Below are 115,343 nucleotides of genomic sequence, written 5' to 3'. Positions count from 1 at the left end.
AATTAAACATTTTTTTTTGTGAATTTAAGTTTTACCAGGCCTGGTAAAACTAAAGTTGAATACTTTTCTAAGTTGTTGAGAAGCCTTTACAGATACCTATATATCTTTATTTTTAGTGATTAGGCTTCCCGTTACTCTTTTTGCTTGTCCAAAAAGAGTAACCAGAAAAAAGACCCCCTGCTGACACAATCTATTTCACTAAGCTTGTCTGCTGAGATTCTCATAACTCGTTACGCTCAAACAATGGGAATTTTTAATCGCATCCTACGCTAGCGCCCAACGGAAGTGCCCTTGGGGTATGAAAATGACGATTGCTTACAAAAGGGAGGTTTTACTACGTTAATTCCGTATTTCTAATTAAACATTTTTTTTTGTGAATTTAAGTTTTACCAGGCCTGGTAAAACTAAAGTTGAATACTTTTCTAAGTTGTTGAGAAGCCTTTACAGATACCTATATATCTTTATTTTTAGTGATTAGGCTTCCCGTTACTCTTTTTGCTTGTCCAAAAAGAGTAACCAGAAAAAAGACCCCCTGCTGACACAATCTATTTCACTAAGCTTGTCTGCTGACATTCCCATAACTCGCTACGCTCGGACAATGGAAATGTTTAACCGCATCCTACGCTAAGTGAAATTACGATTGCTTACAAAAGGGAGGTTTTACTACGTTATTTGAAGTTTCTAATTTCTAATATCTTGAGCTGCGATTTTGATGTTTACCAGGCCTGGTAAAATGGATTAATGACAGTAGAGCCAACCACAAACGCCAAAGATTCCCCTTGGAATAAATTGTGCAAAGTTCTTAACGAAGTGAACGGTCGAGGTGCCCTTTTTGTGGTTACTATTTTTAGGCAAGTAAAAATAGTAACCAGAAAAAAGACCCCCTGCTGACACAATCTATTTCACTAAGCTTGTCTGCTGACATTCCCATAACTCGCTACGCTCGGACAATGGAAATGTTTAAACGCATCCTACGCTAAGTGAAATTACGATTGCTTACAGAAGGGAAATTTTACTACGTTATTTTTGTATTTTTAATCTTAAATATATTGGGCTGTAATTTCAGATTTACCAGGCCTGGTATGTCCTGTGGCCAACCCAACTTTGTGAGCATAGGATAAAATGAATTAAAAAATATAAAAGCTAACCACACACGCCAATATTCCCCTTGGAATAAATTGTGCAAAGTTCTTAACGAAAAGAACGATTAAAAAACGCTGCTGTTAGAGCGTAGCTTGCGGAGCGAGTTCAGCGTTTTCAGTGAATGAGTTTTAGAACTTGCCAATATATGGAGTGGGGTGCCCTTTTTGTGGTTACTATTTTTAGGCAAGTAAAAATAGTAACGGGAAGCCAATGACGAAGCATAAAGGCAAAGTAATAAAATGAAAGGGCTTCTCTACCGAATATTAGAAATAAAACGGTAGCGTCCCGTTTTCCACGTTTTCCAAAGTTTATATATATTTAAATTATATATATTGATAGGTAACACTTTATATCAAATACATAGGTTACAGATTCTCGATTTACCAGGCCTGGTAAAATTAAAGTTGCATACTTTTCTAAGTTGTTGAGAAGCCTTTACAGATACCTATATATCTTTAATTTTTGCTATTAGGCTTCCCCTTACTTTCTTTGCTTGTCCAAAGAAAGTAAGCAAAGAAAAGACCCCCTGCTGACACAATCTATTTCACTAAGCTTGTCTGCTGACATTCCCATAACTCGCTACGCTCGGACAATGGAAATGTTTAAACGCATCCTACGCCAAGTGAAATCACGATTGCTTACAAAAGGGAGGTTTTACTACGTTAATTCCGTATTTCTAATTAAACATTATTTCGTGTTGTAGATTATTACCCTATGCTTATAAAGTTGAGTTGCCATAAGACATACCAGGCCTGCTAAATTTGATTTCCAATCTGAAAAGCCAACCACAAACGCCAAAGATTCCCCTTGGAATAGATTGTGCAAAGTTCTTAACGAAGTGAACGGTTAAAAATCCCAACTGTTTGAGCGAAGCGAGTTTTGGGATTTGAGTGAACAAGTTTAGAACTTGCCAATATATGGAGCGGGGTGCCCTTGTTGGCTTACCTTATTGGGCAAGCAATAAGGTAAGGTGAAGCCTGAACCTTGAAACTAAGGCAAAGTAAAAAGTTTAAAAGGCTTCTCAATGGAATATCAGAAATAAAAGGGTAGCGTTCCAATGCCATTAAGTTAAGCTGTAAGTCGTTGTTTTATAGGCATGATTTATACTCAATTGGCAGTTCTAATTTCTCTTTACTTCTCAAAGTCCTATTGAATTTTCGACCTTTTCTAATGGCCGTTACTGATAATGCTATCTTATTAATTAGCCTTCGAAGTTCTTTATCTAATTTACGAGTTGGTCCGTGAGCCAAAAAAATAAACCTGACTAGTGAGTGTTTCATTTTAGAAACCGTCTGTGCAAAATTAACTCGATATTTGAGTTTGCGTTTTTTATCTTTTCGGTTCACTTTTTTCTGTGCTACCCAGCTGTGTATTTCTGTTAGATTAGCTGCTAAGATTTTGGCAAAAAAATCCTGTCTGATTGACAACGCAGTCTTGCCTGAAAAGTTGGTAATTTCTAGCCATTGTTTTAATCGCTTATAGTTTTCTTCAATGCCCCAACGTAAAAAATAAAGATGTTTAAAGCAACTCGTTGGATAATGTCTTTCATCCATTAAATTGGTGATTAATACCTCAACCTCTGAGTCTAGGTCTACCCGAATTAAACGCAGTGTAATAGGGGCAGCATCCAATTCATTTTGTTGACATTGATTGGCAGAGTATTTTGAGGGCTTAAGCGTGACCACTTGTTGTTTAGCACCGCTCTTTACAAAAGCTTGAGCGATCTTGAGTTGGTTTACCTTTACTCTTGCACAAAACTTTCTATTGCATTGTTGATGATAAGCATAAATAGGGAAGCCACCATAGCCTCGGTCATATAACACTAAATCTTTGTTGGTTGAGTAATGAAGGTGTTCAATTGCGCAAGTTCTCTCTGATGTATGAATCGATTCAATGGTTGAATCGATCACTACGCGGTTTAAAACATCATAAAATACAGAACAAAGTGCCATAGGGCAGCCCTCGGTTGAATTCTGTCCTTTATGTACGCCAAAATTATCGACTATATTTTTTGATTTGGGTAGTCGCATCATAGAGCCATCAATGGCTGCTAATCGAAACCCTTTCCAATGCTTTAAACGTTTAGATTCAGCATAAACATGATTGACCAAGTGGTTGTTTAACGTTTTGAAGGTCAATGAGCATAACTGACTTCTTGCCTGAGTTAAAGCAGACTGCGAAGGTAATCGGCGAGAAGAACTAGACTGAACATGTTCAAAGAACTGATTGAGTTCTGTTTGCCCTGTTTGTTTTCTAAAATTGAGTAGAAAAAGAACTAAACTGGAAAAATCTAAGCTGCGATTTCGAGTGAAAGCAGTTTTGGATAGACGGTGTTGTTTTATGAAAGAAGGTCTAGATAAAATATTATTAATAAGGGTATAAGTGTTTTTAAATGAAGTTTAAAGATGACATTTGTTAATTCCTTTTCTATAACCAAAATGTAAGCTTTATCTTAACATAATCAATGCGTTACAGCTTAACTTAATGGCATTGGGTAGCGTTCCGTTTTCCCGGTGCAATGCTTTGTTATGCATTGATTATTCCCCGTTCAACAAACACCATTTTAGCAGCGGATGCTGCATTTAAAGCTGCTGGGAATCCAGCGTAGACAGACATTTGAATGATGATTTCAACTATTTCCTCTGGAGTGCATCCAACATTCAACGCTGCATTAATATGGACTCTGAGCTGTGGTTCAGCATTACCCATCGCAGAAAGAGCCGCTACGGTTGCGATTTCACGAGATTTTAAATCCAAACCTTGTCGACTATAGATATCGCCAAACGGATATTCAATCGTGTAACGACCCAAATCGGGGGCTATATTCTTCAGTGATTCAATAACTCTTTCGCCAGCCTCCCCATCAATTTCCTTCAGCTTTTCCCAGCCTCTAACAAATCTTTCGTTATCTTCTGTGTTCATAGTTTTCTCCTTGGCTATAGTTGAATAAGATAGAGATGAACAGCCATCTAATACTAAGTACCCAAAAGAAATTGATGACAAAATAAGGGATGATTTAAGGAATTCTCGCCTGCTTTCATCAGGTTGATTTTGCATAAATTGCATCTGTTTACTCTCCGCTGTTTCACTCTATCAATTAGTCTAAACCTTAGAGTTAACTCTCAGTCAAGGGATATTTTTCCTTCTAGGGCGGATTGATAAAGTTCGATTTTCTCATAGAGTTTTTTGAGATGTTGATTTTGCAAGGCAATTTGGTCTTGCAGATTATCTGAATGCTCAGCAAGTAATTTTTTTCGCTGAAGTAAAGTCTTGTTACCTTTTTTTCTTAAGGATGCATACTCAAGTATTTTCTCAAGAGACATGCCAGTATCTTTTAATCGTTGTACAAATTCAATCCATGTCACATCTTTTTCAGAGAATGAACGATGGCCATTAGATTGCCGATGTATATCGTCTAATAAGCCAATTTTGTCGTAGTACCTCACGGTATGTGGGCTTAATCCGACTCGTTTTGAAAATTCAGCTACGTTCATATATGTGTAGGAAATGCATAACGATTAACCTAAGCCGCTGCGCGTTAGCGCAGTCGACTTTAGTGCCTTGTTAGATTTTCTTTTAATCCTGAAGTGTTGCACTAATAAAGACATTAGAGTGAGTATTTATGATCGTTTTTCCAGACTTGATAAGGGGGCCATCAATAGCATCAATTTGTAAATAAATTGTTGCCTCTTCAGTGCCATTTTCAAGCATTTTAATGGCATATCTTTTCCCAGTTTCGAACATAATAAACTTTCCTTTTTATATGAAATATTAATCTAACATTTAGTATAAGACACTATTGCCTTGTTATTAGGTACTGAAGTCATAAGCCTGTCAATTCAGCCGATTCTTCCAATACCTTATATTTTGGTTTGTTTTTTAAATGTAAGTTTTAAATCATACACGAAATAAATACGTAGTAATACGTTTTTATTTCTGCAATTAAATTACCTTAAAAAAGAGATTATTCAGGCTTACTTTTGCCACGATAACTCAAAAATGAAACTCCGCCTACAACCAACACCATGCCCATTGCATGCCAAATGGTAAAGGGTTCATTGAGTATCCAAATGGCTAATCCCATGGTCATGATTGGCCCTAGAGAACCTACAATACCTGTTTGTGCTGGGCCTATTTTGTTTATGGCCTCGCTTATCATAAAACTGGGTATAACGGTGCTAAATACGGCTAATAATCCTAACCAAACCCAGGCCATTGGCGTGATGGTTAATTGACTAAAGTCATTAAAAATTGCAAAGTGAATGAGCACAAAAATACTGGAAATACTCATGGCCAAACCGGTAAACCACACGCTGCCTATTTTTTGAATTTCTTGCTTACCAAATAACACATAAAACGAGAAAGATAAGGCGGCTAAAGCCACAAAAACCGTACCTAAAATGACATTATCTCCCTCAAGCGAGAGCTCTTTATAGAACACTAATAATAAACCCGTGTAAGTAATGGTTAAGGATACGATGATTTTACGGGTAAGCGGTGTTTTAAAAAATATAGCCCCTAATATAGCCACCATAATAGGGTAGGTAAACAGGGTTAATCGCTCTAGTTGGGCGCTAATGTATTCTAGGCCTTTAAGGTCAAACCAAGATGATAGATAGTAACCAATAAAACCTAAAAAGGTGATTTTGAGTAATTTAGACGAAAGGTTGTCTGGCACATTGCGCTGTTTGGTTAACCAAATTAAAACCGTTAAATAAAGCGGTAGGGCAATGGCCATGCGTAGCATTAACACGCTGTCGGTATCTAACCCTTGTGCGTAAGCGAGTTTAATGAAGATGGATTTTAGTGAAAATAAACCTGTACCGATAATGGCTAATAAAAGCCCAATATTAAAGGCGGATATTGGGGTTTTTAATGTCACTTTTTACAACCAACATACCAAGCATAACGCTGTTTAGGGGCGTTACTTTCACTGCTGTCAGGTTTTGCGTTTTCACTGGTTAACCAGCCTTCGCCATATACTAAGGTTTTAAGATTTGACCAGGCCTGGTTAAATTCGTTGGGTTGAATATAAAAGTCTGGATTTTGTGGGGCGTTTTCTTGTACGGGCGCTAAATAGGTTTGGTAATACAATAACCCTTTTGGTTTTAGAGCGTCTTCAATAGCTTTGAATTGTGAACGATCTAAATAACGGCTGACGACAATCACATCAAATTGTTGATAAGGCAAAATCATTTGTTCTAAATCAGTAATTAAGGGGGTGATAGCGAGTTGATTTAAGCTGGCGAAGTTATTAAGAACGGTAAGGGCATTGTCGGATATATCCCACGCGTGGGTTTTAAGACCACATTGGGCTAAAAATCGGGCGTTGCCACCTAAACCACAAGCCAAATCTAAGGCTTGACCATTAAAGGGTAGTAAGCGACTGTGTTGCTGTAACACAAAACAAGGGTTAGCAATGCTAGCCATGGTGGCTTGGGCGTATTTGGCGTCCCATTTTTGGGCGGTATATTGAGTTATGGTTTGGGGCATAATTAGGTTTATTTTCTCCAGAATGCAGCAGTAAATAGTACTAATAGGGTAAAGATTTCTAAACGACCCAGTAGCATAGCAAAGGTCAGTACCCATTTAACTGGGTCGCTCATTGCCTGATAGTTTGAGGCTACGTCACCTAAACCTGGGCCAAGGTTATTAAGCATGGCGGCAACGGCCGAAAAAGCGGTAACTTGGTCAACGCCTAATGCCATCACAATGAGTATTAAAATGGCAAAGGTAAAGATATACACCGAGAAAAAGCCCCAAATAGCGGTCATGACTTTTTCTGGAATACTTTTGCCATTAAGTTTAACAGGCGTAATGGCATTTGGGTGTAGCAGGCCTGATATTTCTCGCATACCTTGTTTAAATAATAAGATAACTCGAATAACTTTTAAACCCCCAGCCGTAGAACCTGCACTACCACCAATGATGCTCATAAAAATAAGCATAACAGGTAAAAATCCTGGCCACATAGAAAAGTCAGCACTGGCAAAGCCTGTGGTGGTTGCGAGTGAGATGGTTTGAAATAATCCGTATCGCAGGGATTCTTCCCAGGTTGGGTATATGCCATCTAAATACAGATAAGCTACAGAAATAATAGAGGCACCAATTAGTAGGCTTGCGTAGACTTTAAATTCTGGGTCTAATAAGTAAGGACGCGCGTTTAAATTACGAAATGCCGTAAAGTGTAGGGCAAAGTTAATACCTGATAACACCATGAAAACCATGGCAATAATTTCTACGTCTATATTGTTAAAGTAGCTAATACTGTCGTCGTGGGTTGAAAAACCACCAATAGCAACGGTTGAAAAACTATGCCCAAAGGCATCAAACCAACTCATGCCAGCTAGCCAATAACTGACGGCACAAACAACGGTTAAACCTAAATAGATAAACCATAGTGCTTTGGCCGTTTCTGAGATTCTAGGAGCAATTTTATTGTCTTTTAGTGGGCCAGGCATCTCTGCACGGTAAAGCTGCATGCCCCCAATACCTAACATTGGAAGAATGGCTACGGCTAATACGATAATACCCATACCGCCCATCCATTGCAGTTGTTGGCGATACCAAAGTACGGCGTGGGGTAGCTCATCAAGCCCAATAATAACGGTAGCACCTGTTGTGGTTAACCCAGAAAAAGATTCAAAAATAGAGTCGGTTAAACTTAAAGGTACATTTTGATCTATGTAAAAAGGGAGCGCCCCTGCAAAACCTAATACGGTCCAGAACATAACCACAATGATGAATCCATCACGTATTTTAAGTTCTCTAGAATGGTTTCTTACCGGATACCAAAATACCAGGCCTGTAAAAAGCAGCCCTAATAACACCTCTGAAAAAGCAAAAAAACCACCATCTTGGTAGTACAAAGAAATCATGATTGGCGGTAATAGACTAAAGCTGAATACCATCAACAGAAGACCAAATACCTTAAATATAATTTTTGAATGCATGGTGTGTTTCTTTAATCTAGGCTAAAAATATTAGCGTTAAAAGGTTTAGAAATAACATAATGAGCAATCGGGTTCATTTAATTTCCAAACCAACTGCGTTTGGCTTCAGGCGAGAAGAGTCGTGCGATTTCTGCGGCACTTTCTGGGTTACTTAAAAAGACAATAGCATGGTCTTCTGCTTCAATTTCTAAATCTCGGTGGGCAATAATGACTTTTTCGTTGCGAATAATGCAACCAATTGTAATGTCTTTTGGCCAGTCAATTTCACCAATACTTCTTCCTATAATCTCAGAGCTGTTTTCACTGCCGTGGGCAACTACTTCCATTGCTTCTGCGGCACCTTTACGTAAGGTGGCAACTTTTACGGTGTCACCTTTGCGAGTGTAATGCAGTAGATGGCTGGTGGTTATGCTGTCGGCAGAGATGGCAACATCAATGCTGTTACGCTGTATTAATTCAACATAAGATTGGTTGTTTACCAAGGCGATAACACGGCGTACACCTAATTTTTTGGCTAACATACCCGATATAATATTGGCTTCATCATTGTTGGTAACGGCAACAAATAGATCAATTTCATCTATGTTTTCTTCAAGCAGTAAGTCTTTGTCAGAGACGTCACCATGAATAATAATGGTATTGTCTAGTTGTTCGGCCACTTCTCTAGCCTGTTGCATATTGTGGTCAATCATTTTTACTTGGTGGGCTTTTTCTAAAGCTTGTGCCAAATTAAAACCAATGTGGCCGCCACCGGCGATCATAATGCGACGAGATGGACGTTCTTTGCAACGACGTAGTTCGTTAACCATGGTGGCAATGTGTGCGGTTTCGGCTAAAAAGAAAACCTCATCACCTTCATTAATAATGGTGTCGCCTGTGGGCATAACCACTTCGTCGCGACGATAAATTGCAACAATGCGGGTTTTAATGCCTGGTAAATTTTCTTTTAAATCACGAATGGCTTTGCCGACCAATAGGCCATCAGAATAAGCGCGCATGGCAACCAAACGTACCATACCTTCGTGAAAATCGATAACCTGAAGAGAGCCAGGGTAGGCGATAAGCTGTAAAATATAGTCGGTAACGAGTGTTTCTGGGCTGATAATGACATCAATAGGAATGGCATTGGTGTTTTGTTGGCGGTCAAATAGTTCGGGATGGTTTAAATAAGATTGACCACGTACACGGGCAATTTTTTTACCCGTTTTATACATGCTGTGAGCAAAATAGCACGCTAAAATATTGGTTTCATCATTTTGAGTAGCCGCAATAAGCATGTCAGCATCTTCTAGCCCAGCTTGCATTAAAACGTCAGGGTAGGAGCCATGGCCTACCACTGTTCTAATATCAAGACGGTCTTGTAAACGCTGAAGTTGCAGGCGGTCAAGGTCAACAACCGTAACGTCGTTGTTTTCTTGCGCTAAAAGTTCAGCAAGTGATGAGCCGACTTGGCCGGCACCTAAAATGACAATATTCATAATTGTATTTGCTCAAATGTCTAATTATTGTGGGTTTTTTGGATCAATACCTAAGGCTTTTAGTTTTCGGTACAAATTGGTTCTATCTACGCCAGAACGTTTGGCGGTTTCTGAAACATTACCGCTGGTTTCGCGTAAAAGTTGACTTAAATATCGTCCTTCAAAATTATCTTTTGCAGCTTTTAAAGAGAGCGAGGTATCTACCACTTCGCCTAAATGGTTAGAGGCTTGTGAACGCATTAATAATTCTTTAACTTCATCATCAGAAACTTCATCATTGCCTAAAATAAGCAGGCGTTGAATAAGGTTTTTAAGCTCTTTTAAATTACCTGGCCAATTATGCTGGCGCAAAATATTTTGAGCCGAGACGCTAAAGTGCCGATAATCTAAACCTTCAAATGTGACAAAGTGGTCAACATAGTACTCAATTAATTCAGGTATGTCTTCGGTATGTTGACGTAAAGCAGGTATATGAATTTGCATTACTTTTAAACGCTGATACAAATCTTCTCTAAATTGATTTTTATTTACATCCGATTCTAGGTCATGTTTGGTAAGTGCAATGACTCGAATGTCTAAACAGACTGCATCAGCAGATTCTTCAAATTTATAACATTGATTTAACACTATATTAGAAAGCTGTGCTTGGGCTTCTTTAGACAGTTGTTCAATATTACTAATGACCATACTGCCTTGATGTGCTTCTCTTAGTGCTTTTTTTAGCTTTTCTAAGTTTTCAGGTAGACAAAGATGATTAAAGTCTAAAGCGTGATATTGAGTATAAGGGTTTTTATCACGCGAGCTAGTTTTATGTAAGGCTTCGGCAAAATGATGTTTACCTGTACCGGATTCACCCGTGACTAAAATAGGCATTGTAAATTTAGTTAAACGCTCAATGGTTTCACGCAATTGCATTACCGATTTACTTTTACCAATAGGCATAAAGTGATCGGGTTGTTTTTGTTTAAGCTGGCGATTCTCTTGGTTAAGTTGATTGTATTCAATCGCACGTTCGGCCGTCACAATGAGTTTAGCCAAAGAGAGTGGTTTTTCTAAAAAGTCGTAAGCGCCCAATTTTGTGGCTTCTATGGCGGTTTCTATGGTTCCATGCCCCGACATCATAATGACTTTTGTATTGTCTAATATGTGTTCTTCTTGCATCTGTTTTAGCAAAGAAATACCGTCAATGTCAGGCATCCATACATCTAAAAAAAGCACATCAGGTAGAAAACTTCTCCATGCTTGTTGTGCCTGTATGCCATTGGCAGCGGTTTCAACTTGATACCCCTCTTCTAAAAAGATCTCTTCCATTAAACTGCGGATATCTTTTTCATCGTCAACAATCAGTAATTTACCTGGTTTCATGAACGCTCACTTAAATACCTCGGTTAGAAATAATTTGTAGATTAATTATAAAGCAGGTTCCGTTTTCGGGTGAAGAAGTTAACGATATTTGCCCGTTATGTTCTTCTACTATTTTACGAACCACGGCTAAACCTAATCCTGTGCCTTTTGGTTTGTCTGTGGCATAGGGTTCAAATATCCAGTTTTGAGCTTCTTCAGGAATCCCTGGGCCATTGTCGCACACGGATAAGGTTAAGTTCTCTTGGTCACATGATGTAGTTACGGTAATTTTAGTATCGGTTCTATCTTCGCAGGCTTCAATAGCATTTTTGATTAAGTTATGTAGCAATTGACGTAAGCGGGAATTATCGGCCATGACTTGTGGACAGGTTTCGTCAAGTTGGGCGTAAACTTTCCAGTTGGCATCAGGATCACGGTACATTTCAGTAATATTTGAAATTAATTTGTTGATTTGGGTTGGATGCAGTTCTATTTCTGGTGTATTGGCATAATCGCTAAAGGCTTGTACCAGTTTTTGCATAGTAGAAACTTGGTCAATAATGGTTTGAGTCATGCGATTAAGTAGGTCTTGGTCTGTGCTGTCGAGTTTATTGTGGAGCTTAAATTTTAAACGTTCTGCCGAGAGTTGAATAGGTGTTAACGGGTTCTTAATTTCATGCGCTAAACGGCGAGCAACATCGCTCCAAGCCGCATGTAATTGTGCTTGAACCAGTTCAGTAATATCATCAATAACAATAACATAACCGCCTATTTTTTTATCAATACTGGGGAGTGTTGAACCTTGTATGAGTAAAATCTTTTGACTTTTTTTGCATGTAAAATCAACTTGCATAGAAAAAGGTTTAGAGCTTTGAGAAAACTGAGGTGCAATTTGATTGACTAAATTGTTTAAGTGGGCACTGTCTTCACGGTCGGTAACATCAATTAATTTTTTACCAATATGGCTATTTAAATTGGTGTTTAAAATTTGTTGAATGGCATCGTTTATGGTGCGAATACGATAGTGCATGTCTAAGGTAATTACCCCACTGGATAAGTTGGTGATAATGGCTTGTAGGTAGAGTTTTTGTACTTCATTTTGTTGATGACTGAGTTTGATTTCATTTCGCGCTTTTGCGATTCGCTGAATCATATCGTTAAATGATTGAATTAAATCGCCAAATTCATCGTTTTCAGGCACGGGCATTTTTACGCTGTAATCGCCTTTTGATACCGCTCTTGTACCTTTTGCCAAAGTACGAATGGGTCGAGTAAAGTTTTGTACTGCTTGTATTGTAAACAGGACAGCGGTAATTAAAGTAAGCAATAACACCATGGATAAAATCAAAACAAAACTGGCTTTAAGAGGGGTTTTTAAGTAAGAAAGTTCTTTGTATTGACCTGATGCCGTACCCACGGATTCAGCCAATAAAGTGATGTCTGTTGGAACCGGAAAAATAACTTGTAACGCGTACATAGAATTTAGAGCCATGTCATTAAAGGGAACGACGACACGTATAAACTGCTCTTTAGTGGTGGCGCCCGGTCGGCTTTCTAACGCAGCGTAGGTTTTATTATTACGAATTTGCTGAAACAGGTTGTCGCCAGGTGCTTCTGGCAAAATGGCGCTGTCGTATTCACTACTAAACGCAATTAATTGTTGGTTTACATGATAAAGCGATACTTCTTGTGCATTCAGTTGTTCACGCAGGGCATTTACCGCCAAGCTGGGTGACGTCATAAGTAAAGCGCTATTGGCTTTAGAAACGGAGAGTGTCATATTAAGATTCTCTCGGGTTTTATTGTCTAAGGTTATGCGCACTAATGTGGTAGCGTTATCTAAGGCAACATCGGTTTTAACATCAAACCACTGGTTAATACCTTGTTGAATAAAACTTAACGAGAAATAAAAGATGATCGCTGTCGGAATGCCAAGTAACAAGCTGGTAATAAAGGTTAAGCGAACAGTAACCTTGCTACCAGGGACTTTTTTGCGAAACTGTTTGTATAGGCGGTACAGTGTCTTGACTAAGAAAAACAGTAATAAACCTACGCCTCCAACTGTAAAAAACAGCAGGCTAGAATAGCTATCGGCAAAACTGGACGCGTTTTGCAAGGTTTGGCTCATAATGACCAAAGCCAGTAGTAACAAGCTAGAAAGTAGTGTTAATAAACCATATTGTTTTAAATAACGACCGAATGCATTCATTGCCAACTCAATGGGGTTTGTAGGGTGGTTTCATACCACTGACTGTCTAGTTGCCATACAGAAGGCGTAAGTAACGCCTCTAATATTAATGGGGCAGGTAGTTTCCAGTAATCAAGCGATATACGCATGCGTAAAGTATACATTTGTTCGGGATGTAATTCAGAAAGAGATGCAATAGGAAAAGATTGTAAAGTCGATAAAGTGGTTAAAGCTTCATCTATGGTTCTAAAAGATTCGGCCTTTTGATTGCGGTTATTGAATAGTGCATACATACGGTTTACACCAAAAGCATAAATGTCAGTGTTGTAGCTAATCTCATTGCGAGTGCGTTGATAATGAAACCCTAAAATTTTACTGGATTCAGTCAGTTCAATTTGAATTTTAAAACTTAAAGGAATTTCATGATGAATGGCTTCAATAACCGCTTTAGGGAGATTAAAGCGGCTTTCGGAATCAATCAATAAATGTTTATCTTGTTGGTAATCATGTACTTGAAGAATGGTAATGCTATTGTTGGCATTAGGTTCGTTTGTTGGTAAAACACTTTCGGCATAACTGGTTTGAAATATTACCAGGCCTGGTAAAAGACCAAAAAATACAAAATAAAGCGATTTTAAACGACAGAAAGGGCTATTTTTACGAGCGAATAACTTGGTTTTAATTTGCCAAACAATGCGAGTAAAAATAACTGAAACATTCATCTTTATATGTCTTTTTCTAATAAACAATAAAAGAAACCATCCATGCCTAATCGCCCAGGAAGGTATTGATTACCAGGCGTATCAAAAGTTAAAGTGGCTTCTAAATCTAAAGGCACAGCCTTGGCGCTGGGTTCGTTTTCAATAAAGTTTTGCATCTGTTGGGTGTTTTCGTCAGGCAGTATTGAGCAGGTGGCATACAACATTTGCCCGCCTGGTTTGAGTAAAAGCCAAAGCGCTTTAAGAATACTGGCTTGCGTTTCAACTAAGGCTTCAATGTCCTCGGGTGTTCTGTGCCATTTTATATCTGGATGTCTGCGAATAATACCCGTTGCAGAACAAGGCGCATCTAATAAAATTTTATCAAACAGTTGTTTGTCCCACCAATCATCAGGGCAAGAAGCATCTCCCACCGTGTATTCGGCATCAAGTTCTAAGCGATGTAAATTTTCGGCTAAACGCTCAATACGCTCGGGTTCTTTTTCTAATGCAAATACGCGGGCTTTGTTTTGAGAAAGCTCAAGTAAATGGGTGGTTTTACCGCCTGGTGCGGCGCAAGCATCTAAAATGCGTTCATCCGCTTTGGGCTGTAAAATATTGGCCGCTTGTTGGGCGGCGCCATCTTGCACACTAAAACCACCGTCTTCATAGGTGGGTAGTTTTGTAATATCGGTATTGATTTCTAACACAACGCCTTGCGGTGCAGTTGCGTGAGTTTGCGCCGTAATCTCTTGTTCTTGCAGTTTGGCAATAAACTCATCACGTGTTTGTTGCAGGGTGTTTACTCGCAAAGTCAGCGGGGCAATTTCATTATTAGCCTGCATTATCGATTGCCAATCGTCCGGATAGGCTTTGCGTAAGGCTTTAAATAGCCATTGTGGATGTGAGTATTTGTGTGCGGGCTTTACATCAGCAGCGGCACAAATGGCTTCTTGGTTACGTAAAAAATTACGTAAAACACCATTTATTAACGCTTTTGCCCAAGGTTTTTTAAGTTTTTGTACTATGGCAACGGTTTCAGATACGGCGGCGTGTTCAGGCGTTTCCATATACAGAATTTGATATAAACCTAATAAAATAAGTTGGTTAATATCTTCATCTTTTTCTTTGAGTTTTTTCTTGAGTAATTGGTCACGAATGGCTTCTAAACGCGCTTGCCAACGTAAGGTGCCAATAACTAAGTTTTGGGTAAAACCACGTTCACGGCGATCTTGAAACTGCGCCAAACCTTCTGGCAAGCTTTGGCTTAATGAACGTCCTTTTTGAATAACCGTTAAACAAATTTTAAGGGCAATGAAACGGCTGTTTAATCCGTTATTTGAGCCATTGTTTGAGCCTGGGGTGTTATTCATGAAAATTGGTAACCCTTAAGGTTGCGAGATTGCGCAAAGTCATAGGCGTTCATGGCTTTTTTGCCTGGGGGTTGCAATAATTCAATGCAAATCGGTTGCGTGGCAGTAGCAACCATTAACCCTTGTTTGCTTAAACCAATTACCAGGCCTGGTAAAATGGTTTCAGCCGTTATTGTGTTTTGCTCTTCATCCGTTAATAAGCGGGCTTGCCAAATGCGTAAAGGTTTTTCTTCGTAAGGGGTAAACGCCACTGGCCACGGGTTAAAGGCTTGGATTTTACGCAGAATAACTTGAGCAGGTTGTGACCATTGAATTTGCGCTTCTTCTTTATGCATTTTTTCAGCATAAGTTACCAGCGATTCATCTTGTTTTTCAGGGGTAATGGTTTTGTTTTGTAAGCCGTTTAAGGTTTCTATTAGGGCTTCACAGCCTAAAGTGCTTAAACGGTCATGCAAGGCTTGTGCATTATCGTTAGCGGTAATATCGGTGGTTTTTTTATACAACATATCACCGGTATCAAGCCCGGCATTCATTTGCATAATGGTTACACCTGATTGCGCATCTCCCGCTTCAATAGCTCGTTGTATAGGAGCGGCACCACGCCATCTTGGTAGTAAGCTTGCGTGAATATTTAGGCAACCCATTTTAGGCATGTCTAAAACCACTTGCGGCAAAATTAAACCATAAGCCACCACAATCATAATGTCGGCATTTAAAGCTTTAAGTTCATTTTGCGCATCAATATCACGTAAAGACTGCGGTTGTAAAACCGGAATATTGTGTTCTAAAGCCACCTGCTTTACCGGGCTAGCCGTCAGTTTACGGCCACGACCGGCAGGGCGGTCTGGCTGGGTATAAATCGCAATGACTTCATGTTGTGAATCTATCAGCGTTTGCAAAGGAGCAACCGAAAAATCGGGTGTGCCTGCAAAAATAATGCGCAAAGGTGGTTGGTTTGCATGGGTGCTTTTCATAAATTAGGCTTGCTCTTCTTCCATGAGTTTACGAAACTTTTGTATCGCACGAGTACGTTTTAAACCTGAAAGGTGGTCTATAAATAAAGTGCCGTTTAAATGGTCAATTTCATGCTGAATGCACACCGCTAGTAAATCATTAGCTTCAAATTCAATTTGTTTGCCGTCACGGTTCATACCACGCACCATGATTTCACTAGGCCTGGTAACGGTTCCGTATACGCCAGGCAGTGATAAACAACCTTCTTCCCATTTAATTTCGCCCGCTGAGCGTATAATCTCTGGGTTGATAAGCGCAATCGGTTGATCTTTACTTTCCGAAATATCCACAACAATTAAACGTTCTTGAACTGCAATTTGCGGCGCAGCCAAGCCAATACCAGGGGCATCGTACATGGTGTAGAACATGTCATCAATGAGCTTATCAATCTCATCATTCATTTCGGCAATAGGTTTACAGACTTCGCGAAGTCCTGTCTCTGGATAGAGAACAATATCGAGTTTTTCCATAGTGTCGTATATACTTTCAATAAAATAACTGCGAATTATTATAGCCGATTATGTCAAATATTGCCGATTTACCCACCATGCTTGCCTTTCATGCTTGTTATGTTTCTTTTAATCAACTGCAAGAGATTGAAAGCCACTTTGGAAGTTTAAAAAATGCACTGCAAAGTTCGCCGGGTGATTGGGCGAATCGTGAGCTATTAGCCGATAAACAAATTAAAGATTTATTAAGTGATCAAACTCAGAAACGGGTTGATGAGGCGTTGGCGTGGGCAGAGCAAGATAACCAAGGTTGGCTGCCTTTAAATGCTAAGTCGTTTCCGCCTATGTTAAAAGAGATTAACGATCCACCAATTATGCTGGGGGTGCGCGGGAATGCTGAATTACTAAATGACCCTCAGGTGGCGATTGTGGGTAGTCGTCATGCGTCTAAACAAGGTGTAGAAACTGCTAAAGATTTTGCCCGTTTTTTATCGCAGCAAGGTTTGGGTATTACCAGTGGTTTGGCGTTAGGTATCGATACCGCAGCCCACCAAGGTGGATTATTGGGGATGGGCAAAACGGTAGCGGTAGTGGCTACGGGGCTTGATAGAATTTACCCAGCCTCTAATCAGCAGCTTGGTCACCAGATTGTAGATGAAGGGGTCATGATTTCTGAATTTACTTTGGGAACTAAGCCACTAAATTACAATTTTCCACGACGTAATCGAATTATTAGCGGTTTAAGTGCGGGTACATTGGTTATAGAAGCCGCGTTAAAAAGTGGTTCATTAATTACCGCAAGAACGGCTTTAGAACAAGGCCGTGAAGTATTTGCTGTGCCTGGTTCAATTCATAATCCACAAGCTAAAGGGTGTCATCAACTGATTAAGCAAGGCGCTAAATTAGTAGAATCTGGACAGGATGTGTTAGAAGAGCTGTCAGCTAATTTACAATACAGTTTAGATTTACAATCTAATGATGAATCATCTCAAAACTTTGAAAAAGACCGCCCAAAAAGTCAATCAAACAGCGCATTATTAGAATTAATTGGTTACGAAGCAACAAGCTTGGATGAATTGGTGGTGCTAAGTAAACAGCCAGTTTCTAGTTTGCAAGGTGAGTTAATGCTGTTAGAGTTGTCGGGTGAAATTGAAGCGATGTCAGCAGGGCGTTGGCGAAGAATTAAGTAATAAAATCAAGCTTAAAGATTAACCGTGCAAATGACTTTTGAGCCATTTTCTTTATATTCAATATGATCAAAACTTAATTGATTGGCAATCATAATCCCTCTGCCGTGATGGTCCATTGCTCGGTTCTCAGAGAAGTCTAAATAGTTTGTATAATCAAAACCACTGCCACAGTCTTTAATGGTAAATTGCATTTGGTCTTTTAGGCGTTTAATCGTGACCGTTACATATTTTTTTAAGTTTTCAGGTGATTTTAAACGGCGTTCTACTTCTTTTTGTAAATCTGCACTCATGGTTAAGTTTGATTTTTCAGTATAACCAATCCCTAAGTTTCCATGTTCAATAGCGTTAATGATTAATTCAAATAGGCCAACCGATACACGTTTTTGGTTTGGAGTCATAAAGGCTAAAATAGAAGAAAGAGTTCGTGCATCCTGAACGGTTTTAACGTGAAACACGGCGTTTTGCATAAGCGCCCGAACTTTTTCAAAACTAGATTGACGACTCTCTATGTCAATAAACTGTGTAACGCTATGATTTGCCGTCATTAAAACGGTTTTAAACTTATTGCTGTTATAGGGGTGATTTATTGAAAAATAAACGCCACTTTCTAATGCTTGTTTTACCACGCTGTAATTGCCAGAAGGGTTGATTTGCAAAATCATTGGAATGGTGTCGTGTACCGGTTCAATACAATTATTATAAAAAGATTCAAAATCATCATGCTTCAATAGGCTCTCATCAATAATAAAAGCTTTAAAATTAGGTGTTTCGGGCTTTTTTAATAGTTGCAAAGCAAGGCTTGGTGTGTCGCAAAAGGTTAAGGTACAGTTAAGGTCATTCAATCGTTGTTGAATATCAGGTTGCTGAGACGGTTTAATACCAACAAATAACAAGTTTTTAGATTCTGTTGCAGTATTTACATTGTGTAAATTAGGCATTCAAGTTCCAGTCTGTACGAGTTATAAATGGATTGGCATAATAAAACATTAAGCGAGTCTTTTACGAAGTAAATCGGTTTAATATTTTATATAAGTTATTAGTATATCAATAATTGAGTAAAAAAACGTATCTTATGACGTAAATTTGAATTAATACAGGCAAATCAAGCGAACTTAGATCTAAATTAAAGACAAATCAAAATAAGTGTTTGCAAATCGACATAAAATTATGCATCTTAAAAAAAGAGCAAATTATTATTAAGACTTTTGGTTTGAAAATCAATTTGTAAAAGCAACTTATATAAAGATCTTTATTAACCCTTCAACTTTAGAGCAAACTATATGACGAATTTGGTGATAGTGGAGTCCCCCGCTAAAGCAAAAACAATTGAAAAATATTTAGGTAAAGATTTTACCGTACGTTCGAGTTATGGTCATATTCGGGATATTCAAAAGAAAGGGATGGGTATAGATTTAGAAAATGGCTTTATACCTAATTACGAAATTTCAGCGGATAAAAAGAAAAACGTAGCCGAATTAAGAAAGTTGGCCAAAACCGCGGAGACGGTATGGTTGGCAACGGATGAGGATCGCGAGGGTGAAGCGATTGCTTGGCACCTTGCGGAAGCTTTAAAGCTTGATATAAATACCACGAAACGTATTGTGTTTCATGAGATTACTAAGCCAGCGATTCAAACCGCTATTGCCGAACCACGTACTGTTGACTTAGATTTAGTTGATGCTCAACAGGCACGTCGAATTTTAGACCGTATTGTTGGTTTTGAGCTTTCACCCATTTTATGGAAAAAAATTCGTACTGGTTTATCGGCAGGGCGAGTACAGTCAGTAGCGGTTCGTTTGATTGTAGAACGTGAGCGTGAAGTTGAAGCGTTTGAATCTAATTTTGTTTTTAGAGTTCAAGGTGAATTAAATTTATTAGATGATAATGGTCAAAAAGTCGGTGTGTTAGAAGTTAAAAGAACCGCTACTTTTGCTACTGAAGAAGAGGCAACTGCGTTTTTAGAAACGGTTGCTAAAGCGAATTTATCGGTAATTTCTTTAGAAGAAAAACCGGCAAAACGTACTCCAAAAGCGCCATTTACCACATCTACGTTACAGCAAGAAGCTTCGTCTAAACTAGGTTTTTCGGTTAAACAAACCATGATGGTTGCACAAAGACTTTATGAGTCTGGAAAAATAACCTATATGCGTACCGACTCGGTGAATTTATCAGAGTTGGCGATTGAGCAAGCTAAAAACGTCATTACTGCAGATTATGGCAGTCAGTACAGTCATTCACGACGTTTTAAAACCAAAAATGCTGATGCACAAGAGGCGCATGAAGCGATTCGCCCAACCGATTTTGGTGTTGAAAATGTCACAGGTGAACGCAATGAACAACGACTGTATCAACTGATTTGGCGTAGAGCCATTGCATCACAAATGGCCGATGCTCAATTAAAAAGAACCACCGTTGAAGTCGGTATTGATTTACTGGCCAATGACAAATTTACCGCCAAAGGCGAAGTGGTTATTTTTGATGGTTTTTTAAAAGTTTATGACTTTGATGCCAAAGATGCGGGTGGGTTATTACCGCCTATGACCATTGGTCAAGCGTTAAGTGTGGCTGAACTGGGAGCTAGACAAAGTTTTAGCCGTCCTCCGGCACGTTATAACGAAGCCAGTTTGGTACGTACTTTAGAAGAAATGGGGATTGGTCGTCCATCTACCTATGCACCAACTATCGATACTGTGCAACAGCGTGGTTATGTGGTGAAAGAAGATCGCGAAGGAAAACCAAGGGAATACCGTCAAATTACGCTGAGTGAAGGGGATGTTAAAGCAGAAACCTTAACAGAAATGGCAGGTACGGAAAAAAATAAACTGTTTCCAACTGATATAGCGGGCATTGTAACTAACTTTTTAACTAAGCATTTTGGGGATATTTTAGACTATCAATTTACCGCCAAGGTGGAAGACAAATTTGATGTTATTGCACAGGGTAAAATGCAATGGCAAGAAATGTTAGGTGACTTTTACGGACAGTTTCATCCAAAAGTCATTGCCGCTGAAGATGTTTCACGTGAAGAAGCTGGGCAAGCTCGTTCATTAGGAAATCACCCTCAAAGTGGTAAGCCAATGTTTGTAAAAATTGGTCGTTTTGGCCCTTATGTACAAGAAGGGGATGGTGAAAACGATGAAAAACCAACTTTTGCGAGTTTAATGCCTGGGCAAAAAATGGATCTATTGACCCTAGACGAAGCGCTTGAATTATTTAAGTTACCTCGTGAAGTCGGCGAAATGCCAGAAGCTTACAAAGCCAAAGCGGTTGATGGTAGTGAGTTTGGTGTAGAAAAAGGTCAAATTATTATTGCTAAACAAGGACCATTTGGCCCTTATTTAGAATATGGCCCTAAAATGTATGCGCCAATTAAAGGGTTTGACCCGCTTAGTATTACTTTGGAAGAATCAGTGGCGTTAATTGAAAATAAAATTCAAGCCGATGCCGATAAAATTATAAAAACCTTTCCTGGTACGGATGTAAAAATCTTAAAGGGACGTTGGGGGCCTTATATTACTGACGTAACAACTAAGAAAAATGCCAAAATTGCCAAAGATGAAGATGCTTTAGAGCTCGATTTTGACGAATGTCAAAAACGCTTAGATGAAGCTCCAGAACCTAAGAAACGAGTCAGAGCAGGGGCTAAAAAAGCGCCCGCTAAAAAGGCCGCTGTAAAAAAAGCACCTGCTAAGAAAGCGCCTGCTAAAAAAACGGCAGCAAAAAAAGCACCTGCTAAAAAAACAACCGCTAAAAAACCTGCTGCACGTAAACCTGCTGCCAAAAAGACCGCATCTGAATAAAGGTCTTTGTCTCATAACGTTTAAGGCTTGTTTTAAGTCTTAAACGCATTTATAACGCCTTTCTATTTTGATTTGTAAATTTACCAGGCCTGGTAAATTGAAATTATCCTCGTTAATGTTCTTTAATTTAGTAAAATACCTGGTTTTATAAAATATCTATTCTTTTGAGATTTTAATCATAAGGTTGAGTTAATCTCATTTAAAATCCAGACAACCATTTAAAGAGACATTCGCATGAAGCAGCAAATTGCGCAAATTTTGATCGATGTAGTTCAACAGCTTAAACAACAAGGCGTTATTCCTGAAGACGTATCGCCACGAATCAATGTTGAAAATACGCGTGATAAAGCGCATGGTGACTTTGCCACCAATTTAGCGATGATGCTGACAAAACAAGCCAAAATGCCTCCTAGAGAGCTAGCTCAAAAAATTATTGATTTAGTAGCCGATTGTGACGTTGTGCAAAAAGTTGAGATTGCAGGTCCTGGTTTTATTAACTTTTTTGTTGATGACTCGGCCAAATTTGCTGTGGTTAATACCATATTGGAACAACAAGCAGAATATGGAAAATGCAATGTTGGCCAAGGGCGTTCAGTATTGGTTGAGTTTGTGTCTGCCAACCCAACGGGGCCTTTGCATGTAGGTCATGGACGTGGCGCGGCCTATGGTGCTAGTGTGGCGAACTTACTTGAAGTTGCAGGGTTTACGGTTGCTAAAGAATATTATGTAAATGACGCTGGGCGCCAAATGGATATTTTGGCCACTTCTGTATGGTTACGTTATTTAGAGCAGTGTGGAGAAAAGTTTGATTTTCCCGCCAACGGTTATAAAGGCGATTATATTTACGCTATTTGCGACAGCTTACAAGCGGAATTTGGCAGTACTTTACAAAAACCTGCTTTAGAGATATTTGCGGGTGTTAGTCCGGATGAAGGACAAGAGAATGGCGATAAAGAAAAGCACATTGATGATTTAATTATTAAAGCAAAAAACTTATTGGGTGCTAAGCATTATGAGGTTATTTTTAATGCTGCAATCGATTCTATTTTAGGTGATATTAAAGAAGACCTAGCTGGTTTTAATGTGAATTTTAATGAATGGTTTTCTGAACGTTCGTTAATGGATTCAGGCGTGATTGATGCGGCTATCCAAAAATTACAATCAGCAGATAAAATCTATGAAAAAAATGGTGCTCTTTGGTTTAGATCTACTGATTATGGCGATGAAAAAGATCGCGTTGTCGTTAGAGATAACGGCATTAAAACCTACTTTGCTTCAGATATTGCCTATCACTTTAATAAACTTGAACGTGGGTTTGATATCTTGATTGATATTTGGGGCTCTGATCACCACGGTTATGTGCCACGTGTTAAGGCCGCTATGCAAGCAATGGGCACAGATTCAGAAGCATTAAAAGTTTTATTGGTACAGTTTGCCGTGCTTTACCGTGGGGGCGAGAAAATTTCTATGTCTACACGTAGCGGGCAGTTTGTTACCTTGCGTGAGTTACGTGAAGAAGTGGGTAGCGATGCAGCACGTTTCTTTTATGTACAACGTAAGTCAGAGCAACATATGGATTTTGATTTAGATTTGGCTAAGTCTAAATCTAATGAGAACCCTGTTTATTACATTCAATATGCGCATGCTCGTATTTGTCGTGTTATGGAGCAAGCAATTCAGCAGGGCTATACTTTAGATACGGCTGTTGGCTTAAGTGCCATAGAAAAACTAGATGGCGAACATGAAATTAGTCTTGCAACAGAGTTAGCAAAGTACCCTGAAATTATTGCTCGCGCTGCGGCCGTATATGAACCTCATCAAATTGCTTATTATTTAAAAGATTTAGCGCATGGATTGCACTCCTATTACAACGCGAGTCAGTTTATTGTTGAAGATGATGAAGTTCGTCAAGCACGTTTAACCTTGATCTCAGCCGTACAGCAAGTGTTAAAAAATGGTCTAGCGATTATTGGTGTTTCTGCTCCAGAGAAAATGTAAATGGCTAGAGATTTTCGTCATGGTCATGGACAGCATCGTAAACAAACGTTTCAACGCAAGTCCCAATCAGCTCCTAAAAAGGCTCAAAACTCAGCGTCACCCGTAGCTAAAATATGGGCTGCGGGTTTTTTAGTTTCCATTGTTTTGTTAGCCGGTTTTTTTGTTACGCAGCATTTTGCTTCTCAAGGGGTAAAGTCAGATAGCCCAGCAGACAAAACCATTTTTACAACGGCCACTGAGATAAAAGAAAAAGCGGTTGAATCTGTTAATAAAGTTTCGCAAACATTACAAACAAAACCTGTGGTGGTTGAGGCGGTTAAAGTGCCTGAAACAAGCCAAGACCAAGCACAAAGTGAAAAAGAGCCTAAATATAGCTTTTATGAAGGTTTGGGGCAGATGGAAGTGGTGGTTGATGCAGAACCTATTCCTGTTGTTTTAGAACAGCCCTATTATATTCAGGCAGGTACGTTTGGTTCTGAAGCGATAGCCAAACAAGAGCAAAGACGTTTGGCAAAGCTGGGTCAAAAGGTTGAGATTTCAGTGTTAACCACTAAGGTACGTACTTATTATCGTTTGAGAGTCGGACCATATACCGATCGTTTAATTATGAATAAGCGCCGTAATGAGTTACGTCAACTTGGTGTTGATACGCTTTTATTAAAAGCACCTAAAAACCAAAAATAAGGTTTAAGTTGTTCATTAAACGCGCTTTATTACGTTTGATTTCAAGCAGACTAATATAGTCTTTATGCTTGGCATGTCTTGTTTTTAACCAAGCACGCAACGTTTAACTTTGTTTGTTTTAGAAAGGCCTATCTTTTGTTAGAAGAGGACAACTCTGTTTCTAATACAACACGGTTTCGACCATCTGCTTTAGCTTTGTACAGCGCTTCATCGGCTCGTGCGATAAAATCTTCTTCAGTTTCTGAAGGCCCTTTGTAGCATGCAATACCAAATGATGAGGTAATTGTGCTAATAGGTTTGTCTTCATTTTTACGTTTAAGGTGGGCGGATTCAATGCCTTTACGAATTTTTTCTGCCTTTTCTGCGGCTTCTTCTAAAGATGAATTGGCTAATAAAATTGCAAATTCTTCCCCACCATAACGGCAAATAGTTTCGCTATCGGTTTTTTCTTTTTTCATGATACTGGCGTAATATCTTAATACGCTATCACCCACTAAATGACCGTAGGTATCATTGAATTTTTTAAAATGGTCAATATCACTAATAATAAGACATAAGCTTTCTGGCGCATCTTCAGAGTCGATAATTAATTCACGGAGTGCATTATTGAAGGCTTTACGATTACCTACTTCTGTAAGCTCATCTTGCATAGCTTCAGCTCGAGCTTCAATAAGTTGTAGTCTTAGCTTTTTGACTTCATCAGAGTTTTGAGTCATTTCTTCTTGAAAGGCTATGCTACTTTGATGCATATCCGTTGCCGCATTTAAAACCGTATTGGTAATGGCTTTGACTTGTTCCGCGTCTAGGTTTGGATCGGATAGTTTAGAGCTACAAACATCTAATTCTTGAGTATGGGTTTCTAACTTTTTACTCCAAAGGTTCATTTTTTTGACCATAAGGTCAATTAAACGTCTAAATGCTCGGTCAAATTCAGAACCTTTTTCGTCATCTTCGCATAAAAATTCGTCGTATAAACGTCTGCCAACACGGTCGTTGTAGCCAAACGGATCATTAAGTATGTCATCCATTTCTTGACGAAATTTAGGCTTGTCACCTTTGTAATACTCATACCAAACATAGTAGTTTAGAGGGGTTGGGTTGATCGATTGTTCTTCAAAAACATCAATTAAATTATCAAAAATTCTTTTCGCTTTATCAGGTGCGTCTTTTATATCTAATAACACAGGCCTTCATCCCTTTTGAATATGCGTATTTATTCAGTGATTCTATCATGAAAATTGACGAATAAAAGCCCTTTACCTGATAGAAGATTTACTTAGTTAATATAAATTATCTCTGTTTAAATATGGCGAAAATGTCGATAAACCGTTATAGTTTGGCATTAAACCAACGAATTTGAGGTAAGTCTTATGTTAAACCCTTCTCAACTAGAATCTATGGCAAAAAAAATAGCAGATATTATTCCCGAAGGATTTGGTGAAATGCCTTCTAATATGCAAACTCAGGTTAAGTCTGTATTATCGAGTGCTTTTGATAAAATGGATTTAGTGACGCGTGAAGAATTTGATGTTCAAACGGGTGTTTTAATGAAAACGCGAGCTAAATTAGAACAACTTGAAAAGCAAGTGGCTGAACTTGAACAGCATCTAAATGCTAAATAGAGCTTAATACAATGTTGGTTGCTAGCCTTGTTACACGTGCTGTGTTGGGGATGGATTCTCCACGGGTTGTTGTAGAGGTGCATGCAAGTAATGGATTGCCTTCGCTTTCTATTGTAGGCTTGCCAGAAGCCTCGGTTAAAGAGAGTAAAGATAGGGTAAGAAGTGCATTAATTAGTTCGGGATTTAAATTACCTCCCAAACGTATTACCGTTAATTTAGCCCCAGCTGATTTACCAAAGTCTGGTGGTCGTTATGACTTGCCAATAGCCATAGGTATTTTGCTTGCTACTGATCAAATTCAGGTTGCAGATATTTCACAATTTGAATTCTTTGGCGAACTTGCTTTAACAGGCGAGTTAAGAGGTATAAAGGGCGGAATATCAAGTTTACTTGCGGCAAACTCAGATCATAAAAAAATTATTTTACCTGCTGCTAATCTCAATGAAGCCCGTCTACTTATACAAACCTATCCTGATCTGAAAGAAAATCTGTATTTAGTGAATGATTTACGCGAAGCTTGCCAAGTTTTATTGGGCGAACCGCTTGGTTGTTTATCTGAAGATGAGTATTCATTCACCTCTGAAAAGGGCGCATATTATGTGCAAGATTTGGCGGATGTAAGAGGCCAGGCGGGAGCAAAACGGGCGTTGGAAATTGCCGCAAGTGGTCACCACTCTATGATGATGGTGGGGCCACCAGGTTCAGGTAAAAGTATGTTAGCCTCCCGTTTAATTACTATTTTGCCTGAATTAACAGCAAATGAGGCGATTGATGTTGCCAATATTCGTTCTATCGCTGGCCAACAGATTGCCGAAGATTCTTTTTATTCACGCCCATTTATTCATCCGCATCACACCGCTTCAGCCGCAGCAATGGTCGGAGGTGGTTCATCACCTAAGCCTGGCGCTTTGTCTTTAGCGCATAATGGTGTTTTGTTTTTAGATGAATTACCCGAGTTCAATCGCGCCGTTTTAGAGGCGTTAAGAGAGCCTTTAGAAACTAAATCGGTTAATATCTCGCGTGTCAATCAACATGTTACTTACCCAGCAAATAGTTTATTAATAGCGGCTATGAATCCCTCTCCTAGTGGTTATTTTGCTGACGATGTTTTAGGTCGTTGCACTGATACTCCAGATCAAATATTGCGTTATCAAAAAAAGATTTCTGGCCCTTTAATGGATAGGATTGATGTTCATATTGAGGTTCCAGCGGTTGATATTGTAGATTTGCAGAAACAAACTAATGCCAATAACGAAGAATCAAGTCACGCTGTGAGGCAGAGAGTATCGGCGGTTAGAGAGGCACAAATTCAACGTCAAGGTTGTTTTAACGCGGAGTTAACACCTAATCAATTAATCGAATTTGCTCGTCTTAATGAACCAGAACAGGCTTTTATAGAAAAAGCGGCTGAAAGTTTAGGTTTATCAGCGCGTGGCTATCATCGAGTATTACGTTTAGCTAGAACCATTGCAGATATGCAAAATACGTCAACTATTCAGCTTGAACATTTAGCAGAAGCTTTAAGTTATAGAACAAATTCAAAGGCCTTTATGTAATGCAAAAAGAAAACCTTAATTTTATAAAGATGTTTAGTTAATGGACTCAATTTATATTACGGCATTCGTGGTCGGTATATTAGGCGGTGTACATTGTTTAGGCATGTGCGGTGGTGTAGTGGGTGGCTTAACCTTTAGTTTAGAAAGCCGAATACAAACTAACTGGTGGAAAATGATGAGCTATCAGTTAGTCTACAATATTGGTCGAATTACCAGTTATATGATATTGGGCGCGGTATTTGGTGCGCTGGGTGCAGGTATTGGTTCTTTGGCAACCTTTTTACCTGCTCAACAGTTTCTACAAGTGATTGCTGGCTTGTTTATGATCGCTTTAGGGTTGTATTTAGGCGGTTGGTGGTTTGGTGTGGTTAAAATTGAAAAGCTTGGGCAGGCTTTATGGGCAAAAATATCGCCCTATGCAAAAAATATGACGCCAGTAAAACATTATTACCAGGCCTGGTTGTATGGTCTGGTTTGGGGTTGGTTACCTTGCGGTTTAGTGTACAGTATGTTGATTATGACCTTAACGGCGGGCAGTGCTATAAGTGGTGCGGCAATGATGCTGGCTTTTGGTTTAGGCACTTTACCTAATTTGATGTTAATGGGAGTATTTGCTTTTTATTTCACCCGATTATCAAGAATGGTTTGGGTAAAAAGAACAGCTGGTCTTGGTGTGATTTTAATGGGTATTTGGCAAATATATTTAGCCTACAGTGTGTCTGTTTGATTTGGTCATTAAATAACAAGAGTTTGTATTTTGATAGTAATGTTATTTTAAAGAACCAAACGATTAAGCTTTTTATCTCTAGACTTATTTTAGAGGTTGTTAATGGATTTACCAGGCCTGGTAAAAGTTTAAACGGTATACAAATTAAGCTGATTAGTCTGGACGGTGTCTATAAAGATTTATTTAAACACTCGCAAATAGAGTGTTTTCGTATTAAGAAAGTACTTAATTAGTCACCGGTAGTCACCGGAGTTATGTTTAAGGAATTACATAATAAAAAAGGCGTTTAATAACGCCTTTTAAAGAGATTAATTTAAGATTTTAGCTTGTTGCTAAAACAAGTCTGTTATTACTCGTTTGAGTAATCCTCTTCTACTTGAGCGTAGTCTACCTTAACATTTAAGGCGTCAATCAACGTCCCCATTCCATTTAAGATACGAAACTCTGCAATAGTGTAATCCGCTTCACTGTTGACTAGAGTACGTAAAGCACTGTTGTATTCATCTTCTGTGTTAAGTAAATCTAACAAAGAACGACGACCTAAACTAAATTGTTTACGGTAGCCTTCTAATGTTTCGTAAGTAAGTTTAATGTGTTTTTTAACATAGACTAACTGCTGGCCAACGTATTTTTTAGCATCCCAAGCATAGCGAAGGTTTTCAATGGTTTGACGGCGAGTGTTATTGCGAATCTCTGCAGCCTGTTGTACACCAGCTGCTGTACGTTTGCGGTTTGCTACGTCTTTACCACCGTTGTACAAGTTATAACGCAAACGCAACATCGCTTGTAAATCTTCATTTACACCTTCAATACCATCAATATCATCATCATGTGTTTTCAGTAGCTCAATATCTAAGGTTGGATAATAAGCACTTTTGGCGCTTCTATGTTGAGCCTGAGCTTCAGCAATGTCTGCATTTGCAGAACGCAAAGTTGGGTGGTTTAACAACGCAATGTCAGTTGCTTCAGCTAAGGTTTTAGGGAATTTAAATTTTAAATCAGGTTTAATTAAGTCATTATCTGGCATGCGCCCAAGCACACGTTGAAAAGCGGTTAAGGCATCATTGTAGTTGTTGCGAGCTGCAAGTTGGTTTGAAATGGCTAATGCAAGACGTGCTTTGGCTTGGTCCACTTCTACTTGGTTACCAATACCTGCTTCACTACGTTGTGTTATTTGATCTAAGATACGTTCATGCGTCTTTCTATTGTCAGATTCAAGGCGCAGTAATTCTTGCTCTTTAAGTAGGTTGACATAGGCTTGTGCCATTTTTAAAGCTACTTCACTTGCTGTTGCTTCTGCCGTATAAGCTGCGGCGTCCATTTTAGCTTGGTTACGTTCAATCTCACTCTCAGTTTTAAAACCTTCAAATAGGTTTTCCTTGATACGAATTGACGCCTCTTTACGCGTTAAATCTGTGGTTGTTCCTCTGTTATCTGTATAGGTTTCTTCATGACCAACGCCAGCGGCGACATCTACAGTTGGTAGCCAACTTCCTTCAGCGCCATCCAGTTCAGCAGCGGCGCCTTGATGAATTTTAATTTTTTCTCTAAATTCAGGGTTATGGATGATAGCATCTTCAATAGTTGGCACAAGCTCCATAGCATAACTAGAAGTCACAAAACAGGCCTGCAAAATTGCTGCAGATACTACAGAAGTGAGAAGTTTAGATTTAAAGTTTGAGTTTTTCATGGTTTAGCCTAAAAAGATAATTTAATTAATTTGTATTAGCAAGCGCTAATGTATTGTTATTATTACGAATTCTTTATTTTTAATACTAGTGCAAGTCGGTCAGTAACGTCAAGTTTTTCAAACACATTATGTAAGTGTGCCTTTACGGTTCTTTCAGTAATGTCTAGCTCAGAGGCTATGGTTTTGTTTGTTTTGCTTTCTAAAACCTTAGCGACCGTTTCTTGCTCTCGTTCTGTTAAGTTTTCTTTCCAAGTTTCTTGAGCCTGTTGTTTTACATCTAATGAACTGATCATTGCAGTCATGATACTTTGGCCAAGCCAAATACTACCTGCATTGATTGTGGCTAAAACTTGTTCTATGCGCTCTACAGTGGCAAAAGTGTTTACATAACCTTTTACACCATTTTGAAAGAGTTTAAGTCCTTCTCCATCGTTTGGGCTGTTAGTAAAGGCAATCACATCAAACTCTTTTGCTAACGCAATAATTTGGTCGATAGTTGAACTTTCTGAAATCTGAATTAAAAGTAAGTGTGATTTAGGATCGAATCTATTGGGTAATTCGATTAAATCATATAAAATTTTTGATTCAGTTCCACATGCCTTTAACCAATTTTTAAGTGCGTTTGGATCTTGTACAAATATTAAAGGGCATTTCATTTGTTTATTTTTGAACTCTTAAATAAGTGTTTATATTAACTACATCCCGCAAAGTGCGTATTTTATATAAATACCATTAGAATGTAAAGGTTTTTTATGATTCTCTTAGAGCAAGATCTTTTGCTTTAATAATCGGTTTTAATATGTAATCTAAAACAGAGTGTTTACCAACAATAATATCTACACTGGCGGTCATACCAGGTAATAGATAGAGTGGTTTTGCAGAAGACCCTAAGTGATTCTTGTCTGTTTTAATTCGTGCAATATAAAAACTATTTCCTTCTTTATCAGTAATGGTATCGGCAGATATTCGTTCCACTGTACCTTCTAGGCCACCATAAATAGAAAAATCATAAGCGGTAAATTTTACTTTTGCTTTAAGGCCACGATAAACAAAGCCAATGTCTGATGGAAGAATTTTGGTTTCTAACACTAATGAATCGTCTTCAGGAACAATTTCTACAATATCGCTACCAGGTTGCACAACCCCACCAATGGTATTTACAAACAGTTGTTTAATCGTACCATTAACTGGCGATTTAATGTCTGTACGGTCAACACGATCTTTTAAACCTTCTTTTGATTTAATAAGTTGCTCTTTTTCGGCAAGCACCTTGTTCATTTCTTCGTGTGCGTCATTTTCAAACTTTTCATTTGAATCTATACGTTTTGAACGAGCTTCTGAAATAGCAGACTGTAACCTTGGTATTGAGAATTCAACCCCTTTTAATTTAGTTAAAGCATCATTTTCTTCTCGTTGTAATTTAAGCAAATCTACTTCAGAGGCAACCCCTTGTGCAACAAGCGGTTTCATAAGGCTTAATTCTTTTCTGAGTAGAGCTAAAGAACGGCTAAGCTGTGTTTTTTGGCTGTATGCATCTTTAAGGTCGAGCTTTTTTTGTTCTATTTGTTGAACGAGAATATCATCCCCTGTATGAAGCTGTTTTTGTCTAGCTTGATAAAGGTAGTATTCTCGGTCGTAAAGTTTTTGTATGTCAGGATTGGTTGACGGCGTTTTGCTTACAATAAAAGGTTTATTAAAAGCTTCAGCTGCTAAACGCTGAGATTTTGCAGTGAGATCTGCAATTTTAAGTTCACTTTCGCCATACGAACTTGCAAATTGAGTATTATCAAGCTTTAGAAGTATTTGCCCTTTTTTGACAATATCACCAGGGTGAATATAGAGCTTATCAACAATACCGCCTTCTAAGTTTTGTATGATTTGTATTTGTGATGAAGGAACAACTTTACCTTCACCTCTCACAATTTTATCTAACTCGGCGTAATTAGCCCAAACAATAAGCCAGATAATAACAAGTAAAATAACCCAAACAATCATTTGAGATTTAACGGTTGGTTTTTCAAGGGCCGCTTGACTTAGGCTCGACATGTAAATAATGTCTTGCTCGGCAATTTTTTCTTTATGAGATTTTTGTATCACTTCTGGCTGAACGTCTTCAGACGGCACAATATTTTGCTCGTCTGTTGTATTTTCAGGTTGTAAAGGCTTAGTTTCTTTTGTCATGGCTTATGTAGTCTTATTGATTTTACCGCTTTTTAGGGCTTCTAAAACAGTCTGTTTAGGCCCGTTAGCGATGAGCTTGCCGTTTTCAATAACCATCAAGCGATCTGTTAATTGCAATAAGCTCATTTTGTGAGTTACTACTAAAGTGGTGCTTTTGAGTGTTCCTTGTTGTAAACGATTAATCATCATCTGCTCAGTTCTAGCATCCATCGCATTAGTTGGTTCATCAAATAGGTAAATTGGTGCTTCAATTAATAATGCTCTAGCAACACCAATGCTTTGACGTTGTCCGCCTGATAATGAGCTACCACCTTCATTTACTTTTAGGCTATAGCCAGAAGGATGGAGTTTAATAAAATCATCTACACCAGCTAGCTGTGCTGCTTTTAAAATGGTGGAATCTTCTACATAAGGTGCTCGGTAAGAAATGTTGTCTCTTACATCTCCACTAAACAGGGTTATGTCTTGCGGAACATAATTTATATTGCGACGAAGTTCTGCTGGATCGAGCTGTGTAATATCGATGCCATCAATTAAGATAGAACCTTCGTCAACATCATAAAAACCTAAAATAAGCTTTTCTATGGTGGATTTACCAGAGCCGATTCGACCTATAATGCCGATTTTTTCTTTTGGTTCTATCACAAAACTAATATTATCTAATGCTGCTTTGGTTTCACCTGGGTAGGTAAATGAAACATTAATAAATTCAATGCGACCTTCAAAAACAGGGTGCTGTATAAAACGTTTGTGTAGTAGACGCTCAACTTCTTTGGCCATAATTTCATTTAATGAGTTTAACGCTGTTTTGGTCTGCTGGTAACTGGTAATTAAATTGGCAAACTGCCCCATAGGCCCAATAGCGCGTTGACTGAGCATAACGGTAGCAATTAAACCACCCATGGTTAAGTCGCCTTCCTGAATAATATAAACACCCGCAAGCACAATGACAACGGTGCTCATTTGTTGCATAAAACTGGTTACTCTACCTAAAGAACTTTGCAACATTTTTGATTTTAAACTGGCTTTAGCAATTTCTCCCACCGCTTGTTCCCAACGCCATTGTGCACGAGCTTCTACACCTAGTGATTTAATGGTATCCATTGCGGTAAGGGTTTCTATTAAGACGGCATTTTTTTGGCTGCTTGCTTCGTAGGTTGCTTCAATAGCACGTTGTATAGGGCCTTTCATTAAGAAGCTATAAAGCAAAATTAATAAAATAATTGCAATTGGAATTAATACAATCGCACCAGCAATGTAAAAAATAACGATTAAAAAGATGAATAAAAAGGGTAAATCAACAATGGTGGCGATGGTGCCAGAGGTGAAAAAGCTGCGAATACTATCAAATTCTTTTAGTTGATTGGCAAAGACACCAATTGAACCACCACGGTTTTCCATGGTTAATCCGAGAGTTTGCTCAAAGAGTTTGGCAGACATAATAACGTCGCTTTTTTTACCTGAAATCTCTAAAAAGTATGAGCGCAGGTACTTTAAGATAATATCAAACATGTATACAACGCTTACGCCTATGGCAAGCACCCATAATGATTCTACAGCGTTGTTAGGTACAATTCTGTCGTAGACATTCATTACAAAGAGAGGGTTGGCTAAAACAAATATATTGATAACAATAGATGCAATAAGTACATCTCTATAGATGGATTTAGATGCCCAAACGGTTCCCCAAAACCAATGGCCTTCTTGAAAACCCATTAAGTTTTCTGTTTTATGCTGGTGGTTAGATTTGCCTGTTAAGTAGATGGCATACCCTAAATAATCTTCATTGAGTGTTTCGATAGAAACTTGTTTTGAACCTTCTGGAGCATCGGGCAAAATAATCGTAGCGATATTTTCATCAATATTTATGCTTTCTAAAATACAAGCTTGATGATTTTTTAGTGTCAAGATACAGGGCAAAACTAGGTTGGATATGTCTTCAAGTTTGCGCTCTACAAACGTGGCTTCTATATTGGCTCTTTCAGCCGCTCGGTTGAAGATTTCAGGGGTAATATTTGCTGCGTCGAGAGGTAAACCTGCGATTAGAGAATCTTTAGAATAGGGGTGTCTATTTAGTTTTGTATAAATGACTAAACAGTCAAGCAATGGACTTTTTAATTCAGAATCGACAGCATCAAGCCTTGAATTATCTTCAATATCTTGAGGTGATGATGCGTGTTCTGCCTGCTCTCTCATAGCTAGCGAGTTCCTACTTCATTAATTAGTTAAGTTTAATTTAGACTGTCCTAAGCTGATTATATGCCTGGTCACGAAAAAAGGTGATAAAAATAACGACTTGGAATCTTAGCATAATTTGTACAAGTATATATGGTTATACTTATCAATAGATATAAAAAAATATATGGTAATTTTTTCCTTTTTTTTATAAGGCGTTTTTCTTTTAAAAAGAGCCTAAAAACTGTCTTAAAACGTTATTTGTGCCAATGTTTAAGTCCGTTCTTTTTAACTATGCTGGCTTTTAAGTCAGCGCTGTCGGTGCTCCAAAATAATAACCTTGTGAGTATTTAACGCCAAGGTCTGTAAACGCTTTAAGCTGAGCTTCATTTTCTACGGCCATTGCTATAACATCAATATCTAAGCTGTCGGCTAATTCACATAAACTAGATACATAGTTTCGAGTTTGTTCATCTGATTCAATGGCTTTACTAAAAGCAGAATCAAGCTTGACATAGTCTGGACGTAAATCTTTTAAATAACGCATATTGGCAAGGCGTGTCCCAAAATGATCAATACCTATATTTACACCAAACTGTCTAAGTTCGGAAATAAGTGGCCACGTAAGCCCTTTTTTGTCATTGATTAAACGTTCTGGCAGTTCAAAGGCTAACCTATGGGCAAATTTAGCGTGATTGGCTAATATTTGAATAAGGTTTTTATGGAATCCTTCATCTTCAATCACGGCTTTAGATAAGTTAATGGCGAGTACATTGGATTCTAAGTGAGTTTTTAAATATTGAATTACTAAATTAATAACCAGTTGGTCAATTTCCGTGCTTTTATTTAGCTGTTCAACCGCAGACATAAAGTAGCCTGCTGAACGAATGGTGCCATCCGTATCTTTTAGGCGTATAAAGAGTTCTTGATCATGAACGCTATGATCAACGTCATAAGCACTTTGTTGAAAAATAAGAAATCGTTTATCGGTAATAGCCTGGGTAATGGTTTCTTCCCATGAGTGCTCATGGTTTTGCTCGTTTTGTTTTGTGTTGTAGTAGTAAACGCTATTTTTACCCTGTTTTTCAGCCTGTTCAATGGCAAAGTCTAAATGACCAAGAATAGGGCCGCGACTTTGGCCTGGCTGGTAATCTGTATAAGCGACCGAAATTGAAGTGGCAGCATCTGTCGCTTGTATCTCCTTAAGCACTGAAGAGAATGAATTGGCAATGAGATTACTTGGTTTTTCAAGTTGTTTTGCTACCAGGCCTGGTAAAACGGCAACGAGTTCTGTTCCATTTAAGCGAGCAAAAAGGCTTTGTTCACAAGATAGATTGCTTCGCATATTATCAGCCAGCGTTTTCATTAATTGGTCACCCACCATGTAACCAAATTGATCATTAAGTTCTTTTAATTCATTTACACGAATTAAACAGATCATTCCTTCAGGTAGTTCTTCGTTTGGATCAAGTAGGGTGTCGACAATCATCTCAAAATGACGACGATTGCTGAGTTCGGTAACGCTGTCTTGGTAGGCCATTTTTTGAAGTTTCTCGGCCGTATTTGCATCACGTTCAAAAACCGTTTGCAGTTTATTTACCATAGCGTTCATGGCAGATACAACGTTTCTAAATTCAATAGTTGATGGCAGATGCTCTTGAATTAAATATTCTTTTTTAACAATGGCTTCAGCTTGTTTTTCCATGTATTTTAGCGGTTTTAACATGATTTTAAGGGTATAAATAACAATTAAAATAATGATTAAAGCGGCAATGGCAAACCAAATAGACAGGTTAATAACGCTTTTCCAAAGTTCTTGGTAGGCATAGCCAGCATGACTTTGCACACTGAGGGTACCAATGGGTATCCAACCAGATTGTACTAAGGCTTGAGCATCAGGAGCTTTTAGTTTTATGGTGTTTATAAACCAATCCGGCACATCGTCCATACTTTGGGTGTTTTCACGGTTGTAAAGTATGTGTTTATCCATATCTGTCAGTGAGATATGATCATAATAACCACGGTCAAATACCGCGTTAATCATGGTTTCCATGCTTGATATGTCTTCAGGGTCTTCTAAGCTACTGAGCGATAAGCCTAAAGAGGTTGCTGTATCTTGAGCGTGTGATTGCAGTTGATTTTGCAGAAAAGTTTTTGTGTTGTTTAAATTTAAGGCAAAGGTTCCCAATAACAATATTATCAGCATGGATGCGATAAAAAGAATCATCTGTTTGTTTAAACTCATACCTAAGTCCTTTAAATTCAACGCTTGAGTGTTGTGCTATATTTTAGCTTAATTTTTGGGTTTATCGCTTATCATTGTTGTTGTAAGCGTTGTAATAAATTATTCCAGTTTTTTAGTTTAGAAGTACCGCCTGAAACGGATCTTCCTTTACCTCGTTCACGAGCAAGCCAAAGGCCGTCACCGTTAAAACTGTATATCGGTACTAAATCGGTTCGTCTACTGGCTTTTAAGATACGTTTATTGAGATTGTCTAAAACCAATGGAACCGATTTTGGTGTTTTAAAATAAGTCAAAACCATGTGTGCTTGGTTTAAACGTATTGCTTTAACGTAAGTAATATAGAGTTTGCGTTCAGGTACGCCTAATGCTTTTAACGTGAAGTATTTTGCTATGGAGTAGTCTTCACAATCACCGGCATCAGTTGCTAACATTTCTAGAGGGGTGGCCCAATAATCTTTTTTATGCCAGTGAACAATGTCGTCAACGTAGTGAACTCGGTTAAAAAAATCATTGACGATTTCAAGTTTGTCTTCTTCGGATTCATTTTGATTTTCATCAACAAGCTCTTGCCATTGAACAAGACGATCGGCAGCTCTAGAGCCGTATTTGGCTTTAGTCTGGTCTATTTCTTGTTGGGTCACAACTCGGGGTGCTTCTCCAGCCGTTACCCAAACAGTAACCATGGCACTTAATAGCACAGTGAGGGTAAGAAGTTTTGAGAGAGAAAGAGTCATAAAATTAAGTGTAGTCACTGCAAAAAATAAAGGCAACCAAATGGTTGCCTTTATTTTTAAAGTTAGCGCAATTAACCTAACGTTTAAGCTTGGTTAATACATTGTTTACGTTATGAGCTATTTTACAAGCATTGCAGGGGGAATAACTTCTTTAGCATCTGAAGGTAGTTCATCAATATTAATAACTTTAAGCTCAATGCGACGGTTCTCTTGACGACCCTGTGCTGTTTTATTGGTTGCAATAGGGTTCATTTCACCTTTACCGTTAATATAAATGCGGTTAGCTTCATAATTTAATTCGTTTTCTAAGAATGTTTTGGTGCTATTGGCACGTCTCCACGATAAACGTTCATTAACGTCAGCTTTGGCTTGCCAGTCCGTATGACCAGTAATTAAAACAACTTGGTTATCTTTAAGATCGCTTAACACGCCAGCATCATGTTTTAGTTTGGCAACTTGATCTGGGCGAATTTTATCGTCATTAGAATCAAATACAATATTGGCTAGGGCAAATACTTGTGGTTCACAACCATGTGAATTTACTTTTGTGCCTTCTGGCGTATTAGGGCAAAGGTCGTCAGAATCATTAACACCATCTTTGTCGGTATCTAAAATGGCTTTACAGCCTACTTCATCAACAACCGTGCCTTGTGGCGTGCCAGGGCATTGATCTTTACTGTCGTAAACACCATCTTTATCTTCATCTTCTTCACAACCAAAGCGATTTACTTTCACACCTGGCGCGGTGCCTGGGCAATAATCTAAACGGTTAAAAACACCATCTTGGTCAGAATCGAGCTCACACCCTTTAGCATCAACATCCGAGTGTAAAATAGTATTTGGACAGTGATCCAGTTTATCTGGTACACCATCTTGGTCTAAGTCTTTATAACTGCCTTCAACTAAAGTGGCATCAACTTTTGGAATGCTTTCTAATGCTTCTGTTTTTTGACCGGCTGGATTGTAGTCCAATGGAATAGGTTTAGTCTCGTTAGCGTTAGCATGTGAAAAGGCGGCAATTAGAGTGATTGCAAAAAGGCTTTTTAGTGGTTTCATTATTTATAGTCTCAAGATTTGTTGAGTGTTTTAAAAGTTTACGGCCAAGTATACACCTTTTTTTACTGTGGTTAAAACGAAAAAAGGGAAAAATACCTATTAACTTAGTTTTATAACACTTAAAAAGATTTTTTTATAGCGCGACTTAATTGTTTGTCAGTTAAAACAACGGAATTACCAAGCATGCTACCTGTTCGGCAGTGGTTAATAATGGTTTGAATATCATCATTATTCAAACCGTATTCAGACAAACCTTGAGGAGTGTATTGTTTTGCATAGTCATTTAACGTTTTTACCAGGCCTGGTAAAAGTGCATTTTGGGTTAAGTCAGGGTTAAATAATTGGCTTACTTGTTGATATTTATACAAAGTTTTTTTAGCGTGTTCTGACTTGTTTTGTTCAAGCGATTCAATGTTTTTTTGGGTAATTGGAGCAAGTAGACGCGCGCACACAATACCGTGTGGTGCTTTAAAAAATGCACCAATTGGCCCGGCTAAACCATGTACCGCACCTAATCCTGAATTGGCTAAGGTAGTACCAGACAGAGACGCGGCTAACATTAAATTGCTGTAACCTGATTGCTGGCGATTTTTATCGCTACTATTAATGTCTTCAAATGCGTCTTTAAATAAGGTCATGCCTTGCCAGGCTAAAGCGTCGGTAATTGGGTTGGATTTTAGGGTGGTGTAAGATTCTAATAATTGTGTAAAAGCATCCATTCCTGTTGAATATAAAACCTCTTTAGGACAGGTGGTTAATAGCTCAGGGTCTAACCATGCTTCTTTAGCGAGTAATTGATTGTCTCTAAAAGATTTTTTAAATTGCCCAATACGTGATAACACCGCATTTTTAGTGGTTTCACTACCTGTACCCGCCGTAGTTGGTATGGCAATAAAAGGACAGGTTTCCACGTGAAACTTTTTGCCAGCACCCACGCCTTCTAAATAGTCCATAACCGATGTTTGGCTGGGAATAAGTCCAGCAATGGCTTTAGCGGCATCTAACACACTGCCCCCACCTAAACCAATGACGATGTCGGTGTCAGAATCACATTGCTGAACAATTTCATCCACAATATCAGGCGATGGTTCACCAGAGATAATAAAGTGTTTTACCAGGCCTGTTAATTTTAATGTTTGGTATAGTTGATCGCCAAAATTACCCGGGTGTGCAATGGTTTTACCTGTAATTAATACAACGCTGGTATAAGCCTGCTTTTGTAAGTTTTTAACGAGATTATGACGAATTCCCCAACCAAAATGAATGTGTGGCATAGGGGTAAATTCAAAAGTTGCAATCGTCATAACGTCTCCTTGTTGATTGGTCTTTAATCATCAGTCTTTTTTAAACATCGATTTTAAGTTGGCAATGTGCGCGTTACCGGTTTCCATTTGTTCTTCTTTGGATACGACAACGCCAGGTTTGCCTTCCCATTGTAATGCTTCGGATGGTAATTCTTCTAAAAAACGGCTGGGCTCACATCGCATGTCTTCACCGTATTTTCTTCGTTTGGTGGCGTAAGTCATGGTTAAAGAACGTTGTGCACGGGTTATTCCAACATAAGCTAATCGGCGTTCTTCTTCCAGGCCGGGTGATTCCAAGTTTTGTTTATGCGGTAGCAGCTCTTCTTCCATACCAATTAAAAACACGTGTGGAAACTCCAAACCTTTTGAGGCATGCAGGGTCATTAAGCTGACCATGTCATGTTCTTTATCAGATTCATTGCGTTCCATCATATCCATTAAGGCCATGTGCGTCACAATGGTTTCTAGGCGTTTTTCTTCGCCATCATTTTCTAATGCTTTATTAACAATGCGTTCAATCCACAAAATTAAATCACGTACATTATTAATGCGGCGTTCGGCGGTTTTTGGGCTGCTGGCGTTTTCATGAATCCAGTTGTCATACTCAATTTTTTCAACTAAGGCTTTTACAAAAGAGGGGACTTCTTCACCAGAAGCACTGTCGGCTTCTTTTATCCAACTCAATAATTGTTCACCAAAATACTGTACGCGTTTTAATGCTTTGTCAGACAAAATTGTGGTTAAGCCAAACTCTTGTGTGGCATCAAACAAGCTAATGCCACGGCCTGTTGCATAGGTAGCGAGTTTTTCAAGAGTGGTGGCTCCAATTTCACGTCTGGGGGTGTTTACAATTCGTAAAAAAGCGGCATCGTCATCTGGGTTAACAATAATGCGCAGATAACTCATAATATCTTTAATTTCGGCATGGTCAAAAAACGATTTACCGCCTGAAATTACATATTGAATGTTCTGTTCACGCAAGGCACGTTCCATTAAGCGGGCTTGGTGATTGCCACGGTACAAAATGGCGTAGTCTCGGTTTTTGGTTTTGTGCTTAAATTTATGCACAATAATTTCAGAAACAACACGCTCAACTTCTTGGTTTTCATTGGCACAGGCAATGACGCGTAAAGGGTCGCCAGCGCCCATTTCACTCCACAAGCTTTTTTCAAATACGTGGGGGTTATTTGAGATAAGTTGGTTGGCTGATTTTAGAATTCGGTTGGTTGAGCGATAGTTTTGCTCAAGTTTAATCAGTTCAAGAGAAGGAAAGTCCTCTTTAAGCATGGCCAAGTTTTCTGGTTGCGCACCACGCCAAGCATAAATGGATTGGTCATCATCCCCCACCACGGTAAAGCGCGCTTGAATACCTACCAATTGTTTTACCAACGCATATTGCGATGCATTGGTATCTTGGTATTCATCCACCAATAAATAACGTACTTTATTTTGCCATTTTTCTAAAATATCAGGGTTATCGTTAAATAGGCTGACAGGCAAGCCAATCAAGTCATCAAAGTCTACTGCATTGTATGCTTTTAACTGTTTTTGGTAGGCCTGGTACAAAATAGCACGCGCTTGTTGTTGGGCATCTTCGGCGTTGTCTAAGGCTTCTTGTGGTGAGATATGGGCGTTTTTCCAGTTAGAAATATCCCACTGCACGCCATCTAAAAGATCAGGGTCTAGCGTTTGTTTAAACATTAATTCTTTTAAAATTTGCCCGCTATCGGCCGCATCCATAATCGAAAAGTTAGACTTGTAACCCAGCGCTTTATACTCACGACGAATAATGTTTAACCCTAAGTTATGAAAGGTCGAAACATTTAGCCCGGTGGTATTTTCATTTTTTAAAAGCTTGGTAACACGTTCCTTCATCTCTTTTGCCGATTTATTGGTAAAAGTCACCGCGTAAATGTTATGTGATTTCACATCGCATTTACGGATTAAATAGGCAATTTTCTCGGTAATTACACGCGTTTTGCCTGAACCTGCTCCCGCCAAAACTAAGGTTGGAGTCTCAATATGCTTTACGGCTTGGCGTTGTCTTTCGTTTAAACTGTGCATGGATGATTTTGCTACTTATGCTTTTTAATTTATAAGGTGAAGAAAAGGTACAATATCATAATTCAAAATACAGAAAATTATTGGAAAATACCGTGGCAACCATTGAAGAATTAAAAAAAGATTTACATATTCAAGCGAATTTAGCGGGCAAAGATTTAACCTTTGCCACCACTTGGGGGATTTTTAGCCCAAGAGAAATAGATTCAGGTACCGATTTGTTTCTTAAGTATTTAGAAATCAAAGACGATGAAGTGGCCTTAGATATTGGGTGTGGTTACGGGCCAATTGGTTTAGCCATCGCCGCTAACGCACCAAAAGGCCAAGTGCATATGGTTGATAAAGATTTTGTGGCGGTAGACTATTCTAATAAAAACGCTAAGTTAAATAAGTTGCCTAATGCCAAAGCGTATTTATCAAACGGTTTAAGTGCCGTACCTAAAGATATTATGTTTACCACAGTGGTGTCAAATATCCCAGCTAAAGTGGGCAAAGAGATGTTAAGCATTATGCTAAATGATGTGCATAATCAACTCGCACCAGGTGGGCAGTTTGTAGTGGTGACCATTAACGGTTTAAGACAGTACATGAAGCGTAACTTTATGGAAGTGTTTGGTAACTACGACAAAGTTAAGCAGGGTAAGGATTACACGATCTCTCGTTGTGTTAAAGAAGCTTAAAAGCTTATTCACGCACACTGTATATGGTCTTTGGTCATACCAGGCCTGGTAAAAATATAAATTTGTTTGAGAAATTGGTGTTTTGACTTTAAATCATTACAATGCCTTTATTCTAACTACATTTTAAAAGTAAACCCTAGGAGTTTATTAAGTGAAATCATTAATGAAATTTAAGACTGTATCGGTGATTATGTTGAGCCTGTTTTTTACTCTTATGTCAGTCAGTAATGCGGCAGAAGCGAAACGTTTTGGTATGGGTAAAAGTTTTGGTTACAACAAACAAGTTGCACCTAAACAATACAGTACGCCTAAAGCGGCACCTACTAAGCAAGCTAATAGTGCCGGTGCAGCAGGTCGTCCAGCGTCTGGTGCGTCTAAATGGCTTGGTCCTTTAGCGGGTTTGGCTGCAGGTGGTTTATTAGCGGCAATGTTATTTGGTGATGGTTTTGATGGTATTCAGTTTTTTGATATCTTGATGTTTGCCTTAATTGCCTTTGTATTATTTAAATTGTTTGCTCGAAAAAAACAAAGCCATGCACAACCTCAGCACCAATCTGCTTATGATGGCAATCAATCATATAATCAACCTGATATGGCATCTCAACAACAAGCTTTTCGCCAAACACATGAGTCTGCACCTCAATCTGCGGCATCTTCAAGTGGTTCAATTATTGGTGCTGATTTAGAAGATGGTGTAGGGCAAGGTGTCAGTCAAAACGCACAGTATTTAAGTGAAATTCCAGCGTGGTTTGATGAAGATGGATTTGTAGACGGCGCTAAATCACATTTTATGGCATTGCAAAAAGCGTGGGATGATGTGGATTTATCGGAAATAGAATCTTATTGCACCCCTGATCTTTATACCGCTCTTCAAGGTGAGCTAACCAATGCAAAACCGGGTGATAATCACACGGTTGTAGATACCTTAGATGCCGAAATTGCTGCCATGGCGATAGATGGTGAATATTTTATTGTAAGTATTCGTTTTAGTGGCTTTATTCAGGAAGACGCTGTTAAAGGCGCGCATGCCTTTAATGAAATTTGGCATATTCGTCGTTTAGCGAATGATGAAGGTAATTGGCAAGTAGCGGGTATTCAGCAGGTAAATCAGGCCGTGTAAATCGGAAGTTTAGTCTGGTAACTTAACAAGTTGTTTAATACGATTATTTAATGAAATTTAAGTGAATTTTTATACAGGTTAATATCAATAATACAGAGGTACTTTATGCGTTATTTATGGTCTAAAGGGTTTATATTCACAGCCATTGTTGTGAGTCTTTTATCACTACAGGCTTGCAGTAAAGCCCCTGTAAAAATTACCTCTGCTAAAATCGTTAATAACTTAGATAAAGGCTCGGGTAATTTTGACCGAGTTTTGCAAATCTGTTTTGACCAACCTCTTAGTTCTGATTATTATCACAAGATTACAATAGTGACAAAAGAAGATCTTAAAATAAGTGGTTATGGCACTTTACGCCCATTAGCTTCTGACCCAACCAATAAGTGTCATTTGCGAAATGTGTATCTTTACATTAATAAAGATTCACCTATTGATGCCAGACAATTAATTAAAGACTATGTTGTGCCAGGTAATATTCGTCAAATATTAATACAAATCTATGATGAAAAACCAAAAGGTAAAGAGTTACCTATGGCTGAAAAAGTGTTTACAGACTTGTAATTATTTTTTACCGATATCTGTTTTATACACAAAATGAGTAATGCTGTAAGGTGTTACTGAGTTTTAAAGCCTGGGTTTTCCAGGTTTTTTTATGCTTTAAAAAAGAGAATTATTCATGTCGTTAGACTCAAACGCCTCTCATACAAATGCCTCATCAAATCATTCAGATTCTGTAGATAACGAGCCATTATTAAAGGTTAAAGCAGACTTTGATTTATTGGCTTATGCTTACCAAAAACCTGAACTAACAGGCCTGCTAAAAACCTATCCAGAAGATTTTAGGGTAAATGAGATTTCTAATACTGTGTTTACTGAAACTGGTGAACATCTTTGGTGTTGGGTAGAAAAACGTGGTCAAAATACAGACTGGGTAGCGGGCATGTTAGCTAAATGGGCAAATACGGCCAAACACAATGTCGGGTTTGCAGGTCAAAAAGACCGACAAGCCGTTACCAAACAGTGGTTTAGTATTCAGTTGCCAGGCAAAGCCGACCCTAATCCAGATGCATTGGATATTGAGGGGGTGACCATTTTAGATATGCACCGCCATAATAAAAAACTGCAGCGAGGCGATTTAATCGGTAATCAATTTACCTTGGTTTTAAGAGATGTATGTAGTCGTAATGAAAGTTTATCTAAAGCCAATTTAATAGAAATCTTAGATAAAAAACTCAGTCTTATACAAAAAAATGGCGTGCCCAATTATTTTGGTGGACAACGTTTTGGACGAGATGGTAATAACCTGGTGCAAGGTGCTAAATTATTATTAAGTGGCCAACAACGCCATTCACGTAACCGAAAACGTGGTGCAAAAAATAAAAATGGTAATCAAAATCAACAGGGTTTATATATCTCTGCTCTGCGTTCTTGGATGTTTAATGAACTGCTTAATGAACGTATTAAACAGGGGTGTTGGCATCATATTTTGTTGGGTGACCTGCTTAAAGATTTGGATAATGATGAATTTATTTTGGTTGAAACAGCGAACAAATTAGATGAATTACAGCAAAAACTACAACAAGGCTCGGTAGAACTTACTGGCGGATTATTTGGTGACGGCCCTTTACCAACGGCACACAAGCCAAGGGAATTAGAAGAAACGGTTGTTAAAAATTACCAGGCCTGGTGTGATGGCTTGAGTCAAAATAGAGTAAAGCCAGATAGACGTTCATTGTGCTTAATGCCACAGAATTTAACGTGGTTTTTTGAAGAAATAACGAATGGCGATTTAGATAACAAACCTGGTTTAAATCTAGTATTGCAATTTGCTTTGCCCGCAGGGAGTTTTGCTACGATGGTTTTACGAGAAATATTGCAGGTGAATGGATAAGTTTTTTGATTTTAAATAACATGAACTTAATGTTTATTTTGTTATTCAATTGCAATGGTCGTTAAACATGCTTGCTTGCTCTATAATCGGAGTTACAATAGAAATTCTAGCCTGACTAAAGCCAATATGAATTTACATAATTCAACTTAATAGTATTTACCTTATGCCCAACACATCAAGCCAGAACAATACAAATAAAAGGGAAGCAAACTCTCGCTTTAGACTACCATTTGTTTTTTGGTTATCCATGCTAGGTTTGGCAATTTCTATTGCTATCGTGGTTTCTTATATATTGTCGCAAAATGAACAGCGTGTTACGCAAGCCGCCAAAATATCAGCTAATGGACTCGCTTCTTTTGTATCTGATTATGTTGCAAAACATCAATTGATTGTTAAATCTATTGCTTCTCACCATCAAGACAGTATTTTTCAATTGGCAAAAGGGGGTGGTTATCCTTACGATTTAGCCGAAATTCAAAATGATGTTAAGGAGCTTTTTCCTTCTGATACCGAGTTTGCCATTATTAATACTAAAGGCAAAATTGTTGTTGGCAGTCATGTTGAAAACATGGGCCCAAAATGTCGCGCTTTAATTAAATCTGAAGTCAATAACATATCCCCTGCAACTTCTCGAGTACGAGCGCACCAAGCACCAAATGGTGAATTTCATTTTGATATTTTGTTTCCTATAACAATGGGTGATGAATGGGCAGGGTTTTGGCTAAAACTCTCTTTTAAACCATTAGAAAGCTTTATTATCGACTTAAATATCAAAGAATATGAACTTGTTATTAGTGAACAACTTCCTCCACATAGAGTGCTTTTAGGTAAGCAGCCCGCTCCATCTCATTATGGTAATGAGGACGTTATTTTAGAAGGTTTTGAGCTATTAACCGATAATCATAGTAATAATCCCGTTCTTGCTTCCGCACCCGTTGATAATGTTTCTTGGCAAGTTCAAGCGATTCAACGTAAATCGGTATTTAATGAATATGTTGAACATGTTGTGGTGGTGGCATTTTTAATATTTTTAGTTATTTTTATCATTTCACTGGTCGTTAATTTGGTTTTTAAACAGTTGCAAGAAGAACGTGAAAAACTGATGCAAGCCAAAGACCACGATGAGCTATTTAATGCAGGACCAACGGTATTATTAGAGAAGAAAATTGATAGAAATATGTCAATTTTATATGCTTCACCAAATGTATTAAATCTATTGGGAAAAGAGGCTAAAACCTTAGTTGATCACTCTTTTTTAGAGTGGATTTATCCAGAAGATGTAGACAGTGTAAGAGAAAAACTTATTACCGCCTATGTCAATAATGCCAATAAAGTTGAAATGGTTTACCGTCTTAAAGTGAACGGAAATGGCGGCTATAAATGGATTTATGATTTAAGCCATATTTTGTATAACCGAGCAGGTAAACCAGATGTCTTACGTGGTTACATCACTTCTATTCATGCCCAAAAAACAGCGGAAAAAAATGCAACAGATTTGATTCAATCGGTTCCAGAATCTATTTTTGTTGTTGATATTGAGGGCCGTATTGTAGACACAAATACCGCAGCGGAACAATTGTTAAACTGCCAAAAGAATGACCTGCAAAATAAATTATTTAGTCATTGGTTAGAGTCAGATAGTTTTTCGACCTATGAAAATCTAAAACAGCAATATATTGATTTGGATTCTACAACATCCACTGTTGTTATAGAAAATGAACCGCTTTATTTGCGAGATGCCAAAGGTCAGCGAATTTCGGTAGAGATTAACTTTAACCAAATTGAACTTAACGGCAAGACTTTATTGGTTCAAGTCGTGCGCGACATTACTTTGCAACAACAAACACAGCAACAATTAAGCCTGGCCAAAGAAAGAGCCGAGGCATTAGCAAAAGCAAGAAGTCGATTTGTTGCCACCGTAAGTCATGAGATTAGAACTCCAATGAATGGGGTTTTGGGAATGACAGACTTATTATTTGACACACCTTTAAATAGTGTTCAAACACAATATTTACAGGCCATTAAGCACAGTGGCGATATTTTATTAAAAATAATTAATGAAGTATTAGACTTTGCTAAGCTTGATGAGGGGCAAGTGGTCTTAGTGAATGAACCTATTGATTTGCGCAATATTGTAGAAGAAACTTTGCATTTAATGTCCTCTATCGCGGAAGACAATAATATCGCCTTAAACTATCAATTTTCACCCGAAGTACCAAACACTTTGATTGGTGATTCTATGCGTCTTCAGCAACTTATTATGAACTTAATTGGTAATGCCCTAAAATTTACCGATAAAGGTTCTGTAACGCTTAATATTAGCCAAGTAACCGCAACTAATGAACAAAACAATGATTTAGAAAATAATCATATTTATATTGAAGTATTGGACACAGGTATAGGTATTGCAGAAGAGAACTTATCTAAATTATTTGACTCTTTTACCCAAGCAGATAATACAACAGCAAGACAATTTGGTGGTACTGGATTAGGTTTAGCAATATGTAAACAATTGGTTGATCTTATGAAAGGGCAGATTGGGGTACACTCTGAAGTAAATAAAGGTAGTTGTTTTTGGGTAAAACTGCCTTTACAAAGAGAGCATAAAATTCAACAGGAAAGTATTCCGCTGTTAGGGTTGGACGAAACAGATATTAGCAAAGCGTTACCCTTAAAAGATAAAACGGTTTTATTAGTTGAAGATAATGACGTTAATCAAAAAGTGATTGTGGCATTTCTTAAACGCCTAGGCGCAAAAATTGATGTAGCTGAAAATGGGTTAAAAGGCATAGAACTTTGGCGTATTGCACCGCAAAAATATCAACTTATAGTGATGGATTGTCAAATGCCAGTTATGAATGGCTTTGAAGCAACCAGAGTGATACGTAAAGAAGAGATGCTATCTACCCATGAGATACCTATCCCTATAGTGGCACTTACCGCAAATGTTATGGTACAAGATAAACAACGATGTCTTGAAGTGGGTATGAATGATTTTTTATCTAAACCCATTGAAAGAGAGTCATTTAATGAAATGATGATTAAATGGTGTTTATAAGTGGTTGGCTATTGAGTTATTGATTGTTTTCGTGGCTGACTTCTACCCAGCGTAATAGTTTGATTTCACCCTCTAAGGTTTCCACAATTGCGGTACAAGATTCTACCCAATCTCCGCAGTTTAAATATTGCACATCATCAATCATTCTAATTTCAGGGTGATGAATGTGACCACATACCACACCATGATAATGATCATTTTTACAGTCTTTAACCACGGCTTCTTCATAGGCAGATATAAACGAAACCGCACCTTTTACTTTTTGTTTTACATAAGCAGAAAGAGACCAATATCCCAAACCCAATTTACGGCGTAACTGATTAAAATAACGATTTATGACTACCAGGCTTTCATAGCCCCAATCACCAATAATCGCTAACCATTTTTGTGTTTGTACTACGCTATCGTATTTATCACCGTGAACCACCAAATATTGATGACCATTAGCGGCTTTAAACACGGTTTTATCGCAGAGTTTTATATTGCCAAAATCGAGCCCAGAGTATCGGCGTAAAAAATCGTCATGATTTCCTGTTACATACACCACATCGGTACCTCGTTTTGACATGGTTAAAATACGTCTAATCACATTGGTATGTGATTGGGGCCAATACATACGTTTTTTTAAACGCCAACCATCAATAATATCTCCTACCAAATACAGCTTTTGGCAGTGATTGTATTTTAAAAACTCCGCCAAAAATTCTGCTTTGGCCGCTTTACTGCCCAGATGGGTGTCTGAAATAAAAATCGTTCTATAACGCTGAACTTCATGATTATTTTCAGCCAAGATAAAATCATCTTCGGCAATATCCTTCATCCAATCAGGAAAATGAATTTGTGATTCTAATGGGTTTGTTAGGCTGTGACTAAATGCATCTGTGTTCATAATACCTTCTCTAAAATTAGGGTTATGCCACACAGTGTATAAATTGATTTTGACAGTAATATTACCGTTAGATGAACAACGCTCATTATAAGTTCATCTAGGTATCATCTATTTTTAACATAGTGTTTTTATAGTAAAAATCATGAACACTATGACACAAGCCTCCACAAATAAAACACCTAAAAATAAGCCTTATCAAAGGCTAAATTTTGAGGATGAATCTCAATTACCGTATCAGCACAATATGGTAAACCGCACGCACACTATAAAACGGTTAACTTTAGTTACTGATGCTTGGTATCCGCAAATAAATGGTGTGGTGACCACGCTTACAAATTTGATTAAAGAATTAAAGAATCAAGGAGTAGAGGTTGATGTTATTCAACCTTTAGAGTACAAAAGTTTTCCGCTTCCTACGTATCATGAGATTCGTTGTGTTTGGCGACCAAAAGGGCTAGAAAAACGTATTATTGACTTTAAACCTGATGCGATTCATATTGCTACCGAAGGGGCTTTGGGTTGGTTTGCCAGGCATATTGTCATAAAACACAAGCTACCTTTTACCACAGGGTATCACACGCGTTATCCAGAATATATTCGGGCTAGGTTGCCGATCTCACCTGTTTTTACTTATGCAGGGCTACGGTATTTTCACTCTCCGGCGCAAAAAACATTAGTACCAGGCCTATCAATTTTGAAAGATTTAAAAGCAAAAGGTTTTCATAATTTGGCGTTAATGTCTCGTGGCGTTGATACCCAAATATTTAACCCGCAACAAAAACGTAAACTGAATTACGAAGCCCCTATCATGCTTTATGTTGGTCGTATTGCACCAGAAAAAAATCTTGAAGAGTTTCTTAAATTAGAACTCCCTGGTAGTAAGGTCATTATTGGTGAAGGCCCTGAACTAGAAAATTTACAAAAACGCTACTCGCAATGTTATTTTTTAGGAGCAAAATCGGGGGATGAATTAGCAACGTTTTATGCTTCTGCGGATGTATTTGTGTTTCCTTCAAAAACAGATACGTTTGGCGTGGTTAATATTGAAGCCATTGCTTGTGGAACACCGGTTGCCGCTTATCCAGTGACAGGGCCAAAAGATATTATTACTGAAGGTGTTAATGGTTCAACCAATCATGATTTACGTACCGCCATAGAACAAGCTCTTAACATTTCAAAAAACAATATTCACCAAACTATTCCACAGTTTAATTGGCCTCATGCCGCCCAGCAATATATACAAAATCTAAGCTTCATTAACTGGAATGGATAAAGCCTCATTAAACTGACTGATTTGTTCAATATCTGTTTGCATTAACGGTACAATACCCCTCATTATTTTTTTTAACATGAGACTTTTGTCCCTATTTCAACGGGTGCAAAGTTCCAATAATAAAGCCCTTTTCTTATGAGTAATGCACAACTGATTTTGCTAGATAAACGTAACCAACCTCTTAAAGAGTATCTTGTTGCTGTCGCCGCCTCTGATGGTCTAAACATTAAAGGGGTTGAAATTATGGCCTCTCCAGCAAAAGGCCAAAAGTCATTACTTAATGCCAATATCTATATTCCACCTTTAGAAGATTTTGACTATAACCCAAAAAAACTGGTTGCTGAATCGTTAACAAAACTGACCATTGGTGAAGAAATTATTACGATTGATCAGTTTATTGAACGTTGTTCTGAAGATGAGGCGGTTCGCGCGGCATTAACAAAATCCATTACTCGATTTTCTAAAAAACTGGCTGAACTCATTAAAGAGTTTTGTGATTCTGAAGTCATTCCGCTGATTCAAGAAAAAAGAAATGATGCACTCTTTAAGCTTAAAGGCCATGCCAAAGAGCTTAAAGGCAAAAAAGTAGTCTGTATTGATATTGAAGCCACAAATATTTGTACTGATCCAGAAGCCGATATTATTCAGGTATCAGCTTGTGACATTAACGGCAAAGAACTGTTTAACCAATTAATTAACCCTGGTTATGAGATTCCCGAAAATGAAAAACACAATATCACAACCGAAATGGTGCAAGGTCAACCCACACTTGGCCAAGCTTGGGACATGATTCATGACACCTTGCTAGATGCGGATATTGTCTTGGCTTATAGTACCGAAAGTGACTTTATGTACTTACAAAAAAGTGCAGAAAAGAAAATGCTAAAATTTGAATTAGACTACAACACCTGGTTAGATGCGGCTGAACTCAGTAAAGATCTAATTGGTGCGATGCGTTGGCACAGCGAAAACATGTATTGGTTCTTTAAAACACCAAAACTGACCGTTGCCTATGAAGAAGTTTTAGGTAAACCTTTTCCAGGTGATGCACACGATGCTTTGGCTGATGCTGTTGCTACGGTAGACCTATTTAATGCCATGATGCTAAAAGGTGAAAAATCTCAAGTACAGCAAGCTAAACCAAAAGCTGCCAAAGAGGTGATTACCAATAACCCATTTGCCGCTGCATTTGCTAATGCTAAACGCAGTTAATCTAACCTTAAGAGACAAGATATGTGCAACCAAACCACATTTAAAGAGCTAGAAAAAGCCCAACAAGGCGACCAATTTGATTGGCAACAAATTAAAGAACAAGTTAAGTTTGATGCCGACGGTTTAATACCCGCTATTGCCCAGCAGTATGACACAAAAGAAGTGCTCATGATGGCGTGGATGAACAGCAAATCATTAGAAGAAACCCTACAAACAGGTCGTGTTTGTTACTGGTCACGTTCTCGTCAAAATTACTGGCGTAAAGGGGAAGAGTCCGGACAAATTCAAACCCTAAAAGCACTCACGTTTGACTGTGATGGTGATGCTATTCTATTACAAGTAGACCAAACAGGTCCTGCTTGTCATACCGGCCGTAGAAGCTGTTTCTACACTCAAGTAGCAGACAATAAAGTCACAATCGCCACCAATCCAATCATAAATCCAGAAGAGCTATACAAAAAGTAAGTTTTATAAAATTTAACCGTTTAAATGGTAAATATTCTCTAACTTAATTCACAAATTACCAGGCCTGGTAATCTGTATATTTAAAGCATTTTTATTGGCTAAATAGATCTTTATTTGGCCAATAAAGGTATAACCGATAACATGGTTTGTTGTAGAAGATAGTGGGCATTGCCCATTGCTTCAGCTTCATCCATGACTTTATTGACTATGCTAAAAATAGCTTTAAATTCGGGTAAGTCTTCTACTGAGCAGGTTAAACTGCCGCAAATTCCAATGGTGGGTACTTGGTATTTTTGCCCTAATTGCGCAATGCGTAATGGCAGTTTGCCAAAGCGAGTTTGGTTATCAAAACGGCCTTCGCCAGTAATAATGTAATCAAAATTTTGGTTTTTAATTAACTCTTCCAGTTGCAAGGTTTCATTAATAACATCAAACCCTGGCACTAAGGTGGCGTTTAATAAACCCATAAAACCTGCCGCCATACCACCTGCTGCTCCTGCGCCTGGTTCTAAATGAATGGCTTTATTGGCGTGCGCTTCTAATACTTGGGCATAATGGGTTAGTGCATTTTCTAACACCGCTAACTGGTGAGGTTGGCCACCTTTTTGTGGGCCAAAAATAGCCGTAGCGCCACTTTCACCTAATAATGGATTGGTGACATCACAGGCAATTTCCCACTCTATTTCTAGTAGATGGCTGGGTATTTTACCAATGGTTGCCAGGTCTTTTAATGCTTGGCCACCTAAGCCAATCTCTTGGTCTTTGTTATTTAACATAGGTATTCCCAAGGCCATTAATGCGCCTGCACCACCGTCATTGGTGGCTGAACCTCCTAATCCTAAAATGATTTTTTTAGCCCCAAGGTTAATCGCTTCTTGTATTAATTGACCTGTGCCATAAGAGTGCGTGTTGAGAGGGTTAAGTTCATTTTTTTGTACCTTGGTAATGCCGGATGCTTGCGCCATTTCGATAATGGCGGTTTGTTTGTCTTCTTGCCAAGCAAAGCTGGCTTTGGTTTTTTTGCCTAAAGGCCCGGATACCCAAGAAGATTTGGCTTGCCCCGCATCTGCACAAACAAACGTATCTACAAAACCTTCACCACCGTCTGACATAGGACGAGAAAATACTTGTGCTGTTGGGTTAATGCGGTGAATAACTTGGCTTGCAATTTTACAAAAATCGGCGGCATCTAATGAACCTTTAAAACTATCGGGAGCCAGTAGTACAGAAAAGGGTTTTGAATCAGACATAGTAAATCCTGGTATTAAATTAGGCAGGGTAAAAGCGGCAACATTGCATATAAGAGAGCGAGTAAACGACTTTGTAAACTCGGATGTATTGAAAGATAACGTATTTTTATTATAACCAAGCCCGTTTGGCAAAATACACTATTTTTTTAAAGAGTATTATTTATAAGGTTGGCCAAAAAACGATTTTACCAGGCCTGGTAAAACCGTTTGACGTAGTTAAATGAATCGGTCAACATAGAAAAACGGTTGTTTAGCTAAAATGTAGCCGCTACACGAATCAATGCAGGGTGAACAATGGCTAAAATTCATCTGATTTTATGAACAAATTGCTCATAGCCGCCTATTCGTTACATTATTCGCTGTAATCAGGCAAATTTGTTCTTTTTTCCCACGCACCTCACTCGTGCAAAAGTGACAAAATATATTTGAGTAGTCGATGGAAAACAAAAGTTTTGATGATTCTTTACAGGTTTTAAGTGATTTAAAAGATACGTTAAATATAATGGCCTATAAAGCGCTACCGCACGACTGGTGGGTGGTGATTACGGATATTAAAGGATCAACAAAAGCGATAGAAGCGGGTCGGTATCGAGATATTAATGCGGTAGGCGGTAGTACCATTGCCGCCATTGTAAATGCCTTAAAACCGATAAAGATTCCTTATGTTTTTGGGGGCGATGGAGCAACATTTTGTGTACCGCCTAATGCCTTAATTGCTGTTAAGGAAGCTTTAAAAGGCTGTCAAGAACTGGCAAAAGAATCCATGCAGTTAGAGTTGCGAGTAGGGTTGGTTCCCCTTAGAAAACTGACCAGGCCTGTCAAGATTTGTAAATACCAAGTATCACCATCACTGACACAATATTTTTTTATGGGAGGTGGTTTAGAGGATGCTGATAACTTAATTAAAGAGTCCAATACCTATGCTTTAGACGAGAATATACAAGCCAATGCCGATTTTAGTGGATTTGAATGTCGCTGGAATGAGATACCTAGCCAGCATGGTGTTACGATGAGTTTATTGGTTAAATCTAGAGCGGATACTGAGGAACAAACGCTACTTTTATACCAAACCGTTAGTCAAAAAATAGTGGAATTTTTAGGCGATGTGACGCAACATCATCCATTAAACAGGCAAGGGTTATCACTCTCTTTAAATAAAGATAAATTAAATGTTGAGGTTAATGCCAATAGTTTGCATCAGTCTTTTTGGTCAAAGTGGAAGGTAAGACAAATAATACGAGCACAAAATATTATTGGTAAAGTTTGGATGGCGTTTAAAGTCAAAAATAAATTTGGTGATTGGGGGCAATACAAACAAGATATGGTATTGAATTCTGACTATATAAAACTAGATGATACATTTAGAGCCATTTTGTCTGGCGACAAACAAAAAGTACAAGCGTTAATTGGATGGTTAGACCAGGCCTGTGAAAATGGTGAATTGTTCTATGGTGTGCATTTGACCAATGCCGCATTAATAACGTGTTTAGTGGCCAAAACTGGTATTGAACATGTGCATTTTGTGGATGCGAATAATGGCGGTTATACCATGGCGGCTAAGCAGTTAAAAAATCAAATAATTTTGGCGAGTTAATAATGAAATAAAGGCGAGAATTTTATAAAAATAAACGCCAATATGGTGTCAAAATTTTAGATTAAAAGACTGTAAAAAAGTTGATGAAATCGAATTTTTGTTTGCAAAATTGGCGGTTATTTTGAATAAAAAGCAATTGTTGCCTTTAAAACCCGACTTGAATTTTGCCTGTGAATTTGTTTGAATAAAAGCCAACTAAATTACCAGCAAGGCTAAGTCATCTTTTTTTTAGCAGGTCCATCTTTAAATACAAGCACTATTACGTGCACTTCTTCGGGCTACTTTGCGCTTACTAAGCGGTCAGGCCTTGTTCACAAAAAATATTCCACTACATTAATGTCACTTGATTTACTTTATAAGCGTTTGAAGTGTAGCGCAAAAATATTATGTGGCTCTTTTCTCTAAAACCTAAAAAACAATGGTTTCACTTTTTTAAAAATAATTAATTTTCATTTATAAACGCAATTAAGCGTTGAATCAATACCCGAGTATTTTATGGAGCATGACCCCCAAAATTTAAACGCATCACAAAATAACACAGCGCAATCTACGTTGGTTTTTAGATCTCCCACACTGCAAGACGGCATGGCGCTGTATCAGTTGGTTGAGAACTGTCCACCACTAGATTTGAATTCAAGCTATTTGTATTTTTTACAAGCCAGCCACTTTGCCGACAGCTGTATGTTGGCTGAATTAAATGGTGAGATAGTTGGTTTTGTATCGGCCTATCGTAGACCAGATGATTGGCAAAACTTATTTGTTTGGCAAGTCGCTGTATCTGAAAAAATGCGCGGACAAGGCCTAGCTAAACGGCTAATTACCGAGCTAATTAACAAACAAATGCATTCAAGTACGCCACTCACCGCAGTGAGCTGCACAATTTCTCCTAGCAACAAAGCCTCACAAGGGGTGTTTAAATCGCTAGCCAAACAACATGGCCTAAATATGCATGTTTGTGACTTTATTAAAGTTGAACATTTTGCAGGCCAAGATCATGAAGCAGAACAAGAGTATATTTTGCGAGCACCGCAAAACCAGCCGCTTCATACCTTTTTACATTTATAGAGACCTTTTTGCAAAGGCTATTACTAAAAACCTTTAGGAGTTAACCATGTCGTTAAGTATCTTTAATCAATATGAATCAGAAGTAAGGGGCTATATACGCTCTTTTCCAACGGTATTCGAAAAAGCTAAAATGGCTGAAATCTGGGATGAAGACGGTAAAAGATACATCGATTTCTTTGCCGGAGCAGGCGCTTTAAATTACGGACATAATAATCCGGTTGTGAATGATGCCGTTATTAACTACCTGCAAAACGATGGTATTGGCCATGCCTTAGATATGGCTACCGTTGCCAAACGCGATTTTATGGAAACGTTTGTAGAGAATATTCTTAAACCACGTAATTTAGAGTACAAATTGCAGTTTGTTGGCCCAACGGGTACAAATGCGATTGAAACGGCCTTAAAAATTGCACGTAAGGTTAAAGGCCGTAAGCAGGTTATGTCTTTTACCAACGGTTTTCACGGTATGTCGATGGGCTCGTTAAGTATTACGGGTAATAAATATTATCATGATGATAACTATGGTGTGCCTGGCTATACCTATCAAGTACCTTTTCACAACTATCTTGGCGATAAGGTAGATACCATGGCATACCTGCGTAAGATTTTAGATGATGACTCGTCTGGTACCGAACTGCCAGCAGCGATTGTGCTAGAAACAATTCAGGCTGAAGGTGGGATTAACGTTGCTGGTGAAGAGTGGTTACAAGAGTTACGTAAAATTTGTGATGACTTTGATATTTTAATGATTGTTGATGATATTCAGGTAGGTAACGGTCGCTCCGGTGAGTTCTTTAGTTTTGAACGTGCAGGCATCGTACCTGATATTGTGACTTTATCCAAGTCGATTGGTGCGGGTCATCCAATGTCTTTAGTCTTGATGAAACCAGAGCTTGATAAGTGGAGTCCAGGCGAGCATTCGGGCACATTCCGTGGAAACAACTTAGCCTTTGTTGCGGTAACGGCTGCTCTTAAAGAGTACTGGTCTGATGACCGAATGGCTAAGCAAACCAATGCTAAATCTAAACTGGTTCAAAAACGCATGGAAGAAATTGCACTGACTTTTCCAAATTTAATTCGTGAAATTCGTGGTCACGGTTTTATTTGGGGTATGGAGTTTAAAAAACCAGAACTAACTTCGGATATTTGTTCAACGGCTTTTAATGACGGTTTGGTTATTGAAACCGCAGGTGCGGATAGTGAAGTTATTAAATTTTTAGGGCCTTTGGTTATTACTGAAGAGCTCATTAATGAAGGTTTTGACATTTTGCAAAATGCAATTCGAAAAGTTCTTGAAAAAAACGAAAATTAACGAAAAAGTAGGAGTTTAAAATGATTGTTCGTAATCTCTATGATGACATTATTGGTACCGACGCCGATGTTGACGATAAACAATGGACGAGTCGTCGTCTTTTATTGGCTAACGATGGCATGGGATTTTCACTACACGACACGATTATCAAGCCAAATGAAGTGTTGCACATGTGGTATAAAAACCATTTAGAAGCCGTTTATTGTATTGAGGGTGAAGGTGAAATTTATGATAAAGCCACTGGCATTACTCACCCAATTAGAGAAGGTACGGTTTACGCGTTAAATAACAATGACCAACACTCTTTAAAAGCCCTTAATGGCAAACCAATGCGTATGGTTTGTGTGTTTAATCCGCCTGTTACAGGGCGTGAAACTCACGATTCAGATGGCTCTTATAACTTGCCAGAATAAGCGCTAAGTTAAGCAAAAAAGAAAAAACAAACACCACAAAGTCACTAAGACACAAAACTTTTTAATAAAGTTTAGATGCTTTCGTTTTAGAACTTTGTGGTTTGTTTTATAAGAATTTTATAAAAGCGTGGTTTATTCATAAATGAATAGTTAACGGCGCTTATTTTATTTACCTATGTGTACTCATGTTTACCATGGCGTATAAAGCATAAATGGTCGCAAGAATTACCAGGCCTGGTAAAACCAAAAATAAATTAAAAAATACAAGAGAAAAATGACACAACAACAGCAGAGCACCTTAAGCGTTGAAAAGATTGGTGGTACTTCTATGAGTGAATACCTTACCGTTCGTGACAATATTATTAATTTTCCAGAATCTGCGTACCAGCGCATTTTTGTGGTGTCTGCTTATGGTGGCGTAACCGATCTTTTGTTAGAACATAAAAAAACGGGTACACCTGGTGTATATGGCTTGTTTGCAAATGATGATGTGGATGCTAATTGGCAAGCGGCTTTAGAAGTATTAGGCAATAAGCTCAATGAAATTAACAGCACATTATTTGATGATGTAACCTTGTTAGAAGAAGCCAATAAGTTTATTAGTCGTCGTATTTTAGAAACAGAGCAGCTATTAACTTATTTGCAAGACTTGTGTAGTCATGGTCATTTTTCATTAGAAACGCATTTACTTACCGTTCGTGAGCTTTTAGCCAGTTTAGGTGAAGCACACAGTGCTTATAACCTGGCAAATCTTTTAAAGGCCGAAGGGATTAACGCTCAATTTGTTGATTTAACCGGTTGGCAAGCTAATGAACCTATGCCGCTGGATAAAATGATTGTTGAAAATTTAAACGATATTGATTTTAGCAACACCTTACCCATTGTTACAGGTTATAGCCATTGCATTGAAAACCTAATGCAAACTTACGACCGTGGTTACAGTGAAATGACTTTTAGTCGTATTGCTGTTTTAATGAAAGCCCATGAAGCCGTTATTCATAAAGAATACCACCTAAGTAGTGCTGACCCAAAATTGGTGGGTGAACAGCAAGTCATTCCAATTGGTAGAACAAATTATGATATTGCGGATCAACTGGCCAATTTAGGCATGGAGGCCATTCATCCACGAGCGGCAAAAGGGCTTAGACAAGCCAAAATACCTTTACGCATTAAAAATATTTTTGAACCCGAGCATGAAGGAACCTTAATTACCGAAGAGTATGTAAGTGAATCCCCTAAAGTTGAAATTATTGCAGGTATGCCACGACTCTTAGCCGTTGAAATTTTTGACCAAGAAATGATGGGGGCTCGTGCGGGTTATGAAACGATTATTAGAGACATTACCCAGCGTTTACAGTGCAATGTAGTCAATAAAGATTTTAATGCCAATACCATCACGTTGTACCTTAATGATTCGCTTAAAAAAGGCAATCGTTTATCGCAACAACTACAAAGTCAGTTACAAACGGCATCAATACAAACCAGTAAAGTCGCTTTGGTATCAGCTATGGGCAGCGATATGCGCATAAAAGGCTTTTTAGCCTGTGCGGTAGGCACTCTCTATAAAGAAGGTGTGAATATTGAAGCAATTCACCAAAATACACGCCAAGTTGAAATGCAATTTTTTGTAAATGAAACCGATTTTGAAAAAACGGTTAAAGCGTTACACACTAATTTAGTAGCAACCCAAAGCCATAAGGGAAAAATATGCGAATATTAATTTTAACATTATTGTTTTTGTGGAATCCTCTTGCGCACGCTACGGAGAATTCACAACCCACGGCAACAACTCAGACCGTTCAAACAACTCAAACAGTGCCGCCCACAGAGCTTAAACATGATAGAAAAACTCAAGATGTTAATCAATTAACCAAGCCAATGTACAATCCATTTGTAGAACGTTATGTTATGGACGAGCTTCGTCAATTAAGGGTTGATATGAATGATTTGCAAGTCAATCTTACTAAAGAAGTGGTAAATAGAGAGTTGGCGGCGGTTAATCAGGCAGTGGGATATGCCACAGATACTGTTACCTACTTTTTTTACTTAATAGCGGGAATTTCATCGGTACTTTTATTGGTGGGTTGGAGTTCTTTGCGTGACGTAAAAGAACGTGTACACAATATGGCTGATGCTAAAGTTACTGAGGTCATAGAAACCTATGAAGGTCGATTAAAAGCCTTGGAGGAAGAGCTAAACCATAAATCAAGAGGTATTTCTTCTGCTCAACAACGTCTAAGCAAACACCAAGATATTCACAGCCTTTGGTTAAAAGCGGGGCAAGAACAAATTTTAAGTAATCGTTTAGCGATTTATGATGAAATTTTAGAATTAGATAGCGAAAACACTGAAGCCATGACCTATAAAGCGGATGTGTTATTGGAAATGAATGAGCCATTATGGGCGATTAATCTTTGCCACCAGGCCTTAAAAATTGACCCAGAAAATAAACACGCCTTTTATCAAATGGCAGGGGCTTATGCGTCAATGAACCAAACGGCTGAAGCGTTAGATTATTTACAAAAAGCCATCGAAGGTGCTGAAGGTTTGCTGGAAGAAGTAAAAGAAGACCCCATTTTTGCAGGCCTGGTAGATCACCCTGATTTTAAATTATTAATTAAAACAAAAACCTACGAGCCTGACACGTCTAACACTTAATATTAAAGCGTTAAATGGTGTTGTGGTGACGAAATTACAGTCAATTTAAATGTCTTTAACCACAAAAACGCAAAGTGTTTTAAATGAGCTTTTGCGAATTCGTGGTTAATGACTAAAGTAAAGAACTAGCTCTAAACAAGACAAGGTTCTTTTAGCATAACGGGCATATCATCACTAGATGGGATGCAAGTTGGAAAGCCTTTAGATTCCCATTCGATCATGCCACCAATCATATTAGAAACATCAGTAAATCCCATTTCAGACAATGTTTTTGTCGCTAATGCGGCTCTACCGCCTGATCTGCACACAATTAACCATTCGCTATCTCTATGATCGCGTAAGTCTGGGTTTGCGCTTACGTATTCAAGGTCAGCAGCAGGTTCTAATGTCCCTCTAGGAACATTAATCGCACCAGTAATGGTTCCCGATAAATATTCACCTGGTTCTCTAACATCTAAAATACGGGTTCCGCTTTCAACCATTTTTTTGGCTTGTTCAACAGAAACCTGTTTAATTTGAGATTGTGCGTCAGTAATATAGTCCATCATTGTTTTCATATTTTTTTCCTTGCGTTTTTTGCCTTTAATTTGGTGTGTATAAAAGGCGTAAAAAGACTGATTTAAATCAAATATTGATGTTAACACTTTTATATTAAATGTACAGATGATAGCATAAGGTTATTAATCTTATTGATAGAGAACTTAAACTCATAAAATGATATCTAATAAAACAGAACAAGAAATTATTGAATTGGCTCTTAAGTGTTTTTCACAATTTGGCTATAGTAAAACAAACATGTCAATAATCAGCGAATACACGGGGTATTCAAGAGTAACCGTGCATAAATATTTCAAAAATAAAAAGTTTTTATTTAGAAATGTTGTGCAGTTGTGTACTAAAAACTCTATTAATGAAGCCAATAATAGAATGCAAGAAATTCAATTAACTAACCCTTGGGAAATTATTGAAGAGTATTTAATCGCGATTGGCAAAAAAGTTTTTGAGCATGTACAAGATGATTATATTTTAAAAGATTTGCACAGTGCTGTTCACGATGTTGCTAAAGATATTGTTGATGCTAAACATGCTATTACAATTAAGTTTATCGCAAATGAGCTTGAACAAGGGAGCAAACAAAATTTGCTCGATTTAGATTCTGTGGATGCAACGGCTGAAGAATTAGCCTATTTAATTGATTATTCTTACTATGGCATTATGCGCAATGCTGTTGTACAAGAAATTCCGAATCAAGTACATCGTTTGATTAAGGTTTATAAAAAGGCTACTCAGATTATATAAAAGCCTTTAATTTATAAAGGCTTTAGTTAGATGTTAAAACAGATAGGTTGAGCTTGAAAAGATTACTTTTTAGCGTTTAGTTCCGCTTCCATTGCTTTGCGTTCATTGATCCACTGTTGCTGTTCAAAATCGACATTCATACAGCTATAGCAATGTTCTTTAAAGATACCTAACTTAGCTAAAATCCAATGAACTTTACAGCCTAAACAGAAACCAAATACCCCTTCTAGCCACATAAAGGCAAAACAAACACCAACAAGTAGTGGAACAAAATTAGGCATCCAATTTGTTGTGGTAGGCAATAATTCATCATTAAAGGTAGCATTTACTACTCTGGCCACCGAGTCTGGATGAAAAAACATTAAACAAGATATGATTAATGTAGCACCAATAAGCCAAGCAAAACGTTTGGGTTTTAATGGCTCCCATTTTGGACGAGTATTACGTGTTAAAAAAGTAGCAATATGAATGGTTGGTGAAAGGTAAGCTGTTCTCACAAACATACCTGCAATCATTTCAAACAAGCCATAAAACAACACAAAAGTTGGCACGGTGTAATCAAATGGCGTCTTAAAAGCCTGAACATTAAATATGACTCTAAAATCCGTTGTTACATCAAACGTTTCTTCGGCAAAGGTATTGGGTGTTACCGTCCAGGTTGGCGCCAGTACGGTGGTAAACAGAATAATAACCATATAAATTGGTATTAAAAGCAGTAAGCCAGCACGCATTTGTACCGCGTATTTATTGATAAAAATCATGTCTTCTGTTTTGTCTCGAAACCAAAGGTTTTTAAAATGATATTTAAGCATTTGTTTTCCAATCCATTGTTGTTTTACGTTATCTTGGTATACAAGGTTAACATTTATTATATAAGTGTAAAGTAAGTTAGAGTTAAAATATTTTTGGGCTGCATTAAATAAGTTAAAGATAGTGGCCACAAGCCCTATATATAGGGAATTATTGGATGGATAAAATACACAAGTCTGTAATTATAAAGAATGATATTTCTTGTTGGATATATATACCAGGCCTTATATGTTGAAAGTGTTCTTCAGAAATGGAGAATTTACTAGGGACGCTTAGTAAAGGGATAGAGAGATCTTGTTACCAGGCCAAGGACACCGAAGTGATCCAGGTTATCAGATTAAGACCTTTATCCCCACACACTATAAACTGAACAGTATCTTAGGCAAACCGTCGTTTAGCCTGTATTCATAAGGTTAGTCTGCTCATAGTGTGATTTTACCAAGCAATAATTACCTTATCACAAAACATAAAGGTGGTAAATTATGACAACATATATTGGTGTTGATATAGGAAAAGAATACTTTGATGTCGCTATTGCTCAAACAAGCGATGTTAAACGCTTTTTAAATGATGAACTTGGCTATAAAGCCCTAATCCAATGGATGCCTAATCAAAATTGTGCCATTGTCATGGAAGCCACTGGCAAATACTCGCTTGGCTTAGCTTTGGTACTTTATGAACAAAAGATTTCGGTTAGTGTCGTTAACCCAACCCGAATCAAGCGATATGCACAATCGCAACTGAATCGAACCAAGACCGATAAAGAAGATGCCAAACTTATTGCTGACTTTGCCATGACACAACGCCCAAAGCCATGGCAACCACCGTCGCCAACACTGCGTAAACTGCAAGAATGGCACAGAGTACAATCTCTACTAATAAAACAAGAGATTCAACTTAAAAATCAAATGGGTAGCAGCCTAGAGTTAGAGATTCAAGAGTTTGAACAAGAACAGATTGCGCATTTGAGTCAACAACTTAAAAAAATTGAAACCAAAATAAAAAAGTGCTTACGCTCAGACGATGAATTGCTGAGCCAAGTTAAGCTACTCGAAACCATACCCGGTATTGCTGAAGCCACCGCCACTCGGTTGTTAGTTGGAATTCGTGATATAAAGTATTTTGACAAAGCCAAGCACATGGCCAGTTTTATGGGACTTGCTCCGTTAATTCGTCAGTCAGGTAGCTCATTGAATAGCTCAAAGATGTCCAAAATGGGCGATGCCGAACTCAGAAAGGCATTGTATATGCCAGCATTAAGTGCCATTCAGCATAACCCTGTCATTAAGCGTTTTTCAGAACGGTTAAAAGCCAACGGCGTAAAAGGAAAGAAAAGAGTGGTGGCAATAATGAGAAAACTTATTCATATTGTGTTTGCCGTATTAAAGCACGGCAAACCTTTTGATCCAGAATATAAGAACTGTGCTTGACATCTAATGTTGAACACAGTATCTGGTAATTTGGATAAAATTTACATTGTTTAACACTATTTTACGTAAAATTTAGTTGAATTAAGTTCTGTTTAATAGAAATGAGTTTTCAATTATTGGATTATTTATTTTGGGAGTCTGTTGTGGGTATAAAAATGTGTCATAAACAATCTTTAGCAGTAGGTGTGGTATTTAGTGCACTTATGCTTTCTTCTAGCTTAGCGATGGCTGCTACAAATAATATGGTGATTGAAAATGTCGGCTTTCAAACGCCTGAGTCGGTTGAATATAACCAACAAAATGATGTGTATTTAGTATCCAATATTCATGGTAGTCCGTTTGATAAAGACAATAATGGCTTTATTTCAAAACTCAGTCCAGAGGGAAAAGTGCTAGATTTAAAGTGGATTGTAGGCGGAAAAAATGGGGTAACGTTAAATGCTCCCAAAGGCATGGTTGCGGATGGCAATACTTTATATGTGGCCGATATTGATACTATCCGAACCTTTAACTTAACCACCGGTAAACCCATTGCAAATTATCCTATTGCTGGCAGTTCATTTTTAAATGGCGTTACGCCATCATCACAAGGTGGCGTGTGGGTAACCGATAGTGGTGTAGCACCTGGTTTTAAACCAGCGGGTACTGACGCTATTTACCATGTGTCGGCTAAAGGTGAAGTTAAAATTTTAACCAAAGGACAAGATTTAGGTCGTCCAAATGGTATTTTAGAAAAAGATGGGCAGTTAATTGTCATTACCATTGCTAGCGGTCAGGTGCATTATTTTGACCTAAACGGTAAATTATTAAGCAGTGAAAAACTACCTTATAATAAGTTAGATGGTTTAATTGCGGACAATAATGGCGATGTTCTATTTTCTAGCTGGAAGGCTCAAGCCATTAAACAAATACAAATTGCTGCAGAACCAAAAACTTTATTTAAAGGTTTAGAATCCCCCGCAGATTTAGGTTATGACAATAAGAGAAACAGGTTACTTATTCCTTCTTTTTTAACAAATAAAGTATGGATTAAATCTTTAGAGAACAAATAAGGTAAAACACCTCAAATCACTTTATTATTCTGTTTAAGTAAAAAGCTGGGCTTATTGCCTGGCTATTTTATTTTTAAGCGTTCAAAAAAGGTTAATAACCTTCATATTCGGTGTGTACTTTGCCTTTAAAAACCCAGTGACTATAAATAAAATAGCTAGCGACAATAGGTAGCATAATTAAAGTGCCCATTAATAAAAAGTGCAAACTGCTGTCTGGAGCGGCAGCGGCTTTAAACGTTAAACTTGGCGGTAAAATATAAGGATATATATTATAGAGTACGCCAATATAACCCGATGCAAACAGTGTTATTGAGGCTAAAAAGGGTATGCGATGTTGCTGTTTATAAAGCCCATATATAAACCATAATATGGCGGTAATAGAAAGTAGAGGAATAAGCAAAGTAAACCAACACCGTGGCCAATCAAACCATTTATTAAAATAATATTGGTTTAAATTCGTTGTCCAAAAACTAATAATCATTAAGGTTATAAAGGTTATGGCCAATGCATATGCGCTGTATAAACGGACTTTTTCTTGCAAATTAAGGGTGGTTTTCATAAAGAGCCAGCTTGCCCCCATTAAGGCGTAACCGACCACCACGGCAAACCCGGTGAATAAGGCAAACGGACTCATCCAGGCTAACCAATTACCCACAAATTGCCCATTTTGTGTGTCGATTCCTTGTATTAGACTGCCTAAAATGACGCCTTGAGCAAAAGCGACTACAACGGAACCTATGTGAAAAACAATATCCCAACGTAGTTTCCAGGCTTGATTCATTTCTCTAAATTCAAATGCGATACCTCTAAAAACCAAACCTAATAACATCGCTATAACCGGTATATACAAAGCGGGTAATAAAATGGAATACGATTTGGGGAAAATCCCTAAAAGACAAACGCCTGTAAAAATCAACCAAGTTTCATTTCCATCCCAAAAAGGGGTAATGCTGTTGACCATTTGATCACGATGTTTTCGTTCTGCAAAAAACGGCAACAAAATGCCGACACCCAAATCAAAACCATCTAAAACTACATACATAAATAGGGCAAAAATAAGAATGGCTGTCCAAGTCGTAATTAAATCCATAACTTAAAACTCCTTGGGGGAATTGTGGGTGTGAATACTTCTATTATTGGGCATTTTTTTAAGCTGTTTAAATAAAAAATAAAGGGCAAAAACGAGCATAAATAAATACGAGATTATATAAGCGGCTAGCGAGCCAGTTACAAATACAGCTGGTGTGGTTGAAACGGAATCGGAGGTAAAAAGATAGCCATAAACCGTATAAGGTTGACGACCAACTTCGGTAGTGACCCAACCTGCAAGAATGGCGATTAAACCAGCAGGAGTCATAAGCAGGCTTGCCCATAATAACTTGCGGCTAATAAATAAAGTTTTTTGTTTGCGTTTAATGGCTGACCATGCGCCTAATAAAAGCATTAAAAAGCCCAAGCCAACCATAATACGGAATGCCCAAAAAATAATGAGTGATGGTGGCCTTTTGTCTTTAGCAAACGCATTTAAACCAGCGACCTTACCATCAAGTGAATGGGTTAGCATTAATGAGCCTGTTTTGGGAATCGAAATAGCATCTTTAACGGTTTGGGTTTTGTCGTCAGGAAAACCAAATAAGATTAATGGCGCACCACGTTCCGTTTGGTAATCCCCTTCAATAGCAGCCATTTTGGCAGGCTGATATTTTGCTGTGTTTAAGGCTTGCTGGTTGCCGGCAATTATTTGTATTGGCGCACAAAGAATTACCATCCACATGGCCATTGAAAACATTTTACGCGCAGCTAAGTTTTGCGAATTTTTTAATAAATGCCAAGCGGCAACGCCTCCTATAAAAATCCCTGTTGCTAAATACGCGGCTAAAACCATATGTACAAAACGGTAGGGCATAGATGGGTTAAAAATAATAGCAAACCAATCCACAGGTATAAATTGACCCATATCATTCATACTAAAACCGGCTGGTGTTTGCATCCATGAATTAGCGCTTAAAATCCAAAAGGCAGAAATGACAGATCCTAACGCAACCATTGCAGTGGCAAATAGATGCACGTGTTTATTCACACGATGACGACCTAACAATAAAATGCCTAAAAATATGGCTTGTAGAAAAATCACCGATTCAGTTTCATAGGCAATAAGAGGGCCAAGTATTGCCCCAGTTTTGTCTGAAAACGCACTCCAGTTTGTGCCAAATTGAAACGACATGGTTAAACCCGTAAGCGTGCCTAAGACAAAAGTAATAGCCAAAATGCGTTTCCAGTAATCAAAAATGGCTAAATAAACATCATTTTTTTTCCATAGCCATAAGCCTTCGGTTACAAGTAGATAGCTTCCAATACCAATGGATAAAGCAGGGAAGATAATGTGAAAAGCAATAGTGAAAGCGAACTGAATTCGGGGTAACAGTGCTGGATCAAGTAAGGCTTCCATAAGCGTTAACCTTTGAATAAAAACACCTCTAAACGAGGCTGATTATATTGATTTAGTTGAATGTTTGATAATGTAGACTTAACGTAAAAATAATTTGGCATGGTTTGTACCCTATTTAATGTATTAGTAATGACATAGACAGTGCTTTCTTTAGATTAAATAGGGTGTTTAAAAGGTATTTTGTATTTACATAATCGCATTGATGGGGCGTTTTACCAGGCCTGGTAAAACGCTTTTAGTTACATTTTTTCGGCCAATATTTCAGCGACTTCTAATCCCCAAAGTGGTATTTTTCCATCACTATTCATAAACATATGTTTGTATTGCATTTTTAAAAAGTGTGGCATTCGTCCCATCTCTAACGTTTGTTTAGGGCCACCAAACCAAGAGTTTGAATGAATATAAAACCCTTTACCTCCGCCCATATCGCCAATACAAAAGACAACAGGTTCTAATGCTGTGTCTGCTTCGTTGGCTTGCATTTTTTGGGTGTCTTTGGCTATTTGACGGCCAATAATATCGCTTTCTTGGTGACCAATTGCGCCAAGTTTTGGCATGGTTGCTGCCGCACAATCTCCTGCGGCAAAGACATTGGTAAATTTGGGGTTGCGCATATACAAATCGGTAATCACAAATCCTTGATTATCTGTAATTGGGAGTCCGTGTAAAAACTTATGTGCTTTCCAGTTAGGAAATAAGATTTTAAGCTCAGCCTCAATGACTTGGCCATTTTCAAATTCAATAGTGTCTTTGGTAAGCTTAACTATATCGCCTGTATTGTTAATGTAATTAAAGCCCATGCTAGAAGCCGCTTCTAACAATTGGGTAACCACTTTTTCGCCTGCATCTTCTGCAATCATCTCTGCTGGCGTGGTAATCGTGATGTTTTTTGGGCCACCTTTTTTATGTTTGCCTAACCAAGTGGCTAGCGATAGCGAAACCTCTACTGGTGGCCCTTCGCAGGCCGCTTTAGCATCGGGGATTGTTCCGCCAGGGTAAGGCTCTAAACCATGGGCACCATTACCTTGTTTAAACAAGGCAGAACCCACAACAATATTGCCACCTTGATAGTCTTCGGTGAGTTTTTTATGTAGTTTTTTTGCATGATAAAAATCGGATACGGTATCGCCAAATTCTGCAAATCCCTCAATATCGTCATAGGCCAATTCACAACCCACGGCCACGACTAAGAAATCGTAGTTAAGAATTTGTTCTTCGGCTCCTGGGCGTTCATTGGGTATAAATTTAATATTATTTTGATTAGCGTTAATCTGAGTAATTTGTGCTTGAATAAAGTGAATATTGTCTTTTTTAAGCGTGTCTGGAAGGTTAAGGGTAAGTGATTTTTCGAGATTGAATTTATCGGATTCTAAAATTTCAGTTGAGATATTGGGAACATAGAGTAGATAGTTTTTTTGATCTAACACAGTGATTTTAATATCTTTACCTGCGTATTTGCGTACCGCTTGTGCAGAACCTAATCCTGCAAAGTTTCCGCCTAAAACTACGACATGTGGTTGAGTAGCTTGTGACATAACGGACCTCCATAAAGGTAAGGTGTTATAAATATAATTTATGAACTTCGAGCTCAATGTATCACATTTTTTTTACTAAAAATCAAAGAGACAAACTGTGTTCATAAAGGCATTAAAAGCTGAATAAAGAATGGTGCAGCATGGCAATTTGATATAAAGTTTTTAGACAAAATATAGCTTCTCTTAAGCTTTGAGATTTTAAGTATTAAAAGAAATAACTAATAAGGCTACTTTGTAGAAGTTTGACGAAAGCTAAGTGGAATAAAAAGTTGAGATGAATTTGATTAGGAGGCCAGAAAGCAAAACCTCCTCAAGAGAGGAGGTTTTAATAGAACCACTTTTGAATGTAAAAGTGGTTTATTTTAGTACGTAATTAAAACGTAAAGACTAAAGCGTAAAGTCTTATGCTTTAGCTGCAGAATAAAGTTCAGAAACTTTATTCCAGTTAACTACATCCCACCAAGCTTGCATGTAAGCTGGGCGTAGGTTTTGGTAACGTAGGTAGTATGCGTGTTCCCAAACGTCTAAACCTAGGATAGGTGTTCCTTGAACCTTAGCGCAATCCATTAAAGGGTTGTCTTGGTTTGGAGTAGAAGAAACTTCTAAGTTACCGTCAGCAGAAACTGTTAACCATGCCCAACCAGAACCAAACTGAGTAGCACCCGCAGTGTTGAATTTAGTTTTTAGGTCATCCAAGCTACCAAAAGTAGCGTTGATGTCATCGGCTAATGCACCAGTTGGTGCGCCCATGCTGTCACCAGACATAACTTCCCAAAAGAAAGAATGGTTCCAATGTCCACCACCGTTGTTACGAACCGCTGGAGGTAAAGTGCCTGCTTTAGCCATCATATCTTCTAAAGACATATCGGCTAATTCAGTATCAGCAATAGCGTTGTTTACGTTAGTAATGTAAGTTTGGTGATGTTTTGTGTGGTGAATTTCCATGGTACGTGCATCAATAGAAACTTCTAATGCATTGTAGTCATAAGGTAGATCTGGAAGTGAAAAGGCCATGATGATTTCCTTGTAATTTTGTGTGGATGATTTGAAGTAAAACTCTATTGTATTCACATTAAAACGTTTGTAAATACTTGAGTAATTTAATTGGTTACTCAATTTTGAGTTTTGTTCAGTTTTTAAATTAAAGTGAACGTATTCTAAAGAAATTAATTTAGCAAATATTGTCTAAACGTTCTGGTGGCGGAGTCATATTTCCCATTTTTTCAACTTCATTGGGTGGCATCTGCATAAAGTAGCCTTTTGTTGTTAAGGCTTTCATGACGGTGGCAGAATCTTCGCGCGCCAGTTTTTTATCGGCGCTGAGTTCAAAGTCAATAATGTGTTCAGGCTCTCCAAACATAACCAATAGCTCATTTGGTAAGCCATCTAGCCCCTTTTCTTCAGGAACAAATAGATATAGTTCAGCCTTTTTATGGCTACGAAAAGCAGAAACGTTAATGGTTGTCATGATTGAATCCTAGGTTAAATTTTTTGCATATTGTATCAAAATAGTCAGCATCTATATGAGATTAAAACTTGACCTTACATGAGCATTTACTTATTCTTGTTCGGTTTGGTAAAAGATAATGAAATGGGTAAAGCATGTTATTAGGAAATAAAGTCAGCGTATTTGGTGGTACAGGTTTTGTCGGTAAATCTGTTGTAAATGAACTGTCAAAAGCCGGTTATGAAGTTAAAGTGATTGTAAAACGTCCTGAAAGATTTAGAGAGTTTTTGCTTTATCCGAATACTACGTTGCACCTTTTAGAGAGTTATGACAACGCACAACAGTTAAAAGAATCGGTTGCTGAGTCAAGCATTGTGGTGAATTTAATCACAGACCGCTCAACAACAACTGAAATGGTTGAACAAAAAGACTTAACTACGGTAACCCAAAAAATTAAATCCGCTGCTGAAACAGCGGGTGTAAAACGTGTATTGAGTTTGTCACAGTTAGGCGCAAATAATGAAGCGCCTAATTCAAATTGGTTTGGTGAACTGGGTGAGTTAGATAACCTAATGCACAATGTCGCCAAGGCTAAAGTCACTATTTTTAAACCCAGTTTATTAATTGGGGAAGGTGATGACACAACAACACGTTTTATAAAACAGCTTAAACGTATTGATTTGTTAATGGTCGCCAACTCTAATACGGTGGTGCAGCCTTTATGGATTAAAGATTTTGCGCAAGCATTTGTTGGGTCAATTAATAATGCCGATACGTTTGGTAAAAAAATTGAACTGGCTGGTGAAGAGCGTTTAACTTTAAAAGAGTTAGGTGAATTGGTAGCGGAATTAATGCAAAAAGATGCAATTGTTTTTCCGATGTGTAAATTAAATGCAAAAATTTTATCATTTTTTGGCGCTTTTTCTCCGATTGCTTCTGTGTCTAAATCGCAACTGTTTATGCTTGCTAAAGATATGGTGACAGATAATGACTTTACGACTCAATTTGGTTTTACGCCAAGCAGTTTAGAGTGGTCAATTTCTACCTATGCAGCGCCACACGATATTCGCGAACGCTACAACTTTTACCGTAAAGAAGCGGGTAGAAATCCAAAAGAGCTTGTTTAAAAGAGTTGATTTATTTCAAACTGAAAAACAGTATTAAGCCGTCATGATGACGGCTTTTTTGTATCTGTATAACTTAAATCAAAAATAGGTTATGTTGGGCAGTTGGTTTTTGACTAAAATGGCTGCATAGATAAGCACCAAGTTGGACTCACAAGTTATAGGTTGTAAAAGAATGAAAATATATTTAGTTGGTGGCGCAGTAAGAGATACCTTGTTAGGCGCAAAAGCCTTTGACCACGATTGGGTGGTAGTAGGTTCGTCTCCACAACAAATGCTTGAACAAGGCTACCAACAGGTTGGTAAAGATTTTCCGGTATTTTTGCACCCAAAAACCAAAGAAGAATATGCGTTAGCCAGAACCGAACGAAAGGTGGGAAGTGGTTATCATGGTTTTGAGGTGTTTTCTGATCCATCGGTAACACTTGAAGAAGATTTGATTCGTCGTGATTTAACGATTAATGCCATGGCTCAAGATACAGACGGCACCATTATTGACCCGTATTTAGGTCAAAAAGATTTAAAAAATAAAGTCTTGCGCCATGTGTCTAGCGCCTTTGAAGAAGATCCCTTGCGCGTTTTACGGGTTGCACGTTTTTCGGCTAAATTGGCTAAATATGGTTTTACATTGGCAAATGAAACCAAACAATTGATGACCCAAATGACAGCGTCGGGAGAATTGCAAGATTTAACACCAGAGCGGGTTTGGCAAGAAGTCACTAAAGCGTTAAATACTGATAAGCCGAGTGTGTTTTTTGAAGTGCTTGATAGTGTGGGGGCGGTAAAGGTTTTGTTTCCCGAACTGTATGCTTTGCACGGCGTTACACAGCCAGAAAAGCACCATCCTGAAGGTGATGTTTGGATTCATACCATGATGGTGTTAGATGCGGCTGCAAAATTAAGCCCTTGTGAAAATGTACGTTTTGCGGCATTAGTTCATGATTTAGGCAAAGGGATTACACCAAAAGAATTGTGGCCTAAACATCATGGCCACGAGGCCGCAGGTGTACCTTTGGTTTCGCAACTCGCTAACCGCTATAAATTGCCTAAAAAAATACAGATAATGGCGGAAAAAGTCACCGAGTTTCATGGCTTGATTCATCAGGGTTTAACTTCTGAAGGTTTGCCACATTTAAAACCGCAAACCTATTTAAAAGTATTAAAACAGTGTGGGGCTTTAAAGGATGCTAAACAGTTTGAGGCTATATTATTAGCGTGTGAAGCCGATGCCAAAGGCCGTTTAGGATTTGAGCAAAGAGAATACCCGCAAAAAACATTTTGGTTGGCCGTGTTACAGGTCGCTAATCAAGTGAATAATCAAGAGATTTTAGCAACCGGTGTACAAGGCGCGCAAATTGCCATTGCGATTGAACAGGTACGTTTACAAAATATTCATACGTTTATTCAAAATTATTCTGCTTAAAGACTATTTTTTATTAAAAGGCCGTTGAGCGAGAGAGGCGTAGGAATCATGCAAGTAATAGCCAGCTATTAGCAAGTTATTCAACAAAAAAACAGGTGAGTTGTCGCCGTTTTTATCGCGCCTTGACTCCTGCAAAAGTCTCATTAAGTACGTGTTTTATATAAACTTTAAAAAAGCATTTTACCAGGCCTGGTAAAATGCTAAAAATAATTCAAAACTTGGTTTGTTTTTAAACCAAATAAGCCAAATTTAAAAGAGCCAAACTTATGTTGCAAAAGATAAAACGTTTTCTTATTCCACTTATTATTATTGCTTTAGCGGTAGTGGTGTTTGTGTATATGAAATCAACCAAACCCGTGCAAGCCCCTGTTGATATTAAAGAAAAAGTTTGGATGGTGGATACGTTAACCGCTAAGTTTGAACGTTTAGCCCCTGTGCAAAAACTGTATGGTACGGTTGAATCTTATTCTATGGTTTTGGCTTCTGCACCCGTTACAGGTGTTATTTCAAAGGTGTATGTAAAAGAAGGGCAAACCGTTAAAAAAGGCGAAAAGTTAGTGTTTATTGACCAAGCCGATTTAATGATCCCTTTGCAACAAGCTAAGGCCGAAGCAGAAAATGCTAAGGCGCAATTGCAATTACAAAAATTAACCAATGTCGCAAACAAAAAACGTTTGGATCACGAAAGTAAAGTATTAGAGTTAAAGCAGGTGGCGGTAAAGCGTGCTAAACAACTTATGCAAAAAAACTTAGCTTCACAATCGTCACTTGATGCGGCTAACGAAGCCTTGGTAAGACAAGAATATACAGTAGTAGGCGCAAAATTAGCGGTGCAAGAAAACCAGTTAAAATTGATTCAAGCCCAAGCGTCTTTAGAAAAAGCCCAAGCCTCTTTAGAGCAGGCGCAATTAAATTTGCAGCGTGGTCAATTGGTTGCGCCTTATGATGCACGCATCGCTTCAGTAAAAGTCAGTGAAGGTTCTCGTGTGAGTACAGGCACAGTCATGTTGAGTTTTTATGCTTTAGATAGTTTAGAGCTACGTGCCAAATTACCCGTGACCCAATTAGCTTTAGTAGAAAAGGCATTGCGTAATAATGAGCCGCTTAATGCCTTTGTACAAACTGATAATAGCCGAACTGAATTACCTTTATTAAGGCTGTCTGGTGAGGCGACAACCAGTGGTGTAGACGCTTTCTTTAAACTACCTATTAGTCTTTTGGGTGCAAGACCTGGTGCATTAATGGATATTAATCTTACGGGTGTTGCAAAGGGTGATGTTTTGGCCGTGCCTTATAGCGCTATTTACGGTAATGACCGATTGTATTTGGTTGATGGTGATCGTTTGGTTTCGCATACGGTTCAATTAGTCGGTGAGGTGCAGCGTGACAATCAGTTGTGGGCATTGGTTAAGCCCGATTTTAAAGAAGGTGTAAAAGTAAGTGTGACGCATTTACCAAATGCAACAACTGGGTTAAAAGTTTCTGAGGTGAAAAAATGAGCCAGTTGGAAACCTCTTCTGAACAAGATGATCTAGACCTTCACCCCAAAGAAAAAAAGTTTAAATCACGTGGCTTTATAGGCGTTTTTGCACGACATAAAGTGGCACCAAATTTATTAATGATTATTATGATTCTCGCTGGCATTGTGGCGTTAATGAAGCTAAATGTTCAGTTTTTTCCTAACTTCACTTTAGATTATGCGTCAGTCAAAATTATTTGGCCAGGTGCAAACGCCCAAGATGTAGAAACCAGTGTTACTGATCCTGTCGAACGTGTGCTACGCAATATAGATAATTTAGATGAGATGACTTCAACGTCTTCTCTCGGTGTGGCTTCTGTTTCTTTAAAGTTTAAAGAAGGCACGGACATGATTGAGGCGATTGATCAAATCAATCAGCGGGTAGGCGAGCTTAGAAATTTGCCGCAAGACTCCCAAAAGCCAATAATAGAACGTGTTGTGCGTTATGAGCCGATTGCCCGGTTATTGGTTATTTCAGACAAAGGGAGTATGTCAGAACTTAGACCGTTAGTGCGTGGTTTTGAACGAGAGTTACTGAATCGAGGTATTGATAAAGTCAATTTTACAGGCCTGCCTACGGACCAAATGGCCATTGAAATATCCCAAAACGTGCTAGATCAATACAATCTTACTTTAGAGTCAGTTGGTGATAAGGTTGCAGGCATGAGCAGTGATTATCCTGCTGGTTCTGTGGGTGATGATGATAGTGTGCGAGACTTACGTGCTCTTGAACAAAAACGCAGTGCTGTTGCCTTTAGCCAAATGCCTTTGGTGGTGTCTGATTCACAAAACCTTTCTTTGGGTGACCTTGCTAAGGTAGAACGCCGCCCCACTAAAAATTCGCCTTACTTAATGGTAGATGGCTCGCCAGCTATTGAAATGCAGTTAATGCGTGCCGAAGGTGGTGATACGCTTAAATCTTCTAAAATTATGCAAGACTGGCTAAAAGACGTTACACCACAACTGCCTAAAGGTGTGCATTTACAAGTATATGACGAGACTTGGTCATTGGTTAATCAACGTATTATGTTGTTGGTTAATAATGGTATTGGTGGCTTGATTTTAGTGGTATTAATTCTTTATATCTTTATGAATGGTCGAGTTGCTTTTTGGGTAGCGGTTGGTATTCCAATCTCGTTTATGGCCACTTTAATGATTATGTATTTAGCGGGCGGCTCTATCAATATGGTGAGTTTGTTTGGCTTAATTATGGCCTTAGGGATTATTGTTGATGATGCCATCGTGGTCGGCGAAGACGCGCTGGCACATCATGAAATGGGTGAACCAGATTTACAAGCGGCAGAAGGTGGTGCGCACCGTATGTTGGGGCCCGTGGTGGCATCGTCACTTACTACCGTGGGGGCGTTTTTACCTTTAATGCTTATTGGGGGTGAAGTAGGTAATATTTTATTTGCTATACCGCTTGTAATTGTTGCGGTTATTTTTGCATCATTATTAGAAAGCTTTACCATTTTGCCAGGCCACTTGCGCCATGCTTTAAAAGGGGTAAAAAAAGCCAAAGAAGGTTCTATTCGTTACCGTTTAGATGCCGGTATAAACCATTTTAGGCATCATCAATTTAGAGCGGTAATTCGTTGGGTACTCGGTCATAGAGGTATTACGATTGCCACAACCTTAGCGTTAATGATCTTTGTTATTGGGTTATTAGCGGGTGGTCGATTAGGGTTTGTGTTTTTTCCTTCGCCAGAATCAACCAAGCTTAATGCCAATGTAAGTTTTGTAGCCGGTACTCCTGCATCCGTTTCAGCGGATTATGTAGACCATTTATATACTGCGTTATTAGCCACAGAAAAAGAGTTAGAACCAGGTATTCTTAAAGTCGCAGTGGTGCATTACAACGAAACTACAACACAAGCAGGTGCCAATTTTGCAGCCATTAATATTGAATTAGTAGAACCAGACTTACGCAAAACGCGTAATGCAGAATTTATGAAAGTATGGAAGCAAAAAGCGGGTAACGCACCTGGTTTAGATAGTTTAACTATTAGTGCGCCTCAAGCAGGGCCACCGGGGAGTGATATAGATGTACGCTTATTTGGTGCAGAACCTTTAAAACTTAAGCATGCGGCTTTAGATTTAGAGCAAGTTCTAGAGCAGGTGCAAGGTGTGAGTGGTATTACAGATGACTTGCCTTTTGGACGTGATCAGTTAATTTATCAACTTACCCCGCAAGGTAAAGCCTTAGGGTTTACTTATGTTTCGCTTGGCCGACAATTGTCCGATGCATTTTCTGGGCGTTTGGCACAAATCTTTACCGATGGCGAAGACGAAGTTGAGGTACGAGTTCAGTTCCCTACTTCACAACAAGCTTCTTTGGGCACAATTAACAAGATGCAGGTGGTTTCACCTAATGGAGAACGTGTGCCATTAAGTTCTGTTGCAAGTTGGACTACTCAACAAGGTTTTGATGCCATGCGCCATGTTGATGGCCAACTGGCGGTGACTGTTATAGGTGATGTTGATAGAAATGCCAATAATGCCAATCAAATTTTAGAAAGTTTGCAAAAAACAGCCTTGCCAGAACTAGAAAGAAAATACGGTATTCATTACAGTATTGAAGGTCAAAGTAAAAACCAAGCAGAAACCATGGCCGATATGAAAATTGGTCTATTGATTGGATTGTCCATGATTTACATTGTTTTAGCTTGGGTGTTTGGATCTTATGGCTGGCCACTTGTGGTTATGATGGCCATTCCTTTTGGTTTAATTGGCGCTATTCTTGGACACTGGTGGTTAGGCCTAGATATGACAATCTTATCTATGTTTGGTTTCTTTGGTTTGTCAGGTATTGTGGTGAATGATTCAATTATTTTGGTGAGCTTTTATAAATCACTGCGTGAATCAGGTTTAGGTATTAATAAAGCCTTAGAAGAGGCAGCTGTTCAAAGGGTTAGAGCGGTTTTGTTAACCTCATTAACAACCGTTGCGGGTTTAACACCACTGTTATTTGAAACGTCGCTTCAGGCTCAGTTTTTAATCCCAATGGCAACCGCCATAGCTTTTGGTTTAATATTTTCTACCTTTTTGATTTTATTGGTTTTGCCTGCAATGCTGTCTTATTACGAAAGCTTTATAGAAAGAAAAAAACCACAAAAAAATCTAACTGAAAATGAAAATATTCCAAGCTTCATCGAGTAGTCATAATAAATTCATTGATATTTAACCCAGGTATATCCTGGGTTTTTTATATTGATTTGATTCTTTAATTTGATTCTTTAAAAAATCAAATATGGAATTAAAAGCAAATTATTTATTAAATAACAGGCCGTTTTTTCGTTTTTTTTGTTAAATAGAAGCAATCAATAGATAAGAAAACTTGATGAATTTGTCTTTTTAAGAGAGAATAATCGTCCAAATTTATATTGTGGAAGTTATTGAAGTTTTTTAACAAGTTGGTAGCAGAAGAATTAACGTACTGATTAATCAATAAATTTATCCCACAAGCACCGAATTTTTAAAATAGTTGAGGAAGTTGTATGGCAACTCGTAGAGATCTAGCAAATGCAATCCGTGCGTTAAGTATGGATGCAGTTCAAAAAGCAAATTCTGGTCACCCAGGCGCACCAATGGGAATGGCGGATATTGCTGAAGTATTGTGGAACAGCCACATGAAGTTCAATCCGACAAACTCTAAGTGGGCTGATCGTGATCGTTTTGTACTTTCAAACGGTCATGGTTCAATGCTTATGTATTCTCTATTACATCTTTCTGGTTATGACCTAAGCATGGACGATATTAAGCAGTTCCGTCAGTTACACTCTAAGACAGCAGGTCACCCAGAGTACGGTTATGCAGAAGGGATTGAAACAACAACAGGTCCTTTAGGTCAAGGTATTACCAACGCAGTTGGTATGGCGATCGCCGAGCGTACTTTAGCGGCACAGTTCAACAAGCCTGGTCACGATATCGTGGATCACTACACTTATGCTTTCATGGGTGATGGTTGTTTAATGGAAGGTCTTTCACACGAATCATGTTCATTGGCTGGGACTTTAGGTCTTGGTAAGTTAATCGCTTTCTGGGATGACAACGACATCTCTATTGACGGTAACATTGGCGATTGGATGGAAAAAGGCGTTCCTGGACGCTTTGTTTCTTATGACTGGCACGTTATTCCTAACGTTGATGGTCATGATGCTGAAGCAATCAATGCAGCAATTGAAGAAGCTAAGAAAGTAACAGACAAGCCTACTTTAATCTGTACTAAAACAGTTATCGGTTTTGGTTCTCCTAACAAGTGTGGTACTTACTCTTGTCACGGTGCACCTTTAGGTGATGATGAAATCGATTTGGTTCGTAAAGAACTAGGTTGGACTGCAGCTCCATTTGAGATTCCAGAAGATATTTACGCTGGTTGGGATCACAAAGCACAAGGTGCTAAAGATGAAGCAGCTTGGAACGAAAAATTTGAAGCTTATAAAGCGGCTTACCCAGCTGAAGCAGCTGAATTTCTACGTCGTATGGCGGGTGACTTACCAGCTAACTTCGAAGTGGATATGGATGCGTTTATCGCTAAAACTCAGGCTGATATGCCTAAGTTGGCTTCTCGTCAAGCATCACAAAAAACAATTGAACAATTAGGTGAGCTATTACCTGAAATGTTTGGTGGTTCTGCTGACTTAACAGGTTCTAACTTAACTAACTGGTCTAAGATGGTTAAGGTTAACAAAGAAAATGCTAACGGTAACTACCTATCTTGGGGTGTTCGCGAATTTGGTATGGCACACATGATGAACGGTATGGTTCTTCACGGTGGTTTCAAAGTATTTGGTGGAACATTCTTTATGTTTATGGAGTTCATGCGTAATGCTTTACGTATGTCTGCATTAATGAAGATTGGTACTATCTATGTTTACACTCATGACTCTATCGGTCTAGGTGAAGATGGTCCTACTCACCAGCCTGTTGAACAGTTAGCAACTATGCGCGTTATTCCAAACTTCCAAACTTGGCGTGGTTGTGACGCGGTTGAGTCTGCAGTTTCTTGGAAACGTGCTATTTTACGTAGCGATGCACCTACAGCGTTAATTTTCTCTCGTCAAGCGTTAACACCTATGGAACGTACGCCTGAACAAGTTAAAAACATCGAAAAAGGTGGTTATGTATTAAAAGATTGTGCTGGTACACCAGACATTATCTTCATCTCTACTGGTTCTGAAGTAGGTCTAGCGGTAGAAGCAGCTGAAGCAATGGACGCAAATGTTCGTGTTGTTTCTATGCCTTGTACTGGTGCTTATGATGAGCAAGATCAAGCCTATAAAGATTCTGTACTTATTCCTGGTGTTAAACGTGTAGCAATTGAAGCGGGTGTTGCTGACGGTTGGTATAAATACATCGGTCTTGACGGTGGAACAGTTTGTATGTCTACTTTCGGTGAATCAGCGCCTGCTGACGAACTATTTAAAGAGTTCGGTTTCACAGTAGAAAACGTTGTTGCTACAGCAAACAAAGTTTTAGGTAAGTAATTTCTCTGCTAGAGCGGTGACTTGGTTTTGGGGTCTAACGGTTGTGTATTTTAATACACTCCCGCAGTCCTTCTAGAAGTCACCAACCTTAGTAGCGAACTAAGAATTTGATAAATAGTTGATGGATTCATCGGCTATTTAAAATAAAATTTTATTTTTATATTTTTTATAAGTCAGGCTTAATAACATAAACATTATCAGGCCTGGTAACAATTGGAGTAAAACTCAATGACAATTAAAGTTGGTATTAACGGTTTCGGCCGTATCGGTCGTATGGCTTTCCGTGCAGCAGCAAAAGATTTTCAAAACATCGAAGTCGTTGCAATCAATGATTTATTAGATCCTGAATATCTAGCATACATGCTTAAGTATGATTCTGTACACGGTCGTTTTGACGGTACTGTTGAAGTTTCAGGCGGAAACCTAATTGTTAATGGTAAGACTATCCGTATTACAGCTGAACGTAACCCTGCTGACCTAGCTTGGTCTGATGTAGGTGCTGACCTAGTTATCGAATGTACTGGTTTCTTCTTAACTGAAGAATCATGTCAAGCTCACCTTGATGCTGGTGCTAAAAAAGTTGTGCAATCTGCACCATCTAAAGATCACACTCCAATGTTCGTTTATGGTGTTAACCATGAAGAGTACGCTGGTCAAGCAATCGTTTCTGCAGCTTCTTGTACAACTAACGGTCTTGCGCCAGTTGCTAAAGTACTTAACGATAACTTCGGTATCAAACGTGGTCTTATGACAACGGTTCATGCTGCAACGGCGACTCAAAAAACAGTTGATGGTCCTTCAATGAAAGACTGGCGCGGTGGTCGTGGTATTCTTGAAAATATCATCCCATCTTCAACAGGTGCGGCTAAAGCAGTAGGTAAAGTACTTCCTTCTCTTAACGGTAAACTAACTGGTATGGCTTTCCGCGTACCAACTTCTGACGTTTCTGTTGTTGACTTAACGGTTGAGCTAGAAAAAGAAGCTTCTTACGATGATATTTGTGCAGCAATGAAAGCCGCTTCTGAAGGTGCAATGGCTGGTGTTCTAGGTTATACAGAAGAAGCAAACGTTTCTACTGATTTCCGTGGTGATTCTCACCCATCTACTTTTGATGCTAAAGCAGGTATTGCTCTAGACTCTACATTTGTTAAAGTGGTTGCTTGGTACGATAACGAGTATGGCTACACTTGTAACATGATGCGTGTAGTAGAACACGTAGGAAAATAATTATTGATTCATCTCATTAGCGGCTGATTTCTTCGTTGGTTGTCGGTCGTGTGCACTTGCACACTCCCTTCGCCCGCCTTGAACTCAACTCGCTACTGAGCGAATCAATTAATTATTATGTTTTAGTTTGGAGAAGTTTTTCTCCAAATTAAATTCTCTTGTTTGTATTTGTGGCTAAGTATCAAGAAGTGAATTTAATTTAAATCCCAATGCTGTATTTTTTCTGAGTACAGTTTAAACATTAAGAAAGAGGACTTAACATGTCTGTAATTAAGATGTCTGATCTAGATTTAGCTGGTAAACGCGTATTGATTCGTGAAGACCTAAATGTTCCAGTTAAAGATGGAAAAGTAACTTCTGATGCGCGTATTCGTGCTTCATTACCTACTATTAAAATGGCTGCTGAAGCTGGCGCTAAAGTAATGCTTATGTCTCACCTTGGTCGTCCAACTGAAGGTGAATATGCTGAAGAGTTCTCTCTTGCTCCTGTTGCTGCTAACCTTTCTGAAAAATTAGGTAAAGAAGTTCGTCTTGTTAAAGATTACCTAGCAGGTGGTTTTGATATTGCTGATGGTGAAGTAGTTCTTTTAGAAAACGTACGTTTTAACGTTGGTGAAAAGAAAAATACTGAAGAATTATCTAAGCAGTACGCAGCGCTTTGCGATGTCTATGTTATGGATGCATTTGGTACGGCTCACCGTGCACAAGCATCAACACACGGTGCCGGTGCATTTGCTGATACAGCGTGTGCAGGCCCACTTTTAGCGGCTGAACTTGATGCATTAGGTAAAGCTTTAAATAACCCAGCTCGCCCAATGGTTGCGATTGTTGGTGGTTCTAAGGTTTCTACTAAATTAACCGTTTTAGAATCTCTTTCTGAGAAAGTAGACCAGTTAGTTGTTGGTGGTGGTATTGCGAATACATTCATCGAAGCAGCAGGTTATAACGTTGGTAAATCACTTTCTGAAACAGATCTAGTGCCTACTTGTAAGAAACTAAATCAAATCATGGAAGCTCGTGGTGCAGCTATTCCTTTAGCTTCTGATGTAGTTTGTGGTAAAGAGTTCTCAGAAACAGCAGTAGCAACAACTATGAATGTTTCTGAAGTATCTGATGACGATATGATTTTTGATATTGGTCCAGATTCTGCCGCAGAACTAGCTGAAATCATTAAAAACGCCGGTACGGTTGTTTGGAACGGTCCAGTAGGTGTGTTTGAATTTGACCAGTTTGGTGAAGGAACTAAAGCAATTTCTATGGCGATTGCTGAATCAAAAGCATTTTCTATTGCTGGTGGTGGTGATACATTAGCTGCTATCGATAAGTATGATATTGCGGATGAAGTTTCTTATATCTCTACAGGTGGTGGTGCTTTCTTAGAATTTTTAGAAGGTAAAGAACTTCCAGCAGTTACTATGTTAGAAGCGGCTGCTAAAAAATAATTCGTTTTGCGAATAAATAACCAGGCCTGGTAAACTTTAATTTACCAGGCCTGGTAGTATTAAACAGCTTGAACTTGTTCAGGTTGTTTTCATTTGATTGTCATATAACTTTGTTAGATTAGGAAGGTTCATAAAAAGAGGGTGACTCGGTAAATAACACTTAAGACGCTTCAGCCAAAAGATTGGCTGTTTATTCCGTTTAGAGTTTATTTTGCGAGACATCTTTTTTGAACGCTAACAAGTTCAATTTTTTAAAGGTAAAAAAACAAAATGCCAAGTGGTTTAAGAAGAACAAAAATTGTTGCAACTTTAGGTCCTGCTACGGACCGTGAAGGTGAATTAGAAAAAATTATTAAAGCGGGTGTAGACGTTGTACGTATTAATATGTCACATGGTAACCCAGAAGAACATATTAAACGTGCACAAGCCGTGCGTGATATTGCCGAAAAATTTGACCGACAAGTGGGTGTGTTAGTTGACCTTCAAGGCCCTAAGATACGTATTGCTCGTTTTGCTGAAGACAAAGTGTTCTTAAAAGCAGGTGATAAATTTGCTTTTGATAATGCCGTAGATGTTAACGAAGGTAACCAGCATGAAGTAGGTTTAACTTATAAAAATCTACCTTATGATGTAAAGCCTGGCGACAAGCTTTTATTGGATGACGGTCGTTTAGTTTTTGAAGTAGAAAACGTAGAAGGTGAGCGTGTTAATACAATCACAATCGTGGGGGGGGCTTTATCTAACAATAAAGGTATTAACCTTGCGGGCGGTGGTTTATCAGCGGCCGCGTTAACAGATAAAGATAAAGAAGATATTCTGACGGCTGCAGAGATTGATGCAGACTATTTGGCACTATCGTTTCCACGTTCAGCTGAAGATGTTGAATATTGCCGTTCTTTAGCTTCTAAAGCAGGACTAAACTGCAGTATCGTTTCTAAAGTAGAGCGCGCTGAAGCGGTTGCTGATGATGCCACTCTTGATGGTATTATCTTAGCGTCTGATGTCATTATGATTGCACGTGGTGATTTAGGGGTTGAAGTCGGTGATGCACAACTACCAGCGCTACAGAAAAAAATGATTAAACGTGCGCGTCAATTAAACCGAGTGACGATCACTGCTACGCAGATGATGGAAACCATGATTGAAAACGCAATCCCAACTCGTGCCGAAGTTTTTGACGTCGCTAACGCAGTAATGGATGGTACGGATGCCGTTATGCTTTCTGGTGAAACAGCGACTGGGCATTCTCCAAGTTTAGTAATTCAAACAATGGGTAATATTTGTCGTGAAGCAGAGAAGTCACGTACTTCTCGTGAATCAACTCACCGTATTGATGAATCATTTACTGCGGTTGATGAGACGATTGCAATGGCAACTATGTATGCCGCTAACCATTTTGGTGTGAAATGTATTGCCGCCTTAACCGAATCTGGGAATACAGCATTATTAATGTCTCGTATCAGTTCTGGTATGCCAATTATCGCCTTAACGCCACACTTAAATACACGTCGTAAAGTAACCCTTTTCCGTGGTGTATATCCATCAAGCTTAACGTATGATGGCTTAACAGATGAAGAAGTTAAATCATCAATTCTAGATCGCATTAAAGAATTTGGAATTGCCAAATCAGGTGATTTAATTCTTATGACTCGTGGTGAAGTAAATGGCACTATGGGTGGAACAAACAAAATGGAAATTGTAAAACTTCCATAATTTAACCTTTGACTGGTTTGCTTGATTACAAAAGTACAAGCAAATACAAATTGGCGAGTTTATAAAAACTTGTTAAAATACAAAGATAACTTTTTTGAAAACCAACTAGAGGAGTCTCGCAGATGGCGATGATTACACTTCGTGAATTAATGGACTACGCAGCTGAAAATAACTTCGGTATGCCGGCGTTTAACGTAAACAACATGGAACAAGTTCGTGCAATTATGCGCGCAGCCGACGCGGTAGATTCTCCAGTAATCCTTCAGGGTTCTGCTGGTGCTCGTAAGTACGCTGGTGAGCCAATGTTACGTCACATGATTGCTGCGGCAGTTGAAATGTACCCTAACGTTCCTGTTGTTATGCACCAGGATCACGGTTCTGATGTTGGCGTATGTTTACGCGCAATTCAGTCTGGTTTTACATCAGTAATGATGGATGGTTCGTTAGAAGCAGACATGAAAACACCTGCATCTTATGAATACAACGCTGGTATTACTGCTGAAGTGGTAAAAATCGCACACGCTGGTGGTGTTTCTGTTGAAGGTGAACTTGGTTGCCTAGGTTCATTAGAAACTGGAATGATGGGTGAAGAAGATGGTCACGGTTCTGATGCTAAACTTGATATGGACAGTCTATTAACTGATCCTGAAGAAGCAGCACAATTTGTTAAAGATACTAACGTTGATGCTTTAGCAGTAGCGGTTGGTACTTCTCATGGTGCATATAAGTTTACGTCTAAGCCTGGTGCTGACGTTCTTAAGATTGATCAAATCCGTAAAATTCACGAGCGTATTCCTGATACTCACATCGTAATGCACGGTTCTTCTTCTGTTCCAGAAGAGTGGTTAGAAATCATCAATAACTACGGTGGTGATATGGGTCAAACTTACGGTGTTCCTGTTGACGCTATCGTTGAAGGTATCAAATATGGTGTTCGTAAAGTAAACATCGATACTGACTTACGTATGGCTTCTACTGGTGCGATTCGTAAGCATTTATCTGAAAATACTTCTAACTTTGATCCACGTAAATTCTTCAACGCAGCTGAAAACGCTATGATGGAAATTTGTAAATCACGTTTTGAAGCATTTGGATGTGCAGGGCACGGTTCTAAAATCAAATCTCTTGGTTTAGAAGAGATGCAAGCTCGTTATGCTTCTGGTTCATTAAACCAAACTGTTAAATAAATAACAGTTTATTCTGAACTTAAAAAAACCCGCATTAAGCGGGTTTTTTTATGCCTAAAGATTATATATTCATCTAGAGAACTAGTTATATAGAACATAACGCCATGTAATAGTAGCCTTTAATTATGCTGTTATAATAAGTTTATTAATTTTTAAGGAAGGCAAAGATGAGTGATAAACAAGTTTTAAACTTTGAAATTTCGCAAAGTAATTTCAATTCAGTTGTATTAATGAATTCATATAAGTTACCAGTTTTTGCGTTGTTTATGAGTCCAAGTTTAGGAACGTGTATTCAGTATGAAAATCTTCTTTCAAGCTTTGCAGAAGAATTTGCGGGGCAGTTTTTATTGGCTCGTATTGATATTGATATGGAGACAGATTTACGTGAGCAATATGAGATCGTTAATGTACCTACTTTAAAAGTTTTTAAAGACTCAGAAATGGTTCATCAAGAAGTTGGACTTTTAGAAGAAGCAGAACTAGCCGCATTATTAAAGTCTTACGGTATTTATAAAGCATCAGATGAGTTGCGTGAGAAGGCCAAACAGATGCATCTTAATAATGACACCGCTGGTGCTATAAAAACGCTTACTGAAGCAATACAGGCTGATCCAGTCAATACACGTATTGCATTGGATATGATTCAAATATTATTAGATATGAATGAACTAGAAGAGGCAAAATCTTTATTTAACCGTCTACCAGATAAAGATAAAAATTCAGAGATAGGTAAAGCCATAGTGGGTCAAATGACCTTCAAAGATTTAGCGGCTAAAACACCAGGCCTGGCAAATTTAATTAAGATGGTTAAAGAAGATCCAGCCAATTATGAAGCCAGACTGTATTTAGCGGTATGTTTTGTTGCTGAACATGCTTTTGAAGAAGCTTTAGATCAAACATTTGAGATCCTTGAAAATATGCCTGGATTTAAAGAGGGTGCTGCACAAGAACTCACTATAACCATTATTAATATGTTGGAAGATAGTCAACCTGAGTTAGCCAAAGATGCCCGCAGAATTCTGGGTAATATGTTAGCTAAATAAAAAATAGAGATTTTGAAACCATAAAAAAGGGCGGTTAAACTGCCCTTTTTTATGGAAGTACGAAAGAGATTATTATAAAGAACCTGAATAAGAACTGCTGTCTTCAACGTCCATATCTGTACTGCTAAAGCGACATACATTAACGCTAATATAGTCATCATAAGCACTACCAGATGATACCCAGTTTTTAACCTTGTTTTCTAATGCCTGAGGCAGTACCTTGTCTTTTAAAACTAAACAAAAGCCATATTTAAACCTTGGACTTTCACTGGTTTCAAGAATGACGTGGCTACCTTCTATAAATAATTTAACCGTAGCTTCTTGTCCTGGCATGGTGACAAAGGCATTGGCGCCATGTTCTCTAATAAGCGTGTTAAGTTGGTTATTAAAGTGCATTTTGCTAATAGGGTTGTATTGATAATATTCATGAATTAAATCGTTTGCACGCTCAATAAGCGATGCTTTTAGCTCAGAAATAGAATCAAATTTTTCTTCACCCATTTCAAAAATAACATAGGCTTGTTGTGCTTTCCCTAAGGTTAAGGCTTTATCTTCAAAGATGATTAAGGCTGCGCCATCAAGAATAGCTTGATAGTTTTCATCTGAAAACTCAGTTAAAGCTTGTGTAAACTGTTCTGTATTCATGGTTTAATCCTAATTAATTTGCACTATTTATATTGTATTTTATCAAATTGGCGTATAAAAAAACCCTAGTCAGGATTGCCTGACTAGGGTTATGACTTAATTAAAATATATTGTTAATTAAGTGGTCAGGTTAGCAAATAATTGTGGCAATTTCTCTGGTAACTTCATTACATCATCAACGATAGCATAACGGTTTTGACCAAAGATATTTTGTACATATTTATCCGCGTACTGGTCAATGGTTAAGCAGTATGAATGAATGCCTTTTGATTGCAACTCTTCAACCGCTTTTTTAGCATCTTGTTTTAAGTACTGACCATCTTGTTCATCAATATCCGCAGGTTCACCGTCGGTAATCACTAACAGTAGTTTTTGTTTACTGTTTTGCTGTTCAAGATAATGTCCTGCGTGACGCATTGCCCCACCCATACGAGTAGATAATCCGCCTTGCATGCCGGCTAAACGTTCATGAACATCAGAATCAAATGATTCGTCAAACTGTTTAAAACGTACATACTGTAAATCATGACGACCATCTGATGAGAAACCGTGTACTGCAAACTGATCTCCAATACCATTAATGGCATGTGAAACCAATATGGCGGCTTCTTGAGTGACCTCAAGAATGGTTCTGTCTGAATCGGCTACTTTTTCATTAGTCGATTCTGATAAATCCAATAAGATAACCACCGATACTTCACGACTTCGAATCACGTTTTTCATGGTAATGCGTGGATCTGGCTCTTGCCCCATGCGAATTGAGGTAATGGCTTCAACACAAGCATTTAAGTCTAATTCATCACCATCTTCTAAACGGCGTATACGTTGCAAACCAACAGCTTGTAACTTATCAACAATTTGTTTAATGCGGTGTGCAATGCCTTTATTGGCATCAAGAATACGATTATAAAGTTCAGGGTCACCTTTTTTAGCACGACGCTCATATAACGTTACCCAGCTTGGTCGGTTTAACTGAACACGATAATCCCATTCATGATAATGGTAAGGCTCAGAAATTGGCTCAATACCTTCCATTTCATTCCACGAGATGCCGTTATCTTCATAAGGCATGAGTTCAGAGCCTAATACCCAAACTTCATCGTGGTTTACATCAACCAGTTCAGAATCAATCTCGTTAATCATTTCCATAACAGAAACGTGTTTACGAACCGTTTCTTGATGACTGCTACCACCGCCTTCCATTTCAGCCCATTCTTCAGAAGCCCAAACAAAACGGTTATCATCACGATAGCCAAAACGTTGTTTATTTAACTCCGTTAAAGAAACCCATTTATTGGTGGCGATATTTAAAACGTTATGTAATAAAACCCCTAAATCCCAAGACCATTTCTCATTATCAAGATTCTCTTCGATTTCTGCATAGAACTTGTCTGCAACAATCATTAATTGGTCATCTTGTAAGTCGTAATCTGGATTCATTAATTTAATAGCAAGCTGTTCAACACGGTAAGCATTTGATCTAGGATCTAAATCAATTTGCTCTTGGCTTGCTTTAATGACTTTCATCCACAAGTTACGTAAACCAGGGAACTGTTTAATGGCGTTATATTCCACACGAGCATCTTCGATGATCTCTATAAAGAACATCTGTTGCGGCGTTAACTGTTCCATTGAGATAGCGGCTTTACTGTAACAAATGTGTGACGCTAAATGCGCTGCCATTGCTCTATACAGTTCGCTACCTTTTACATCACCTAAATCATTTAAGGCATCCGGTAAATGTAAAGCCATGTTTTCAAAGTAAGGCTTAAAGTCTTCAAAATCTGCAGCCGCTGGACGAATAAAAAAGTCACGAGCCCAAAATGCACGTAAATAAAAGTTAATTGGGCGGTGAAAATCAATAAACAATGAACCTTTACGCTGCTGTTGAAATACGGCTTTTGAATCTTCTGATTCTAGACCAAAGTATTTAATTTGCGCAGGAAAGTTACGTGCATGCGCTTGCGCACCCCATTGTGCCCAACGACGTAAGCCAGAAACTGTTAGCTTTGTCATCATCTCGTCCATGTTGGCTAACATTGGACGCATACCACGTGGTGTTTTAGAACCAATTTGGTAAATAAGGGCTAAATATTGTCGGGTTAAATCAATATCACGTGTTTTATCAGCAACCGTTGGTAAAGAGTCCAAAACAAGTGAAATAACTTCACCCGATGTAACCGATGAAAGTTTCATTACGGTTTCGTGGATATCGTCCAGAATCTCGTCTTCAACTTTAGCAATAACCTGTGGCACAGACTCAAGATAGCTCACCACTACATTTTGACCTTTACCAAGATAGGCAAGGGCATTTGCATTGTCTAACCACTCTTCACGAGAGTGCTCATTCATGTAGTGAGAAGCTTCTTGTATCAATGAGTCAAGGGTTTCTTCAAGTTGAGGAACACTTTTAATCAGTGATGCTTTGACTTCTTCTAGATCAAAACTCATAACATTATCCTATACATTTTTGAAGACCATAGCTTGAGTGAGATGCATTAGAAAAATGTGGATTTTTAGCCATTATTATTCGTGTATTCACTCGTGCAAAGGTCTCTTTTAATTCAACAGAGCACCTGGGAGCCGTATTAAATGGCTCTACCAGGCCTGGAAGATTTATTCAAAAAATGTATCTACCGTTGTTAATAATGTATCTAAGATATCATCATCATCTGTTAAAGGAGTAATTAGCGCCATAGTACAGGCTTTTTTAGGGTCAACACCTTTGTTAATTAACTGTGCTGCGTAAACCAATAGACGGGTTGAGATACCTTCATCTAAACCGTGACCTTTAAGGTTACGTGAACGCTGTGCAATTTGAACCAACTTCTCAGCCGTTGCATGGTCAATCCCTGCTTCTTTAGAAACAATGTCTGCTTCAATTTTTGCTTCTGGATAATCAAAACGGAATCCACCAAAACGCTGTTTAGTTGATTGCTTAAGATCTTTCATCATTGACTGATAACCAGGGTTATAAGAGATAACCAACTGGAAATCTGGATGTGCTTCTAGTAGTTCGCCTTTTTTATCTAAAGGTAAAATACGACGGTGATCCGTTAATGGGTGAATAATAACGGTGGTATCTTGACGTGCTTCAACCACTTCATCCAAATAACAAATTGCCCCGATACGTGCGGCAACGGTTAAAGGACCATCCTGCCAACGAGTACCGTTAATATCAATTAAGAAGCGACCCACTAAATCCGATGCAGTCATGTCTTCGTTACAAGCAACCGTAATAAGCGGCTTGTTTAATTTGTGAGCCATATACTCAACAAAACGTGACTTACCACAACCGGTAGGTCCTTTAAGCATGATAGGCATACGTGATGCGTAACCAGATTCAAATAGCTCAACTTCATCCGCAACAGGGCGGTAAAAAGGCTCGTCTTTAATTAGGTATTGTGATGGGTCTAATGCATTGACTTCTGACATGGGGTTTCTCCGTTAGCATGACAAATTCAAAAAAGAGTTTTCAAACTTTTAGATTTGTTCACTTAATAGTAATAGAAATAAACAAATCTAAAGTGAAAGATCGGCCAGTTTCGGGGCCAGCCGACCTGTTTTAACTAAATCATGAGGTATAAAAAGTGATTTAGAAAACCTGGGTAAGAAACACCTAATCTTAATCAATTAGGCATTTCTCGGAATTTGGTTAGACTAGAAAAGTTTTCTAGCCTAATAAGGTGGATGGTTTATAGATTTACCAGGCCTGGTAAATCTATAAAGAGCATCCGATATTAATAAGAGCGTTTAACGCTGTTATTACATATCACCACGCTTAATAAGCATGTTAGCACCTTGAGACTGAGAGAAATTGTCATAACCAATCAAACGAACGTGGTTGTTTGGGTTAGCTTTGATGCAATTATCTACTTCAGCTAGTACTGCGTCTGCAGAAGTTTCACCGAACATCGGTAGTTTCCACATATACCAGAAATAATCGAAAGCACGTTCAGGTTCTGAATGTTCAATCGCAGGGTTCCAGCCTTGGTCAATGATGTATTGAACCTGAGCTTTAACTTGCTCTGCAGTCATCTTCGGAAGGTATGAAAATGTTTCAGCCTTACGTGACTTAGGATCTGATACGCGTGATGGGTAATCTTGAATACTCATTTATATATTCTCCTAATTATCAATTACTTATGCTTAACGTCTAGCTTATCAACTGTATCGAACTCAAACTTGATCTCTTTCCAAGTTTCCATTGCGATTTTAAGTTCTGGGCTATGTTTAGCAGCGTCAGTAAGGATTTCTTTACCAACTTTCTCAATTTCTTTACCTTCGTTACGAGCTTGTACACAAGCTTCAAGCGCAACACGGTTTGCAGCTGCACCAGCAGCGTTACCCCATGGGTGACCTAATGTACCACCACCGAACTGAAGAACTGAGTCATCACCGAAGATAGAAACTAGCGCTGGCATATGCCATACGTGAATACCACCAGATGCAACTGGAATAACACCAGGCATTGCACCAAAGTCTTGGTCAAACATGATTCCACGTGTACGATCTTCAGGGATGAATGAATCACGCATGATATCGATCCAACCTAGAGTTGCTTCACGGTCACCTTCTAACTTACCTACAACCGTACCTGAGTGTAAGTGATCACCACCAGATAAACGTAGGGCTTTAGTTAGTACACGGAAGTGAATACCGTGATGTGGGTTACGGTCAATTACACCGTGCATTGCGCGGTGAATGTGTAGTAACAAACCGTTTTTACGACAGTAGTTAGCTAGACCTGTGTTTGCAGTGAAACCACCAGTTAGGTAATCGTGCATGATAATCGGAGAACCGATTTCTTTAGCGTACTCTGCACGCTCATACATTTCTTCTGGCGTACCAGCAGTAACGTTTAAGTAGTGACCTTTACGCTCACCTGTTTCAGCTTCAGCTTTCAAGATAGCATCTTGACAGAAAGAGAAACGATCTCTCCAGCGCATGAATGGCTGTGAAGTTACGTTTTCATCATCTTTTGTGAAGTCTAAACCACCACGTAGGCACTCATATACTGCACGACCGTAGTTTTTAGCAGAAAGACCAAGCTTAGGCTTGATAGTACAACCCAACATTGGACGACCATATTTGTCCATTTTGTCACGTTCTACTTGAATACCGTTTGGTGGTCCACCACAAGTCATAACATACGCTAGTGGGAAACGAACATCTTCAAGACGACAAGCACGTAGTGCTTTAAATCCGAATACGTTACCAACTAATGAAGTCATTACAGATACAACTGAACCTTCTTCAAATAAGTCAATTGGGTATGCAATGAAAGCGTAGAAACAAGTATCGTCACCAGGAACGTCTTCGATTCTATATGCACGACCTTTGTAGTAATCAAGATCTGTTAATAAGTCAGTCCAAACAGTAGTCCATGTACCAGTTGAAGATTCAGCGGCAACAGCAGCTGCAAGTTCTTCACGCGGAACACCGTCCTGTGGAATTAATTTAAAACACGCTAGAAAATCTGAGTCTTTTGGCTCATATTCTGGCATCCAATAAGTTTCGCGGTATTCTTTTACACCGGCATTGTAAGTCTTAGCCATGTTCTACCTCATTTAGGTTAAAAAAACTTTAATCTGAAAATCGTAAATTTGTTTGGGAAGTAGTTCCCTCGTTTCCAGTTGCTGCCAATGTTATGGTCTCTTGACGATATAGGCAATACAGCATTTGTTATGCAGAACATATACAAATGTATATAATGAATCTACTGAATACATTCTAAAAATGTCCCCAAAGGGTACTAATACGCTATGCACAACCTCCATATTACTGCTCAACAAATTCGAATATTTGAAGCAGTTGCTCGTAATTTAAGTTACACAAAAGCGGCTGAAGAATTAAATTTAACGCAACCTGCAGTCTCAATTCAGGTAAAACGTTTAGAAGAAAATAATGAAATTAAGCTGATTGAGGTCGTTGGTAAAAAGTTATTTTTGACCCGACCTGGTAAACATATGTTTACCAGTTGTCAAAAAATCTTGGGTGAACTTCAAGACCTAAATATCAGTATTAAATCAGAACAGGCGCGTATTGATGGTGAACTAAGAATCGCTGTTGTCACACCCGCAAAATATTTTATCCCTTATATTCTTAAAGCCTTTTTAAATCGCTATCCTGATGTAAAACCTATGATTACGGTTATTAATAGACGCCGAATTTTAGATGAACTTAAACAAAATCAGTATGATTTATCTATTATGGGACGTGTGCCAGAAGACCTAAATATGCAGGCTTTCCCATTTTTTCAAAATGAATTAGTGGTGGCCGCACCGCCAAAACACCCCTTAGCCAAAGAGAAAAAAATACCTATCTCCGCACTCGCTAATGAACGTTTTTTAACGCGAGAAAAAGGGTCTGGTACGCGTGATTCTGTTCAAGAAAGATTTGAAGAAAATGGTATTAAGCTTGAACCTTATATGGAGTTGGGTAGTACCGAAAGTATTAAACAAGCGGTTATGGCAGGGTTAGGTATTTCCGTTTTGCCAAAACAAGCTATTCGTTTAGAAACACGTTATAGACATATTGATGTTTTAGACGTTGAAGGGTTTCCACTTACTCGTGATTGGTATGTTGCCAAGATGGCAGGTAAATCATTAGTGCCTGCTGCTGAAGCGTTTTTAGATTTTTTAAATACCGTTGATATTAATAAACTATTAGTTATGTCTGACACTCGTTAAAAATGTATTTTTAATGAATAAAACAGTAAACCTGAACGTTGAGTTAATAATGCTATGCCTGAAAAAATATCGGTACTTGCCAGAAATGCCACCTTACGACAATTACAAGTCTTTGAAAGTATTGCTAGGCATAACAGTTTTTCTCGCGCCGCAGAAGAGCTTCACCTTACACAACCGACTGTTTCAATGCAGGTTAAAAGACTGAGTGATGTTTTAGATGCTCCTTTATTTGAGCAAATTGGCCGTAAGGTTTATTTAACCGATGCGGGTCAAGTGCTTTATGAATCTGCAAACGTTATTCTTAATCAACTCTCTCTTGCCGAACAAAAAATAAACCATCTAAAAGGGTTCTCTGGCGGGAGTGTTTCTTTGGCCGTTATTTCTACTGCTCAATATTTTGTACCTAAAGTGATTCAAGAATTCACCCAATCTTATCCAGATGTAACGGTATTATTACGAGTAGGTAATAAAGAAACCTTGTTAGATAGAATTTCTAAAAACAGTGATGATTTTTATTTATTAGGTCAACCTACGCAAGAATTAAACGTTGAGTCCTCGCAGATAGCGGTTAATCCATTGGCTTTCGTAGCGAATGCGAATCATCCATTAGTCGGTAAAAAGCTCAATATTGCAGATTTAGCAAACGAACCCTTTCTAATGCGTGAAACAGGTTCTGGGATACGCGCTCAAATTGAAAAGGTCTTTGAAGAATTTGAGTTTGAACCGCATATAAAAATGGTGTTAGGTGGTAATGAAGCGATTCGTTTAGGGTTATTACAAGATTTAGGTATTACCGTGGCATCTGTTCCAACGTTAATGGAAGAAATTGTTCAGGGAAGAATTAAAATATTAGATGTTAAGGGGTTTCCTATTAACCGTCATTGGTATCTGGCTTATCCCAAGGGCAAGGTTCTCTCTATTGCGGCAGAAAAAATGATTGAATTGCTTAAGGTTGAAGGCCAAAACTTAAGTCAAAAAGCATTTAATGAGCTATAAATACCTTTAGTAATCGCTGTAACTCTCTATATGAACCTTTTATATAAGATTCTAAACGAGTAAAAATGGTGAAATATTACTGTTCATTGCTTTAGAAACGCCGTTCTAAAGCTTGTTTATGACCGCAGCTAAGGTTTCAAAAATAATTAATAAATAGTTATGTGAATATATTTACCAGGCCTGGTAAAATTATAAATGAACCCTGTTGTAAAAAGACTTATTCCTATAGATTCTCAGTTTTAAGGTATGTATTTATCTGTTTGTGGATTCTGCGCGCCAAAATATAGACTATTATCTATCTAATTAATCAATAATATTGATTTGAAGTTATCCATTAGCTCTTTATAATAGGTTCTCGTTTCGGGGTTAAAGCAAATGACGTTCAATATGTTGCATTTGTTTTGACTAAAAAAAGAAGGGCCGCACATTTTAATTTCGCGAGCCCCACAAATTGAGGTATAGAAAATGGATCAGTCGAATCGTTATGCTGACTTGTCTTTGAAAGAAGAAGATTTAATTGCAGGTCAAAACCACATTCTTGTGGCTTACACTATGGAACCAGCTGCTGGTTTCGGTTACCTAGAAGTTGCAGCTCACATCGCTGCAGAATCTTCAACAGGAACAAACGTTGAAGTTTGTACTACAGATGATTTCACTAAAGGTGTTGACGCACTTGTTTATGATATCGACGAAGCTGAAGGCATCATGAAAGTTGCATACCCTTTCGATCTTTTCGATCGTAACGGTACAGACGGTAAGGCGATGATTGTTTCTTTCTTAACTCTTGCTATTGGTAACAACCAAGGTATGGGTGATGTTAAAAACCTTCAAATGTTTGACTTCTGGGTTCCAGAATCTAAGGTTCACCTATTTGACTGCCCAGCAGTAGATATTTCTGATATGTGGAAAATGCTTGGTCGTCCACAAGAGAACGGTGGTTACATCGCTGGTACTATCATCAAGCCTAAACTAGGTCTACGTCCTGAACCATTTGCTGACGCAGCATACCAGTTCTGGCTAGGTGGTGATTTCATCAAAAACGATGAACCACAAGGTAACCAAACTTTCTGCCCAATGAAAAAAGTTATTCCTTTAGTTGTTGACGCAATGAACCGTGCGCAAGATGAAACTGGTGAAGCTAAGCTTTTCTCAGCAAACATCACTGCAGACGATCACCACGAAATGTGCTACCGTGCAGACTACATCCTAGAAACTTTTGGTCCAAACGCACCACAAGTTGCTTTCTTAGTTGATGGTTATGTTGGTGGTCCAGGTATGATTACGACTGCACGTCGTAACTACGCATCACAGTACTTACATTATCACCGTGCAGGTCACGGAGCGATTACTTCTCCATCTGCAAAACGTGGTTATACTGCATTTGTTCTTGCTAAAATGTCTCGTCTACAAGGTGCTTCTGGTATCCACGTGGGTACAATGGGCTTTGGTAAGATGGAAGGTGGTGCTGACGACCGTAACATCGCATACATGATTGAACGTGATGAAGCTCAAGGTCCAGCATTCTTCCAAAAATGGAACGGTGCTAAGCCTACAACTCCTATTATCTCTGGTGGTATGAACGCGCTACGTCTACCTGGTTTCTTCGAAAACCTAGGTCACGGTAACGTAATCAACACTTCTGGTGGTGGTGCATACGGTCACATTGACTCTCCTGCAGCGGGTGCTAAATCACTTGCGCAAGCATATGATTGCTGGAAGTCTGGTGCAGATCCTATCGAATACGCTAAAGAACATAATGAGTTCGCACGTGCGTTCGAATCTTTCCCTGGTGATGCAGATAAAATCTACCCAGATTGGAGAGAGAAATTAGGCGTTCACAAATAATTGATGCCAAAGCCGCTTGATTAGTGCGATGACGTTGTTGGTAAATTGCTTCCGTTGCTCATGTACTTTATGCACACTCCGCTACGGGGTAATTAACCGCCTAGTCCTCATCACAAATCAAGCAACTTTGCCTATCAATTAGATAGTGTGAATACTTGAAAACCTCTGCTTTCGGGCAGGGGTTTTTTTTAATATAAAATATAAAACCAATCTATTTACTAGGTTATTTACGACTATGTTTTCAATGAAAATGCAGTGCTAAATGACTTTTCAATAAACCATTAATGTTACGGGGACAGACATGGATATTTCACAGTACAGAATCGATAGCGAACCATTTTACAATGCTCAATCTAATGAAGTAGAACTATACCAAGCGGCGTATGCATCACGCTTACCAGTAATGGTTAAAGGGCCAACAGGGTGTGGTAAATCACGTTTTGTTGAGCACATGGCATGGAAACTAGGTAAGCCAATCATTACCGTTTCATGTAACGAAGATATTACCGCATCCGATTTAGTCGGTCGTTACCTATTAGATGCTAACGGCACACGTTGGGTTGATGGACCATTAACTATGGCCGCACGTTATGGCGCCATTTGTTACCTAGATGAAATTGTTGAAGCACGTCAAGATACTATGGTGGTAATTCACGCCTTAACAGATCACCGTCGTGAACTTTCATTAGATAAAAAAGGTGAGTTAATCAAAGCGCACGAAGATTTTCAATTAGTTATTTCATATAACCCTGGTTACCAAACCATGATGAAAGATCTTAAGCAGTCAACTAAACAACGTTTTTGTGGTTTAGATTTTGATTACGCCAGTGCCTCAGCAGAAGCGACTATCTTAGAAAAAGAAGGGAATGTTGACCGCGATACAGCCAATAAACTTGTTAAAATCGGTGAAGCGGCTCGTAGCCTAAAAGGTCACGGTCTTGACGAAGGTATTTCAACTCGTTTAATGGTATATGCTGCGACTCTAATCAACCAAGGTATTGAACCAATTGAAGCGTGCAAAATGGCCATGGTGCGCCCAATTACAGACGATGCAGATATCCGCGAAACCCTAGATAACGCTATTAGTATGATATTTGGTTAAAAAAATAGCTTATTCATATAACCACGAAGACACGAAGACACGAAGTTTTAATTAGCCTAATTAATTTTAGGGTGTCTCGTGGTTACTCTACTCAGTTTGAAAGGCTCTCCTAAAAATTTTTATCCTTCGTGTCTTCGTGCCTTCGTGGTAATTTAGAGAAATATTATGAATGAAGAATTATTAGCCGAATATCAGCATAAATTTACGTGTAAGTTTCCAAAGGCGATTGAGCTTTTTCCTGAATTTATAGAAAATGCTGTACAAAATTTGAGCCCAGAAGGGGTTCAAGCGTATTTAGATGGTGCTAACTTTTTATGTAAAATCGGACAAGGTGTCGAGCCAGTACTGGTTTATATGGACGTTATGCCAGAGATTGCCGCTCACTTTGGTCAGGGTACTAATAAAATGGTATCTGACTACGCCTATAAACTGGCTCGTAGCCCAAATAAAAAAGCGCTTATTCCTTTTTTGGCCACGTTAGGTCATGTGTGTCGTCGTATTGATCGAGTAGAAGATTTAGAACAATATCTTGTTATATTAGATGAGTTTGTTGATAAAACTCAAACGGTCATTCATGGTCATCAATCTATTCACGAAAGCCCTGGTATGGTTGCGTTATTAACGCATATGCCACAGCTTATTTCACGTTTGTGTTTAGTTGGAATTCGTAACTTTATTCATTATGGCGCGGTAAATTATCAAGCCTCGCCTGATGAGCAAGTTGCTTATTTTAGTTTAGAATCACATGATGCTAAAAGCATTATTCAACGTGAACGCCAAGGCACAACATTTAAAGATGTTGAACGCCATATGGATATGTTGAAATCTTGTTTATGGAAATGTGATTTACCTTTTTCAGTCTTCTCAACCGCATTTGATCAAATTCGTGTACCTACCCCATATTTAGATGACGATTTGATTGCGGTTCCTGATGTATATGAAGATGAAAATGGTATAAGTGGTAAAGACCGTTATAGAGCGGTATTAGCCCATATCATGGCACATAAACGTTGGTCAGGTAAATTAATGGCCGACAACTTCGCTCCACATATGCAACTGTTTGTTTCAATCTTTGAAGACTCACGGGTTGAATACCTGTTAATGAAACAATACCCTGGCTTTAAAAAAATATTCTTAGCTTTACATCCATACCCAGAAAAAGGGGCGTGTGATGATTCAAAACAATCTTGTTTACGTTACCGCGCTACTCGTTTATCCCGTGCTTTATTAGATGAAAATTTTGATTCTACTAACACGCTAATTGAAGATTTTCGTAAACAATTTTTTGCGATTATGGATGAAAAGGGTGAAGAATCAACCACCCAAGATATGGCTATGTTGGGCACTAAGTTTTATGTTAAAGCCAGAAAACAATCATCGGACAGTTTGCCAGATATTTTCTTTGACGATACTGAAGTCAGTTATCGAGATGACAATCGCTGCATTTGGCACCATTATGAAGAATATGATGAAGCCGATGAAATTGTACCTAATGAGTACGAAAGTGATGAAAAGGTAGTGGATACCGCTGATAGTTTGCCACCACGTCATTATGATGAGTGGGACTATATTTCTGAAACTTATCGTCCTGATTGGGCAACCGTCTATGAACGTTTACACCCATCTACAAGCTCTAATAAAGTGGATAGGTTAATGGAAAAACATGGTGACCTAGCCAAGCGTTTAAAGAAAATGATTGAAATGCTAAAACCACAAAATAAAAAGCGTATTCGTTTTCAAGAAGAAGGTGAAGAGCTTGATTTAGATGTGGCATTACGTTCAATTATCGACTTTAAAAGCGGGCAAGCGCCAGACCCACGCATTAATTATAGCCACACCACAGACAGTCGCAATATCGCGGTAATGTTATTGGTAGACACATCGCAATCATTAAATGAACGCAATAAAGAAACCGGCCAAACATTGCTAGAACTTTCTCAAGAAGCCTTAGCGATTACTGCTTGGACAGTTGAACAATTAGGTGATAAATTCTCTATTGCTGGATTTAGTTCTGACACTCGCCATGAGGTGCGATATCAACATATTAAAGGGTATTCAGAAGGTTATACTGATGAAGTTAAAGCGCGTATTAGTGCTATGGAAGCCAAGTTCTCTACCCGAATGGGCGCGGCTATGCGTCATGCCGCGCATTACTTAGAAGCTCAAGAAGCTGAAAAGAAATTATTATTGGTATTAACCGATGGCGAACCTGCAGATATTGATACTAAAGACCCGCAGATGTTAATTCGCGATACTCATAAAGCCGTTGAAGAATTACAAAGTTTGGGTATCTATTCATACTGCATTACGCTTGACCCTAAGGCCGACGAATATGTAGAAGATATTTTTGGAACGCAATATACGGTTATAGATAATGTGGATAAATTGCCAGAACAATTACCACAAGTATTTATGAAATTAACTCATTAGATTTTATTGCATTATTTGAACTAGGATTTTATTAGAAATGACCAATGTAATAACGGTGCAAATGCGTTTTTATTTTAAAGGTGATGAGCATAACTATCATGCAGAGATAAAGCTTCCTTTGCATTTAGGTAATATGACCGAGTTTTATTACAGTTTGCCGCGTAGAATTGCAGAACGTAATGGGGTTGATACCTACTCATATTTGTTTGACATGATGGAAAGTAGCCCTATTGAGGTGATTTCTGCAAAAGGATTCGTGGCACGTTTTTTAGAAAACGGTCCTATCTCTATGGATGAATTTGCGGCAGAGTGTCAAAAGATTACACCTGAATTGCTGCTTAAAGATATAGCTCAAAGAGTCGATTCACAGACTGGCGATGCTTTATCCTTAGAACAAGCTTTAACTTTGGCTTATCAAATAGGTTGTTCTAAAGGTGAGAATCATGATTAGTTTTTAATTGACATAAGAGGGTGTAAAAAACAGCCACTTAATAAGTTATAAACGTTATAAAATGCCCTAAATTTATTTATGGGCATTTTTTTTACAACAATATTTATAATTTTATTTAAAAGAGATACAAATAAATGTGTATATTTATATTAGCGATTATGGGAATTTTGTTGTTTTATCTTTCGGGCTCAATCCAACAGTTTCAGTTAACTGAAGTGATTGATGGTATAACTCTCCCTGCAAGTGAAGGTTGGAATATTCTATATAGTTTATGGCCAGCCATGGCATTTATGTTTTTTGCAGGCATATTCACCGTATTAATTATCTTAAAGTTCGCAAAGAAATCAAAATCGACAACAGAATAGGAAAGAGAATGCCTCACTCATCAGATCACTCTTGCACATCGTGCAATTGCAATGAAGAATTAGATCAACTTTTTAAGAATAACCAAGAATGGATTGACGAAGTTAATAAAGCCAGCCCAGGCTTTTTTGGAAGACTGGCTTTACAACAAAAACCAGAATATTTATGGATAGGTTGTTCTGATAGCCGAGTTCCCGCTAATGAACTCGTGAAGATGGATCCAGGAACCATTTTTGTACACCGTAATATCGCAAACCTCGTTAATTCCAGTGATATGAATGCGCTGTCTGTTATTCAATATGCAGTAGAAATTTTAAAAGTAAAACACATTATTGTGAATGGACACTATGGTTGTGGTGGTGTTGAAGCCTCGTTTAATGAAACAAATCCAGATTTAATTGATCATTGGATTCGTCCAATTAGAAAATACCAAGCTCGTATGCAAAGTGAGTTTGAAGGTTTATCAAAAGAAGAACAAGTTGATATGCTGTGTGAAGTGAATGTCGCCGAGCAAGTCAGAAATATTTGCCATATTCCTGCGGTTAAAAAAGCCTGGAAGAACGGGCAATCTTTAGCGATACATGGTTTTATATACAATATTAAAGATGGACGTTTACATAATTTAGATGTCACTGTAGACAATCTTGAGGATGCTGAAAAAGTCATTATTCGGGATTAAAAAACAAAAGAATTCTAATGAAAATACTTTTGATAGAAGATGAGCCTTTACTGGTTGAAAATCTAACTCAACGATTTAAAACGCTTAATTACATTGTTGATGTTGCTTATGATGGTGAACAAGGACTCTATTTAGGGGTGGAGCATCAGTATGATTTAATTATTCTTGATTTAGGTTTGCCCAAATTACCAGGCCTGGTTGTTTTAGAAAAACTTAGAGAAGCCAAGATTAACATACCAATATTAATTCTTACCGCCCGCAATAGTTGGCAAGAACGTGTAGAAGGTTTAAAAAAAGGTGCCGATGACTACTTAGGTAAGCCTTTTCATTTTGAAGAACTTTTAGCGCGTGTACAAAGTCTATTAAAACGTCATTTACCTAAAAATGATGCCATCTGTTTTTACCCTAAACACATTGATGGCGTAAATTCTATTTGTTTAGATACTCAATCCAAAAGTGTCATAATCAATCAAACAAAACAAGATTTAACAGCAACAGAATATCGCTTAGCCTATGCTTTTTTTAGCCGACCAAAACAGGTGTTTTCTAAACAAGTCTTGCTCGATAAAATCTCAGACAGCAGTGAAGATAAAGAATCTAATATTATAGAAGTTTATATTCGTAGATTGCGCGGTTACTTAGGTAAAGAGGCGATATTAACCCAACGTGGTCAAGGTTATCGGTTAACACTTAGCGATGATAATGTCGCTCAAGAATCAGCCAAACCCACAAAGGCAAATGATTGATATGAAGTCATTGCAACGTCAACTTTCTGTTTTGTTAGGTTTGAGTATTTTAGGGATATTTGTTCTATTTTGGTGGTTTTCTATTACTACGATTCATCAAGTTGCCGATGATTATGTTTTAACACGATTAGATCATGACTCCGAATCCGTTATAAAAAATCTACATTTAAAAAATGGTGTTTGGTCTTTAGAAATTGAGAATATTGAGCCTATTTATTCTCAACCTCTTTCTGGTCACTATTTTGTTTTAAAGGTGGGTAACCAAACCTTTTTATCGCCATCTTTAGATCAATACCCATTACTTTTAAAATCGTGGAATATCAATGAAACACAAAATAAAGTGTATGAAACCCTTGGACCTTTGGTAGAAGAAGGTAATTCAGTCAAACGTTCAAAATTGTTAGTGCTGGGTATCACTACCAGTAAAAACAATATTCCTATTCAACTTTATGTGGCCGAAGATCATTCTCCAATCCAAGAAAGTTTAAAATATTTTGATTGGATGTTTGGTACTCTTGCTTTAATTACTTTATTGTTAATGTACCTACTGCAGAGATGGATTTTAAAACGTACGTTTGGGCAGTTAGTACCGCTAGAAAAACAACTTAAAGAGCTAGAATTAACAAACCAATTTACCCTTGAAAGTACCGCTTATCCAAAAGAAGTAGAGTCTTTAATAGATGCGTTAAAAGGCGCTTTGCAACAAGCGGCTAAACAGCTTAAAACCTCACGACAATCGAATGCCAATTTATCGCATGGCTTAAAAACCCCGTTAAATTTAGCGTTTCAACTTTTAGAACAAGTCAAAATAGACCCTTCGCCCGATAATCTTAAAATTGTGCAACAACAGATGCAGCAACAACTGTCTAAGATTCATCACTTAATTGATAGAGAGTTAAAAAAGGCTCGCATTGCTTCAGATGCTCCTTTAAATAATCGTTTTGACTTTGCTAGTGATTTAGATGAATTATTAAAAACCCTTAAACAGTTGCATCCCAATAAAACCATTGAATGTCGCTGCGCGATACCGGAAGTAACGTCACTTTTAATGGAAAAAGAAGATGGCTTTGAGCTTTTAGGTAATTTACTCGACAATGCATTTAAGTGGGCACAATCGACTATTGTACTTAGTCTGACAGAAGAAAACGGTAGCTCTAAATTGGTGATAGAAGACGATGGTAAAGGTGTGAGTGATGATCTGTTAAACAGTCTTCAAACGCGTGGTTTTAGAGCCGATGAAACTATGCCAGGTCACGGCATTGGTTTATCTATTGTTAAAGATTTAATTGAAGCTTATTCAGGCGATATGCAATTTAACCATTCGGACCTAGGAGGCTTGAAAGTTCAAATTATTTTTAGACCACGCACGTTGTAATTTTTCTCTTTTCTACTTTTCAGTATTAAATTACCTAATTTTTTTCTAATTTTCAGTTTCATTTCAGTTTCACTTTATTAAATAGCGATCATTCTCTATGACTCTAGGAAAGTGTTATGAAAAAAATCCAAATTTTAAGTTTTACAGGCCTGGTCCTATTTGGGCTATCTACCCAAGTTGTGCAAGCAGCAACCTATTCGGCCTTATTACAAAACGTCTTACAAAAACAACCTGAACAAATGTCATTAAGTGGCTACGATGAAGTAGAACGCACAGCAAACAGCGCTGCAAATAGTTGGTTTGCTGGTAATACTAATCTTATTGTTGCGCATGAAAATGATGCAATGACAGGCAATCTAGACAAACAAAAATGGCAGGTGGGTGCTGAATTTCCTTTATGGTTGCCTGGTCAAGCGGATAGTCAGGCGCAGTTAGCAAAAGGCTATACTGAGCTTAAAAATGACCAAGTGCATTATTTAAAATGGCAAGCATCTGGGCAGCTACGAGATTTAGTTTGGCAGTATAAAGAAGCACAAGTTCAAGTTGATTTGGCCGAAAAATCGGTAGCGCAAGCCAATATCCTATACACGCTGATTAATAAACTGGTTAAGTTTGGTGAAAAACCAAAAATTGATGCCTTAATGGCTCAAAAGTTATTGTTAAATGCGGAGTCTCATTTGTACGCTATGCGTTCTCAGTTGAGCTCAATTCAACAACGTTATGAGTTATGGACTGGTTCACTTGAATTGCCTGTTCCTTTAACAGAATCTGCTCTACCTTTTGATATCAACACGCATCCAGAACTTAAAAAGCTTAATGCAGAATTAGCTATTTTGCGTGCTGAGTTACAAAATCTAAAAGTCACACAAAAAGATAATCCTGTATTAAGTGTTGGAGGTTTTCAAGAAGAAGATAAATCCATGTCTTCAAACGCCTCTTTATTTGCGCAAATTTCCTACCCCATCGGTTCAAACCCAAGCCAAAAAATAGCAACGGCTAAACAGAATAACGCCGTTTTAGCTAAAGAAGCGCAAGTAAGACGTTTTCAAATTGAGTTGCAAAACAAATTATATTCAAGCGAACAAGCTGTAACACTCGCCACCAAAAAGTTAGCCATTAGTTCACAAGATATGCAACTGGCTCAACAAACCTTACAACTTGCTCAGCAAGCTTATAAAGCGGGTGAGAGCAATATACAAACCTTAGTGAATGCACAACAACAATATTTAACGAGCGAATTACAACAAGCCCTTATTCAGATCGAAGTGGCTAAAGCTATCGCTAACCGAAATCAAATTGCAGGAGTCTCTTTATAATGAACACCGTCTATACAAAAACAATTCAAAACGATGCTTTAGCACCATTCTCTAAATTCTCTAAATTCTCTAAACTAACAGCCGCCTTGGTATTAGCGTTTTCGGCAGTGAGTTATGTACCAACGTTAAGTGCAGCTGAAAGTGCACCTTTACCTGTTTTAACATTTACCCCTGACCAGATGAATGCTCTGGCGATTAAAACACAAATGATTAGCCGTGTTACTTCTTATCCCAGTAGCTCTTTTATGGCACAAAGTATGGTGCCGTTAAATCAGCGTTATGCTGTAACCATGCCATTATCTGGTCAAATTACGGCTTTACATCATGTTCACGGACATGTGAATCAAGGTGATGTTATTGCCACGGTTTACAGTGCAGATTTACAAAAAATGCAAAGTGATTTTGTTGGTACTCTTGCGGATTTAAAAGCACAGTTAGCTGCTTTAAAACGTGCTAAATCTTTAAGCCAAACAGGCGCGATTTCAAGCAAGCAACGACAAGCATTAGAAGCCAGTGTTAAAAAGCTTTCTCAACTTAAATCACAGCAAAAACAAGCGTTATTGTCTATTGGAATGAATGCAAAATTGGTTGCTGATTTAGAAAAAACACAACAAATTCAGTCAGCAGAAATTGAATTAACCGCCCCTGTAACCGGTGAGATTTATGATGTTAAGGTTGAAATAGGTAAACGTGTTGTTGCACAAGCGCCAGTGGTTTCTATTGCAAAAACCAACCCCATTGTTATTGATTTAGAAGTGCCCGTTGCTGAGGTTAATGGCTTGGTTGAAGGTCAGTCTGTTAAGGCGACAACGCTCAATAAACCTGGAAAAATTTCTCATATTTCTGACTTTGTAAATCCAACCACACAATCGGTTGAGGTACATACTCTTTTTGACAATGCCGACTTTGCTATTAAGCCTGGCCAGTTATTTCAGGTGCAATTTCAATATGCACAACCTGCTTTTCAAACTGAGATGAATGCCTTAACGACCATTAATAATCAAGACATTATTTTTGTACAAAATCAGCAAAAAATTAAAGCCGTTGCGGTAACCGTTTTGCAAACTTATGGTGGCCAATTATTTGTTCAACCTATTCATGAACATGAGCTGACTGCGCAGAGTAAGGTAATTGTGCATGGTGCGTCAAGCCTTAAAAGCAACCTAATGGCTGAAGAGGGTGGAGAATAAAGATGAATCGTTTAATACAGTTTTTCTTAACCCAGCGTATTTTTGTATTGTTGGTTATCTTTGCATTGGTATCAGGTGGATGGATGGCGTTTCAAAAAACACCTATTGATGCCTTTCCAGATGTTTCACCCGTACAGGTAAAAATGATTTTTAAAGCACCAGGCATGACTCCTACTGAGGTTGAACAGCGTGTTATTGCGCCGTTAGAGCAAGAGTTACTGGGTATTCCAAAAGAAACCTTATTACGTTCGTTAGCCAAATATGCCATAGCCGATGTTACCTTAAACTTTGCAGAAGGTACTGATATTTATTGGGCCAGACAGTTGGTTGCAGAACGTTTAAATGGGGTAAATTTACCTAATGGGGTAACGGGTGGCATGGCGCCGTTATCGACACCATTAAGTGATATTTTTATGTTTACCATAGATGGTAATACCCTAAATAATATGGAAAAACGAGATTTATTGGATTGGGTTATTCGCCCAGCTTTACGTTCAGTACCTGGTGTGGCAGATGTAAATGCCTTAGGCGGGGATGTACGAGTGTTTGCTGTTAAGCCTAACTTTACTAAACTCAGTACTTATAAAATCTCGCTGGCTCGTTTAATTAAAGCCGTAGAAACAAATAACCAAAATGATGGTGCCGGCCGAGTCAATCAAGGTGAAGAAGTTCTATTAGTACGAACCTTAGGAAACTTAACCAATATTAATGACATTGAAAATATTATTGTTGATAACTCAGGCGGTCGTCCTATTTATGTTAAAGATTTAGCCAAGGTAGAAGTTGACTCTCTATACCGAAATGGTGCGGTTACACAAAATGGACAAGAGGCGGTAGAAGGTTTAGTTATGGCGCTTAAAGGTGCTAATGCTCGTGATGTTGTATCGGGTATTGAAGCGCGTTTAGCGGATATTGAACGAGCTTTACCACAAGGTATCTCTTTACATGTGTTTTATAACCGTAAGGACTTAATATCACAAGCGATTGAAACGGTATCTGGCGCTTTAACCGAAGCAGTTGTTTTAGTTGTATTGGTATTATTTATCTTTTTAGGTAATTTACGTGCCGCCTTAACGGTTGCCCTAATTTTACCTTTAGCGGCATTGCTAACCTTTATTTTAATGAATCAATTTGGCTTGTCTGCCAACTTAATGTCATTAGGTGGGTTAACCATCGCCATTGGTATGTTGGTTGATGCCGCGGTGGTGGTGGTCGAAAACATTGTTACTCATCAAGAGAAAGATAAGGCAGGCCTGCCAAAATTACACATTATTTACAGAGCGGTGCAAGAAGTTTCTGTACCTGTCATCTCGGGTATTTTAATTATTATGACGGTGTTTTTACCGTTATTAACCCTAGAAGGTTTAGAAGGTAAATTATTTGTACCTGTTGCCTTAACGATTATCTTTGCATTAGGTAGTGCGTTGCTACTGTCATTAACTATTATCCCAACCTTAGCCTCATTTATGTTGGGCAAACCAAGTCATAAAGAACCGTGGTTAATTGAAAAGTTGCTCAAGCTTTATCGCCCTGTATTAAATTGGAGTTTAAATAACAGTAAAAAAGTGATTGGTATCGCTTTACTAGGCCTGGTGTTTGCAGGCGGTATTTATACTCAAGTAGGTAAAACGTTTATTCCACAAATGGACGAAGGCTACATTGTTATGCAAATAGAAAAACTGCCTGCAATTAGTCTAAAAGAAACGGTAAATATGGATAAGCAAGTACAAAAATACTTGTTAAAAAACATACCAGAAATTAGCCGTATTGTGGCACGTGTTGGCTCAGATGAATTGGGTATGGATCCAATGGGTTTAAATGATACCGACAGTTTTTTACTGCTAAAACCGAAAGAAGAATGGCGAATGGCCAGCAAAGAAGAGTTAATTGATGATATTCGTACAGGATTAGAAAAACACTTTCCTGGCGTTAACTTTGCCTTTACGCAACCGATTCAAATGCGTGTTGACGAAATGTTAACCGGTGCGCGTGGTGATGTAGCCATTAAGATTTTTGGAGACGATCCTGTGCAACTGAATGAAGTCGCTAAAAAGATGGTAGAAACTGTAAGTTCTATTAAGGGGGCAGAAGATGTATTTACCCCAACCAATGAAGGTTTGCGTTATTTGCAGTTAGATATTAACAAACAAATGGCAGCTAAATTTGGCTTAAGCGTTAATGATGTACAAGCGATTTTACGTGCGCAAATTAACGGTTTAGAAGCGGGTATTTTGTATCAAGGTATTCGTCGAATTCCATTAATGGTAAGAGCGCCAGAATCGTATAAATCGTCTAAACAAGAAATGTTGCAACAACCGATTGCCTTAGAAAACGGCCAAACTGTTTTACTTAGCCAGCTGGTTAATGCTAAAGAAGTAGAAGGCCCTGTCTCTATTCAACGAGAACAAAGCAAACGCTTTGCGGTAGTGGTTTCCAATGTAAAAGGGCGCGATTTAGTTGGTTTTGTAGAAGAAGCCAAATTAAAAGCCGCCAAAATGGATATCCCAGCAGGTTACTATTTTGAATGGGGTGGTAAGTTTGAAAACCAACAACGTGCCGCCGCTAAATTAGCCGTAGTAGTACCGATTGCTTTGATTCTAATATTTATCATTTTATTCAGTACCTTTAAATCCGTTCCACAAGCGGCCATGATTTTAACCAATGTACCATTTGCTCTAATTGGTGGTATTACTGCCCTGTGGATAACCGGTGAATATCTATCGGTACCCGCCTCAGTTGGCTTTATTGCCTTGTTAGGTATTGCGGTACTGAACGGGGTGGTTATGATCTCTTACTTTAATCAATTAGCCGCATCAGGTATGTCAATTACTGAGGTGGTTACCGAAGGAGCGATGCGACGATTAAGACCTGTATTAATGACAGCCAGTATTGCAGCGTTAGGCTTAGTGCCATTGGTATTTGCAACTGGGCCAGGTTCAGAGATTCAACGCCCATTAGCGATTGTGGTTATTGGTGGGTTAATTTCATCAACCGCCTTAACGCTGTTGATTTTACCTATCTTTTATCGCCTATTTGGACAAGGTACAAGACTAAACTATTTAAAGAAAGGAGCCTAATATGTCAGGCGTATTAATAAAGCTCGTAATAGATGAAGGTGTTTTTGCAACCGTTGCAGACAGTCTATTGATCTATAAAAAACAACAAATTGACTTTAAAACATTATCAATTCGTTCATATAGCAATCAACATAATTTTGAGGAAACTAAGGAGCAAGTGGCGGGGTATTTGGCAAAGGTGCAAGTTGAAATTATCACCACTCAAGAAGAGTATGCAGATATTTTGGCGTATCTTAAAGAAGAGCATCCAAGAGTCGATTGTAACTATCTGGTGACGCCAGTATTAGAATCTGGAGTGCTTTAAACTTTTTTAAAACTAAAATTACCAGGCCTGGTTACTTTAAAAAACTTGGTGTCTTTGTGACTTAGTGGTTCATAAAATAATTACCAGGCCTGGTATGCTCAGCGACCCTTTAAAAGGGTGTGGGCATAGGGTAAATCAACTTTTTCTATTTAAATAGATGCTTTTAAGGCTTATTCTAAGTCTTCTAAAATGTCGTCAATTGCTCAATAGTCTGTTGTATTTTTATTCGAGGTATTCATTAATTTCACCTAATAGATCAGCTAGTTCTTGGTTGTTAATTTTAGTTTTGTAATGAATTTCGATGCCTGTTTTTTTCGCTTTTAAAGCATTAAAAAACTGTTTAGCTGCGGCAATTTTAATTTTTTCGTCATCAGAAATTTTTGCTTCAGTAGGATAACCTTTTGCCTCAACGACCAAATATAGTGTCTTACCATTATTGCTATTCACAACGTAACCAAAATCAGGGCTATAAGTTCCATTAGGTACAGGGATTTTGATCCTAGGCAATTTGGCAAACACGGTAATGCTGTTATCAGTGGATTCATCAATCGTCACACCTTCAATATCACTATCAATTTCAATAAAATTTTCATCATAGAGAGATTTTTCAAGAAGCGTTTTCTTAGCACTAATATCATGATCCATGCGACCACATGCACCCTTATTAATCCAGTCTAAAACAATGCCATCAGCCCTGGTTAAACTGGTTGCTTTAGTACGAATTTCTTTTATTTCGTAACTTATTTTATTAACGATTAACGCATACAGCTCATTTAAAATAATAGTTTTTAAATCCAATAAAGCTTGGTTTTCATTATTGGCAATCATTGCAAACTGTTCGGCAGGCATAACCTTTAAAATGATGGCTATTGTTTTGTAGCTTAATCTAGTTGCATTGGCTAACGCTTTTACAAACTCATATAAACTAAATACAGAATGATATTGAACAGCCGTATAAGCACTGGTTACATCTTCTTGTACTACATTTTCAACTTCTTTATGGCGTGTGGTTTTAATTTGAATTTTTTGAACTTTGAATTCACTGGCAATAGCTTGGTTAACGATTTGAATGAACTCATCTGAATTCAAATCATATTTAAGTTCTGCATCACGATTTAGGTTGTCCCACAAAGTTTTAAAGTGCTGGTTATATTTATTTGCGTTCACTTTTATTAATTTCGGGGCTCTTTTTGCTTTAGACTTTGATGTAACCTTAGTTTCAGCTAAATACACCTCTTTAAAGAATTCAGCCAAGCCTTTTAAATTAGGTACTTTAATGCGCTTATGTGCTTCAATTTCAGTCTGAATCGTTGGCCATTTATTGGTAAATATGGTTTTATCTGCAACAATATGTGCCTTATCGTCATCATCTAATTCAACAATTTCATTGTCTTCTAAAATATCAACCAACGCCTGTGCTTGTCGAATATTGGGGGCGATTTTTAGGTCAATCAATAAATCAGCTTCAAAAATAAGTCCTTGCATCTTTAAGCTGTTTTGCGCAATTTCATTTTGAATCGATTCTACAAAGTTTCCCTCTGTAGAAGGCACAATCACATTCAGTTCATTGACCTGATCAAATGCTTCATGCTCTAACGTAATGCGTTCACCGTATTGGTTCACCGCCAAACGTAAACCACGTCCAATCTGCTGCAACTTAGTGATTTTTGAATTACTTGGCGCTAATTTACAAAGGGTAAAAATATTAGGGTTATCCCACCCCTCTTGCAATGCCCACATCGAAAAGATAAAACGTAAATCCGTATTAAACGAAAGTAACTCCTCTTTTTTATTGAGAATTAAATCAATTTGCGTTTCAAGGTCTTTATCTTTATTAGACTTAGAAAAATAACCTTGATGTACTTCGCCAATATTTTTTTGAGTGCGTTCTAAATAAGCCCGATAGTTAGCATCTAAATTGTCTGTTTTTAACACTTCAGACAGTTTTTTAGCATACAGTTTCTCAAACTTTGTAATCAACTCGCCGGGTTCGCCACTGTCTAATAAATACTTACTTACCGAGTCAATAAAAAACAGCGTTAAGGATTTAATACCTTGAATAAACAATTCTTCTTCACGTTCAAAATGCGTTTCAATCGTTTGTCTAATAATCTCGGTTTGCATGCCATCCAATAACATACCGTAAGAAGTCGCATTTTCTTCACCCAGCGGCAGACTAAAGCCATTGGTAAAAATGGCTTCACTTTTGGTGATTTTGTCCACCACATAACCACTTAGGTAATCAATCTCAACTTTTTTTCCTAAGTTGTCGCCTTTTTCTAGGGTGACTTGTTGGTTTTTACCTGCAATATCTTTATATTTTATTTTGGCTTGATAGTCTGCTTGCTTTGCACCTTTAACGTCTATTAAAGCTAATGAGTGCGCATCGACTTGTTCACTACCAATGGTGTCTACCGTAATACTTTTAACCAAACCTTTTTTAAAGGCGGTAATACTATCCAGTGTGTAAAGTAGGTTTTGAAACTTCTGTTTTTGTTGGTTTTCTTTAAAAGTAGCTCCATAACGCACGGTAAACAACGGTCTAAATTTTTCAATATTTTCTGCGGTCTTTTTGCCTTCAAAACGGTGTGGTTCGTCAATAATAATTACGGGTTTTAAAGCCGCAATAGCATCAATGTAACTGGTGGCCTTACCAATCAAACCTTGCTCTACCGCTTTTTTATGAATGACATTACTCGCTTTATTAAAAGACTGGTAAGTTGAAATCATTACCGAGATATTTTCACTAGAGGCATTGCAAAAGCGAAAAACCGTTTCGGGTGTATAGCTGAAAACCGCTAGGTTTTTTTCATAGGTTTTCTGAAAAAATTCTTTCGTAATTTGTAAGTTCTTAACGGCACCTTGACGTATCGCTGTACTTGGAACCAAAATTAAAAACTTAGACAAGCCATACAGTTGATTTAGACGATAAATCGTTTCAATAAAGGTAAACGTTTTACCCGTACCTGTTTCCATCAAAATATCTAAGGTTAATTGATGACCAACCTTAACTTCACCTTCAATGACATTATGCTGCTCTCGAATCGCTTTTATATTGCTTTGTAATAAAGTGCGTTGAGCTGCGTTGCTCAAATTAAAGCTCGGGTTACTCTCTGGGTATTTGGCTGATACAAACGATATATCTTTAAACACATCACAAACAGCAGACACGGCTTGATCTTGATAATCTAGACGTTCAAATTGCAATTTTAAAGCGGTCTTTTTTGACATACCTCTACCCTCTAAAACGCAATCGGGCAATATCTAATCCCATCTGTTGTATGGCTGGGATCAACTCTTGATTAAACTGATCTCGGGTTTCATGGGTAATATTGGGGGAATAAACAGAGATATATTCAATTTTAGGCAGGCCTGGTGAAACCTCTAGGTGCAATTTAATTTCTGCCAAATCAACTGCATTAATAACCAACAACACGTTATCGGCTTGGTATAAGGCACCCTCGTTTAAGGTGATTATAGGGGTAGAAAGCGGTAACTTTTCAGCCAATAATAAATTCACTAAAATAGTATTTAAACTGGTTTCAACACTATCATGAGAAAGAGCCATTTCAAGTTGTTCTAAGTCATTAGCCGTAACTTCATGTAAAGGTTTATAGAACTGTTGTAACGGATCATCTTTAATTTCAAAGGCCTTAAAACCAATATCAAGATTTTCTATACCTTCTTTATCGGCATGATCTTTTTTGACTTTGTCACCCGCACGGCGCAAGCGTTCGGCGGTAATTTCAAAAATGGTCGCTTCTGTTTTGCCAAGTTCTTCGGTCACAAATTCATAGGCACTAGTTTGTTTTTTTGGATCAATCACTTCTGGTAATTGCACCAAAATAAATTTACGGTTGCCGCCATCTTCAGTATTTAAATCCATGACCGCTTGACCAGTTGTTCCTGAGCCCGCGAAGAAATCTAGGATAACGTCATTTTTTGAATTACTAATATGAATAATCCTCTTCAACAGCTTTAAGGGCTTGGGCGTGCTAAAAACTTTTTTTTCTAAAATTGCCGCAGTTTCTTTTTGGCCAGCATCGTTATGTCCAGCTTGAGTAAAATCCCACCAAGTAGACGGGACTACTCCATCTTGGATTTCAGCCAAAAATCTTTTTAGACGAGGTTTAGAGAAATTAAAATCTTTTCCCCAGTAAAGTCTATTATCGTTTTCTAGCTCCAAATGTTTTTCTTGCGTATAACGCCAAACAGCATTTTCATCGGGCCAAATTTCTTTACCTGTAATAGGGTGTTTAATTGCATACCAAAGCGTTGGTCTTTCTGCTTTAGATTTACTGCTGACGTATTCACCAGATGTCCAGACACCACGAGGATCATTATCAGGATTAGTGTAGCGTTCTTGTTGTTTTTCTGTTCTAGGCAATAGGTTTCGAGAAAACTTATCTGATTTCTGATAAACCAAAATGTAGTCATGCATTGCTGCTATTCCTGGATCATCATTAGATACTGAATATTTCTTTTGCCAAACAATATTGGCAACAAAATTTGCTTCCCCAAACACTTCATCACATAGCAGTTTTAAATTGGCTTGTTCATTGTCGTCAATCGAAATAAAAATTACGCCGTCTTCTTTGAGTAAATCGCGTGCCAGCAATAAGCGCGGAAACATAAAACTCAGCCAGCCGCTATGGGTGCGTGCGCCTTGGATATTTTCAATGTAGTCTTTGTATTCCGTGCTATAACCCAGTTCATCCAGAATCGCTTCTTCAGAATCCGTAAAGTTATCGCGATAGATAAAGTTTTCCGATTTTGTGTTATATGGCGGATCAATATAAATCATTTTTATCTGCTCAAAGTAACTAGCTTTAAGGAGTTTTAAGGCCTCTAAGTTATCGCCTTTAATCAAGATGTTTTCGGTCGTATCCGCTAAAAAGTCATTGCTGTCATTGAGTTTGCTGTCATCTGTTAGTGGCTGCAATATTTTGGCTTGTTTGGCATAGGCTTGATGGTAGGCTTCTTTTTTACCCACCCAATTTAGCTCATAACCGTTTTCTTCAATGCGTGCTTTGGGATCTAAGGCCAGTTTAAGCTTCTCGGCATTAATTACTAGTTCACCATCTTCACCCGTTGAGACAACCCCTGGAAAGTTTTTTAGCAATATTTCTAAGTTACGTTCTTGTATGGATTCTTGTTCTATTACATTATTTTCTACAGGTTTCATTTCAACTTTCCAGTTTGCTTGGTTTAGCCAGTTATTTTACAGCTATCAATTAATTTTTGACGAAGTACATCTTCAATTTCTTGCCATGAATGGCTTTTATCAACTAAATCAATAAACCATTCTATTAATTCACGACTTGGGTAGACCCCTTCCTCATCATTTTCAGGTAAAGCCTTGGTATCCTCAATTAATACATTCAATAAATTTACAGATTCTAA

Annotated in this window: 90 protein-coding genes (1 of these 90 running past the window's edge); 48 read left to right on the top strand and 42 right to left on the bottom strand. The window is 38.2% G+C overall.

Translation table 11 applies throughout. From position 1 onward, the window contains the following. Positions 1-2,231: 2,231 nt before the first annotated feature. From ACYQ0E_RS12460 to def, 14 genes are all read right to left on the bottom strand, one after another. On the bottom strand, positions 2,232-3,506 hold the full coding sequence (locus ACYQ0E_RS12460) for an IS4 family transposase (protein ID WP_460188687.1): 1,275 nt from the start codon (positions 3,504-3,506) through the stop codon (positions 2,232-2,234). 163 nt (positions 3,507-3,669) lie between these two features. Next, on the bottom strand, positions 3,670-4,209 hold the full coding sequence (locus ACYQ0E_RS12455) for a carboxymuconolactone decarboxylase family protein (protein WP_460188548.1): 540 nt from the start codon (positions 4,207-4,209) through the stop codon (positions 3,670-3,672). A 56-nt stretch (positions 4,210-4,265) separates the two neighbouring features. After that, a complete protein-coding gene (locus ACYQ0E_RS12450; protein WP_460188547.1) occupies positions 4,266-4,637 on the bottom strand; it encodes a MerR family transcriptional regulator in 372 nt (123 codons plus the stop codon). An 82-nt stretch (positions 4,638-4,719) separates the two neighbouring features. After that, a complete protein-coding gene (locus tag ACYQ0E_RS12445; protein ID WP_460188546.1) occupies positions 4,720-4,887 on the bottom strand; it encodes a hypothetical protein in 168 nt (55 codons plus the stop codon). A 220-nt stretch (positions 4,888-5,107) separates the two neighbouring features. Then, a complete protein-coding gene (locus tag ACYQ0E_RS12440) occupies positions 5,108-6,025 on the bottom strand; it encodes a DMT family transporter (RefSeq protein WP_460188545.1) in 918 nt (305 codons plus the stop codon). Then, a complete protein-coding gene (locus ACYQ0E_RS12435; protein WP_460188544.1) occupies positions 6,022-6,636 on the bottom strand; it encodes a class I SAM-dependent methyltransferase in 615 nt (204 codons plus the stop codon). The genes ACYQ0E_RS12440 and ACYQ0E_RS12435 overlap by 4 nt, the downstream gene beginning before the upstream one ends. Before the next feature lie 8 nt (positions 6,637-6,644). Then, positions 6,645-8,096 (bottom strand): TrkH family potassium uptake protein, encoded by a 1,452-nt coding sequence (locus tag ACYQ0E_RS12430; RefSeq protein ID WP_460188543.1) that lies wholly within the window; start codon positions 8,094-8,096, stop codon positions 6,645-6,647. Between the two features lie 77 nt (positions 8,097-8,173). Beyond that, positions 8,174-9,574, bottom strand: coding sequence for a Trk system potassium transporter TrkA (trkA, locus tag ACYQ0E_RS12425; protein WP_460188542.1), 1,401 nt, complete (start codon positions 9,572-9,574; stop codon positions 8,174-8,176). 24 nt (positions 9,575-9,598) lie between these two features. Then, the gene (locus ACYQ0E_RS12420; RefSeq protein ID WP_460188541.1) at positions 9,599-10,939 is read right to left on the bottom strand and encodes a sigma-54-dependent transcriptional regulator; all 1,341 of its coding nucleotides are present in this window, start codon (positions 10,937-10,939) and stop codon (positions 9,599-9,601) included. A 10-nt stretch (positions 10,940-10,949) separates the two neighbouring features. Beyond that, the gene (locus tag ACYQ0E_RS12415) at positions 10,950-13,127 is read right to left on the bottom strand and encodes an ATP-binding protein (protein WP_460188540.1); all 2,178 of its coding nucleotides are present in this window, start codon (positions 13,125-13,127) and stop codon (positions 10,950-10,952) included. Next, the gene (locus ACYQ0E_RS12410) at positions 13,124-13,828 is read right to left on the bottom strand and encodes a DUF4390 domain-containing protein (RefSeq protein WP_460188539.1); all 705 of its coding nucleotides are present in this window, start codon (positions 13,826-13,828) and stop codon (positions 13,124-13,126) included. Before ACYQ0E_RS12410 ends, ACYQ0E_RS12415 begins: the two co-directional genes overlap by 4 nt. A gap of 2 nt (positions 13,829-13,830) precedes the next feature. After that, positions 13,831-15,177, bottom strand: coding sequence for a 16S rRNA (cytosine(967)-C(5))-methyltransferase RsmB (rsmB, locus tag ACYQ0E_RS12405; protein ID WP_460188538.1), 1,347 nt, complete (start codon positions 15,175-15,177; stop codon positions 13,831-13,833). Next, positions 15,174-16,151: a methionyl-tRNA formyltransferase gene (gene fmt / locus ACYQ0E_RS12400; protein ID WP_460188537.1), complete on the bottom strand. Its 978-nt coding sequence runs from the start codon at positions 16,149-16,151 to the stop codon at positions 15,174-15,176. Before fmt ends, rsmB begins: the two co-directional genes overlap by 4 nt. Positions 16,152-16,154: 3 nt before the next feature. Next, positions 16,155-16,661 carry a peptide deformylase gene (gene def / locus ACYQ0E_RS12395; protein WP_460188536.1) on the bottom strand — a complete coding sequence of 169 codons (507 nt, stop codon included), beginning with the start codon at positions 16,659-16,661 and terminating at the stop codon, positions 16,155-16,157. Positions 16,662-16,711: 50 nt separating this feature from the next. Between def and dprA the strand changes: the two genes are divergently transcribed. Then, positions 16,712-17,830 (top strand): DNA-processing protein DprA, encoded by a 1,119-nt coding sequence (gene dprA, locus ACYQ0E_RS12390; protein ID WP_460188535.1) that lies wholly within the window; start codon positions 16,712-16,714, stop codon positions 17,828-17,830. An 11-nt stretch (positions 17,831-17,841) separates the two neighbouring features. Here the strand turns inward: dprA and ACYQ0E_RS12385 are convergent, their stop codons facing one another. Continuing rightward, a complete protein-coding gene (locus ACYQ0E_RS12385) occupies positions 17,842-18,768 on the bottom strand; it encodes an ATP-binding protein (RefSeq protein WP_460188534.1) in 927 nt (308 codons plus the stop codon). A 342-nt stretch (positions 18,769-19,110) separates the two neighbouring features. On the opposite strand from ACYQ0E_RS12385, the gene topA reads away from it, so the two are divergent. The 3 genes from topA to ACYQ0E_RS12370 all read left to right on the top strand — a co-directional run bounded on the left by topA (position 19,111) and on the right by ACYQ0E_RS12370 (position 24,312). Further along, on the top strand, positions 19,111-21,630 hold the full coding sequence (gene topA / locus ACYQ0E_RS12380) for a type I DNA topoisomerase (RefSeq protein ID WP_460188533.1): 2,520 nt from the start codon (positions 19,111-19,113) through the stop codon (positions 21,628-21,630). A gap of 234 nt (positions 21,631-21,864) precedes the next feature. Then, positions 21,865-23,628, top strand: coding sequence for an arginine--tRNA ligase (gene argS, locus ACYQ0E_RS12375; RefSeq protein WP_460188532.1), 1,764 nt, complete (start codon positions 21,865-21,867; stop codon positions 23,626-23,628). After that, a complete protein-coding gene (locus ACYQ0E_RS12370; protein ID WP_460188531.1) occupies positions 23,629-24,312 on the top strand; it encodes an SPOR domain-containing protein in 684 nt (227 codons plus the stop codon). A 128-nt stretch (positions 24,313-24,440) separates the two neighbouring features. Here ACYQ0E_RS12370 and ACYQ0E_RS12365 read toward each other — a convergent pair whose 3' ends face one another. Beyond that, on the bottom strand, positions 24,441-25,496 hold the full coding sequence (locus ACYQ0E_RS12365; RefSeq protein ID WP_460188530.1) for a GGDEF domain-containing protein: 1,056 nt from the start codon (positions 25,494-25,496) through the stop codon (positions 24,441-24,443). 186 nt (positions 25,497-25,682) lie between these two features. On the opposite strand from ACYQ0E_RS12365, the gene ACYQ0E_RS12360 reads away from it, so the two are divergent. The 3 genes from ACYQ0E_RS12360 to ACYQ0E_RS12350 are packed head-to-tail and all read left to right on the top strand — an operon-like array spanning position 25,683 to position 28,217. Further along, on the top strand, positions 25,683-25,934 hold the full coding sequence (locus ACYQ0E_RS12360) for an accessory factor UbiK family protein (RefSeq protein WP_460188529.1): 252 nt from the start codon (positions 25,683-25,685) through the stop codon (positions 25,932-25,934). Between the two features lie 11 nt (positions 25,935-25,945). Further along, positions 25,946-27,490, top strand: coding sequence for a YifB family Mg chelatase-like AAA ATPase (locus tag ACYQ0E_RS12355; protein ID WP_460188528.1), 1,545 nt, complete (start codon positions 25,946-25,948; stop codon positions 27,488-27,490). Positions 27,491-27,530: 40 nt separating this feature from the next. Then, complete coding sequence (locus ACYQ0E_RS12350; RefSeq protein WP_460188527.1) at positions 27,531-28,217, top strand: sulfite exporter TauE/SafE family protein; 687 nt, start codon at positions 27,531-27,533, stop codon at positions 28,215-28,217. Between the two features lie 349 nt (positions 28,218-28,566). On the opposite strand, the gene ACYQ0E_RS12345 is transcribed toward ACYQ0E_RS12350, so the two are convergent. The 9 genes from ACYQ0E_RS12345 to rep all read right to left on the bottom strand — a co-directional run bounded on the left by ACYQ0E_RS12345 (position 28,567) and on the right by rep (position 41,666). After that, positions 28,567-29,907 (bottom strand): TolC family outer membrane protein, encoded by a 1,341-nt coding sequence (locus ACYQ0E_RS12345; protein ID WP_460188526.1) that lies wholly within the window; start codon positions 29,905-29,907, stop codon positions 28,567-28,569. Positions 29,908-29,969: 62 nt separating this feature from the next. Beyond that, positions 29,970-30,563 (bottom strand): response regulator transcription factor, encoded by a 594-nt coding sequence (locus ACYQ0E_RS12340; RefSeq protein ID WP_460188525.1) that lies wholly within the window; start codon positions 30,561-30,563, stop codon positions 29,970-29,972. A 94-nt stretch (positions 30,564-30,657) separates the two neighbouring features. Then, positions 30,658-32,088 carry an HlyD family type I secretion periplasmic adaptor subunit gene (locus ACYQ0E_RS12335; RefSeq protein ID WP_460188524.1) on the bottom strand — a complete coding sequence of 477 codons (1,431 nt, stop codon included), beginning with the start codon at positions 32,086-32,088 and terminating at the stop codon, positions 30,658-30,660. Between the two features lie 3 nt (positions 32,089-32,091). Further along, positions 32,092-34,284 carry a type I secretion system permease/ATPase gene (locus ACYQ0E_RS12330; RefSeq protein ID WP_460188523.1) on the bottom strand — a complete coding sequence of 731 codons (2,193 nt, stop codon included), beginning with the start codon at positions 34,282-34,284 and terminating at the stop codon, positions 32,092-32,094. A gap of 283 nt (positions 34,285-34,567) precedes the next feature. Next, positions 34,568-36,508 (bottom strand): bifunctional diguanylate cyclase/phosphodiesterase, encoded by a 1,941-nt coding sequence (locus ACYQ0E_RS12325; RefSeq protein WP_460188522.1) that lies wholly within the window; start codon positions 36,506-36,508, stop codon positions 34,568-34,570. 71 nt (positions 36,509-36,579) lie between these two features. Continuing rightward, a complete protein-coding gene (locus tag ACYQ0E_RS12320) occupies positions 36,580-37,242 on the bottom strand; it encodes a transglutaminase-like cysteine peptidase (protein WP_460188521.1) in 663 nt (220 codons plus the stop codon). 117 nt (positions 37,243-37,359) lie between these two features. Beyond that, positions 37,360-38,298: an OmpA family protein gene (locus ACYQ0E_RS12315; RefSeq protein WP_460188520.1), complete on the bottom strand. Its 939-nt coding sequence runs from the start codon at positions 38,296-38,298 to the stop codon at positions 37,360-37,362. A gap of 119 nt (positions 38,299-38,417) precedes the next feature. Continuing rightward, positions 38,418-39,602: an iron-containing alcohol dehydrogenase gene (locus ACYQ0E_RS12310; RefSeq protein ID WP_460188519.1), complete on the bottom strand. Its 1,185-nt coding sequence runs from the start codon at positions 39,600-39,602 to the stop codon at positions 38,418-38,420. A gap of 30 nt (positions 39,603-39,632) precedes the next feature. Next, the gene (gene rep / locus ACYQ0E_RS12305) at positions 39,633-41,666 is read right to left on the bottom strand and encodes a DNA helicase Rep (protein ID WP_460188518.1); all 2,034 of its coding nucleotides are present in this window, start codon (positions 41,664-41,666) and stop codon (positions 39,633-39,635) included. A gap of 92 nt (positions 41,667-41,758) precedes the next feature. Between rep and ACYQ0E_RS12300 the strand changes: the two genes are divergently transcribed. The 5 genes from ACYQ0E_RS12300 (at position 41,759) to ACYQ0E_RS12280 (ending at position 48,412) form a co-directional block, all read left to right on the top strand. Further along, entirely contained in the window at positions 41,759-42,343 is a 585-nt protein-coding gene (locus ACYQ0E_RS12300) for a class I SAM-dependent methyltransferase (protein ID WP_460188517.1), read from the top strand. Positions 42,344-42,494: 151 nt separating this feature from the next. Continuing rightward, positions 42,495-43,463 (top strand): Tim44 domain-containing protein, encoded by a 969-nt coding sequence (locus tag ACYQ0E_RS12295; RefSeq protein ID WP_460188516.1) that lies wholly within the window; start codon positions 42,495-42,497, stop codon positions 43,461-43,463. Between the two features lie 105 nt (positions 43,464-43,568). Next, entirely contained in the window at positions 43,569-44,024 is a 456-nt protein-coding gene (locus ACYQ0E_RS12290) for a hypothetical protein (RefSeq protein ID WP_460188515.1), read from the top strand. Between the two features lie 115 nt (positions 44,025-44,139). Further along, on the top strand, positions 44,140-45,354 hold the full coding sequence (gene truD, locus ACYQ0E_RS12285; protein WP_460188514.1) for a tRNA pseudouridine(13) synthase TruD: 1,215 nt from the start codon (positions 44,140-44,142) through the stop codon (positions 45,352-45,354). Between the two features lie 163 nt (positions 45,355-45,517). After that, complete coding sequence (locus ACYQ0E_RS12280) at positions 45,518-48,412, top strand: ATP-binding protein (RefSeq protein ID WP_460188513.1); 2,895 nt, start codon at positions 45,518-45,520, stop codon at positions 48,410-48,412. Positions 48,413-48,428: 16 nt separating this feature from the next. On the opposite strand, the gene ACYQ0E_RS12275 is transcribed toward ACYQ0E_RS12280, so the two are convergent. After that, the gene (locus ACYQ0E_RS12275; protein ID WP_460188512.1) at positions 48,429-49,301 is read right to left on the bottom strand and encodes a UDP-2,3-diacylglucosamine diphosphatase; all 873 of its coding nucleotides are present in this window, start codon (positions 49,299-49,301) and stop codon (positions 48,429-48,431) included. A 142-nt stretch (positions 49,302-49,443) separates the two neighbouring features. Between ACYQ0E_RS12275 and ACYQ0E_RS12270 the strand changes: the two genes are divergently transcribed. The 3 genes from ACYQ0E_RS12270 to hisI all read left to right on the top strand — a co-directional run bounded on the left by ACYQ0E_RS12270 (position 49,444) and on the right by hisI (position 52,251). Beyond that, on the top strand, positions 49,444-50,574 hold the full coding sequence (locus ACYQ0E_RS12270; RefSeq protein WP_460188511.1) for a glycosyltransferase family 4 protein: 1,131 nt from the start codon (positions 49,444-49,446) through the stop codon (positions 50,572-50,574). 135 nt (positions 50,575-50,709) lie between these two features. Further along, on the top strand, positions 50,710-51,786 hold the full coding sequence (locus tag ACYQ0E_RS12265; protein WP_460188510.1) for a 3'-5' exonuclease: 1,077 nt from the start codon (positions 50,710-50,712) through the stop codon (positions 51,784-51,786). A 21-nt stretch (positions 51,787-51,807) separates the two neighbouring features. After that, positions 51,808-52,251, top strand: coding sequence for a phosphoribosyl-AMP cyclohydrolase (gene hisI, locus ACYQ0E_RS12260; RefSeq protein WP_460188509.1), 444 nt, complete (start codon positions 51,808-51,810; stop codon positions 52,249-52,251). Positions 52,252-52,361: 110 nt separating this feature from the next. On the opposite strand, the gene ACYQ0E_RS12255 is transcribed toward hisI, so the two are convergent. Then, positions 52,362-53,501 (bottom strand): glycerate kinase, encoded by a 1,140-nt coding sequence (locus ACYQ0E_RS12255; RefSeq protein WP_460188508.1) that lies wholly within the window; start codon positions 53,499-53,501, stop codon positions 52,362-52,364. Between the two features lie 436 nt (positions 53,502-53,937). On the opposite strand from ACYQ0E_RS12255, the gene ACYQ0E_RS12250 reads away from it, so the two are divergent. The 6 genes from ACYQ0E_RS12250 (at position 53,938) to ACYQ0E_RS12225 (ending at position 60,543) form a co-directional block, all read left to right on the top strand. Beyond that, positions 53,938-55,095, top strand: coding sequence for a DUF3095 domain-containing protein (locus tag ACYQ0E_RS12250; protein ID WP_460188507.1), 1,158 nt, complete (start codon positions 53,938-53,940; stop codon positions 55,093-55,095). Between the two features lie 495 nt (positions 55,096-55,590). Beyond that, positions 55,591-56,160 carry a diaminobutyrate acetyltransferase gene (ectA, locus tag ACYQ0E_RS12245; RefSeq protein ID WP_460188506.1) on the top strand — a complete coding sequence of 190 codons (570 nt, stop codon included), beginning with the start codon at positions 55,591-55,593 and terminating at the stop codon, positions 56,158-56,160. 46 nt (positions 56,161-56,206) lie between these two features. Next, the gene (gene ectB / locus ACYQ0E_RS12240; RefSeq protein ID WP_460188505.1) at positions 56,207-57,472 is read left to right on the top strand and encodes a diaminobutyrate--2-oxoglutarate transaminase; all 1,266 of its coding nucleotides are present in this window, start codon (positions 56,207-56,209) and stop codon (positions 57,470-57,472) included. 20 nt (positions 57,473-57,492) lie between these two features. Next, positions 57,493-57,885: an ectoine synthase gene (locus ACYQ0E_RS12235; RefSeq protein ID WP_460188504.1), complete on the top strand. Its 393-nt coding sequence runs from the start codon at positions 57,493-57,495 to the stop codon at positions 57,883-57,885. Positions 57,886-58,159: 274 nt separating this feature from the next. Further along, a complete protein-coding gene (locus tag ACYQ0E_RS12230; protein ID WP_460188503.1) occupies positions 58,160-59,605 on the top strand; it encodes an aspartate kinase in 1,446 nt (481 codons plus the stop codon). Beyond that, positions 59,593-60,543 carry a tetratricopeptide repeat protein gene (locus ACYQ0E_RS12225; protein ID WP_460188502.1) on the top strand — a complete coding sequence of 317 codons (951 nt, stop codon included), beginning with the start codon at positions 59,593-59,595 and terminating at the stop codon, positions 60,541-60,543. The genes ACYQ0E_RS12230 and ACYQ0E_RS12225 overlap by 13 nt, the downstream gene beginning before the upstream one ends. A gap of 131 nt (positions 60,544-60,674) precedes the next feature. On the opposite strand, the gene ACYQ0E_RS12220 is transcribed toward ACYQ0E_RS12225, so the two are convergent. Beyond that, positions 60,675-61,100 carry a rhodanese-like domain-containing protein gene (locus tag ACYQ0E_RS12220; RefSeq protein WP_460188501.1) on the bottom strand — a complete coding sequence of 142 codons (426 nt, stop codon included), beginning with the start codon at positions 61,098-61,100 and terminating at the stop codon, positions 60,675-60,677. A 157-nt stretch (positions 61,101-61,257) separates the two neighbouring features. On the opposite strand from ACYQ0E_RS12220, the gene ACYQ0E_RS12215 reads away from it, so the two are divergent. Further along, a complete protein-coding gene (locus ACYQ0E_RS12215; RefSeq protein WP_460188500.1) occupies positions 61,258-61,842 on the top strand; it encodes a TetR/AcrR family transcriptional regulator in 585 nt (194 codons plus the stop codon). A 62-nt stretch (positions 61,843-61,904) separates the two neighbouring features. On the opposite strand, the gene ACYQ0E_RS12210 is transcribed toward ACYQ0E_RS12215, so the two are convergent. Next, on the bottom strand, positions 61,905-62,654 hold the full coding sequence (locus tag ACYQ0E_RS12210; protein WP_460188499.1) for a DUF4395 family protein: 750 nt from the start codon (positions 62,652-62,654) through the stop codon (positions 61,905-61,907). A 480-nt stretch (positions 62,655-63,134) separates the two neighbouring features. Between ACYQ0E_RS12210 and ACYQ0E_RS12205 the strand changes: the two genes are divergently transcribed. Beyond that, positions 63,135-64,082: an IS110 family RNA-guided transposase gene (locus ACYQ0E_RS12205; protein ID WP_460187378.1), complete on the top strand. Its 948-nt coding sequence runs from the start codon at positions 63,135-63,137 to the stop codon at positions 64,080-64,082. A 155-nt stretch (positions 64,083-64,237) separates the two neighbouring features. Further along, the gene (locus ACYQ0E_RS12200; RefSeq protein WP_460188498.1) at positions 64,238-65,134 is read left to right on the top strand and encodes an SMP-30/gluconolactonase/LRE family protein; all 897 of its coding nucleotides are present in this window, start codon (positions 64,238-64,240) and stop codon (positions 65,132-65,134) included. Between the two features lie 91 nt (positions 65,135-65,225). Here ACYQ0E_RS12200 and cydB read toward each other — a convergent pair whose 3' ends face one another. The 5 genes from cydB to ACYQ0E_RS12175 all read right to left on the bottom strand — a co-directional run bounded on the left by cydB (position 65,226) and on the right by ACYQ0E_RS12175 (position 70,586). After that, positions 65,226-66,224, bottom strand: a complete 999-nt coding sequence (gene cydB / locus ACYQ0E_RS12195; RefSeq protein ID WP_460188497.1) for a cytochrome d ubiquinol oxidase subunit II — start codon at positions 66,222-66,224, stop codon at positions 65,226-65,228. 3 nt (positions 66,225-66,227) lie between these two features. Next, entirely contained in the window at positions 66,228-67,583 is a 1,356-nt protein-coding gene (locus ACYQ0E_RS12190; RefSeq protein ID WP_460188496.1) for a cytochrome ubiquinol oxidase subunit I, read from the bottom strand. A 239-nt stretch (positions 67,584-67,822) separates the two neighbouring features. After that, positions 67,823-69,118 (bottom strand): NAD(P)/FAD-dependent oxidoreductase, encoded by a 1,296-nt coding sequence (locus ACYQ0E_RS12185; RefSeq protein ID WP_460188495.1) that lies wholly within the window; start codon positions 69,116-69,118, stop codon positions 67,823-67,825. A gap of 402 nt (positions 69,119-69,520) precedes the next feature. After that, positions 69,521-70,132 carry a superoxide dismutase gene (locus tag ACYQ0E_RS12180; RefSeq protein ID WP_460188494.1) on the bottom strand — a complete coding sequence of 204 codons (612 nt, stop codon included), beginning with the start codon at positions 70,130-70,132 and terminating at the stop codon, positions 69,521-69,523. A gap of 157 nt (positions 70,133-70,289) precedes the next feature. Next, positions 70,290-70,586, bottom strand: a complete 297-nt coding sequence (locus ACYQ0E_RS12175; protein WP_460188493.1) for a YcgL domain-containing protein — start codon at positions 70,584-70,586, stop codon at positions 70,290-70,292. 134 nt (positions 70,587-70,720) lie between these two features. Between ACYQ0E_RS12175 and ACYQ0E_RS12170 the strand changes: the two genes are divergently transcribed. The 10 genes from ACYQ0E_RS12170 to ACYQ0E_RS12125 all read left to right on the top strand — a co-directional run bounded on the left by ACYQ0E_RS12170 (position 70,721) and on the right by ACYQ0E_RS12125 (position 86,729). Further along, positions 70,721-71,692 carry an NAD(P)H-binding protein gene (locus ACYQ0E_RS12170; protein ID WP_460188492.1) on the top strand — a complete coding sequence of 324 codons (972 nt, stop codon included), beginning with the start codon at positions 70,721-70,723 and terminating at the stop codon, positions 71,690-71,692. 172 nt (positions 71,693-71,864) lie between these two features. Further along, positions 71,865-73,112, top strand: coding sequence for a multifunctional CCA addition/repair protein (locus ACYQ0E_RS12165; RefSeq protein ID WP_460188491.1), 1,248 nt, complete (start codon positions 71,865-71,867; stop codon positions 73,110-73,112). Positions 73,113-73,378: 266 nt separating this feature from the next. Further along, on the top strand, positions 73,379-74,611 hold the full coding sequence (locus ACYQ0E_RS12160) for an efflux RND transporter periplasmic adaptor subunit (RefSeq protein WP_460188490.1): 1,233 nt from the start codon (positions 73,379-73,381) through the stop codon (positions 74,609-74,611). Beyond that, the gene (locus ACYQ0E_RS12155; RefSeq protein WP_460188489.1) at positions 74,608-77,790 is read left to right on the top strand and encodes an efflux RND transporter permease subunit; all 3,183 of its coding nucleotides are present in this window, start codon (positions 74,608-74,610) and stop codon (positions 77,788-77,790) included. Before ACYQ0E_RS12160 ends, ACYQ0E_RS12155 begins: the two co-directional genes overlap by 4 nt. 338 nt (positions 77,791-78,128) lie before the next feature. Further along, positions 78,129-80,117: a transketolase gene (gene tkt, locus ACYQ0E_RS12150; RefSeq protein ID WP_460188488.1), complete on the top strand. Its 1,989-nt coding sequence runs from the start codon at positions 78,129-78,131 to the stop codon at positions 80,115-80,117. Between the two features lie 228 nt (positions 80,118-80,345). After that, a complete protein-coding gene (gene gap, locus ACYQ0E_RS12145; RefSeq protein ID WP_460188487.1) occupies positions 80,346-81,344 on the top strand; it encodes a type I glyceraldehyde-3-phosphate dehydrogenase in 999 nt (332 codons plus the stop codon). Between the two features lie 260 nt (positions 81,345-81,604). Further along, the gene (locus tag ACYQ0E_RS12140) at positions 81,605-82,786 is read left to right on the top strand and encodes a phosphoglycerate kinase (protein ID WP_460188486.1); all 1,182 of its coding nucleotides are present in this window, start codon (positions 81,605-81,607) and stop codon (positions 82,784-82,786) included. A 270-nt stretch (positions 82,787-83,056) separates the two neighbouring features. Next, positions 83,057-84,499 carry a pyruvate kinase gene (pyk, locus tag ACYQ0E_RS12135; RefSeq protein WP_460188485.1) on the top strand — a complete coding sequence of 481 codons (1,443 nt, stop codon included), beginning with the start codon at positions 83,057-83,059 and terminating at the stop codon, positions 84,497-84,499. Between the two features lie 122 nt (positions 84,500-84,621). Next, positions 84,622-85,686 (top strand): class II fructose-bisphosphate aldolase, encoded by a 1,065-nt coding sequence (gene fba / locus ACYQ0E_RS12130; RefSeq protein WP_460188484.1) that lies wholly within the window; start codon positions 84,622-84,624, stop codon positions 85,684-85,686. 167 nt (positions 85,687-85,853) lie between these two features. Beyond that, entirely contained in the window at positions 85,854-86,729 is an 876-nt protein-coding gene (locus ACYQ0E_RS12125; RefSeq protein WP_460188483.1) for a tetratricopeptide repeat protein, read from the top strand. A 72-nt stretch (positions 86,730-86,801) separates the two neighbouring features. Here the strand turns inward: ACYQ0E_RS12125 and ACYQ0E_RS12120 are convergent, their stop codons facing one another. The 5 genes from ACYQ0E_RS12120 to ACYQ0E_RS12100 form a co-directional block, all read right to left on the bottom strand. Then, positions 86,802-87,374: a hypothetical protein gene (locus ACYQ0E_RS12120; protein WP_460188482.1), complete on the bottom strand. Its 573-nt coding sequence runs from the start codon at positions 87,372-87,374 to the stop codon at positions 86,802-86,804. A 117-nt stretch (positions 87,375-87,491) separates the two neighbouring features. Beyond that, positions 87,492-89,825, bottom strand: a complete 2,334-nt coding sequence (locus ACYQ0E_RS12115) for a nitric oxide reductase activation protein NorD (protein WP_460188481.1) — start codon at positions 89,823-89,825, stop codon at positions 87,492-87,494. A gap of 165 nt (positions 89,826-89,990) precedes the next feature. After that, a complete protein-coding gene (locus tag ACYQ0E_RS12110; RefSeq protein WP_460188480.1) occupies positions 89,991-90,809 on the bottom strand; it encodes a CbbQ/NirQ/NorQ/GpvN family protein in 819 nt (272 codons plus the stop codon). A gap of 330 nt (positions 90,810-91,139) precedes the next feature. Further along, complete coding sequence (locus ACYQ0E_RS12105; protein WP_460188479.1) at positions 91,140-91,490, bottom strand: ribulose bisphosphate carboxylase small subunit; 351 nt, start codon at positions 91,488-91,490, stop codon at positions 91,140-91,142. 23 nt (positions 91,491-91,513) lie between these two features. Then, entirely contained in the window at positions 91,514-92,932 is a 1,419-nt protein-coding gene (locus ACYQ0E_RS12100; RefSeq protein WP_460188478.1) for a form I ribulose bisphosphate carboxylase large subunit, read from the bottom strand. 207 nt (positions 92,933-93,139) lie between these two features. On the opposite strand from ACYQ0E_RS12100, the gene ACYQ0E_RS12095 reads away from it, so the two are divergent. From ACYQ0E_RS12095 to ACYQ0E_RS12030, 14 genes are all read left to right on the top strand, one after another. Continuing rightward, positions 93,140-94,066, top strand: coding sequence for a LysR family transcriptional regulator (locus ACYQ0E_RS12095; protein WP_460188477.1), 927 nt, complete (start codon positions 93,140-93,142; stop codon positions 94,064-94,066). 54 nt (positions 94,067-94,120) lie between these two features. After that, complete coding sequence (locus ACYQ0E_RS12090) at positions 94,121-95,062, top strand: LysR substrate-binding domain-containing protein (protein ID WP_460188476.1); 942 nt, start codon at positions 94,121-94,123, stop codon at positions 95,060-95,062. A 465-nt stretch (positions 95,063-95,527) separates the two neighbouring features. Continuing rightward, positions 95,528-96,907, top strand: a complete 1,380-nt coding sequence (locus tag ACYQ0E_RS12085) for a ribulose-bisphosphate carboxylase (protein WP_460188475.1) — start codon at positions 95,528-95,530, stop codon at positions 96,905-96,907. A 301-nt stretch (positions 96,908-97,208) separates the two neighbouring features. Further along, entirely contained in the window at positions 97,209-98,009 is an 801-nt protein-coding gene (locus ACYQ0E_RS12080; RefSeq protein WP_460188474.1) for a CbbQ/NirQ/NorQ/GpvN family protein, read from the top strand. A 165-nt stretch (positions 98,010-98,174) separates the two neighbouring features. Next, complete coding sequence (locus tag ACYQ0E_RS12075; protein WP_460188473.1) at positions 98,175-100,439, top strand: nitric oxide reductase activation protein NorD; 2,265 nt, start codon at positions 98,175-98,177, stop codon at positions 100,437-100,439. Between the two features lie 37 nt (positions 100,440-100,476). Beyond that, positions 100,477-100,890, top strand: coding sequence for a hypothetical protein (locus ACYQ0E_RS12070; protein ID WP_460188472.1), 414 nt, complete (start codon positions 100,477-100,479; stop codon positions 100,888-100,890). Positions 100,891-101,024: 134 nt separating this feature from the next. Continuing rightward, positions 101,025-101,255, top strand: a complete 231-nt coding sequence (locus ACYQ0E_RS12065; RefSeq protein ID WP_460188471.1) for a hypothetical protein — start codon at positions 101,025-101,027, stop codon at positions 101,253-101,255. Positions 101,256-101,263: 8 nt separating this feature from the next. Then, complete coding sequence (locus ACYQ0E_RS12060; protein WP_460188470.1) at positions 101,264-101,932, top strand: carbonic anhydrase; 669 nt, start codon at positions 101,264-101,266, stop codon at positions 101,930-101,932. Between the two features lie 17 nt (positions 101,933-101,949). Next, positions 101,950-102,678: a response regulator transcription factor gene (locus ACYQ0E_RS12055; RefSeq protein WP_460188469.1), complete on the top strand. Its 729-nt coding sequence runs from the start codon at positions 101,950-101,952 to the stop codon at positions 102,676-102,678. A 1-nt stretch (position 102,679) separates the two neighbouring features. Continuing rightward, complete coding sequence (locus tag ACYQ0E_RS12050) at positions 102,680-104,053, top strand: sensor histidine kinase (RefSeq protein WP_460188468.1); 1,374 nt, start codon at positions 102,680-102,682, stop codon at positions 104,051-104,053. A gap of 116 nt (positions 104,054-104,169) precedes the next feature. Further along, positions 104,170-105,369, top strand: coding sequence for a TolC family protein (locus tag ACYQ0E_RS12045; RefSeq protein WP_460188467.1), 1,200 nt, complete (start codon positions 104,170-104,172; stop codon positions 105,367-105,369). After that, positions 105,369-106,559 carry an efflux RND transporter periplasmic adaptor subunit gene (locus ACYQ0E_RS12040; RefSeq protein ID WP_460188466.1) on the top strand — a complete coding sequence of 397 codons (1,191 nt, stop codon included), beginning with the start codon at positions 105,369-105,371 and terminating at the stop codon, positions 106,557-106,559. The genes ACYQ0E_RS12045 and ACYQ0E_RS12040 overlap by 1 nt, the downstream gene beginning before the upstream one ends. A 2-nt stretch (positions 106,560-106,561) precedes the next feature. Next, positions 106,562-109,636, top strand: coding sequence for an efflux RND transporter permease subunit (locus ACYQ0E_RS12035; RefSeq protein WP_460188465.1), 3,075 nt, complete (start codon positions 106,562-106,564; stop codon positions 109,634-109,636). A 1-nt stretch (position 109,637) separates the two neighbouring features. Continuing rightward, positions 109,638-109,940, top strand: coding sequence for a DUF3240 family protein (locus ACYQ0E_RS12030; RefSeq protein WP_460188464.1), 303 nt, complete (start codon positions 109,638-109,640; stop codon positions 109,938-109,940). Positions 109,941-110,162: 222 nt separating this feature from the next. On the opposite strand, the gene ACYQ0E_RS12025 is transcribed toward ACYQ0E_RS12030, so the two are convergent. The 3 genes in view from ACYQ0E_RS12025 to ACYQ0E_RS12015 are tightly spaced (at most 23 nt apart) and all read right to left on the bottom strand, a layout consistent with a single transcriptional unit that may run on beyond the window. Further along, positions 110,163-113,171: a type III restriction-modification system endonuclease gene (locus tag ACYQ0E_RS12025; protein WP_460188463.1), complete on the bottom strand. Its 3,009-nt coding sequence runs from the start codon at positions 113,169-113,171 to the stop codon at positions 110,163-110,165. A 4-nt stretch (positions 113,172-113,175) separates the two neighbouring features. After that, the gene (locus ACYQ0E_RS12020; protein ID WP_460188462.1) at positions 113,176-115,125 is read right to left on the bottom strand and encodes a site-specific DNA-methyltransferase; all 1,950 of its coding nucleotides are present in this window, start codon (positions 115,123-115,125) and stop codon (positions 113,176-113,178) included. Positions 115,126-115,148: 23 nt separating this feature from the next. Then, positions 115,149-115,343, bottom strand: the 3' portion of a protein-coding gene (locus tag ACYQ0E_RS12015) for a hypothetical protein (protein WP_460188461.1). It continues 108 nt past the right edge of the window; 195 of the gene's 303 nt are visible here — the last part of the coding sequence; its start codon lies beyond the right edge, outside the window — the gene reads right to left on this strand; its stop codon occupies positions 115,149-115,151.

This window comes from Thiomicrorhabdus hydrogeniphila, assembly GCF_054656895.1.
Note: the sequence above shows the minus strand (reverse complement) of the source record. Positions and strands in the feature narration are given on the sequence as shown.

What these genes read in the sequence shown, in the direction of transcription:
- ACYQ0E_RS12455 (WP_460188548.1), bottom strand. Translation starts at nt 4,209, where the DNA reads ATGCAATTTATGCAAAATCAACCTGATGAAAGCAGGCGAGAATTCCTT.
- ACYQ0E_RS12450 (WP_460188547.1), bottom strand. Translation starts at nt 4,637, where the DNA reads ATGAACGTAGCTGAATTTTCAAAACGAGTCGGATTAAGCCCACATACC.
- ACYQ0E_RS12445 (WP_460188546.1), bottom strand. Translation starts at nt 4,887, where the DNA reads ATGTTCGAAACTGGGAAAAGATATGCCATTAAAATGCTTGAAAATGGC.
- ACYQ0E_RS12435 (WP_460188544.1), bottom strand. Translation starts at nt 6,636, where the DNA reads ATGCCCCAAACCATAACTCAATATACCGCCCAAAAATGGGACGCCAAA.
- ACYQ0E_RS12430 (WP_460188543.1), bottom strand. Translation starts at nt 8,096, where the DNA reads ATGCATTCAAAAATTATATTTAAGGTATTTGGTCTTCTGTTGATGGTA.
- trkA (WP_460188542.1), bottom strand. Translation starts at nt 9,574, where the DNA reads ATGAATATTGTCATTTTAGGTGCCGGCCAAGTCGGCTCATCACTTGCT.
- ACYQ0E_RS12420 (WP_460188541.1), bottom strand. Translation starts at nt 10,939, where the DNA reads ATGAAACCAGGTAAATTACTGATTGTTGACGATGAAAAAGATATCCGC.
- ACYQ0E_RS12415 (WP_460188540.1), bottom strand. Translation starts at nt 13,127, where the DNA reads ATGAATGCATTCGGTCGTTATTTAAAACAATATGGTTTATTAACACTA.
- ACYQ0E_RS12410 (WP_460188539.1), bottom strand. Translation starts at nt 13,828, where the DNA reads ATGAATGTTTCAGTTATTTTTACTCGCATTGTTTGGCAAATTAAAACC.
- rsmB (WP_460188538.1), bottom strand. Translation starts at nt 15,177, where the DNA reads ATGAATAACACCCCAGGCTCAAACAATGGCTCAAATAACGGATTAAAC.
- fmt (WP_460188537.1), bottom strand. Translation starts at nt 16,151, where the DNA reads ATGAAAAGCACCCATGCAAACCAACCACCTTTGCGCATTATTTTTGCA.
- def (WP_460188536.1), bottom strand. Translation starts at nt 16,661, where the DNA reads ATGGAAAAACTCGATATTGTTCTCTATCCAGAGACAGGACTTCGCGAA.
- dprA (WP_460188535.1), top strand. Translation starts at nt 16,712, where the DNA reads ATGTCAAATATTGCCGATTTACCCACCATGCTTGCCTTTCATGCTTGT.
- ACYQ0E_RS12385 (WP_460188534.1), bottom strand. Translation starts at nt 18,768, where the DNA reads ATGCCTAATTTACACAATGTAAATACTGCAACAGAATCTAAAAACTTG.
- topA (WP_460188533.1), top strand. Translation starts at nt 19,111, where the DNA reads ATGACGAATTTGGTGATAGTGGAGTCCCCCGCTAAAGCAAAAACAATT.
- argS (WP_460188532.1), top strand. Translation starts at nt 21,865, where the DNA reads ATGAAGCAGCAAATTGCGCAAATTTTGATCGATGTAGTTCAACAGCTT.
- ACYQ0E_RS12370 (WP_460188531.1), top strand. Translation starts at nt 23,629, where the DNA reads ATGGCTAGAGATTTTCGTCATGGTCATGGACAGCATCGTAAACAAACG.
- ACYQ0E_RS12360 (WP_460188529.1), top strand. Translation starts at nt 25,683, where the DNA reads ATGTTAAACCCTTCTCAACTAGAATCTATGGCAAAAAAAATAGCAGAT.
- ACYQ0E_RS12355 (WP_460188528.1), top strand. Translation starts at nt 25,946, where the DNA reads ATGTTGGTTGCTAGCCTTGTTACACGTGCTGTGTTGGGGATGGATTCT.
- ACYQ0E_RS12350 (WP_460188527.1), top strand. Translation starts at nt 27,531, where the DNA reads ATGGACTCAATTTATATTACGGCATTCGTGGTCGGTATATTAGGCGGT.
- ACYQ0E_RS12345 (WP_460188526.1), bottom strand. Translation starts at nt 29,907, where the DNA reads ATGAAAAACTCAAACTTTAAATCTAAACTTCTCACTTCTGTAGTATCT.
- ACYQ0E_RS12340 (WP_460188525.1), bottom strand. Translation starts at nt 30,563, where the DNA reads ATGAAATGCCCTTTAATATTTGTACAAGATCCAAACGCACTTAAAAAT.
- ACYQ0E_RS12335 (WP_460188524.1), bottom strand. Translation starts at nt 32,088, where the DNA reads ATGACAAAAGAAACTAAGCCTTTACAACCTGAAAATACAACAGACGAG.
- ACYQ0E_RS12330 (WP_460188523.1), bottom strand. Translation starts at nt 34,284, where the DNA reads ATGAGAGAGCAGGCAGAACACGCATCATCACCTCAAGATATTGAAGAT.
- ACYQ0E_RS12325 (WP_460188522.1), bottom strand. Translation starts at nt 36,508, where the DNA reads ATGAGTTTAAACAAACAGATGATTCTTTTTATCGCATCCATGCTGATA.
- ACYQ0E_RS12320 (WP_460188521.1), bottom strand. Translation starts at nt 37,242, where the DNA reads ATGACTCTTTCTCTCTCAAAACTTCTTACCCTCACTGTGCTATTAAGT.
- ACYQ0E_RS12315 (WP_460188520.1), bottom strand. Translation starts at nt 38,298, where the DNA reads ATGAAACCACTAAAAAGCCTTTTTGCAATCACTCTAATTGCCGCCTTT.
- ACYQ0E_RS12310 (WP_460188519.1), bottom strand. Translation starts at nt 39,602, where the DNA reads ATGACGATTGCAACTTTTGAATTTACCCCTATGCCACACATTCATTTT.
- rep (WP_460188518.1), bottom strand. Translation starts at nt 41,666, where the DNA reads ATGCACAGTTTAAACGAAAGACAACGCCAAGCCGTAAAGCATATTGAG.
- ACYQ0E_RS12290 (WP_460188515.1), top strand. Translation starts at nt 43,569, where the DNA reads ATGCGTTATTTATGGTCTAAAGGGTTTATATTCACAGCCATTGTTGTG.
- truD (WP_460188514.1), top strand. Translation starts at nt 44,140, where the DNA reads ATGTCGTTAGACTCAAACGCCTCTCATACAAATGCCTCATCAAATCAT.
- ACYQ0E_RS12280 (WP_460188513.1), top strand. Translation starts at nt 45,518, where the DNA reads ATGCCCAACACATCAAGCCAGAACAATACAAATAAAAGGGAAGCAAAC.
- ACYQ0E_RS12275 (WP_460188512.1), bottom strand. Translation starts at nt 49,301, where the DNA reads ATGAACACAGATGCATTTAGTCACAGCCTAACAAACCCATTAGAATCA.
- ACYQ0E_RS12270 (WP_460188511.1), top strand. Translation starts at nt 49,444, where the DNA reads ATGAACACTATGACACAAGCCTCCACAAATAAAACACCTAAAAATAAG.
- ACYQ0E_RS12265 (WP_460188510.1), top strand. Translation starts at nt 50,710, where the DNA reads ATGAGTAATGCACAACTGATTTTGCTAGATAAACGTAACCAACCTCTT.
- hisI (WP_460188509.1), top strand. Translation starts at nt 51,808, where the DNA reads ATGTGCAACCAAACCACATTTAAAGAGCTAGAAAAAGCCCAACAAGGC.
- ACYQ0E_RS12255 (WP_460188508.1), bottom strand. Translation starts at nt 53,501, where the DNA reads ATGTCTGATTCAAAACCCTTTTCTGTACTACTGGCTCCCGATAGTTTT.
- ACYQ0E_RS12250 (WP_460188507.1), top strand. Translation starts at nt 53,938, where the DNA reads ATGGAAAACAAAAGTTTTGATGATTCTTTACAGGTTTTAAGTGATTTA.
- ectA (WP_460188506.1), top strand. Translation starts at nt 55,591, where the DNA reads ATGGAGCATGACCCCCAAAATTTAAACGCATCACAAAATAACACAGCG.
- ectB (WP_460188505.1), top strand. Translation starts at nt 56,207, where the DNA reads ATGTCGTTAAGTATCTTTAATCAATATGAATCAGAAGTAAGGGGCTAT.
- ACYQ0E_RS12235 (WP_460188504.1), top strand. Translation starts at nt 57,493, where the DNA reads ATGATTGTTCGTAATCTCTATGATGACATTATTGGTACCGACGCCGAT.
- ACYQ0E_RS12230 (WP_460188503.1), top strand. Translation starts at nt 58,160, where the DNA reads ATGACACAACAACAGCAGAGCACCTTAAGCGTTGAAAAGATTGGTGGT.
- ACYQ0E_RS12225 (WP_460188502.1), top strand. Translation starts at nt 59,593, where the DNA reads ATGCGAATATTAATTTTAACATTATTGTTTTTGTGGAATCCTCTTGCG.
- ACYQ0E_RS12220 (WP_460188501.1), bottom strand. Translation starts at nt 61,100, where the DNA reads ATGAAAACAATGATGGACTATATTACTGACGCACAATCTCAAATTAAA.
- ACYQ0E_RS12215 (WP_460188500.1), top strand. Translation starts at nt 61,258, where the DNA reads ATGATATCTAATAAAACAGAACAAGAAATTATTGAATTGGCTCTTAAG.
- ACYQ0E_RS12210 (WP_460188499.1), bottom strand. Translation starts at nt 62,654, where the DNA reads ATGCTTAAATATCATTTTAAAAACCTTTGGTTTCGAGACAAAACAGAA.
- ACYQ0E_RS12205 (WP_460187378.1), top strand. Translation starts at nt 63,135, where the DNA reads ATGACAACATATATTGGTGTTGATATAGGAAAAGAATACTTTGATGTC.
- ACYQ0E_RS12200 (WP_460188498.1), top strand. Translation starts at nt 64,238, where the DNA reads ATGTGTCATAAACAATCTTTAGCAGTAGGTGTGGTATTTAGTGCACTT.
- cydB (WP_460188497.1), bottom strand. Translation starts at nt 66,224, where the DNA reads ATGGATTTAATTACGACTTGGACAGCCATTCTTATTTTTGCCCTATTT.
- ACYQ0E_RS12190 (WP_460188496.1), bottom strand. Translation starts at nt 67,583, where the DNA reads ATGGAAGCCTTACTTGATCCAGCACTGTTACCCCGAATTCAGTTCGCT.
- ACYQ0E_RS12185 (WP_460188495.1), bottom strand. Translation starts at nt 69,118, where the DNA reads ATGTCACAAGCTACTCAACCACATGTCGTAGTTTTAGGCGGAAACTTT.
- ACYQ0E_RS12180 (WP_460188494.1), bottom strand. Translation starts at nt 70,132, where the DNA reads ATGGCCTTTTCACTTCCAGATCTACCTTATGACTACAATGCATTAGAA.
- ACYQ0E_RS12175 (WP_460188493.1), bottom strand. Translation starts at nt 70,586, where the DNA reads ATGACAACCATTAACGTTTCTGCTTTTCGTAGCCATAAAAAGGCTGAA.
- ACYQ0E_RS12170 (WP_460188492.1), top strand. Translation starts at nt 70,721, where the DNA reads ATGTTATTAGGAAATAAAGTCAGCGTATTTGGTGGTACAGGTTTTGTC.
- ACYQ0E_RS12165 (WP_460188491.1), top strand. Translation starts at nt 71,865, where the DNA reads ATGAAAATATATTTAGTTGGTGGCGCAGTAAGAGATACCTTGTTAGGC.
- ACYQ0E_RS12160 (WP_460188490.1), top strand. Translation starts at nt 73,379, where the DNA reads ATGTTGCAAAAGATAAAACGTTTTCTTATTCCACTTATTATTATTGCT.
- ACYQ0E_RS12155 (WP_460188489.1), top strand. Translation starts at nt 74,608, where the DNA reads ATGAGCCAGTTGGAAACCTCTTCTGAACAAGATGATCTAGACCTTCAC.
- tkt (WP_460188488.1), top strand. Translation starts at nt 78,129, where the DNA reads ATGGCAACTCGTAGAGATCTAGCAAATGCAATCCGTGCGTTAAGTATG.
- gap (WP_460188487.1), top strand. Translation starts at nt 80,346, where the DNA reads ATGACAATTAAAGTTGGTATTAACGGTTTCGGCCGTATCGGTCGTATG.
- ACYQ0E_RS12140 (WP_460188486.1), top strand. Translation starts at nt 81,605, where the DNA reads ATGTCTGTAATTAAGATGTCTGATCTAGATTTAGCTGGTAAACGCGTA.
- pyk (WP_460188485.1), top strand. Translation starts at nt 83,057, where the DNA reads ATGCCAAGTGGTTTAAGAAGAACAAAAATTGTTGCAACTTTAGGTCCT.
- fba (WP_460188484.1), top strand. Translation starts at nt 84,622, where the DNA reads ATGGCGATGATTACACTTCGTGAATTAATGGACTACGCAGCTGAAAAT.
- ACYQ0E_RS12125 (WP_460188483.1), top strand. Translation starts at nt 85,854, where the DNA reads ATGAGTGATAAACAAGTTTTAAACTTTGAAATTTCGCAAAGTAATTTC.
- ACYQ0E_RS12120 (WP_460188482.1), bottom strand. Translation starts at nt 87,374, where the DNA reads ATGAATACAGAACAGTTTACACAAGCTTTAACTGAGTTTTCAGATGAA.
- ACYQ0E_RS12115 (WP_460188481.1), bottom strand. Translation starts at nt 89,825, where the DNA reads ATGAGTTTTGATCTAGAAGAAGTCAAAGCATCACTGATTAAAAGTGTT.
- ACYQ0E_RS12110 (WP_460188480.1), bottom strand. Translation starts at nt 90,809, where the DNA reads ATGTCAGAAGTCAATGCATTAGACCCATCACAATACCTAATTAAAGAC.
- ACYQ0E_RS12105 (WP_460188479.1), bottom strand. Translation starts at nt 91,490, where the DNA reads ATGAGTATTCAAGATTACCCATCACGCGTATCAGATCCTAAGTCACGT.
- ACYQ0E_RS12100 (WP_460188478.1), bottom strand. Translation starts at nt 92,932, where the DNA reads ATGGCTAAGACTTACAATGCCGGTGTAAAAGAATACCGCGAAACTTAT.
- ACYQ0E_RS12095 (WP_460188477.1), top strand. Translation starts at nt 93,140, where the DNA reads ATGCACAACCTCCATATTACTGCTCAACAAATTCGAATATTTGAAGCA.
- ACYQ0E_RS12090 (WP_460188476.1), top strand. Translation starts at nt 94,121, where the DNA reads ATGCCTGAAAAAATATCGGTACTTGCCAGAAATGCCACCTTACGACAA.
- ACYQ0E_RS12085 (WP_460188475.1), top strand. Translation starts at nt 95,528, where the DNA reads ATGGATCAGTCGAATCGTTATGCTGACTTGTCTTTGAAAGAAGAAGAT.
- ACYQ0E_RS12080 (WP_460188474.1), top strand. Translation starts at nt 97,209, where the DNA reads ATGGATATTTCACAGTACAGAATCGATAGCGAACCATTTTACAATGCT.
- ACYQ0E_RS12075 (WP_460188473.1), top strand. Translation starts at nt 98,175, where the DNA reads ATGAATGAAGAATTATTAGCCGAATATCAGCATAAATTTACGTGTAAG.
- ACYQ0E_RS12070 (WP_460188472.1), top strand. Translation starts at nt 100,477, where the DNA reads ATGACCAATGTAATAACGGTGCAAATGCGTTTTTATTTTAAAGGTGAT.
- ACYQ0E_RS12065 (WP_460188471.1), top strand. Translation starts at nt 101,025, where the DNA reads ATGTGTATATTTATATTAGCGATTATGGGAATTTTGTTGTTTTATCTT.
- ACYQ0E_RS12060 (WP_460188470.1), top strand. Translation starts at nt 101,264, where the DNA reads ATGCCTCACTCATCAGATCACTCTTGCACATCGTGCAATTGCAATGAA.
- ACYQ0E_RS12055 (WP_460188469.1), top strand. Translation starts at nt 101,950, where the DNA reads ATGAAAATACTTTTGATAGAAGATGAGCCTTTACTGGTTGAAAATCTA.
- ACYQ0E_RS12050 (WP_460188468.1), top strand. Translation starts at nt 102,680, where the DNA reads ATGAAGTCATTGCAACGTCAACTTTCTGTTTTGTTAGGTTTGAGTATT.
- ACYQ0E_RS12045 (WP_460188467.1), top strand. Translation starts at nt 104,170, where the DNA reads ATGAAAAAAATCCAAATTTTAAGTTTTACAGGCCTGGTCCTATTTGGG.
- ACYQ0E_RS12040 (WP_460188466.1), top strand. Translation starts at nt 105,369, where the DNA reads ATGAACACCGTCTATACAAAAACAATTCAAAACGATGCTTTAGCACCA.
- ACYQ0E_RS12035 (WP_460188465.1), top strand. Translation starts at nt 106,562, where the DNA reads ATGAATCGTTTAATACAGTTTTTCTTAACCCAGCGTATTTTTGTATTG.
- ACYQ0E_RS12030 (WP_460188464.1), top strand. Translation starts at nt 109,638, where the DNA reads ATGTCAGGCGTATTAATAAAGCTCGTAATAGATGAAGGTGTTTTTGCA.
- ACYQ0E_RS12025 (WP_460188463.1), bottom strand. Translation starts at nt 113,171, where the DNA reads ATGTCAAAAAAGACCGCTTTAAAATTGCAATTTGAACGTCTAGATTAT.
- ACYQ0E_RS12020 (WP_460188462.1), bottom strand. Translation starts at nt 115,125, where the DNA reads ATGAAACCTGTAGAAAATAATGTAATAGAACAAGAATCCATACAAGAA.